Genomic DNA, 115,343 nt, shown 5'->3' with positions numbered 1-115,343 from the left:
GGAGACGTCCTCGGTCCAGTGGTCGACCGGCTCGAAGTCCAGGTCCGTGGTCTCGGCGAGCTGGCGGGTGCTGGACACGCCGATGACCCGCACACCGGCCTGCCGCGCGAGCTGCACGAGCGTCGTGCCGACCCAGCCCGGCGCGCCCGGCACCACGACCACCTGACCGGGCTGGACCCGGGCGACCTCATGCAGCATGAACCGGGCGAGCAGGCCGGGATAGGCGAGCGCCACCGCGTCGACGGCGCCGAGCGGCTCCGGCACGGGCGTGAGCGCGCCGGCGTCCACGGTCACGTGGGTGGCCCAGGCGCCGCCCGGCACGACGGCGGCGGCGCGCCGGCCGACGAGCCGCGGGTCGGCCGCGTCGCCGGTCGCGGTGACGACGCCGGCCAGGTCGCGACCCGGCACCATCGGGTATGCGCGGCGGTCCAGGCAGGTGCCGCGCCGCATCAGCATGTCGTCGAAGGACATGCCGCTCGCCTCGACCTCGATGAGCACCTCGTGCGGCGCCGGCACGGGCACCGGCCTCCGGCGCACCAGCATGCCTTCGGGCTCGACGGGACCGGGCAGGACGATCTCGACGGCGGGCACGCCGGCCACCGTACGCTCGCCTCGCCGTCGCGGAAAGGCGCCTCGAGCGGTCCTGTAGCGGTCCTGTAGCGGTGCCGCCGCGCTTTACTGGTACAGCGGCGGCGGAAATTCCGGGCTTCCCGGTTTCCGGTGCGGCCCGTGCGGTAAACCGAGGGGTATGGCTGACGGATACTCGTTCGTCGTCGTGGCGAACCGGCTACCCGTCGACCGCACCACCGACGAGCACGGCGAGACCCAGTGGACGCGTAGCCCCGGTGGGCTGGTGAGCGCCCTCGAGCCGATCGTGCGCAGCTCCGGCGGCGCATGGGTCGGCTGGACCGGCGCCTCCGACGACGACACCGGGCCCGTCCAGATCGACGGCATCCAGCTGCGCCCGGTGCCGCTGAGCGCCGAGGACGTCGACCGCTACTACGAGGGCCAGTCCAACTCGACGGTCTGGCCGCTCTTCCACGACCTCGTGGAGCAGCCGGTGTACCGCCGGGACTGGCGGCAGGCGTATGAGGAGGTCAACCGGCGCTTCGCGCACGCCGCGGCGGACGTCGCGGCGGAAGGCGCCAGCGTGTGGGTGCACGATTACCAGCTGCTGCTCGTGCCGGCGATGCTGCGGCGACTGCGTCCGGACCTGCGGATCGGGTTCTTCCTGCACATCCCGTTTCCGCCGGTGGAGCTCTTCATGCAGCTGCCGCGGCGGGCCGAGCTGCTGCGCGGCCTGCTGGGTGCCGACCTGGTCGGGTTTCAGCGCCCCCTCGCCGCGCAGAACTTCCTGCAGCTCACCGACCGGCTGCTCGGCCTCCGCCCGTCGGGTGATTCCGTGGTGTACGAGGACCGCACCGTCGTGGCACGCGCGTTTCCCATCTCCATCGACATCACGGAGATCGACCGGCTCGCCGCGTCGCCCGAGGTGCAGGAGGCGGCCGGCCGGCTGCGCTCCGAGCTGGGCGGCGACCGGCGGATGCTGCTCGGCGTCGACCGCCTCGACTACACGAAGGGCATCGAGCAACGCGTCGAGGCGTTCGGTGAGCTGCTGTCCGAGGGCGCGGTGTCCAGCGACGAGGTGGTCCTCGTCCAGGTCGCCACCCCGAGCCGCATGAGGGTCGCGCAGTACCAGCAGCTGCGCGAACGGGTCGAGCGCGAGGTCGGCCGGATCAACGGCGAGTTCGGCGAGGTCGGCACGATGCCCGTGCACTACCTGTTCCAGAACCGGTCCCGCGAGGAGCTGGTCGCCCTGTACCTCGCCACCGACGTCATGCTCGTCACCCCGCTCCGCGACGGCATGAACCTCGTCGCGAAGGAGTTCGTGGCCGCCCGCCGCGACGCCCTCGGCGCCCTGGTCCTCAGCGAGTTCACCGGCGCCGCCGCCGAGCTCGACGAGGCGTTCCTGACCAACCCGCACGACGTCGAGGACCTGAAGCGCGCCATCCTCGCCGCCCTGGCCTCCCCACCCGCCGACCGCACCACCCGCATGCGCACCATGCGCGCCCGCATCCAGTCCCACGACGTCGACCAGTGGGCCCGCGAGTTCCTGGACGCCCTCGGCGTCCCCGTTCACCAGTAGCCCGGCAGCACCCCGCTGACCAGGCCGAGGTCTTCCTCACACTGCCCGGCCGCCCAGAGCCACGCGCGCGGAGCCGGCCCGTCGATGCGCACCAGCAGCCCCGGCGCCGCGTACCAGCGCACAGGCGACACGGTTTCGCCGGCCCACATCGGATACTCGGGGAACGGCAGCGGGCGCAGCCGCGTCAGGACACCCGCCAGCACGTCGGCGGTCAGGTCACCGGCGCTGAGGATGTGCTTCGTGCCGAACAGCGACTCGCTCAGCACCATCTCGACCGCAGCGAGCGACACTCGGTCCAGAAACGGCAGCCACGCCCGATCTGTCGGGCCTGTTTGATAGACGACCGGCGGGTCCGCCCACCGGAGATCGTCGCGGCGGATGCCCCAGTGCGCGCAGGACTGGTTCTCCCGCCGGAAGACCAGCACCTCTCCGGTCTCGTCCCAGTGGCACTCGCCGGGCCGTAACAGGAAGTCCTGCCTGCGGGTCAGATCGTCGCGCCGCCCGATCAGCCGGTACATCTCGCCCAACACCTGCGGCAGCGGCACGCCGGCCGCCCCGAGCGCCTCCCTGCTCACCCCGTCACGGTCTTCGAGCGGCGCGGCCCACCCCTCGACGAACCGCCGCACGAACACCCACGCCTTTCCGGCGTCGCTGGCTCCATCACCCATCGCGGCGACCGCGTCGAACCCTGCAAGCACGCCGGAGTGTAACGGTTGGGGCAGCGGTGGGTCATCTGGCGGGCGCGGGCTGGACGGGGGTTTGGGGCGTTGGGAGAATGGTGGGGCAGCGCCTACCGGGGGGAGGCGGCACGTGCCACGACCCTACTTTTCTTTGTCAGCCCCAGATTCCAGCCGGTCCACGGTCCCTGGCTCGATCGATTCGCAGGCGCGTCTCGCGGCGTCGGCCGCTGCGTGGGAGCGCCGGCGTGAGGAGAGGCGCCGGGTCAGGGCGGAGTTCGCCGAGGCCCGCGCACACGGGCTGCGGGCCCGCCACGCGGCGAAGCTGACCCGCCTGCGCAACGCCCGGGTGCTGGCCGGCGAGCCCGCGTCGCCGCCGTGGTCTGCGGTGCGTCCGGCGGCCGTGGGGTCCGGTTCGGCTCCCGCTGGACCCGAGGGTGCCGCTCGTCCGGCAGCGGTGCCCTACGTGGCAGTCATGCGGTCATGCCTGGCCGCCCGCGAGGAGGTCACCGAGGGCGGACATGGCACGGGAGTTGCCGGCGTCGGCCGCCCGGCGGAGCCAGCGCTCCGTCTCGTCGACGGCGCCGCGGTCGCGGAGGAGTTCGCCCAGGCTGCACATGGCGAAGTCGTTGCCCGCCTCGGCGCCCCGGCGGAGCCAGCGCTCCGCCTCGTCGACGGCGCCACGGTCGCGGAGGAGCCCGCCGAGGCTGTCCATCGCGTAGGTGCTGCCGGCCTCCGCCGCGCGGCGGAACCATGTCTCAGCCTGGCCGGCGTCACCGAGGTGGACGAAGAGGCTGCCGAGGCGGCTCATCGCGTATTCGTCGTCGCCGGCGCGCCGGTACCAGGCCTCCGCCTCGGCCGGGTCATCGCGGGCCCGGCAGAGGTCACCGAGGTTGCAGATGGCGACGACGTAGCCGGTGCCGGCGGCGCGGCGAAACCAGGTCTCGGCACCGGCCTGGTCCCCGCGGTTCAGGTGGAGATCGCCAAGGGTGCTCATGGCGAAGGGATCACCAGCGTCAGCGGCGCGCTTGTACCAGAACTCGGCCTCGGCCGTGTCACCGCGCTTCCGCAGCAGGTCGGCAAGCTTCACCATCGACAGCGTGCGCCCAGGGTCGGCGGCGACGGCCCGCCGGTGCCACGCTTCGGCCTCACCCGGGTCGGCGGGCGGCTGGTCGGCAGCAGCAGCGGCGCGGTCGGGTCGCAGCCAGCGGCGCCAAGAGCTTCGGCTCACACCAGCCATCGTCGCGCACCCCCGCCACTGCGAGCATCGCCGCCAACGCCGCACCGCTGCCCCGCGCCGCCCCCGAGACCGCGGCCAACGCTGCGGCCGTCCAGCAATTGGGGTGCAAGCCGTGCCGAACACCGCACGGTTGCCGCGCGCCGCCCCCGAGGCGGTGCCGTGGCTGGGTGTGGCCGTGGCGAGTGCTGTGCGGTTGTCGCGCGCTGCCGCCGAGGTGGTGCCGTGGCTGGGTGTGGCCGTGGCGAGTGCTGTGCGGTTGTCGCGCGCTGCCGCCGAGGTGGTGCCGTGGCTGGGTGTGGCCGTGGCGAGTGCTGTGCGGTTGCCGCGCTGCCCCCGAGGTGGTGCGGCGGCTAGGTGCGGCCGTGCTGAGTGCCGTGCGGTTGTCGCGTACGGTCCCGAGGCGTCACGGCTCGGTGGGGCGTTGTCGCGGCGGGGTCAGCGGTTCTGGGGGGCTGGGGCGGTGGTGCGGTTGGCGGGTTGGGGGTGGCGGAATTCGTTGGAGAGTTCGCTGAGGGTGGTGTTCGTCCAGCGGACCGCGGCGAGGTAGAAGGACGCGAGCGCGGCGGGGTCGTCTGTGGCGACCGGCGGGGCGGTTCCGGTCAGGTGAGCGGACTCGGCGGGTTCAGGCGTGGGTCCGGTGCTTCCAGCTGTGACTGCGCTTCCAGCGAGGCCGTGCGGTCCGGCGGGTCCAACAGGTTCAGCAGGTCCGGCGGATTTGCCTGGTCCGGCGAGCCCGGCACTCCCAGCGAGCCCGGCACTCCCAGCGAGCCCGGCACTCCCAGCGAGCCCGGCACTCCCAGTGAGCCCGGCACTCCCAGTGAGCCCGGCACTCCCAGTGAGCCCGGCACTCCCAGTGAGTCCGGCACTCCCAGCGAGCCCGGCACTCCGAGTGAGTCCGGCGCTCCCGGCGGGTTCGGCGCTCCCGGCGTGTTCCGTGCTTCCAACGGGTTCCGTGCTCCCAGTGTGGCGGCGGGGGGTGGGCATGTCCGACAGGTCGGAGGGGGAGGGGGTTGTGTAGGCGCGGACGGTGGTGAGGACCTGGCCAAGGGGGCCGGCGCCGGTGAGGAGGGCGGCGGTGAGGGACGGGTCGAGGGGGACGCCGTTGAGGACGCGGGTGGTGGGTTCGTTGAACAGGTCGGCGACGGCGGACAGGAGGCCGCCGATGTACGCGGGTTCGCCCGGAAGGGAGGCGGCCTCGGCGAGGAGCTGGCAGCAGCGGGCGCGGATCAGCAGGTGGCTCAGCTGCTCGGGGTCGGCCTCGGTGATGTCGGCGACGACCATCAGCGTGACCCACTGGCGCAGGCGGGTCAGGCCGAGGGCCACGACCGCGTCGCGGATGGAGGAGACCGTGCGGTTGAGGCCGAAGGAGGCGGCGTTGGTGGCCCGGAGCAGGCGCAGGCTCAGGCCGGCGTCCTGGCCGATGAGGGGGACGAGCGAGTCGACGTCGACGTCGTCGGTGCTGAGGGCGGCCATGATGCGCAGGCGGGTGAGGCGGGACGGGGCGAGCGCGACGGTGGAGCTGACGTGCGGGCGGCCCAGGACGTGGCCCTGGAAGAACTCGAAGCCCAGGGACATCGCCAGGTCGAGGGCCTCGGGGGTTTCGAGCCGTTCGGCGATGAGCTGCAGGTGGGCGTGCATGCGGCAGTTGACGACGGTGGCGCGGATGGTGGCCTCGTCGGTGTCCAGCATGTCGATCTTCACGTAGGTGGCGACGTCGAGGAGGCGTTCGTGGCTGGTGCCGAAGACGAAGTCGTCGAGGGCGATGGTGTAGCCCTGCTCGTGCAGGGCGGTGACGCCGGCCAGGACCTCCTCGTCGACGTCGGTGGTCTCGAGCACCTCGAGGACGGCCTGGCTGCAGTCGAACGGCAGCGGCAGGTGGCCGGTGAGGAAGTCCCGGGTCAGGTTGATGAAGCAGACCTGCCCGCCGGAGACCTCGTCGAGGCCGAACTCCGTGAACGCCGCGACCAGCACCCTGGCGGTGGCGTGGGCGTCGCGACGGGAGGCGGTCGCGGCGGTCGCGCCGGCGCGGAACAGCAACTCGTGCGCGACCACGGCGCCGTCGCGGTCGTAGATCGGCTGCCGGCCGACGTGGACCACATGCTGCTCGTCGTCAGGCTGGCTCACCCCGTCATCTTCGCCCGGAAATCCCCCTGATTACCGCAAAACGGAGGAATGTGGATCCGGTCGCGCGCGGGAGGTGACGCCACCCCCGGGGTGCCGGTGGTGTCCTGGCAGCATGAGCAATCCGGAGCGGGAGCGGATGGCACCCCCCGATCACAACCCCGATCACACCCCCGGCCAGACCTCAGCCGGCGCCGGGCGGGCACCGGCCGCCCTGAAGGAGCACGCCAATCCCTGGTACCGGTGGGGACCGTACCTCAGCGAGCGGGCCTGGGGCACCGTCCGCGAGGACTACAGCGGCGACGGCACCGCATGGGAGGCGTTCCCGCACGACCACGCGCGGTCCAGGGCGTACCGGTGGAGCGAGGACGGCCTGGGCGGCATCTGCGACGTGGAGCAGCGCCTGTGCTTCGCCCTCGGACTGTGGAACGGGCGCGACCCGATCCTGAAGGAACGCATCTTCGGCCTCACGGGCAACGAGGGCAACCACGGCGAGGACGCCAAGGAGTACTGGTGGTACCTCGACGCGGTGCCGAGCCACTCGTGGCTGCGCTGGCGGTACCACTACCCGCAGCGGCAGTTCCCGTACGAGCAGCTGGTCAGCGAGAACCAGCGCCGGTCGCGGGAGGAGCCGGAGTTCGAGCTGCTCGACACGGGCATCTTCGACGAGAACCGGTTCTGGATCGTCGAGGCCGACTACGCCAAGGCCGACCCCGACGACATGCGGATCCGCGTGCGGATCACCAACCCGGGGCCGGAGACGGAGACGCTGCACGTGCTGCCGACCGTCTGGTTCCGCAACACGTGGTCGTGGGAGGAGGGCGGCGAGAAGCCGCGGCTGGCCACGGCGGGCGGCGACACGATCGGCATGGGGTCGATGGTGCTCCAGGCAGCACCCGGTCCTGACGGGTCGATGCCGCGGCAGCTGTACTGCGACAACGACACCAACACGGAGCGGCTCTACGGCGTGCCGTCCGGCGCGGCGTTCCCCAAGGACGGCATCAACGACCACGTCGTGCACGGCGCCGCCACCGTCAACCCCGCGCACGAGGGCACGAAGGCCGCGTTCTGGTATCAGGTGACGGTCGCGCCGGGCGAGACGGTCGAGCTGTCGCTGCGGCTCGCGCCGAACGCCGCCCCGGACGCGTTCGGGCCGGCGTTCGACCAGGTCCTCCACCAGCGCAAGCAGGAGGCCGACACCTTCTACGCCGAGCTCGCCCCCGCCGGCACCAGCGACGAAGACGCGATGATCATGCGGCAGGGCTTCGCGGGGATGATCTGGGGCAAGCAGTTCTACAACTACGACGTGGCGAAGTGGCTCAGCGGCGACCCAGGGCAGCCGCCGCCACCCCCTGGCCGGCGGCACGGCCGCAACGCCGGCTGGCGGCACCTGGACGCGTCCGACATCATGTCGATGCCCGACCCGTGGGAGTACCCATGGTTCGCCGCGTGGGACTCGGCGTTCCACGCGGTGGCGCTCGCGCACCTCGACCCGGAGTTCGCCAAGTACCAGCTGCTGCTGCTGTGCAGGGAGTGGTTCCAGCACCCCAACGGCGCGATCCCCGCGTACGAGTGGGCGTTCGAGGACCTCAACCCGCCGGTGCAGGCGTGGGCGGCCCTGCAGGTGTACAACATCGACGGCCGGCGCGACCTGGAGTTCCTGACCCGCGTCTTCTCGAAGCTGGTGCTGAACTTCACCTGGTGGGTCAACCGCGAGGACGAGGAGGGGCGGAACCTGTTCGAGGGCGGGTTCCTGGGGCTGGACAACATCGGCCCGATCGACCGTTCGCATCTGCCGCCGGGGTATCGGCTGGAGCAGTCCGACGCGACGGCATGGATGGCGTTCTACTGCCTGAACCTGCTGGAGATGGCCCGCGAGCTGGCCGCGCAGAACCCGGCGTTCGACGACCTCGTCGTGAAGTTCCTCGAACACTTCGCGCTGATCTCCGAGGCGATGCACGACAACGACCTGTGGGACGAGCAGGACGGTTTCTACTACGACATGCTGCGCCGTCCCGACGGCAGCAGCGAGCCGCTGCGGGTCCGGTCGATGGTCGGCGTCATCCCGCTGTTCGCCACGAAGGCGCTGCCGAAGGAGGACTTCGCCCGCGTCCGCCGGCTGTCCAAGAGCTTCGCCGCGATGCCCGAGCACCAGGTGGTGCCGGGGACCGACGGCATGGTCGGCGTCGGGGTCGCGGCGCACGGCCGGACCCGGCGCATCCTGCCGCACCTGTTCGACGAGCAGAGCTTCCTGTCGCCGTACGGGCTGCGGGCGCTGTCCAAGTGGCACGCCGACCATCCGTTCAGCGTCGAGCTGCCCGGCTGGACCGCGACCGTCGGCTACGAGCCCGCCGAGTCGAGCACCGGCATGTTCGGCGGCAACTCCAACTGGCGCGGGCCGCTGTGGATGCCGCTCAACTACCTCGTCCTGCGCACCCTGGAGGACTACCACGCCAACCTCGGCGACGCCGTGAAGATGGAATACCCGACCGGGTCGGGGCGGCAGTGCACGGCCGGTGAGATCGCCGAGGACCTCCGTCAGCGGATGCTGGCGCTGTACCGGCGGGGTCCCGACGGCCGCAGACCGGCGTTCGGCTGGATCGACCAGTTCCAGCACGACCCGCACTGGCGCGACAACCTGCTGTTCTACGAGTACTTCCACGCCGACAACGGCGCCGGGCTCGGCGCCACCCACCAGACCGGCTGGACCGGCCTGCTGGCGGAGATGATCGCGCGCCCGTCGGCGCACCAGGCGGAGGTCCGCTCATGATCAGGTTCGGCCGCCAGGTGTGCGGCGATCTCGACGCGGCGGCCAGCCGCGAGTGGCTGGTCACCGACGGCCTCGGCGGCTACGCGATGGGCACCGTCGCCGGCCTGCGCACCCGCCGCTACCACGGCCTGCTCGTGGTCGCGGCGCCCGGCGCCGCCTCCCGGAGCCTCGGCCTCGCCGCGCTCGACCCGGTCGTGCGGGCCGGCGAGCGGGTCTTCCGGCTCGCCACCGACGAGTGGGCCGGCGGCGCCGTGGACCCCGCCGGCCACACGCACCTCGCCGAGTTCCGGCTCGTCGACGGCGTGCCGTGCTGGCGCTGGGACCTCGGCGACGTGGTCCTGGAGCGGGAGATCGCGATGGCGCACGGCCGGTCCGCGGTCGGTGTCGTGTTCCGCGTCCTGCGCGCCCCGCGCCCGGTCGAGCTCGAGCTCACCCCGCTGTGCACCTGGCGGGACGCGCACGGCGAGCGCCACGCGTGGGGCGACCCGCAGGTCACGCCGGTCGCCGGCGGGTTCGAGTTCGAGGGCGTGTACCGGGTCGCCGGCCCGTCGTGGCGGCCCGGCGGCGAGTGGTACCGCGGCGTCCACGCCCGCGAGGAGGCCGCCCGCGGACTGAACCCGGACGAGGACCTGTGGGCCGCCGGCCGCTTCACCGCCACGCTCGCACCCGGCGAGACCGCGTCCGTGACCGCCTTCGCGACCGGGGAGCCGGCCGCCGACGCGGTGCCGACCACCTTCGCCGGTGGGATGCCGGCCGCGTTCATCGACGGCGGGACGCCGTCGGCGATGGAGATCGTCGCCGCGGCCCGGCGCCGTGCCGTCGCGCTGGGCGGGGGCGACGCCGTCGGGCGGCAGCTGGCGATCGCCGCCGACCAGTTCGTCATCGAGACGCCGACGGGCCCGTCGGCCGTCGCCGGCTACCCGTGGTTCGGCGAGTGGTCCCGCGACCTGATGACGTCGTTCGAGGGGCTGTTCCTCACCACCGGCCGCCACGAGCAGGCGCGCCGCGTCCTGCTCCGCGCCGGCGCGACCGTGTCCGACGGCATGCTCGCCAACACCGCCGACACCGGCACCCTCGAATACAACACCGCCGACGCGGCCCTGTGGTTCCTGCGCGCCATCGACAGGTACGCCGAGGTCACCGGCGACCTGGACACCGTGGCCGCCCTCGCCGGCGCCATGGACGAGGTGCTGGACCTGCACCGCCGCGGCACCCGGTTCGGCATCGCCGCCGACCCCGCCGACGGCCTGCTCATGCAGGGCAAGCCGGGGTTCGCGCTCACCTGGATGGACGCCCGCGTCGACGGCGTCCCCGTCACCGAGCGCCAGGGCAAGGCGGTCGAGATCAACGCCCTGTGGGTGAACGGCCTGGCGAGCACCGCCGCCCTCTTCGACCGGATCGGCCGCGGGCACGACTGGTCCGCGGCGGCGTCGCGGGCCGCCGCGTCGTTCGAGCACCGCTTCACCCGCCCCGACGGGCTCGGCCTGTACGACGTGGTCGACGGTCCGGCCGGCAACGACCCATCCATCCGGCCCAACCAGCTCCTCGCGGTGGGGCTGCCGCACGTACCGGCGGCGGATCCGGACATCGTGGAGCTGTGCCGGGCGACGCTGCTGACGTCGATCGGCCCGCGGTCGCTCGCCCCGGGCTCCCCGGGCTACCACGGCCGGCACCGCGGCGGCCCGCCGGACCGCGACCACGCCTACCACCAGGGCACCGTCTGGCCGTGGCTGATCGGCCCGTTCGTCGACGCCGCCCGCCGTACCGGCGCCGGCACCACCGGCGTCCTGGACGGCCTGGAGCTGCACCTCAGCGAGTGGGGCCTGGGCTCGGTGTCGGAGACCGCCGACGGCGACGCGCCGCACGCCGCCACCGGCTGCCCGTTCCAGGCCTGGTCGGTCGCCGAGCTCCTACGCGCCCGCGCCCTGGAAGGCGGTACCTGGGTGGGCCGGTGACGATCCTCAGTCGCATTGTCGCGGCGGTCGCGGTCCTCGGGCTCGCGACCGCCGCCGGTTGCGCTGGTGGGCGAGGGCAGGAGCTGGTCTCGTCGGACGCGGATCAGTACTCCAGCCCGGTCTGGGTGGGCGAGACGGTCTACTACCTCGCGCAGCGCGAGGACGGCTCCGACACCCCGCCGCGGTTGATGCGGGTCCGCGACGGCGGCCGTCCGGAACAGGTGACGGTCGAACACCCGGACTGCCCGGACCCGCGCGGGCTGAAGTCCCGGTTGCGGAAGGTCCTGGCCGTCAGCGGTCACGAGCTCGGGCTGGTCATGTCCTGCCGGGGTACTGGCGCCGACGCCTCCGCGGCGGTCGTGCGATGGGACGCCGACACCGGGCGGTCGACCGTCGTCGGCAAGGTCGGGCACTCCGGTGGCGTCGCCTGGTCGGGCGGCGAGGGCATGGTGTACTACCCGACGCCCTCCTGCCCGCAGAACCTTCCGGCGAGGGAGCTGCCGTCGACGTGTCTGGGCGAGCCCGACGCGATGCTCGGCGACGTGGCCGCCGACGGCTCGCTGGTCTACCTGACCACCCGGTGCGGCACCGACGCGCCGGGGCCGGAGTCCGTCTTCCCCGTCTACTCCGTGTGCCGGCGGGTCGGGCGCGGACCGGCGCGGACGGTGGCCCGGGCCGTGCAGGCGCCCTCGGCGTTGACCGTGCACGGTGACCGGATCGTGCTCGCCGGAGAGGCCAACGGCAAGGCGGGCGTGTGGCTGGTGAAGGACGGCCGGTTCGAGCGGATCGCCCGGGGGCGCTTCCTGGGCGTGGCGTTCAACGCCGACGGGACCCGGCTCGCGGTCGCCGACGAGGACAAGGGATGGTTCTCGATGACCTGGTCATTGCGGGTCATCCCGGCGCCACCGGCGCAGGCCGCCGGCTGAATAAACGGTGGTCTATGCAGAACCGTTGCCACGGGGTGGCGAGTCTGCTTAACTGATCGGCACCTCGGTGAGAGAGCGCTCTCTGGGGCGCCCGCCGGGGTGGAAGGAGTAACCCCCGCCCCCCAACAGGTCCGATCGCCACCGCCAATGGCGACGGACACCACCGCGGCACCGTGCGACCTTCGGCGAGGCGCATGGTGTGCGGCCCTTCGCGTGGCATCGACGCCCGTGTGACACCCCCATCCACCCGCCGGAGCGGGCGGCACTTCACCGTGCCCGCGAACCGGAAGCCCTTTCAGGGATCGGACGTGATCGGCGCACGTCGTTCGCTGCTTTCTTCGTAGGAGAGGTGCAACCGATCATGTTCCGCAGAGTGCTGCTCTGCGTCGCCCTCGTGCTCGCCGCGGCAGGCTTCAACATCGCCCCGGCATTCGCGGCCGACTTCTCGGTGCTGATCTTCAGCAAGACCGCGGGGTTCCGGCACGACGCGATCCCCGCCGGGATCACCGCGATCCAGCAACTGGGCACGCAGAACAACTTCACGGTCGAGGCGACCGAGGACGCGACGCAGTTCAACGACACGAACCTGGCCCGCTTCAAGGCGGTCATCTGGCTGTCGACCACCGGCGACGTGCTCGACGCCAACCAGCAGGCCGCGTTCGAGCGGTACGTCCGCGCCGGCGGTGGTTACGTCGGCGTCCACGCGGCGGCCGACACCGAGTACGACTGGGCCTGGTACGGCAACCTTGTCGGCGCCTACTTCTCCAGCCACCCGGCGATCCAGCCGGTGACGGTGCGCATCGAGGACACCGCGCACCCGTCCAACGCCGGCATCCCGGCGAACTGGAACCGCACTGACGAGCTGTACAACTACCGCACCAACCCGCGCTCGCAGGTGCACGTCCTGGCCAACCTCAACGAGGCCACGTACACCGGCGGCACGATGAACGGCGACCACCCGATCTCGTGGTGCCGCGCCTATGACGGCGGCCGCTCCTGGTACACCGGCCTCGGCCACACCCAGGAGAGCTACACCGAGGCGAACTTCCGCACCCACCTGCTCGGCGGCATCAAGTACGCCGCGCAGAACATCGGCAACTGCTCGGTGCAGTCCGCCGTCGGCACGTTCAGCCAGGTGAACCTGGCCAAGGGCGTGGCGGAGACCGGCGAGCCGATGGGCCTCACCGTCCTGCCGAACCGGGGCGTGCTGCACACCGCGCGCGACGGCGTCATCCGGTACACCGACGTCAACGGCAACACGAAGGTCGCCCTGACGCTGCAGGTCTACACCCACGACGAGGAGGGTCTGCAGAGCATCAAGGCGGACCCGAACTTCGCCACCAACAAGTGGGTGTACGTCTACTACGCGCCACCGCTCAGCACCCCGGCCGGCGACGCCCCGTCCACCGGCACGGCGGCGCAGTTCGCCCCGTTCAACGGCTCCAACAAGCTGGCCCGGTTCACCGTGCGGGACGACTACACGATCGATCCGAACTCGCAGGTGACGATCCTCGACGTGCCGACCAGCCGTGGGCTGTGCTGCCACGTCGGCGGTGACATCGACTTCGACGCCGCCGGCAACCTGTACCTGTCCACCGGCGACGACAGCAACCCGTTCGACTCCGGTGGCTACGCGCCGCTGGACGAGCGGGCCGACCGCAACCCCGCCTACGACGCGCAGCGCACCTCGGGCAACAGCAACGACCTGCGCGGCAAGGTGCTGCGGATCAAGCCGGGCGCCACGGGCGGGTACACCATCCCGGCCGGCAACATGTTCGCCCCGGGCACACCGAACACCAAGCCCGAGGTGTACGCCATGGGCTTCCGCAACCCGTTCCGGATGAGCGTCGACAAGGCCACCGGGGTCGTCTACCTCGGCGACTACGGCCCCGACGCCGGATCCGCCGACCCGAACCGAGGGCCGGCGGGAACGGTCTCGTTCGAGCGGATCACCCAGCCGGGCTTCTTCGGCTGGCCGTACTGCTCCAACTACAACACCCCGTACCAGGAGTACACGTTCCCCACTGGGCCGTCGTCCGGGCCGTACAACTGCGCCGGCGGGCCGACGAACAACTCGCGGAACAACACCGGCATCACCACCCTGCCGGCGTCGCAGGCCGCCTGGCTGCCGTACGGCGGACAGGGCCCGTGGCGGCCGGAGTTGGGCGGCGGCGGCCCCATGGCCGGCCCGGTCTACAACTTCAACCCGAACCTGGTCTCCGACGTGAAGTTCCCGGCCCAGTACAACGGCCAGGTCTTCCTCGGTGAGTTCACCAGCCGCTGGATCAAGGCGGCCGCCATCAACGCCAACGGCACGGCGGGCGCGATCACCCAGATCCCGTGGACCGGCACCGCCATCATGGACATGGAGTTCGGGCCGGACGGCGCACTGTACGTGCTCGACTACGGCACCACCTGGTTCGGCGGCGACGCCAACTCGGCGCTCTACCGCATCGAGTACAACAGCGGCGGCAACCGGGCACCGATCGCCCAGGCCGCGGCGACCCCGTCCTCCGGGGCGGCGCCGCTGACCGTGCAGTTCAGCTCGGCCGGCAGCAACGACCCGGACGGCGACGCGATCACGTACGCCTGGGACTTCACCACCAACGGCAGCACCGACTCCACCGCGGCCAACCCGACGTTCACGTACCCCACGAACGGCGAGTACACCGCGACGCTGACGGTGCGGGACACCGGCGGCAGGACCGCGACGGCCAGTGTCGTCGTCGGGGTCGGCAGGCCGACGATCCAGCTCATCACCCCGGCCGACGGCTCGCTGTTCCAGTTCGGCGACCTGGTGCCGTTCGAGGTGAGGGTCACCGATCCCAACGCCGGCACCATCGACTGCAACCGGGTCGTGGTCAACTACGTCTTGGGCCACGACAGTCACGGTCACCCGATCACCAGCAAGAACGGCTGCACCGGGTCGATCCAGACCACAGTGGACGGTGAGCACGACCCCAGCTCGAACATCTTCGGGGTCATGGCCGCCGTGTACACGCCGGTCAGCGGCACCGCGGTCCAGGACCAGCACCAGCTGCAGCCACGGACCCGGCAGGCCGAGCACTACAACACGATGAACGGCGTCCAGCTCGCCGCCAAGGCCAGCGCGCACGGCGGCAACGCCGTCGGCTACATCGAGAACGGCGACTGGATCTCCTTCAACACCTACAACCTGGCCGGCGCCAACACCTTCAAGGCGCGGGTCGCCTCGGCCGGCACCGGCGGCACCATCACCGTGCGGACCGGCTCGCCGACCGGCCCGGTGGCCGGCACCGTGCAGGTCGCCCCGACCGGCGGCTGGGAGACCTGGGTCGACGTCACCGGGACGATCAGCCCACCGTCCGGCACATCTGCGCTGTACCTGGTGTTCACCGGCGGCGCGGGGTCGTTGTTCGACATCGACGACTTCACGTTCACCTCCGGCACGACCCAGCCGCCGTCGTCGAACCTGGCGCTGAACAAGCCGGTGACGGCGTCCAGCGTGGAGAACGCCGGCACCCCGGCGTCGGCGGCCGTCGACGGCTCGCTGACGACCCGGTGGGCGAGCGCCTTCTCCGACCCGCAGTGGATCCGGGTCGACCTCGGCCAGTCGTACTCCATCAACCGGGTGAAGCTCACCTGGGAGGCGGCATACGGCTCGGCGTACCAGATCCAGACGTCCGCCGACGGCACGACCTGGACCACCATCAAGTCGGTGACCGGCGAGAACGGTGGCGTCGACGACAACACCGGCCTCACCGGCACGGGCCGCTACGTGCGCATCAACGGCACCGCGCGCGGCACGGCCTACGGCTACTCGCTGTTCGAGTTCGAGGTGTACGGCGGGACGGTCACCCAGCCGCCCGCCACCAACCTCGCGCTGAACAAGCCGGCGACGGCGTCCAGCGTCGAGAACGCCGGGACCCCGGCATCGGCGGCCGTCGACGGCTCGCTGACCACCCGCTGGTCGAGTGCCTTCGCGGACCCGCAGTGGATCCGGGTCGACCTCGGCCAGTCGTACGCGATCGGCCGGGTGAAGCTCACCTGGGAGGCCGCGTACGGCTCCGCGTACCAGATCCAGACCTCGGCCGACGGGACGAACTGGACGACGGTCCGCTCCGTGACCGGCGGCGACGGTGGCGTCGACGACAACACCGGCCTCGCCGCCACGGGCCGCTACGTGCGTATCAACGGCACCACCCGCGCCACGGCGTGGGGCTACTCGCTGCTGGAGTTCGAGGTGTACGCCAGCTAGCGGTGTGAACGGCACAACCGGGCGCGGGGATCGTCGGCGGTCCCCGCGCCCGCTATGCAGATCCGGGTCGGCGCAGCATCAACGACTGGAACCGGCGCCCCCGCCATACCCGACGACGTTTAGGCGCCGGCCGCGCCAGACGGAACGAGATCGGTAGCGGGTCTCACTCCCGTTGGCGGGTGGCGCGCCCCGCCCACCAGGCCAGGAGCAGGACGGTCGCGACCTCGGCGAGGCCGAGCGCGCGCTCCACGCCGCCGAGGGGGATCGCCCGCCACCAGCGCACCCCGGTCCACGACTCGGACACCAGCGCCCACAGGATGGGCGAGAAGCACAGCAGCGACACCACCCCGCCGAGCGCGACGAGGCGCGCCGCGGTGTCGCGCAGCCAGGGCGCCGCCGCGAGGAGCGCGCCGGCCGGCAGGCTGAGGAACGCGACCAGGCTCGCCGCGCGGTGCACGTCCCCGCTCAGCGACGGCCCCGACGCCCAGTTGTGCTTCTCGAACCAGACCACGCCGACCAGCCCCACCACCCACAGCAGCAGCGCCACCGTGGCGCCCCGGCGCACCAGCCCGGCCCGCCGCAGCGCCATCACGACCGCGACCGATCCGGCCGCGAGCAGCAGCGTCGCCACGTCGAACACCCAGCCGTTGGACAGCAGCGCGTACTGGCTGATCGTGCGGCTCGTCCAGTCCAGCCCCGCCGACGGCGGCAGCACGTGCAGCAGCCCGTACAACACGACCGACGCGGCGACGCACAGCACGCCCAGCCCTGAGAACGCCCCGACCGATTTCATCCCCTCCAGCCTGCCACGGGCCGCGGGGTCGAAATGTGGGGCCTGGGGGTGCTAAGCCTGTGCGCATGGTGACACTGGACGAGGCGCTTGAGGCCGGGCAGCTCGACGGGTTGCACGGGGTCGTGGCGGTGCGTGGCGGTGAGACTGTCCTGGAGTACTACGGGCGAGGGGCGGACCGGAGCTGGAACCGGTCGCTCGGGGTGCTCGAGTTCGGGCCGGACACGCTGCACGACCTGCGGTCGGTGACGAAGAGCGTGACGGCGCTGCTGTACGGGATCGCGCTCGGGGAGGGGTGCGTGCCCGAGCCTGACGCGCCGCTGCTGCGGCAGTTTCCGGAGTACGGGGATCTCGGCGCCGACCCGGAGCGGTCGCGGCTCACGGTGGGCCACGCGTTGACGATGACGCTCGGGCTCGAGTGGCGGGAGGACATCCCGTACGACAGCCCGGCCAACGCCGAGATCGCGATGGAGCTGGCCCCGGACCGGTACCGGTACGTGCTGGAGCGGCCGATCCAGGAGCCGCCCGGCACCAGGTGGGCGTACTGCGGCGGCGCGAGCGCCCTGCTCGGCCGGCTGATCGCCGACGGGACCGGCCGGCCACTGCCGGAGTACGCGCGGGCCAGGCTGTTCGAGCCGCTGGGCATCGAGCGGTTCGAGTGGATCGAAGGCATGGACGGGGTCGCGTCGGCGGCGTCGGGGTTGCGTCTCGCGCCGCGCGACCTGGCCAGGATCGGCGAGGTCGTCCTGCACCAGGGAACGCATGAGGGCATGCAGATCGTGCCCGGGGCGTGGATCCGCGCGATGCTGGAGCCGCGGTGCACGACCGACTGGGGCGCCGGGTACGGCTACCAGTGGTACCTCGAGTCCGTCGCCGGCCGCGCGGTGGCGCAGGCCGCCGGCAACGGCGGGCAGCGCCTCGCGGTGGTGCCGGAGCTGGACCTCGTCGTGGCGGTCACCGCCGGCAACTACGACCACCCCGAGCAGTGGCGGACCCCGTTCAATCTGCTGGACCAGGTCCTCCTGCCCGCGCCGGCGTGACGCCCGGACGCTATCGTTCAGGTTGTGTCGGAGCGTCAGGTGCGCGGGTTCGCCGTCGCCATGGACCGGTTGGCGGCCGAGGGCGGCACGGGCGCCTCGCTCGCAGAGGTCGTCGTTTCCATCGGGGTCCCGGTGTACGAGCAGCGCACCATCTGGCTGCAGGAGACCATGTTCCTCGACTGGCGGCCGGTCCTCGACGCGCTGAGCCTGCCGACCCTCGCGCAGCTCTGGGGGACGTCCAACGTCGGCGGGCCGGCGTGGCCGGTGGTGACGGAGCTGCCGCCGGCGGCGCTCACCACCGAGCTCGAGGCGAGCGGTTGGCGGGAGCGGCTGGAGGAGCTGCCCGACGACGCGTTCATCGACCCGGACGGCGACCCGCTGGAGGACGCCTACGACGTCCGCGAGGAGCTCGCCGACTCCCTGGAGCTGCTCGCCGCGTGGTGCGTGCGGACGACCGAGACGGCACCGACGGCTTCTCTCGTACTGGTGATGCACGGCGACCAGTAACGGTCGATGCAACCATCGACGGCCACCACCTCGTCAATGGATGCACGGGGCACGGCCGAGGAGGTTCGCATGCGCAAGGTTGTCATCGCGGTGAGCGGCGTCGTCGCGACCTGCCTGATGGTCGTGGGGGTGGCCGCCTGCGCGGCGAAGACCGGCGGGGAGCAGGCCGGCGGCCCCGTGACGCCGTCGCCGGTGCCGATCACCGTCAATCCCAGCGCGCTGCCCGTCGGCGACACCGTGCCGACCGGGGTCGTGATCAAGGGCAAGGAGATGGTGCTGTACTTCTGGGGCGCGCCGGAGCGCCCGTACCTGGACCAGGCGTGGCGTGACACCGGTACGGGCGAGGTCCGCGTCGACACCATCTGCGCCGGCGGCACCGGGTACATGGCCGAGTGGGGTCCGGTCGAGCCGGGGCGGGTGTTCGGGCTCATGCAGTGCGTCACGCCCGACGGCACGCTCGTCGAGGTCGGCGCCGTGTGGGCCGAGGCCACCCGCGTCACCAGCCAGGCCGAGGGAAAGACGGTCGAGGCGAAGTACGCGAAGTGGAGCAGGAACCCGGCGGTCACCATCTTCTGGGTGCAGCGGCACGGCAAGCCCATCCCGCAGAACGTCCCGGCCGGCGAGGGGCGCACCACGCCGCTGCCCGACGACCGGTATCCGCTCATCACCGCGTACGACGGCAAGGGCGCCACGATCGTCGCCGTGCGCCTGCGCCCGCCGGCCACCGAGCAGAAGGGCGGCTGACCCGCGTCAGAGGCGGCGCCCGAGGTAGGCGGCGAGCCGGTCCGCGGCCGTCGCGCCCGCGGGCGGGGGCTGTTCCGGGCCGAACGACCCGCCGGGGGTACGGGGCAGGTCGCCGTACATCGCCCGTACCGCCGGCAGCACCGCCTCGGCGACGTCCGGCACGAGGTCCGTCGGCCGGCCGAGCGCCCGGGCCAGGTCCCAGCCGTGCACGAGCATCTCGATGACGACCTGCTCGACCAGCCGCCAGCCGGGCGCGGGCCCGAACCGCTCCCGCAGCATCCCCGGCCGCCGGAACGCGGCGAGGGTGCCGGCGGCGGCGGACCGGAACGCCGCGACGTGGTCGCCGCCGAGATGGTCGGCGTCGAAGTCCCCGCGCGGCGCGCCGGCGGCGAGGCCGGTCCACAGCAGGTTCTCGTAGACGAGATGGTTCAGCAGCGTCTGTACGTCCCAGCCGGCGCACGGCGTGCCGTCGCGGAACCGGTCGGCGGGCACCTCGGCGACGATCGCGCCCACCGCCGCCAGGACCCGTTCGCAGGCGGCGAGCATCGCCTCCGGGTCGCCGTCCTCCTCCAGGACCGCGGCGATGGCGGCGGTACGGGCGCCGGGTGCCGGGTTCGCCCGTAGTGCGGTCGTCAGCCACCGGCCGGGCGCGGCGATGCTGGGCCGGACCGGCCAGCCGTTGATGACGCAGAGCAGCTGCCAGTACCGTTCGACCCCGGCGTCCGCGGCGACCTCCAACTGCTCCAGCAGCCCCGCCCGCGCCGCCTCGCCGTCACCGCCGACGTCCAGGCCGGTGCGGGCCTGCGTCGGGATCCACGCCTCGACGATGCCGGCGACGACCGGGTCCGCCGCGGGCGAGTCGGGCATGACACCCGCGTCCATCGCCGCCGTGACCCGCTCCACCCACAGGTCCGTGAGCCGCTCGACCGCCGCCAGGTCCTCCTTGCCGTGCTCGCCGGGCGCGTGCTCGGCGGCGTACGCGGCCATCCGCGCGAGCGCCACCCGTAGTGCGGGTGCCCGTACCAGCGCGGCGAGCTCGAGCCACGCGTCGAGCTGCTCGTCGGTCGGCTGTTCGGGCAGGTCGGGCGTCGCCGCGAGCAGCCCCTCCCGGTACGTCGGCACGTCCAGCCCGCCGACGGCCTCCTGCACGAACCCGTGCACGACCGCGGTGCGCTCCGCGGCGGACAGCCGCGCCAGCCGGCTGAGCTCGGCGAGCTCCTCGGCGGTCGCGGCCCGCCGCGCGACGGACCGCAGCACCGCCTGCTGCAACCGCAGCGACCGCACCTGCACCTCGATCGCGTCGGCGTGCACGGCGGCCGCCTCGGCGATGCTCCGCTCCCGGTCGACGACCTCCCGGATCGCCGCCATCCCGAGCCCCAGCTCCCGCAGCGTCCGCGCCAGCTCCAGCCGCGCGAGCGCCTGTGCGTCGAACCGCCGGTACCCGCCCGTGCTCCGCCCCGTCGCCGGCACCACCCCGATGTCCGACCAGTGCCGGACCACCTTCACCGGCAGCCCGGTCCGCCTCGCCAGCTCCCCGATGCTCCACAACCCGTCGCCATCCACTCCCACACCTTCGACTCTCCCACCATGGGAGAGTCAACCGGCCGCCGCCGGCCGAACATGCCGGACGATCACGGAGGCGGCCTCGGCAACGGCGGCGGTGCCGTCGACGACGAGGTCCGCAACGTGTCTGCCCGGGGCGATGTGGGTGAGGTACGCGGCGCGTCCGTGCTCCAGGTAGCCGCGGAGCGTGAGGGCGGGGTCGCGGCCTTCGGCGATTCTGCGCAGCGTCTTCCGGGCGATGCTGATGTCCGGTGGGGTGTCGATGTACACCTTCCAGCGGGCGGCGGCCCGCAGCTGCGGCAGCGTCAGGGCGAAGATGCCTTCCACGATGACAAGCGCCCCGTCCGAGTGCTCGGCGGGGTAGCGCCGCAGGCGGCCAGGGTCGATGGCGGCCGGGTCGCTGAAGTTGACGACACGCCCTGGTCCGTCGTACCTGGGAAGCGCCGGTGCCAGGGCGGGATCGGTGTGATAGCAGTCGTCAAGGCGGATGACCGGCACGCCGAGGAGGGCGGCCGTGGCGTCGGCGATGGTGGACTTGCCCGAGCCCGCCGGGCCGGCGATGGCCAGGATCGGGGCCTCACCCCCGCGACCGGTCAGCTCTCCACCGCGACGTCGTCGACCGTGCGGCCGGGGCCGAAGCGGACGGCGACGAGGTGGTCGGTGAGGTGAGGGTCGAGGGTGTAGTCGAAGACCGCGCCGGTCTCGGGGTCGCCGGGGTACAGGCCGACGCGGACCAGGCGCAGCGCCGCCGGGAAGGCGTCCGGGGTGGTGTGCGGCAGGGCCTCGGCACCGTCGAAGTCGAGGTAGTCGTCGAGGACCGCGTCGACGTCGTCCTCGATGGCGGCACGCGCGCGGGTGTCGAAGGCGGCGAGCTCGGTCACGAATGGGGCGACCTGGTCCAGCGTCGCGGCGCAGATCGTGGCGCCGTCGAACGTCAGGTCCACCCGGACCGTGCCAGTTGTCGTCTCCCACTGACACGACCGGCCGGCCGGGTCGAACTCGACCGTGCCGAAGACCGGGTGTGTGAGGGTGTGCGGAGTCATGACGCGAAACCGTACCGGCGGACCGGCCCGAACGGCGTGTCGCGGATGCCTTCGAAGACGCCGCCGGCGCGCTCCAGGGTTTTCGCCGAGGCCTCGTTGTCGACGGCGCACACGGTGAAAAGCCCGGTCAGGCCGAGGCCGCGGGCGTCGGCGAGGGTGCGGGCGAGCGCCCACGTGGCGAGGCCGCGCCGCCGGGCGGTGGGGCGGATGCCGTACCCGATGTGGCCGGCCCACCGTACGTAGTCGTCGTCACCGTGGCGCAGCGCGATCGCTCCGAGCACGCGACCGTCCTCGACGATCCAGCGGTGCCGGCAGCGGTGGCGGCCCGTACCGTCCGGCACCGAGCGAGCGGCGAGGCGGGCGACCCACGTGGCGAAGCCGGCGGGAGAGTGCACGTCGTCGGTGGGTGCGAGACCGAACCCGTCCTCGTGCGTGCCGGGGCCCCACTCCGCGTGCGCCTCGAGCCAGGCGCTGTGCAGGCCGGCATCGGGCGCGATGAGTTCGGGCACCCGCCGACCGTACCCCTTCGCGGCCACCCACCGGCCGGGGTCTCGTCACGGCAGGTAGAACGTGAGCAGGTCCGCCGTCACCGGTGGGAACAGTGACCGCATCAGGTCGGCGTTCGGGCCGGGGTAGACGTCGGCGTGCCAGGCGGCGAGGCCCTCGATGCCGTGCGGGCCGAAGAGCAGCGGCCCGACGAGGTCCGGCGCCACACCCGCGCCGCCGTGCGAGGCGGGGCCCTGCATCGGGCCGCCCGCGACGACCTCGGTCACCGCGCCGCCGGCCCGCCGCAGCCGGACGTGCCGGCGGAAGAACGACACGACGACGTCGTCCTCGCCGTCGTGGTGGCGCAGGCGCGCCGACAGTACGGGCCTGAGGCGGTCGAGCAGCGCCGCGACGTCGGGGATGCGCAGGTAGTAGTCGTTCGCCTCGGGTGAGGGCGGCGCGAGGTACGGGTGGAGAAGGCCGCCGCGGTCCTTCGCCGAGAACGGTTCGCCGCCCGCGAGCGTGGCGGCGTGGGCGAGCAGCGCGGCGACCGCGTCCGGTTCGGTGGCGCCGACCTCGCCCAGCACCACGCCTTCGTCCGGCGGCGTGACCCGGCCCGTGCCGATCATCCGCCCGGCCCGCTCCACGACGACCTGGCTGCTGCCCGCCCGTGCGACGAGCGCCCGCCAGCACAGCGGCGAGTGCGGCATGCTCACGTCGTACGCACGCTGCACCGCGTCCTGCAGCCGCGCCATCGCCGCGATGTCGTCCGGCCCCGCGGCCCGCACCGCACACCCGGCGGGCATCGCCGGCACGGTGTGGACCGCTCTGCTGTGCGGGATCGGGATGCTGTACTGGTAGCCGAACTGCCGGTAGAAGTACGGGATCCCGATCATCACCTGCAGCAGGTGCCCGCGGGCGGCGGACCGCTCGTGCGCCCAGCCCATCAGCGCCCGGACCAGCCCGCGCCCTTCGTACTCGCGGTCGGTCGCGACCAGCTCCACCTGCCCCGCCGGGATCGCCACCCCGCCGAGGACGACGGTCTCGTCCAGCAGCGTCGCCGTCGACACGACCCGGTCCCCGTCGACGACCACCCCGCACGCGTCGAACCCACCGTCGGCGTCCTCGACCACCAGCCGGTGGTCCTGCCGGTCGGCGGGCTCACCACGGTCGGCGAGCAGCACCCCGATCTGTTCGAGATCCGCGGGCCGCGCCGCCCGCACCACCAGTCCACCGGCCAGCTCCACGCCGCCCACCGTACCGCGCCCGTGGTACGGGTACTGGACACCCACAATCGGGGTTTCGTACGGCCCATGCGGCAGCGGCAACGTCGCGTCATTCGGGCGTTGGTTGATCGAGTGATGCTGCTGGCGTGGTTGATGGTTGGGGTGTCGGATTGGTTGCTCGGGTCAAGAACAGCAGCATGAGTGCGCCGGCGGCGCAGTAGCCGACGCCTTGGAAAGCGATGACAGGGATGATGCCGAGCTGGCTGCTGAAGACGCCGGCGGCCAGTGTCCCGGCGAGCATCGCGGCACCTTGGATCGCGTTGACGAGGCCGAAGATCCGCCCGCGGTGGGCGTCGTCGGTGGTGGTCTGGAGCAGAGTGAACAGGCCGGTGATGGTGAGAGCACCGGGCAGTCCGATGGCGATCATGAGGACGAACGCCGGCCAGAGCGCCTGGGTCTGGAGCGGGTAGAGGAACAGCGCCAGGTCCAGCCCGCCGAAGGCGAGGGCGCCGTAGCCGAGAAGGTGGCGTGGCGAGAAGCGGTTTCCAGCGGCGGCGACGGTGAGTCCGCCGATGATGCCGCCGACGGCCTGGCTGGACAGGATCAGACCGTAGGTTTCGGCATCGCCGTGCAGGATGTCGCGGACGAACGGGGCCATGAGTGTGCCCATGATCGCCTCGCCCAACCCGATGATCAGCACGAAAAGGAGGAGGAGGCGCAGCGCTGGGTGGTGAGTGGCGATTCGCGCGCCATGGGTGAGCTCGCGGATCGCATGGTGTGCTGGCGCCGGTCGAGACGCGGGACCGGCCGGGTGGCGGATCAGGGCAATGATCGCCGCGGCGACGGCAAAGCCGGCCATGTCGATGAGGGTCAGTGCGGTGATGCCGCCCAGCCCGGCGGCGAGACCGCCGAGCGCGGCGCCGGCCAGCCGGGCGATGTCGCGGTTCTGTCCGTTGAGCGCGTTGGCGGTCACGAGGTCACACGACGGCACCGTGTGGGGCACCATGGCTGCCTCGGCGGTGATGAAGAACTGAGCGAGGCTGCTCTGCGCGACGGTGACCAGGTAGATGATCCAGACCTGGTCTCTACTGTGGACAGCGAGGAGTGGCAGCAACCCGATGGCCAGGAGCAGGTTGGTGACGACCATGGTGCGGCGGCGGTCCCACCGATCGGCGTAGACCCCGGCGAGCGAGCCGAGCGCTATCTGCGGGAGTAGGGCGGCCAGCAGAGTGGCGGCCGAAGCGAGGGTGGAGCCGGTCAGTGCGTAGACGTGGTAGGCCAGGCCGGTGCGCAGGATCCAGTCACCGGTCAGCGAGAGGAGCCCGGCCGACAGCAGCAGCCGCAGGTCGCGGTAGCGGGTCAGTACCCGCCACAGCGTGCGCATCTCAGCCGTCGGTGTCGGTCGGTTCGACCGGGACGCTGATGAAGGTCAGGTTCACCGGTTGGGCGTCGGCGGGCCGGGCGGCGTGTTCGCCGAGGCGGCGCCGTTCGACGAGTGGGGTGATCAGGGCGTCCAGCGCCTCATGCAGCTCGGTGAACTCTTCGACCGTCAGGTAGACCAGGCTCTGGGCGACGCCGGCGTTGCGCTGCCATCGCGGGTCGTACTGGTCGCGGCGGCGGTGCCACGCGGCGAGGTGTTCGACGCCGCGCTCGGCCACCATCTGGTCCAGGACGTCGACCGCGGCACTGGCTTCGTCCTGTCCGGTCCGTGCCGCCGAATATGACGTGGCGGTGACCTGCCACGGATGGTCCCGGTTGTTGGTGGTGTCGGCCGGTTCGACGAAGCCGTATTTGGCGAGCTGACGCAGGTGGTGGGAGGCCAACGCCTGGCTGACGCCCAGCTGCCGGGCCGCCTGCGCCGCGGTTGTCGGGCCCTGCCGACCGACCAGCTCGTGCAGCTTGATCCGAAGTGGGTGGGCCAGCGCCCGGATGGTCACCGGATCGTCCTCGAGGACCTTCTGGAGGAGGCCGACCACGCGTGCACGTTCACGCTTGACGACGCGCCCCTCGTGGCCGGCGGTGTCCCGGCGAGCGTGCAGGCGCTGCTGCCGCGGGACTGCGCGGTCGCCGGGCTGGCGCCGGTCGACTGGTCCACAGTGGTCGGTGCGGCGTTGCCGGGGTTCTTCGTGCCGACTCGGCAGCCGGACGCCTGGGCCGGGACGGCGGCGCCGCGGGCGGTCGCCGACGGGCTGGCCGCGTGGGTGACGGCGCTGCTGGCGCGGTTGTGGCCGGGCGGCGCCGAGGCGTGGGAGCTCACGGTCGAGTGTCGCGGCTGGTATGAGGCGGCCTACGTCGACCTGGTCGTCCTCGCGGGCGGCCGGGTCTGGCTGCCGCACCTCGGGGTCAGCGACTGACGTCGAGCCGGAACCACGACCGCAGAAGGGCGTGCTCGGTGTGGCGGTCGACGAGCGAGCGCCAGACCCGCCACGCAGGGCCGCCGGTGGCCTCCTTCAGCGGCGCCGACGGGGTGTCGTCGGCCCACCAGAGCTCGATCGGGACCGCCGCGCGCACCTCGTCGGCGAACTCGTCACGCAGCCGCGGGTCGTCGTACATCAGCAGCAGCCCCAACGTGAGGAACGGCCGCGACACGGGCTCGTCGCGCCAGCAGCCCGGGGTGTGGATGCGGCACCAGGCGAGGAAGCGCGCGGCCTGCGCGGTCGCCTCGGGGCCGAGGTCCAGCGCCGACTCGACCAGCGAGCTGAGGTGGGCGGCCTCACCGGTGCGGGTGAGTATCGTGCAGGCGAACAGCCGCGCGACGTGGGCGCGCCAGCCGGCGGAGCCGGGCACCGGGTGGCGGTCGGCGATGGGGGTGGAGGCGCACAGCGAGAGCACCTCGCCCGGCTCCCACTCCAGTTCGTCGGGCAGGCGCCGGGCGACCAGCAGCTCCTCGATCGCGCGCCGGTGCCCGTCGACCCGCATGCCGTAGTCGAGGGCGGCGATCTCGCGGATGATGGACGTGTTGAGGCGGGTCCGCACCCAGTCCCGCAGCGCCAGCTCCGACGGTCGCAGGTCCATCAGGTCACCAGGCCGGTCAGCACCTCACGCATGTAGAGCAGCGCGGTGCGGTCGTCGATGCGCGCCGCGGCGTCGACCGTCAGCTCGGACGCCATCGGCACGAGGGTGCGGGCGGCCATCGCGCCGAAGTCGTTCGCCGAGGCGAGGTACCCGTACATGCGGGAGGCCTCCGCGAGCAGCCCGAGGGCCGCGGTCATGTTGACGAACTCGATGCACACGACGCTCGCGGCGACGACGTTCGCGGTGTCGATGAGCTCGTCCACATAGGACAGCAGGAGCCGCAGCGCCCGCTGCCGCTCCCCGCGCCGGAACGCCGACCGGGCCTCGGCGGTGGCGTTCGCCGACAGCGTGCCGGGCGGGACGTCGACGCGTGCGGCCTCGTCGAAGTAGCGGGACGAGTCGTCGGAGCGGCCCTGGAACGCGGCCGAGTAGGCCAGGGTCTGCAGCGCCCAGTGCAGGAGGGTCGGCGGGCCGGCGCCGCGGTACCGGTCGGCGAGCGCACCGACGGCCGCGTCCACCTCCGCGAAGCGGCCGATGCCGAGCAGCGGCCCCGCCGACGTCATGCTCAGGAACGCGGCCAGGAACGGCTCGTCCTGCCGGTGCAGCGCGCCGACCGCGTCCGGCAGGCACTCCCGCAGCCCCGGGCCGTCGCCGGTGGCGTAGGCGGACGCCCAGCGGCACAGCGGCAGGTCCGGTGCGGCGTACCGGTCCGCGAGGCGCCGGTAGGCGTCCGGGTCGGCCTGCTGCGTGTGCCGTTCGGCGGCCCAGAGCAGCCAGAACGCGCGCAGGTCACCGTCGTGCGCCGTGGTGAGGTCCAGGATGTGCTCGGCCCAGTCGCCGAGCTCCTGCCGGCCGCGCAGCGGCAGCTCCGTGACGAGCGGGCGGACCAGCGCGTCGGCGAGGGCGACGTCCGCGGTCGTGCGGGCCCGGACGACCGCGGAGCGCAGGTCCGGCCAGAGCTCGGCGAGCCGGGCGACGCCCAGCGCCTCGTCCGGGCCGGTGAGCAGGCGGTGGACGGCGCCGACCGCGCCCACGCACCACTGGGCGTGCCGCGCGGCGACCACGTCGGCGTGCCCGCGCTCGCGCAGCCGCTCGGCCGCGAACTGCCGCATGGTCTCCAGCAGCCGGAAGCGCCTGCCGTCCGGGCCGAACGCGACCGTGAGCATCGACCGGCCGACGAGGTCCGCGAGCACGTCGTCGACGTCGGCAACGTCGGCGACGTCGGTCACGGCGACCGCGGCCGGCAGGTCGAACCCGCCGGCGAAGACCGACAGCTGCTGGAACAGGACCTGCTCGGCGGGGGTGAGCAGGTCGAACGACCACTGGACGGCGGCGCGCAGGGTGCGGTGGCGCGGGGTGCCGGTGCGGCGGGCGCCGGTGGCGCGCAGATGGTCGTCGAGGCGGGCGACGAGATCCGGCGGGCGGCGGCTGACGGTGCGGGCGGCGGCCAGCTCGATGGCGAGGGGGATGCCGTCGAGCCGGTGGCACAGCTCCGCGACGGCGGCCGGGTGGGCCTGCGGGTCGTAGGTGCGGTCGGCGGCCGTGGCCCGGGCGTGGAACAGCGACACGGCGGCGTGCGGTGCGAGGGGGCCGACGGCGAGGACCCGCTCACCGGACAGGCCGAGCCGCTCCCGCGACGTGGCGAGGACCCGCGCGGCGGGGCAGCCGGCGGCGACGGCCTGGGCGAGGGCGGCGGCGCCGTCGAGGACGTGTTCGCAGTTGTCGAGGACCAGCAGCGCGGGACCGGTGCGCAGGGCCGTGACGATCGACTGGGTGAGGGTCTGCCCCGGGCGGTGCGGAAGGTTCATCGTGTCGGCGGCGGCCTGCGGTACATCCGACGGCGAAACGATCCCGGCCAGCTCGACGAACCAGTGGTCGCCCCCGGACGCGCCCGCCGCCGCCAGGGCGAGCTGGGTCTTGCCGATCCCGCCGGGCCCCACCAGCGTCACGACCGGCGCCGCGGCGATGGCGTCGAGGGTCGCCGCCAGGTCCTGGTCGCGCCCGAACAGCGCGGTCGAGGACGCGGCGCCGCGGAGCCGCTCGTCGTGGGCGAGGATCTGCGCCTCGGCGGCGCGCAGTTCGGGGCCGGGCTCGACGCCGAGCTCGGTGACGAGGTGATGACGGGCGCGCCGGTACGCGGCGAGCGCGTCCGCCTGGCGCCCCGCCCGGAACAGCGCCGTCATCAGCACCGCCCACGCGCGCTCCCGCAGCGGGTGCTGCTCGACGAACTCGGTGAGCGCGGGCACGACACCACGCGGGTCCGCCGCCGCGCGGCGCTCCAGGTCGGCCTCGACGGCCGCCGCCCACTGCTCGGTCAGCCCGGCCACCGCGCCGGCGAGCCCGGGCGCGTCCAGCCCGGCGAGCGGCGAACCACCCCAGTGGGTGAGCGCGGCGCCGGGGTCGCCGTCGCCGACGTGCCGCCGGAAGCGGGCGACGTCGATGGCGTCGGGCGGCACGTCCAGCCGGTACGCGTCGCCGACCCGCGTGATCGCCGGCCCGCCGAGCCCCTTGCGCAGCTGCGCGACGTGCCACTGCAGGGTCTTGTGCGCGGTGCGGGGCGGGTCGTCGCCCCACACGAGGTCCACCAGGCGCGACCGGGGCAGCGGCGTGCCGGGGGAGAGGGCGAGCGCGGCCAGGAGCGTCTGGGTCTTCGCGGAGCCGATGTCGACAGGCTCGCCGTCGTCGGTGGTGACGCGCACCCCACCGAGCAGACCGATCCGCACCACAGCGCTGCTCCCACGGGCCGACGACGTGCGGCGAGCTTGCCACGCGCCGCGAACCGGCGGCAACCCCGTTCCCCAACCGGACGCACACCCGCTCTACACCGGCGGCCGCGAGCATGGGCGCACCGACGAGACAGGAGCGAACGACATGCATCGAACGGCGGCACGGGTGACCGGCGCCCTCTTCATCACCGCGACGGTCGCGGGGGTGATCAGCGCGGCGCTGCTCGGGGGTGGCACCGGCGGCGGCGCGCACCGGCAGTCGGCCGGCGCGCTCGCCGTGCTGGTGATGGCCGGAGCGATCGCGATGATCCCGGCGGCGCTGTTCCCGGTGCTCAAGGTGTACAGCGAAAGCTCCGCGGTCGGTTACGTGGTGGCGCGGACGGTCGAGGTGGTGCTGCTGCTGCCGGCCGCGTTCGGGCCGCTGATCCTGGTCGCGGCAGGTGACGGCGGCCTCGACCCGGCCGTGCGGTCGGTGCTGGACACGCAGGACACGTGGGGCTACGCGCCGGCCGCGCTGTTCTTCTGCCTCAGCGCGCTGCTGCTCAACGTCGTGCTCTTCCGGTCACGGCTCGTCCCCCGCTGGCTCCCGGGCTGGGCGCTGGCCGGGGTGGCGCTGTACGTGACCGACGCCGGCCTGGTGATGTTCGGGGGCCTCACCACCGCGTCACCCGCGCACGCGGCGCTGGTGGTCCCGCTCGCGGTGAACGAGATGGTCCTGGCGGTCTGGCTGCTCGTGAAGGGCTTCCGGACACCGACGGGCTGACCCACGGCTCGGCTGCTTCGAGCGCGGCCGGCGGTCACCGCAGGTCCTTGCGGAACACGACCTCGTGCCGGGTGTAGCCCATGCGCCGCTCGTAGAACGGCATCGACGTCGGGTTGTCCACGCCGGTCTCCAGCATGATCGCCGCCGCGCCGCGCTCGACCGCCCACCGCTCGACCTCGGCCATCAGCGCGGACCCGACCCCGCCGCGGCGGGCGCCGCCGGCCACCGTCAGCGCGTCGACGTGGACCCGCCGGTGGGCGAGGTCGCGCTGCAGCTGCCAGTGCGCGGTCGGCAGCGGCTCCTCGACCCGCGCGACCGCCGCCCCCACGATGTCCCCGTCCTGCTCGGCGACCAGCATCAGCACCGTCGGGTCGTCCGCATACCGCGCGTGCAGCTCCTCGTGCCACTCCACGAGCCCGTCGGTCTGCGGCTCCTGCGCGGTGGCCGGGTCGAGGCCGGCGAAGAACGCGCCGCTCTCCTGCCACAGCCGTGCCCGCCCGGGGCCGTCGCCCGCCTGTACCTGTCGTACCACCATCGCCATCCGCCCATCGTCATCGACCCGGGCCCCGGTGTCGCTGTTTTTGCCGGGAAACCCTAGGGGTGGGCGCGGTCCTTCAGCCCCGCCGGGCGGCGGGCGCGGGCTCCGGCTGCCGGGACGCGGCGGGGGTGTGCGCGGGTCAGCTGAACGAGTGGCGGTAGGTCTGCGGGCTGACGCCGGTGGTGCGTTTGAAGCGCTCGCGGAACGCGGTCGGTGAGCCGAAGCCGACCTCGGCGCCGATGCGTTCGACGGAGTGGCGGGTGGTCTCCAGGAGGTGCTGGGCCCGGCGGACGCGGGCGCGGTGCAGCCACTGCAGCGGGGTCAGGCCGGTCTGGTCGCGGAAGCGGCGGATCAGGGTGCGGGTGCTCATCCCGGCCTGCGCGGCGATGTCGGCGAGGGTCAGGTCGCGCCGCAGGTGCTGCTGGAGCCAGGTGAGGAGCGGCTCGAGCTCGGCGCCCTGCGGGGTCGGCGGGTGGTCGTGGGCGATGAACTGCGCCTGGCCGCCCTCGCGTTCGAGCGGCACCACCGACAGCCGCGCGGCGGCGGCGGCGACCGCGGACCCGTAGTCGCGGCGGATCATGTGCAGGCACAGGTCCAGGCCCGCCGCCGCGCCGGCGGAGGTGAGGATCTGTCCATTGTCGACATACAGCACGCCGGGGTCGACGTCCACCGACGGGTGCGCGGCCGCGAGGCTGCCGGCGGCGATCCAGTGGGTGGTGGCCCGCAGCCCGTCGAGCAGGCCGGCGGCGGCGAGCACGAAGCTGCCCGCGCAGATCGAGGCGATCCGGGTGCCGTTCGCCGCCGCGGTACGCAAGGCGGCCCGGACCGGCGGGGTCAGCGCGGCGGCCGGGTCGGCGGTGCCGGGCACGACGACCGTGTGCGCCTCGGCCAGGGTGTCGAGGCCCCACGGCGCGGTCAGGGTGAACGCGCCCGCGTCGACGTGCGGGCGCTCGGCGCAGACCCGGACCTCGTAGCCGGGGCTCCCGCCGGGCAGGCACGTGCGGGTGAACACCTCGATCGGGGTGGCCAGGTCGAACGGGATCACCCCGTCGAAGGCGAGCACGGCGACGATGTGCATGGCCGGCACGGTACCGCACGGGTTGGCGAAATCCCGTCGGAAGTGGTCACGAATGCCACTGGGGCCGCCGCCACCTGGTCCTTAGCGTGAGTCGCATGCATGCGCAGATAGTCCTGTTCGACGGCTTCGACCCGTTGGACGTCATCGCACCGTACGAGGTGCTGCACGCGGGCGCCGTCGCCGCCGGCGGGGCCCTGACCGTGGCGCTCGTCTCCGCCGAAGGCCCCAGGGAGGTGGTGAGCGGCACCGGCGGCCTGGCGCTGCGGGCGACCGCGGCCCTCGACCCGTCGCGTCCGGGGCTGGTCGTCGTGCCCGGCGCCGCCGGCCGCGTCGGCGACCCCGAGGACGAGCCGACCGACGACTCGATCCCGGTCCTGCTGGGCCGGACCCTGACCACCGACCTGCCGGGGCTGCTCAAGGCGGCGATGGACGAGCCGGCCGTGACGGTCGCCTCGGTGTGCGGCGGATCCCTGGTCCTCGCCATGGCGGGCCTGCTGGAGGGCCGCCATGCCACCACCCATCACCTCGGCCTGGACCTGCTCGACGCCACCGGCGTGCGCGCCGTCCACGCGCGGGTCGTCGACGACGGTGACTTCGTCAGCGGCGCCGGCGTCACCTCCGGGCTCGACCTCGCCCTGTACCTCCTGGAGCGCGAGCTCGGTCCGCGGATCGCGCACGCCGTCGAGGAACTGTTCGCCTACGAACGGCGCGGCACCGTCTGGCGCGACGCCGGCCCGCAGCCCGCCGGGGCGTGGTGAACCATGACGGCCGAAGGCACCTGGGACCTGACCATCGCCACGCCCATCGGCAGGATCAACGCCACGGCGGTGATCCGCCGCGACGGTGCCGCCCTGACCGGTGTCGCCGCCGGTGAAGGAGAGGAGGTCCTCCTCACCGACGTCACCCTCGACGGCGACCGGCTCACCTGGAAACAGGCCGTCACCCGGCCCCTGCGGCTCAACCTGGTCTTCGACGTGACCATCGACGGCGACACCCTGGCGGGCACCGCCAAGGCCGGCCGCCTCCCGGGGTCGAAGGTCACCGGCCGCCGGCGGTGACCTCCTTGACCTCGGCGTAGAGGGCGGGCAGCAGCCGGGCGGCGGTGCCGCGCAGGTTGACGTCGCAGATGTCGTCCAGCGGCGTCTCGTCCGGGTTGACCTGGATGACGGTCGCCCCGGAGCGGGTGGCGACCACGGGCAGCTCGGCCGCCGGGTACACCACGCCGGACGTGCCGATGCTCAACAGCACGTCGCAGGAGGACGCCGCCTCGACGGCCGCCGTGAAGGCCGCCCTGGGCAGCGCCTCGCCGAACCACACGACGCCGGGCCGCACCAGCGCGCCGCACGCCGTGCACCGCGGCGGCGGGACGGGGCCGAGGTCGTCGGGGACGTCGTCGTCGCCGGACGGCGCGTCGAACGGGTGACCGGCGACGCAGCGGGGCGCGAAGAGGCTGCCGTGCAGGTGGACCGGGTCCTTGGAGCCGGCCCGCTCGTGCAGGTCGTCGACGTTCTGCGTGACGACGACGGTGCCGGGCACCAGCGCCTGGAGGGCGGCGGCGGCCACGTGCCCGGCGTTGGGCTCGGCCTTGCGGACGGCGGCGCGGCGCCATTCGTACCAGCCCCAGACGAGCGCGGGGTCGGCCTCGAACGCCTCGGGGGTGGCCAGCTCATACGCGTCGAACCGGGACCACAGGCCGGTCAGGGCGTCGCGGAACGTCGGCACGCCGCTCTCCGCGGAGATCCCGGCGCCGGTGAACACGACGACCCGGCCGGCGGTCGCGATGCGGTCCGCGACGCCGTCGGGCAGGACACGCTGCATGCGCCACATCCTGCCATGGACGCCCGTCGAGCCGGGCGCGAGGCCTGGCGGGTCAGGCGAGCGTGGGTGGTGGCGCCGGGAGCGGGTGGGCGCCTTGCGGGCGGAGACCGTCGAACAGGATGCCCAGGTATCGGCGCCACAGGTCCGGCGACGCGTCCGGCACGTAGCCGGCGACGTAGTTCGGGGCGCACATCAGCAGGATGACGTCGGCGCCGGTCACGTCGGGGCGCACCGCCCCGGCGTCGCGGGCCCGGTCGACGAGGTCGTGGATCACGCGGTACATCCGCTCGCGGGCGCCGGTCACCGCGGGGTCGACGTCGCCGGCGCCGTGCAGGAACGACAGGTCGCGCTGCTGGCGCTGGTGGGCGGCGGCGGTCATGAACGCCAGCAGCGCCACGCCCGGATCGGCCTCGCCGAGCAGGCGATCGCCGGCCGCGGTCAGCTCGTCCACCCGGTCGAGCACGATCGCGGCGATCAGGTCGTCCTTCGTCGGGAAATGGCGGAACACCGTGCCCTTGCCGACGCCGGCGCGGCGGGCGATGTCGGCCACCGACGCGTCCATGCCCCGCTCCGCGAACTCGTCGGCGGCGGCCGCCAGCAGCGCCGACCGGTTGCGCGCGGCGTCGGCGCGCTGCGGGCGGCTCGAGGTCATGGTGGCCATCGTACAAGTTGACCGTGCGGTCCGTTTATGACTAGTGTTTCCACTAGAAGCGGACCAGGCGGTCCGGTTATGGATTTCCGGAGGACCTCATGCGCGCAGTGATCGCCGGTGACTACGGACCACCCGAGGGGTACACGGTCGGCGAGCTGCCGGTCCCGCGGCCCGGACCGGGCCGGCTGCTGGTCCGCGTCGCCGCCGCCTCGATCAACCCGGGCGACGTCGTCATCCCCAGCGGGCAGTTCCGCGACACGACGCCCCCTGACGTTCCCGCACGTGCCGGGCAACGACTTCGCCGGCACGGTCGCCGAAACCGGACCGGGCGTGACCGGCTACGCCGAGGGCGACGAGATCTTCGGCTACGCCGCACCCCGGGCGCTGCGCCCGATGCTCGGCCCGCGCCCGTCGATGAGCACCGGCTCCCTCGCCGAATACACGGTCGTCGAGGCGGACACGCCGTTCGTCGCGCACCGCCCCGCCGGCCTGACGGCCGAGCACGCCGCGGCGCTCGCCACCACCGGCCTGACCGCGCGGGCGCTGATGGCCACCGCCGGCGTCCGCCCCGGCGAGCGGGTCCTGGTCGTCGGCGCGACCGGCGGCGTCGGCACGACCCTCGTCCCGCTGCTCGCCGCGGCGGGCGCCGAGGTCGTGGCCACCGCGACCGACGAGGACGCCGGCCTGCTGCGCGACCTCGGCGCCGCGGAGACGATCGGATACGCCGAGCCCGGCTACCCGTCAGGCGTCGACGCCGCGTTCAACCTCACCCTGCCGGGCGACGCGCTGACGAGCGTCGCGGCCGCGGTCCGGCCCGGCGGGCGGCTGCTCACCATCACGTTTCCGGTGCCGCGGCAGGACTGGACCGGCCGCGACGACGTCGAGCTCAGGTTCGTCCTCGACATGGAAGGCGTCCACGGCGGCATGCGCGAGGTCGCGGACGCCGGCCTCCGGGCGACGATCGGGCGCCGCTACACCCTCGCCGAGGGCGCGCAGGCCTGCGTCGACTTCGCCCGCCGGCACACCATCGGCAAGCTGGTCGTCGTCGTGTGACCCGTCAGGTCTTCGGCCCGGCCGCCACCCACGACAGGCCCCAGTTGTAGGCGAGGTCGACGGCCTGGTTCCGGAACTGGCCGGGCGCCGGGATGATGTACCTCGACTCGCGCCGCACGACCAGCTCGCCGTTGACGTTCTCGATGAGGAACAGCACGCCGGCCCGCGCCATGACGGTGCACTCGTCGAGGCGCATCTCGATCGGGGCCCCGTGCTGCGGATACAGGGTGGCGACCGCGTCGAGGCCGGCGAACGAGTCGGCACCGTCGTAGATGCTGGCGTAGACGAGGATCCGGCGGAACTTGTCGGTGTGGTCGAGGTTGATGGTGAGGTTCTCGCCCGCCTCGTTGGCGCCGGTACGGTCGTCGCCGTCGAGCATGATGTACGGCGCGTCGTTCAGCTGACCGAACTGGTTGTCGAGCGGGTGGACGATGCCCTTCCGGCCGTCCATGAGCTCCCACAGGCAGCACAGGTCGAGGTCCAGGTCGGGCAGGTGCGCGGTCCTCTGCTTGCCGAAGAGGCCGCGCTTGCCGAGGGAACGCATGCTCCAGTTGAGGTTGACCCGCAGCGACCCGGACCGGCCGCCCTGCTTGGCGAGCGACACCGTCGGCGCCTGCTTGGTGAGCGTGACCTTGGACAGTCGCACCGGCGCGGCAGGAGCCGGCGGCCCGACCGGGGGTGGCGGCGCCATGGGCAGGTTCGAGATGGGCGGCGGGTATTCAGTCGGCGGCGCGACGGGTGCCGGCGGCGCGACGGGCGGCGCCGGGGGAGCGGGCGGGGGCGGGGGCGGGGCGACGGGCGGGGGCACCGTCGCGGGCAGCCCGATCTGCTGCGGCTGCCCGTCGGGCCCGGTCACGGTCACCGAGGGCCACCCCTGCGTGGCGGGCGCCGGCGCGGCGGGCGCTGGTGTCGGCGTCGGCGTGGGCGCGTCGTCGACCGAGATGCCGAAGTCGCGGGCCAGTCCCGCCAGCCCGGAGGCGTACCCCTGCCCGACCGCCCGGAACTTCCACTGCCCGGCCCGCCGGTACAACTCGCCGAAGATGAACGCCGTCTCGGTCGTGGCGCCGGGGCTGTCGAAGCGAGCGACCTCCGCACCGCTCGTCGCGTCCAGGAGCCGGATGTGCAGGCCCGGCACCTTCCCGAACGTGCCACCGTCGGCGGAGGCGGCCAGCACGATCCGCTCGATCGACGGCTCCACCCGGCCCAGATCGACGAGCACCGTGTCGGTGACCTGGGTCCCCGCGGTCGCCTTCCCCTCGTGCCGGACCGCGCCGGCCGGGTGCGACGGCTGGTTGTAGAACACGAAGTCGTTGTCGTCGCGGACCTTGCCACCGCCGGTCAGCAGCAGCGCGGAGCCGTCCGCGTCGGGCACGCCCGGCCCGCTCTGCCACCCCAGCACGGCCCGGACCACCGGCGCCTGCACCGGCATGTTGGCGCCCTTGAGCATCGACATAGACCCGTCCTCTCCCCGTCAGACCCTCACAATACGACGGGCCGCGAGGGGGTGGAGAAGGCGGCGGGGCGGAGGAGGCGGAAGGGTGGCACTGGGGTCGGGCCGGGGAGGTAGATGCGCGCCGGAGTGGGCAGTGCTCTGGCATGGTGGACATGAAGCTCGAAATCGTCGTGCTGCCGGTCTCGGACGTCGACCGGGCCAAAAGGTTCTACCTCGGGATCGGCTGCCGGGAGGACGCCGACTTCACCGGTGCCGACGAGTTCCGGGTCGTGCAGGTCACCCCGCCCGGGTCGGCCACGTCGATCATCTTCGGTGACCGGGTCACCGACGCGGAGCCCGGCTCGGTGCGCGGGGTGCACCTGGTCGTCGACGACGTCGTCGCGGCGCAGAAGGAGCTGGCGACCCGCGGGGTGGACGTGAGCGAGGTGTTCCACGACGCCGGCGGCGTCTTCCATCACGGCGGCACGGAGGCGCGGGTGCCCGGACCTGATCCGCGGCGGCAGTCGTACGCGTCGTTCGCGTCGTTCACCGACCCGGACGGCAACGAGTTCGTGCTGCAGGAGATCACCCGCCGCCTGCCGGGCCGCGTCGACCACGCGAACTTCGGCTCGGTGGCGGAGCTGGAGCACGCGCTGCGCGAGGCGGCCGCGGCGCACGGCCGGCACGAGCAGGAGCTGGGCCGCGCCGACGAGAACTGGCCCGCCTGGTACGCCACGTACATGGCGGAGGCCGCCGGCCTCAGGAGCTGAGCGGCCGTCAGGGCCGGACCAGCGCCGCGGCGAGCTCGCGCCGGGACGTGATGCCGAGCTTGCCGAACACCTTCCGCAGGTGCCACTCGACGGTGCGGGGGCTGAGGAACAGCGCGGCGCCGATCTCCGGGTTGGTCCGGCCCGCGACCGCGAGGCGGGCGATCTGCGCCTCCTGCGCGGTGAGCTCGTCGGACGGGCCCTCCGACCGCTTGCGGACGGTCTCACCCGTCGCGGCGAGCTCCCGGGCCGCCCGCTCGGCGAACGCGTGCAGGCCCATGCCGGCGAACGCGTCGTGCGCGGCGTGCAGCGCGGTCCGGGCGTCGGCGCGGCGGCCCTCGCGCCGCAGCCATTCGCCGTGCAGCAGGCGGGCGCGGGCCGTGAGCAGGCCCAGCCCGGCGGCCTCGAACCGGGCGGCGGCCTCGCGGAAGCGGCCGTCGGCGGGTTCGGTCAGCGCGTCGGCGAGCGCGAGGGCGCCGAGGCTCCAGTCCGTGCCGGTCGCGGCGGCGTGCGTGGCCAGCAGGTCCCGGGCGTCCGCGGCGACGGCCGGCTCGTTCGCGTGTACCGCGGCCTCGACGACCTCGGACAGCACCAGCGCCCGCATGCCCAGCGCCGGGTGCGCCGCCGCGCCCTGGAGCGTGCCGAGCGCGGCGGGGGTGGCGGTGAGCGTGGTGAGGGCGGCGAGCGACGCGTGCCCGCAGCCGACGTCGGCGTGCCGGGCGGCGCCGGTGGCCGCCGCGAGCCCCCCGCACTCGGCGAGCAGGTCCGCCGCCTCGCCGGACCGGCCCATGAGCAGCAGCGTCCCGGCGTGCAGCGTCAGCGCGACGGGCAGCACGGACAGCGCCCCGGCCGCACGCGCGGCGCCGGCCGCCGCGCCGCTGAGCCGGTGCGCGGTCGCGACGTCGGACACCTCCAGCGCGGCCGGCACCGCCAGCCACAGCAGGTCGAGGTCGCGGGCCGGGTCGATCGCGTCGAGGGCCCGCCGCAGCGTCGGCACGGCGGCGGCGGGTCCGTCCAGGGCCCACGTCGCGAGTCCGGTGAGCAGCGCTCCCGGCGCGTCGTCCGCCGCCGGCACGGCCAGCGCCGCCTCGGCCGTCCGCCGTAGCTCGTCGCCGGCGGGGTCGGCCACGCCGAGCGCGGACAGGTAGGTCTCCCGGGCGGCCGCCGGGTCGAGTGCCTCGAGGCGCCGGGCGGCGGCGAGCAGCGCCGGGCCGGCGGCCGGGCCGGGGTCGAGCGCGAGGGTCGCCTGGGCCCGCAGCCGCTCCGCGAGCGCCTGCTGGAGCGGGTCGAGCGGGCCGAGCCCCGCCGCGGCGAGGAGGTCCGGGACGCGGTCGGCGGCGCCGGCGGCGAGCCGGGCCCGCGCGGCGGCGAGCAGCAGCGCCGAGCGGTGTTTCGGGTCGGTGGTCAGCTCGGCGGCGCGCTCCAGGAACGCGGCCGCCGCGGCCCGCCCGCCGCGGGCGAGGGCCCGGTCCGCGGACCGCTCCAGCTCCAGGGCGACGTCCTCGTCGGGGCCGGTCGCGGCGTGCGCGCGGTGCCAGGCGTGCCGGTCGGGGTCGAGGCCGGGGTCGGTGCCGGCGGCGAGGGCGGCGTGCACGTCGCGGAGCGTCGCCGGGCCGGCGGCGCGCCAGGCGGCGGATCGGACGAGCGGATGGCGGAACCGTACCAGCGCACCGAACTCGACCAGGCCGGCCTGTTCCGCGGCGGCGGCCGCGTCCATGCCGACGCCGAGCCGTCCGGCGGCGCGCCACAGCAGGGCCGGGTCGCCGACCGGCTCGACGGCCGCGGCGGCCAGCAGGGTGCGGGTGTCGGCGGGCAGGGCGGCGACGCGCCGCTGGAAGTCCTCCTCGACCTGCCCGGCGACGGGCGCGCCGCCCGGTCCGCCGAAGCCGAAGGCGAGCTCCGCCGCGGTCCGCTCCCGGGGCAGCTCCAGCAGCGCCAGGGGGTTGCCGCGGGTCTCGGCGACGATGCGGTCCCGCACGCGGTCGTCGACTGGGCCCGGCAGTACCGAATCCAGCAACGCCCGCGCGTCGGCCTCCGGCAGCCCGTCGACGCGCAGCTCGGGCAGATCCGCCAGGATCCGGTCGCCGCCGGGCGTGCGGGCGGCGAAGACCAGCGCCACCGACTCCGCGTCGAGCCGCCGGGCCACGAACGTGAGGATGACCTCGGACATCCGGTCGAGCCACTGCGCGTCGTCGACCACGCACACCAGGGGCCGCTCCGCGGCGGCCTCGGCGAGCAGGCCGAGGACGGCGAGCCCGACGAGCAGCGCCTCCGGCGGGTCGCCGGCGGTGAGCCCGAACGCGGTGCCGAGCGCGCGCCGCTGCGGCTCGGGCAGCGCGTCGAGGTGGCCGAGCAGCGGGGCGAGGAGCTGCTGGAGCGCCGAGTAGGCGATCTCGGTCTCCGGTTCGACCCCGGCGGCCCTGGCGACCGTCACCGCGGTGGCGTCGCCGGCGACCTGGTCGAGCAGCGTGGTCTTCCCGGCGCCGGCCTCGCCGCGCAGGACGAGGACCCGGCTGTGGCCGGCGCGCACGTCACGGATCAGCCGGTCGAGTGCCTCCCGCTCGTGGCGCCGGCCTCGCAGCTCGGGCCGGGTGATCTTCGTTCGCACCTACCCATTGTGCCGTGCGCCGGCGCTCAGGCGGCCTGTGAGCTCCGCCGCGCCGGCGCCGCTGAGCTGCGGCAGGGCGGTCAGGCGGCCGCAGGCGAGCAGGAGCAGCGCCGCCATCGGGGCGCGGACCTCGGGGCCTTCGCCGTGCGCCCAGGCGGTGTCGGTGGCGGCGAGCCGGAAGCCGGCGAGCCGCTTCGCCGACGGCAGCGGCGGGGGCAGCCTCATGGTCAGCGTGCGGGTGGTCGCGACGGCCGCGGCCTCCGCCGGGGTGTGCAGGTCGCGGCCGAGCGGGACGGCGATGTCCTGGCCGTGCACGAGGATGTCGGTGAGCGTCTCCAGGTGGGTGACGCCGAAGTTGTGTCTGCGGGCGTCGGGTGTACCGCGGACCCCGGCGACGATCTGCCCGGTGCTGAGCGCGGCGGCGCGCCGGCACGCGGCGTGCTGGATCGTCCGGTCCAGGCTGCCGCGCCAGCGCAGCAGCATGCCGAGCGCGCCGCCGAACCCGACCTCCTGCAGGGTCAGGTGCGCGGCGACGTCACGCACGGTCCAGCCCTCGCACAGCGACGGCCGGTGCCACTCCTCGTCGGACAGGGTCTCCAGCAGCGCCGCGACGGCGCCGCGCTGGGCGTGGATGACTGGCCAGATCTGGTCGCGGTTCATGGCGCCGGTACCTCCGCTGCGCGGGGACGGATGACGGTGGTGACGAGGGCGGTGAGCTGCTCGACCGGATCGAACGCCGGGTCCGGCATGGCGAGCTGGTGCAGGACGAGCCCCGTCCAGTGGTTCATGATCAGCGGTGCGTCGTGCGGCGGGTCGGTGGAGCCGGCGGTCCGCAGCCAGTTCATGAACCAGGCGTTGACGCGGGCGCCGCCGGCGGCGAGGGTGGCGCGCAGCTCCGGCTGGTTGGCGGCCTCGACGAGGATCGCGTAGCGGGCGAGGGTGAGGGTGCGCTGCGGGCCGGTCGCCTGCTGCGCGAACGCGCTGAGGGCCCGGGCGAGCTCGTGCGGCGTGGTGGGCGCCAGCCGGGTCGCGAGGTCCTCCCAGTTGGCGCGCTCGCGGGTGACGAAGCGCTCGACGACCGCGTCCAGCAGCGCGCCGCGGGTGCGGAAGTGGTTGGAGGTCGAGCCGGGCGGCAGCCCCGCGGTGGCGTCGACGGTGCGGTGGGTCAGCGCGTGGATGCCGCGCTCACCCAGGACCGTGATCGCGGCGTCGAGCAGGTCGTCCCGGCGGTTCGCCATGCACTGATACTACGATGGTAGTTCCTGGAACTGCAATCGTAGTGTCAGCCGATCCGGTACTGCTGCGCGCGGTCCTGGTCGAGGGTCAGGCCGTGCCCGGGGGCGGACAGGTTCGGCGCCAGGGTGCCGCCGGGGTCCGGTGCGGCGGCGCCGTCGAGGAGCATCGACTCGATGCGCACGTGGTCGTGGAACCATTCCAGGTGGCGCAGGTTGGGGGTGGCGGCGGCGACGTCGCGGTGCAGGTGCGGCGCGCAGTGCCCGGAGACCTGCAGGCCGTGGGCGGCGGCGACGGCGGCGACGTTGCGCCACTCGGTGATCCCGCCGCAGCGGGTGAGGTCGGCCTGGACGCAGTCGACCGCCCCGGCGCCGATCATGCGGGCGAAGTAGGGCAGGTCGTAGCCGTACTCGCCGGCCGCCACGTCGGGGAGCACCGCGTCGCGGACCTGCCGGAGCCCGTCGAGGTCGTCGGAGGAGACCGGCTCCTCGAACCAGGTGATGTCGTGCCCGGCGGCTGCCTGGGCGACGCGGATCGCCTGCTTGCGCTGGTAGGCGCCGTTGGCGTCGACGTAGAGCGCCGCGTGCGGTCCGATGACCTGGCGGGCGAGCCGGATCCGGGCGAGGTCCCGCTCGACGTGGCCGCCCCACGACTCGCCGATCTTCATCTTGACCCGCGGGATGCCCTGCTCGTGGACCCAGCCGCCGAACTGGGCCGTGAGCTGCCGGTCGTCGTACGTGGTGAACCCGCCGCTGCCGTAGACCGGCACCGCGGTCCGCACCACGCCGAGCAGGCGGGCCAGGGGCAGGTCCAGCAGCCGGGCCTTGAGGTCCCACAGGGCGATGTCGACGGCGGAGATGGCGGTGGCGGCGACCCCGGGCCGGCCGATGTTGCGCACGGCACGGTGCATCGCCTGGTAGGCGGCGGTCACGTCGAGGGCGCAGCGCCCGGTGACCACCGGGGCGAGGGTCTGCTCGACGAGGTGCTGGGCGGCCGGCGCGGTGTAGCTGGCGCCGAGCCCGGTCTGCCCGCCTGCGGTCACGGTGACGGTGACCATGGTGGTGCTGTCCCAGGCGATGGTGCCGTCGGCCTCCGGGGCGTCGGTGGGGATCCGGTACACCGCCGCGGCGACCCGCTCGACGGGCGCCTCGGCGGCGGTCACGACCGCACCGCTCTCGCCTCCGGACGCACCGACAGCGCACGTTCGGGCCGTTCGCCGGCCGGCACGCCGCGCAGCGCGGCGTTGACGACCTCGGCGAGGTGCAGCGCGTGCCGGCCCGTGCCCGCCTCCTCGATCTGGGTGCGGCAGGAGAAGCCGTCCGCGAGGATGATCGTGCCGGGCGCGGCCGCCCGGACCGCCGGCAGGAGGACCTGCTCGCCGACGGCGAGGGAGACGTCGCGGTGGTCCGGGGTCATGCCGAAGTCCCCGGCCAGCCCGCAGCAGCCGGACGCCAGCTGCTCGACGTCCAGGCCGACCCGGCGCTGCAGTTCGGCGTCGGCGTCGTGGCCGAGCACGGCGTGGTGGTGGCAGTGCGTCTGGCTGATCGCGTGCGGCCGGCCGCCGTGGTCGCCGCGCAGCTCGGGCAGCGCGATGTCGTGGTCGGCGACGAGCAGCTCGGCGAGCGTCCGCGTCTGCTTGCGCAACCGCAGCGCGTCCTGGTCGTGGCCGAGCAGCTCCAGCGCGTCGCCGCGGAACACCGCCGTGCAGGAAGGCTCCAGCCCGACGACCGGGACCCCCGCCCGCAGCCACGGCGCGAGCGCGTCGATGGTGCGCCGCAGCACCCGGCGGGCGACCCCGAGCTGCCCGGTGGAGATCCAGGTGAGCCCGCAGCAGACCGGCCCGCGGGGCAGCGCGACCCGGAAGCCGACCGCCTCCAGCGCGCCGACCGCCGACGCGGCGATGCCCGGCGACAGGTACGTGGTGAAGGTGTCCGGCCACAGCAGCACGGTGCCCCGCTCGCCGGTGCCACCCGGCGTCCGGTTGCGCATCCACCGCTGGAAGCCGGCCCCGGCGAAGCGGGGCAGGTCGCGGCGCGGGTCGATGCCGCCGAGCCGTTTGACCGCGGCACCGAGCACGGGCGCGTGCGTGACGGCGTTGACCAGGTCGGGCGCCAGGGCCGCCAGCCGGGCCGCCGCCGGCAGCCAGCCCAGCGAGTAGTGGGACCGGGGGCGGATCCGTCCGGCGTGGTGATGGGCGAGGAACTCGGCCTTGTAGGTGGCCATGTCGACGTGCATGGGGCAGTCGCGCTTGCAGCCCTTGCAGGCCAGGCACAGGTCGAGGGCGTCGGCCACGGACCGCTCCCGCCAGCCGCCGGTGATCGTCTCGCCGCGCACCATCTCGAACAGCAGCCGCGCCCGCCCCCGGGTGGAGTGCTCCTCGTCGCCGGTGACCTGGTAGCTGGGGCACATCACGCCCTGGTCCGGCTCCGGCCGGCGGCACGCGCCGACCCCGGCGCAGCGCAGCGCGGCGCGGGCGAAGCTGCCGCTGTCCTCCGTGTACCGGAAGTAGGTCGCCGGCTCGGCGGGGGCGTAACCGGCGCCGAGGCGCAGCTGGCCGTCGAGCGGGTTGGCGTGCACGACCTTGCCGGGGTTCATCCGGCTGTCCGGGTCGAAGATCGCCTTGAACTCCTCGAAGGCCTGGACGACGTCCGGTCCGTACATCCTGGTCAGCAGCTCGCCGCGGGCCTGCCCGTCGCCGTGCTCGCCGGAGTAGGACCCGCCGTGGTGTGAGACGAGGTCGGCGGCCCGCTCCACGAAGGTGCGGAAGTCGGCGACACCGCCCGCGGTGACCAGGTCGAACGGGATCGACGTGTGCAGGCAGCCGTCGCCGAAGTGGCCGTAGAGGCTGGCCGCGTCGTAGCCGTGGCGGTGCAGCAGCCGCTGGAAGTCGCGCAGGTAGTCGCCGAGGCGCTCCGGCGGCACGGCGGAGTCCTCCCAGCCGGGCCAGGTGTCGGGCCCGCCGGGGGTGCGGGCGGTGGCGCCGAGGCCGCCTTCGCGGACGGCCCACAGTTGCGCCTGGTGCTCCGGGTCGTCGAAGACCTTGCCCTCGTCGTGGCCCAGTTCGTCGAGCATCCGGTGGACGCGGTCCTTGGCCTCCTCGACGGTGTCGGCGCCGACGTCGACCATCAGCCACGCCGCCCCGCGGCCGGTGTGGTTCGTCGGCTCGGGCAGGAGCTTCAGCGCCTCGGGGCGCATGTGCTCCTCGCCCTCGTAGCGGATCAGCTTGTCGTCGAGCCCTTCCAGGGCCGTCGGGGCGTACCGGTTGATGGTGGGCACCGCGTCGGCGGCGGCGGCGATGTCGGGGAAGGCCATCAGCACCAGGACGTGCTTCGGCGGCTCGGGCAGCAGCCGCAGCTGCGCGCGCAGCACGGTCACGCAGGTCGACTCGGTGCCGACCAGCGCCTGGGCGAGGTTCATGCCGTGCTCGGGCAGCAGCGCCGGCAGGTTGTAGCCGGAGATGCGCCGCGGCAGCGCCGGGAACGCGCGGATCTGCCCGGCGTACTGGTCGCGCAGGTCACGCACCGCGCGGTAGATCTCGGCGCGGCGGCCGCCGGCGGCGAGGATCCGCCGGTACTCCTCGTCGGAGGTCTCGCCGACCCACATCCGCTCGCCGTCGTAGGTGAGGATCTCCAGCCGCTCGACGTTGGCGGCGGTCGTGCCGCTCCACTGCGCGGTGGAGCCGCACGAGTTGTTGCCGATCATCCCGCCGATCGTGCAGTGGCTGTGGGTGGCGGGCTTCGGTCCGAAGACCAGCCCGCCGTGGTGCCGGGTGGCGGCGTTGAGCTGGTCGAGGACGAGGCCCGGCTGCACCACCGCCCGCCGGTGCTGCCCGTCGATGGACTCGATCGCGTTGAGGTGCTTGGAGAAGTCCATGACCACGGCGACGTTGCAGCACTCGCCGGCCAGGCTGGTGCCGCCGCCGCGGGACAGCAGCGGCGCGCCGAACTCGCGGCAGGTGGCCACGGTGGCGACCACGTCGTCGAGGGTGCGCGGCACCACCACACCGATCGGGACCTGCCGGTAGTTGGAGGCGTCGGTGGCGTAGAGGGCGCGGGTGCCGTCGTCGAAGCGCACGCCGCCGTGGATCCGCTGCCGCAGCGCGGCGGCCAGACCCTGCGCGTCGACGTCGGCGGGCCGGGCGGTGCGGACCCTGGGCGCCGGCAGCAGGGTGGTCACCGGTCCGCCTTCAGCTGCTGGATCTTGTCCTTGAACAGGGTGGTGGCGATCGACGCCTTGTGCGGCTGGCCGTGCAGGAAGGCCTGGGCGAACTTCTTCGCCTGCTCGTAGCTGACCTTGCCGGGCATCGGCGGCTCGTTCGGGTCGACGGTCACGTCGACCAGCGCCGGGCCGCGGTGGGTGAACGCCTCGACCAGCGCGGCGCGCAGGTCGCCGGCCTTCTCGACGCGGGCGCCGAAGCCGCCGCAGGCGTGCGCCCAGGCGGAGAAGTCCGGCTTCGGGTCGCCGAAGCGGACCCCGTGCTCGGGGTAGCCGAGCACCATCTGCTCCCACAGGATCTGGCCCAGCGCGTTGTTGTTGTTGATCACCACCTTGATCGGCAGGTCGTAGCGGCAGGCGGTGTTGAACTCGGCCATGAGCATCGCGAAGCCGCCGTCGCCCTGGTAGGCGATCACCTGCCGGTCGGGGAAGGCGTGCTGGATGGCGATCGAGTAGGGCAGGCCGGGCGCCATCGTGGCGAGGTTGCCCGACAGGTAGAACTCCCGCCCGCCGCGGATGCGCCAGTGCCGCGCCGCCCAGGTGGCGATCGTGCCGGAGTCGCAGCACAGCACCGCGTCCTCGTTCGCCAGCTCGTCCAGGCAGGACGCCAGGTACTGCGGGGCGATCGGGTCCCGTTCGCCGTTCTCCAGGGCGTGCATCGTCTCGTTCCAGTCGCGCATCTGCGCCTGGTACCGCTGCAGGTGCGACCGGTCGGTGCGGCGGGTCAGCCGGGGGATGAGGGCGTGCAGGGTCGCTTCGACGTCGCCGATGAGCGGCACGTCGGTCGGCAGGCGCATCCCGGCCCGGGTCTCCTCGATCTCGACCTGGACGACCTTGACCTTGCCCGCCTGCGGCAGATGCTTGGTGTACGGGAAGTTGGTGCCCAGCATGACGAGGGTGTCGATGTCGTCGATCAGCTCCTCGCTGGGGGCGGTGCCCAGCAGCCCGATGCCACCGGTGGTGTAGGGCGAGTCGTCGGGGATCACCATCTTGCCGGACAGGGTCTTGATCACCGGGGCGGCGATCGTGTCGGCCATCCGCTCCACCAGTGCGCCCGCGCCGCGCGCGCCGACACCGACCAGGATCGCCGCCTTCGCCGAGCCGTTGATCACCTCGGCGGCGCGGGCGACGTCCTCGTCGCGCGGCCGCACCGAGCTGGGCAGGTACACCGGCGATGTGGCCGGCGGCTTGGCGGGGGACACGTGCTGGTAGGGGTCGGCGTCGGCCGGCGCCACCTGGATGTCGTTGGGGACGCACAGGTGAGCGACGCCCCGCCGGGCGTACGCGTGCCGGATCGCCACGTCCACCAGCGCGGGCAGCTGCTGCGGGTTGACGATCAGCTGGTTGTAGACGCTGACGTCCTCGTACAGCCGGGTCAGGTCGACCTCCTGCTGGTATCCGGTGCCGAGCACCGAGGTCTCCTGCATCCCGGTGATCGCCAGCACCGGCGCGTGGTCGAGCTTCGCGTCGTACAGGCCGTTGGCCAGATGGATGCCGCCGGGCCCGGAGGTGGCCAGGCACACCCCGATGCGTCCGGTGGCCTTCGCGTGGGCGGTGGCCATGAACGCGGCCGCCTCCTCGTGGTGCGTCAGGACGAAGCGCACCCGGTCGGCGTTGCGCCGCAGCCCTTCCATGATCCCGTTGATGCCGTCGCCGGGGATGCCGAACACCGTGTCGACGCCCCAGTCGGCCAGCCGGGAGATCAGTACCTCGGAGGTGATGGTTTCCATGTGGCGTTGGTCCTTTCCGGTGTTGGGCAGGTCCGCGCCACCGCACGGCCGGACCGTCGCATGGCGTGACCCAGCCACCGGCAACCGGCGCGCGGTGCAGGTGTCACTCACCCCGGCCGGGCGTCACCTCGTCGAGCGGGTCACCGACGCCCGCCGGCGCCAACCGACGCCGGCGCCAACCGGGTCCTGATCGCCATGCCCGTCCACAGCCCGCCGAAACTCCTGCTCGCCCCGCTCGGCCAGGCCACCGGACGGCGGGTGGGTGCCGTCCACCGGGCACGGGCCCGGTGGACGGCCGCGACGCCGGCGCGGGTGCTCAGAAGTCGTCGTCGAAGGAGACGGTGCCCGTGACGCCGACCTGGTAGGCCGAGACCCGCCGTTCGAAGAAGTTCGACAGCTCCTGGACGTCCTGGAGCTCCATGAACGCGAACGGGTTGCGGCTGCCGTAGAGCGGCTCGACGCCCAGCAGCGCCAGCCTGCGGTCGGCGACGTGCTGCAGGTACTCGCGCATGTCGGCCAGGGACAGCCCGGAGATGCCCTGCTCGAGCAGGTCGGCGGCGAACTGGACCTCGCACTCGACGGCCTCGGCGACCATGGCCCGGATCTGCCCGGCCATCTCGTCGTCGAACAGGTCCGGCTCCTCGGACCGGACGGTGTCGACGACGTCGAACGCGAAGGCCATGTGCATCGACTCGTCGCGGAAGACCCAGTTGGTGCCCGAGGCGAGGCCGTGCAGCAGGCCGCGGGAGCGCAGGTGATACACGTAGGCGAAGGCGCCGTAGAAGAACAACCCTTCGATGCAGGCGGCGAAGCAGATCAGGTTGAGCAGGAACGACCGCCGGTCGTCGCGGGTCCTCAGCTCGCGCAGCTCGAAGATCGAGTCGATCCAGCGGAAGCAGAACTCGGCCTTGCGGCGGATCGACGGGATGTTCTCCACGGCGGCGAAGGCGGCGGAGCGCTCGTGTTCGTCGGTGACGTACGTGTCGAGCAGGTTCAGGTAGAACTGGACGTGCACGGCCTCCTCGAACAGCTGCCGGGACAGGTAGAGCCTGGCCTCGGGGCTGTTGACGTGCTGGTACAGGTTGAGCACGAGGTTGTTGGCCACGATCGTGTCGCCGGTGGCGAAGAACGCGACGAGCCGGGACACCAGGTGCCGCTCCGCCGGGGTGAGCCCGGCGAGGTCGGGCAGGTCGGTGTGCAGGTCGATCTCCTCGACGGTCCAGGTGTTCTTGATGGCGTCCTTGAACCGGGCGAAGAAGTGCGGGTACCGCATCGGGCGCAGGGTCAGGTCCATGCCGGGGTCGAGCAGCATGGGTCCGGTAGTAGCGGCGCGGGGAACGGGAATGACGGTCACTGGCAGGCCTCGCAGGCTTCGGGGTTCTCCAGGGAGCAGGCGACGGCGTCGGTGCCGGCGGCCGCGGTGATCGCCGGCAGGACCGGCACGGTCGCCTGCTGGATCCGGGTCGCCGGCCGGGACCGCAGGTAGTAGGTGGTCTTCAGGCCGCTCTTCCAGGCGTGCAGGTACATCGAGGAGAGCTTGCCGATCGTCGGTGCGGCCATGAACAGGTTCAGCGACTGGGACTGGTCGATGTACGGCGCGCGGGCCGCGGCGAGGTCGATGAGCGCCCGCTGGGGCAGCTCCCACGCGGTGCGGAACAGCGAACGCACGTCCTCGGGCAGGCCGTCGACCGCCTGCACGGACCCTTCGGCCCGCTTGATCTGCTCGCGGACCGTGGCCGTCCACAGCCCGCGGGCCTTGAGCTCCCGGACCAGGTAGGTGTTGACCTGCAGGAACTCGCCGGACATGGTCTCGCGTTTGAACAGGTTGGACACCTGCGGCTCGATGCACTCGTAGCAGCCGGCGATCGAGGCGATCGTCGCCGTCGGCGCGATCGCGACGAGCAGCGAGTTGCGCAGCCCGTGCGCCGCGATCCGGGCCCGCAGCGCCGCCCACCGCCCGGGCTGTGCGGGGGTGGCGCCCCACAGGTCCGGGTGCAGCTCGCCGCGCGCCGCGCGGGTCTCGGCGAACGCCGGGTGCGGGCCGGACCGCTCCGCCAGCTCGGCGGACGTCTCGGCGGCGGTGAGGAGGATCTCCTCCTGGACCCGGGTGGACAGGTCCCGCGCCGGCTCGGAGTCGAACGGCAGCCGGAGCGTGAAGAACGCGTCCTGCAGGCCCATCAGGCCGAGGCCGACCGGCCGCCAGCGCGGGTTCGACGCGGCGGCCTGCGCCGCCGGGTAGTAGTTGATGTCGATGACCCGGTCGAGGAACACGACGGCGGTGCGGACGGTCTCCCGCAGCCGCTGCCAGTCGACGCCGTCGGCGGTGACGTGCGCGCCGAGGTTGATCGAGCCGAGGTTGCACACGGCGGTCTCGTCGTCGCTGTTGACCTCGAGGATCTCGGTGCACAGGTTCGACAGGTGGATGGTGTTGCCGGGCGCCCCGGTCTGGTTCGACAGCGCGTTGGAGCGGTCCTTGAACGTCATCCACCCGTTGCCGGTCTGGGCGAGGGTGCGCATCATCCGGGCATACAGGTCACGGGCCTTGACCGTCCTGACCGCCCGCTTCTCCGCGACGCGGTAGGCGTCGTCGAACGCCTCGCCGTGCAGGTCGGGCAGCTCCGGCGCGTCGGACGGGTCGATGAGCGACCAGTCGGCGTCGGCCTCGACCCGGCGCATGAACTCGTCCGGGATCCAGTTGGCCAGGTTCAGGTTGTGCGTGCGCCGGGACTCCTCGCCGGTGTTGTCCCGCAGCTCCAGGAACTCCTCGATGTCCGGGTGCCACGGCTCCAGGTACACGCACGCGGCGCCCTTGCGCCGGCCGCCCTGGTTCACCGCCGCGACCCCGGCGTCGAGGGTCTTCAGGAACGGCACGATCCCGTTGGACCTGCCGTTGGTGCCGCGGATGAGCGCGCCCCGGCCGCGGACCCGCGTCCAGGAGATGCCGATGCCGCCGGAGAACTTCGACAGCTTCGCGACCTGGTGGTAGCGCTCGTAGATCGAGTCGAGCTCGTCGCGGGGCGAGTCGACCAGGAAGCAGGAGGACATCTGGGTGTGCCGGGTGCCGGAGTTGAACAGCGTCGGCGAGCTCGGCAGGTACGCCAGGGACGACATGAGCCGGTAGAAGCCGGTCGCCTCGGACGGCGTCCGCGACAGCCCGCAGGCCACGCGCAGCAGCCAGTACTGCGGCGTCTCCACGACGAGGCGGCTGGTCGGGTGGCGCAGCAGGTACCGGTCGGCGACCGTCCGCAGCCCGAAGTACTCGAACCGCAGGTCACCGTCCGGGTCGACGGCGTCGTCGAGCTCGCGGGCGTGGCGGGCCACGAACGCCGCCGTCTCGTCGCCGATCAGCCCCAGGTCGTGGGCGTGGCGGATCGACTGGCTGAAGCCGGCCACGCCCTGCCCGCGGACCTCCTTGCCGACGTACGCGGCGAGCAGCCGCGCCGCGAGCCTCGAATACTGCGGCTCCTCGCCGATGAGCTCGGCGGCGGTCTGGATCGACAGCTTGTCCAGCTCCGCGGTGGTGGCGCCGTCGTACAGGCCGCTGATCGTCCTGGTCGCCACCCGCAGCGGGTCGACCTCGTCGAGGCCGCCGACCCACCGCTCGACCGCCTTGACGATCTTGCCGACGTCGACCGGCTCCAGGTCGCCGTCGCGGTTCCGGACCCGCATCGCAGGCCGGCGTGGCTGCGCCGTCGTGACCGTCACTGGCTCTCTCCTCGCGAGCTCGTTCCAGTGGATCCGAGGTCGCGGGGACGCCGAACGGCGCGCACGGCGGGTCGCCCGTCCGTGAACCGTTCATGGTGGCGTCGGCCGTCCCGCGCGGCCTCGAAGCCGCCACGCACGGGGTGTGCGTGGCGCGCTGGCAGGTCTTCGGACTCGCGGGCGTGACCACGGATGGTCGCCTACTGGCCGTCACTTCCCAGGCCGGATGGCCCAGTGTGCTCGACGGCGGTCGTTCCCACTCACCGCTGCGGGGCAGTCCCGGACTTGCACCGGGTTCCCTCTTGCCTCGACCCGGTCCCACTGGGGGACCGGCTCGAACCAGCTGCGTCGAGCACCATATCTAGGGTCGCCGGGAAATGCACACACCACATGTCGGTGCGGCGTGTTGTGATCTTCACATCCCGCGGGCGGCTGTCCCGTGACAGCCGTGCCGACGTGTCGTGTGGCCGGCCCGTGCCCTTGAAGGTTGCCGATTCCTCTGGCAGTCTCGTCATGCCGCCGCGATGTTAGCGCTCACTTCACCCGCTGCCCCGACAGAGCTCTCGCGTCGCGCAGGCATGTTAACGCTCACAGATCCACCGCCGCCGTCACGGTTCGAAAGGATCAGACCCATGCCCCACCCCAGCGTCAGCCGCCGCCGGCTGCTGCAGACCACCGGCGCCGTCGCCGCCGCCTCGGCGGCCGCGCCCCTGCTCGGCGCCCCGAACGCCGCGGGCGCCGCCCTCGCCCCGGCGCGCGCCGACATCGGCGTCTCGGCCTACGCGTTCGACCTCGGGCAGGTGCGGCTGAGCACTGGCCGCTTCCTGGACAACCAGAACCGGACCCTGGCCTACCTGCGCTTCGTCGACGTCAACCGGCTCGTCTACAACTTCCGGGCCAACCACCGGCTGTCCACCGCCGGCGCCGCCGCGACCGGCGGCTGGGACGCGCCGACCTTCCCGTTCCGCACCCACATGCAAGGCCACCTGCTGACCGCCTGGGCACAGGCCTACGCCGTGCTCGGCGACACCACCTGCCGGGACAAGGCCAACGCCATGGTCGCCGCGATGGCCGCCTGCCAGGCCAACAACGCCGCCGCCGGCTTCAGCACCGGCTACCTGTCCGGCTTCCCGGAGTCCGACTTCACCGCCCTGGAGTCCGGCACCCTCAGCAACGGCAACGTCCCCTGGTACTGCATCCACAAGACCCTCGCCGGGCTGCTGGACGTGTGGCGGTACATCGGCAGCACCCAGGCGCGTGACGTGCTCCTCGCCCTCGCGGGCTGGGCCGACTGGCGCACCGGCCGGCTCAGCGCGAGCCAGATGCAGACCACGCTGGGCGTCGAGTTCGGCGGCATGAACGCGGTCCTCACCGACCTGTACCAGCAGACCGGCGACGCGCGCTGGCTCACCGCGGCCCAGCGCTTCGACCACGCGGCCGTGTTCAACCCGCTCGCGTCCAACACCGACCAGCTCAACGGGCTGCACGCCAACACCCAGGTGCCGAAGTGGATCGGCGCCGCCCGCGAGTACAAGGCGACCGGCACCACCCGGTACCGCGACATCGCCGTCAACGCCTGGAACATCACCGTCAACGCCCACACGTACGTCATCGGCGGCAACAGCCAGGCGGAGCACTTCCGCGCCCCCAACGCCATCGCCTCCTACCTGGCCAACGACACGTGCGAGCAGTGCAACACGTACAACATGCTGAAACTCACCAGAGAGCTCTGGCTGCTCGACCCGAACAACGCCGCCTACTTCGACTTCTACGAGCGGGCGCTGCTCAACCATCTCATCGGCGCGCAGAACCCCGCCGACAGCCACGGCCACATCACCTACTTCACCGGCCTGCAGGCGGGCGCCCGGCGCGGCGTCGGCCCGGCGTGGGGCGGCGGCACGTGGAGCACCGACTACGACAGCTTCTGGTGCTGCCAGGGCACCGGCGTCGAGACCAACACGAAGCTGATGGACTCCATCTACTTCTCCAACGGCACCACGCTGACGGTGAACCTGTTCGTGCCGTCGGTGCTCACCTGGAGCCAGCGCGGGATCACGGTCACGCAGACCACCACGTATCCGGTCAGCGACACCACCACGCTGCAGGTCACCGGCAGCGTCGGCGGCTCCTGGACCATGCGGATCCGCATCCCGTCGTGGACCTCGGGCGCGACCGTCAGCGTCAACGGCACGGCGCAGAGCATCGCGACCACACCCGGCACGTACGCGTCGCTGACCCGGTCGTGGACGTCCGGCGACACCGTCACCGTCCGCCTGCCGATGGCCGTGGCGGTCCGGCCCACCAACGACAACGCCAACGTCGTCGCCGTCACCTACGGCCCGGTCGTCCTCGCCGGCAACTACGGCAGCACCGCGCTGTCCTCGCTGCCCGCCCTCACCACCTCGTCGGTGACCCGCACCGGCAGCGGCTCGCTCGCCTTCACCGCCACCGCCAACGGCACGAACGTCGGCCTGGGCCCGTTCCAGGACGCGCACGGCTTCAACTACACCGTCTACTGGAGCGCCAACGGCGCATCCTCCGTGCCGAACTACCGGCTGGTCAACGCCGCCAGCGGCCTGGTGCTCGGCGTGCAGAACATGTCCACCGCCGACGGCGGCCTGGCACTGCAGTGGACCGACAACGGCACCGCCGACCACAACTGGGAGCTCGTCGTCGACGGCACCGCCGTCCGCCTCCGCAACCTCAACAGCGGTAAGGTGCTCGGCATCCAGAACATGTCCACTGCCGCGGACGCCGTCGCCCTGCAGTGGACCGACAACGGCACCGCCGACCACCGCTGGACGATCGTCGACAACGGCGACGGCAACCACAAGCTCCGCAACGTCAACAGCGGCCTGGTCCTGGGCATCCTGGGCAACTCGACCGCCAACGGCGGCCAGGCCGTCCAGACTACCGACGACGGCAGCACCGACAACCTGTGGCGGCTGCTGCCCGGCGGCGCCCGCCGCATCCAGAACCTCGGCAGCGGCCTCGTCCTCGGCGTCACCAACATGTCCACGGCCGGCGGCGCCCTCGTCCTGCAGTGGGGCGACACCGGCACCGCCGACCACCTGTGGACCGCGGTCGCCGACACCGGCGGCTACATCCGTCTCCGCAACGCCAACAGCGGCCTCGTCCTCGGCGTCGAGAACGCCGGCACCGCCAACGGCGCCAGAGCCGTCCAACTCGCCGACACCTCGTCCTCCGATCGGCGTTGGCGGCTACGGTACGGCGCGAACGGCTACTTCCGCATCCAGGCCGCGAACGGCGGCCGGGTCCTCGGCGTCAACGGCGCCTCCACCGCCCAGGGCGCCCAGGTCCTCATCTGGGACGACAACGGCACCAACGACCACCTCTGGCGCTTCATCTGACCGTGGCCGCGCGTGGCCGGTGCACGTGCCGGCCACGCGTCGGTGCCGCAGTGGGGTCCGCCTCACCACCACCCGAGATGCGGGCATCCGGGGCGGCCGGATGGCCCATGTCACCCGGCGGCCCGTTGCCCGGTGGCGCCGCGGTTCGTACCGTCGCGGCCATGACCGCCTGGACCCTCGCCGTCGCTCGTGACGACCTCGCCCGGACCGTGCTCGCCGAAGGGCCGGTGCCGGACCTGGCCGGCGGCGAGGCGCTGCTGCGGGTCGACCGGGTCGGCATGACGGCCAACAACGTCACCTACGCCGTGCTCGGCGAGTCGATGCGCTACTGGGAGTTCTTCCCGCATCGCGACCCCGGCCTGGGACTGGTGCCGCTATGGGGCTTCGCGGAGGTGGCGGCGTCGACGGTACCGGGTGTCGAGCCCGGCCAGCGCGTGTACGGCTACCTGCCACCCGCCAGTCACCTCGTCGTGCGGCCGGTGCGGATCGACGGGACCGGGTTCCGCGACGGTGCCGGGCACCGGGCCGCGCTGCCGTCGCCGTACAACGCGTACCGCCTGACCACGGGCGACCCGGTGTACCGCGCCGACCAGGAGGACCTGCTGGTGCTGTTCCGGCCGCTGTTCTTCACCTCGTTCATGCTGGCCGACCAGCTGCTGGACAACGACTGCCACGGCGCCGCCGCGGTCCTGCTGTCGTCGGCGTCGAGCAAGACCGCCTACGCCGCCGCGTTCGAGCTGCGGGGTCGCGGCGCTCGCGTGATCGGGCTGACCTCGCCGGGCAACGTCGCCTTCACCGGGTCGCTCGGCTGCTACGACCAGGTCGTGCCCTACGACGACGTCGCCACGCTCGACGCGGTGCCCGCCGTCTACCTGGACCTGTCCGGCTCGCCCGCCACCCGGGCGGCGGTCCGCGCCCACTTCGGCGACCGGCTCGTCCGCGACGTGGCGGTCGGGCTCACCGCCCAGATCCCGAACGCCGACGCCGCCGGCCAGGTCTTCTTCGCCCCCGACCAGATGCGCAAGCGGACCGCCGACTGGGGCCGCGAGGGCCTCGACCGCCGCTTCGCCGAGGCGTGGCGCCGCTTCGCCGCGGCCGCCGCCGGCTGGGTCGACATCGAGACCGGCGAGGGCCCGGAGGCGCTGCGCACCGCCTGGCTCGACGTGCTCGCCGGCCGCGCCGCCCCCCGCTCCGGCCGGATCATCCGCCTCTGATCCCCACCGCCAACCCGATCCCACCGGGAGGCGCCCGGAGGAACCAGGCCAGACACGGGACAGCGGTGCCTCGATCTCACCGCCCGCAGGTCTGTCGCCCCGGACCCGCTGCTCCGACCTGACCACCTGTGCCTCTGACTGCGATGCCTCTGATCCCGGGTGCTCTGACCGTGGCAACCCTGACCGCCTCGGCCTCTGCTCGCTGGGCGCTCCGGTCACGAGGGGGCTCGGTCGCGGGGGTCTGATCGCGTCCGCCGCTGGCCGGCCTCGCCCCCTTGACCGCGGCGGCTTCTGATCGCCTCGGACGTCCGGGGCCGTCCGACCGGCGACCCAAACCGGCGCAGGCGCCTGACACCGGGAAGCCGGCCGGTCAGGAGCGGGACAGCTCCGTGATGCGGCGGAGCAGGAGGCCTTCGCGCAGGGCCCAGGGGCAGACGTCGACGTGGTCGATGTCGAGGGCTTCCATGGTGGCGGCGGCGATGACCGCGCCGGCGAGGAGCTGGCGGGAGCGGCTCGCGGCGACGCCGGGCAGGGCGGCGCGCTCCTCGGGGCGCATCGCGGTGAGCCGGGGGATCCAGTCGTGCAGGCCGCGCAGCGTGAGCCGGCCCTCGGCGCCCGCGACCCTGGCGAGCTGCTTGAACGTCTTCGACGTCGCGACCTGCAGCGCGCCGGCGGGCACGGCCGACGCATACGGCCGGACGGAGCGCAGCACGTGCCGGTGGACGGCCTCGACGTCGCGGCGGCGGGCGGGGTGGCAGGGGAGCATGGTGCGGGTGATGCGGGCCGCGCCGAGGGGCAGCGACACCGCGAACCCGGGCTGCTCGCCGGATCCGGCCGCGATCTCGGTCGTCGCGCCGCCGATGTCGAGCAGGAGCAGCGGGGCGGCGGGTGCGCCGGGCGCGCCGGAGGAGTCGCCGAGCCAGCGCCGGACGGCGAGGAACGTCACGCGGGCCTCGTCCTCGCCGCTGAGCGAGCGCAGCTCGATGCCGGTGACCTCGCGGACCCGGTCGCGGATCTCCTCGACGTTGGTGGCGTCGCGGATCGTCGCCGTGGCGAGGGGGATCAGGTCGGTGACGGCGTGCCGGCGGGACGCGTCGACGGTCTCGGTGACGGCGGACACCAGCCGGTCCACGGCCTCGTCGGACAGCGCACCGTCCGCGTCGACGGAGTCGGCGAGCAGCGTCGGCGCCTTGAGCCGGAACACCGACTGCGGCGGGCCTCCCGGGTGGGCGTCAACCACGTGCAGGTGCGCGGTGTTGGAGCCCACGTCAAGCACGGCCAATCGCATCGGCTCCCCCTTCTCCCCGCGCGAGCTCGCCCGGTACCCCGTCATTGTCCCACCGAAACATCACAACCCTGTTGCCGGCAACAGTCAGATCCGCGGCAGTGTCCACTGTGGACTACGTCGAAGGAACGTGACCCAGATTCACGATGCAGAACCGGTTCCCGTCAGGGTCGGCGAGCACCACGAAGTCGGGGTCGGCCGGAAAGCTGTCCCAGTCCACACGGGACGCGCCGAGCGACTCCAGCCGCGCCGCCTCGGCCGACTGCTGCGCCGCGTCGGCGACGTGCAGGTCCAGGTGGATCCGCGGGTGGGCCTGCGGGGGAGTGACGTTGCGCTGCAGCGCGATCGGCGTGCCGACGCCGTCCGGTGGCACCAGGATCGTCGCGGCACCACCGAACCCGGTCTCGTGCCGACGGTACCCCACCGCCTCCTGCCAGAAGCGGGTGGCCCGCGCCACGTCGTCGACGCCGAGGACGATCGCACCAACTGTCAGCATCCGCGTCATTGTGCCAGCCGCGTCGAGGCGACCCAGCGCACCGTGGGGTCTTTGTCGCTCATGTACCGCCTGAGCACCGGCACCGCCGCGACCCGGTCCAGGTGGCTGAGGATGACGGCGACCCGCTGCCGCACGACGGGGTCGGGGTCGTCGGCGAGGCCGAGCACCAGCGGTGCCCATCGCTCCCGGTCCCGGGTCGCGAACAGCGCGCTCACGGCCTCCGCCCGCACCGCCGCCACGTCGTCGCGCAGCAGCTCCGCGAGTCGCCGCGCCGCCAGGGGATCGGCGTCGACGGCCGCGCCGAGCGCCTTGGCGGCGGAGAGCCGGTTGCCGGGCGCGGGGTCGGCGGCGAGCGCCAGCAGCGGGCCGAGGTCGTCGAGGCGGGCGAGCACGGCCCGGGCGTGTTCGCGGACGGAGCGTTCGGTGTCGTCGGCGAGGCGGCGCAGCAGGGCCACCGCGGCGGCCCCGCCGAGCCGGCCGAGCGCGTTCGCCGCCGCCGCCCGCACCTGCGGCGACGGGTCGTCGGCGGCCGGGGTGAGGTCGGTGACGGCGCCGGGCCGCCCGGACCGTCGCAGCGACTCGACCGCCGCCGCCCGGGTCTCCTCGAACGGGCTGCGCAGCGCCTCGACCAGCGCCGCGTACGCCGCGTCGTGCCGCACCGCGAGGTCGAGCTGCCCGGCGGCGCTCAACCGGACCGACCGGTCCGTGTCGTGGAGGGCCGCGGCGAGCAGGTCGATGTCCTTCGGGCCCGGCAGGTGCCCGAAGGCGTGCAGCCCGACCCGCCGCTCGACGGTGCCGTCGGTGGCGTACTCGGTCACCAGCCGGCGCCCGCGCGAGGGGTCGGCCCGCAGCAGTTCGGCGATGGTGTTGTCCAGGTCCACCTGGCTGTCGCAGAGGTCGTGGGTCGCGGCCTCCAGCAGCGCCGGCAGCGCGTCCGGGCCGGCGATCGCCGCGAGCACCGAGGCGATCAGGTCCCGGCCGGCGGGGTTGCCCTCGTCGAGGAACCGGGCGAGGTGCGCGTGCAGCTCCGGCACCAGCGAGGTGTCGCCGGACCCGGCCAGCGCGTCCAGGGCCGCCGCCAGGGCGCCAGCCTCCACGGGATCGGCGTCCAGCGGGCCGTTCGTGAGCTCCGCGAACTCGGCGGCCGCGTGGCGGAGCACGGTGGCGAGGGCGGCCCGGGCGTCGGTCACCCGCGCCACCCTGCCACAACGGGGGTGGGTCGCGCGTCAGGCCTTCGGGGCCTCGAAGGCGAGCATCGCGTCCGCCGGGGGCTCGCCGTAGATGGAGCGGACGGTGGCCTCGTCGAAGCGGGTCTCGTCGGCGACGTTGACGAAGTCGCGGATCGCGGTGCCGGTGCAGTACGTGTCGGCGAGCGGCGCGCCGCGGCGGGCGACGACGTCGGGGACGTGCACCGTGCGGAAGTCGACGCTGTAGCGGGCGAGGCCCGACGTGTTCGGGGTCGAGCGGTGCAGGTGGGCGCCGGAGAACAGCAGCACCTGGCCGGGCGCGGGCAGCACGACCAGCTCGTTGGGCGGGTTGTGGTCGGTGGCGCCGGGGCGGACCTGGGCCTCCCGCTTGACCGACGCGGCGGTGGTGAGCCGGCCGACGTTGTTGGCGTAGTAGTCGAAGTCGCCGGAGTTGTTGGCGACCGGCGCGTTGAAGCGGTCGAGGTCGAAGGACATCGCGTTGGTGTCGCGGGCCGGGAAGATCGGCAGCCACCAGTTGAGCTGCTGGTTCGGCGCTGAGTACCAGACGTCGCGGTGCCACGGGAAGGCGAACGCGACGCCCGTGGTCAGGTGGCCGACGGGGAACGAGGTGCGGGGCTTCGGCACGTCGAAGTGGGTCTCCTCGGCGGTGAAGCCGGCCTCCTCGATGATGTTGCGGACCAGCTTCTTGGACCGCTCGTCGTGGATGAACCGGGGCTTCCACGGCCCGAGCAGGGTGGCCATCGCGGCCGGCTCGAAGTGCTCGTGGGCGTGCTCCGGGTCGTGCGGCGCGAAGAGCTCGGTCAGTTGCTGCCGGGCGTGGTCGACGAACTTCGCCACGGACGGCAGCTTCGTCATGACCAGAAGGTGACCGTCATACAGGCGTTGGCGGAGTACCTCGGGCGTTGCCTGCAGGTCGACGTGAACGGCCATCTGTCTTCCTCCCCGGAGAAGCATTCGCAGGTGAGCGTAGGCATCCGCCGCGCCGAGTGACACCCGGGTCCCCATCTCGGTGCCGGTTCGTCAGGTTTCTGACTCAACGTGACCGGCGAAGATCGAGTTTGGCAAGTGGATGGCAAACGATTGCCGCCGCTGTCGGGGCGTCACTACCGTCCGAGGCACATGTCCCCACCCCCGCCAACCGAGGGAGATGCATCAATGCCCCATGCCCCCAGCAGAGCGACGAAAGCCCTGCTCAGTGCGGTGCTCATGCTCGGCGGCGCGGTCGCCGTCATCGGTGCCACCGCGGGCGCGGCGCACGCCGCCTGCGGCACGACCAACGTCGCGCTCAACAAGCCCGCCACCTCCTCGTCCAACGAGAACGGCAACCTGACCCCCAACAAGGCCGTCGACGGCAACACCGCGACCCGGTGGTCCAGCGCCTTCAGTGACCCGCAGTGGTTGCAGGTCGACCTCGGCGCGGTCACCGACGTCTGCCAGGTCGTCATCACCTGGCAGACGTCCTACGCCAGGGCGTTCAGCGTCGAGGTGTCGCCGACCGGCGCGGCCGGCAGCTGGACCTCGATCTACTCGACCACCACCAGCACCGGCGGCACGCAGACGCTCACCGTCAGTGGCAGCGGCCGCTACCTGCGCGTGTACGGCACGCAGCGGGCCAACAACTACGGCTACTCCATCAAGGAGCTCGCGGTCTACAGCGGCACACCGGTCGAGCCGCCGGTCTGCCCGACGCCGCCGCCGGCGAACCCGACCCTGCCGCCGAACTTCATCGTGTTCGACCCGTCGATGCCGGCGAGCACCATCCAGGCCCGCGTCGACGAGGTCTTCACGGCGCAGGAGTCCAACCAGTTCGGTGCGCAGCGCTACGTGCTGGCGTTCCAGCCCGGCACGTACAGTGGCATCAACGTCAACACGGGCTTCTACACCTCCGTGATCGGCCTGGGTCGCGACCCGGACGACGTCGTCATCAACGGCGACGTGACGGTGGACGCGGGCTGGTTCGGCGGCAACGCGACGCAGAACTTCTGGCGCTCGATCGAGAACCTGTCGATCGTGCCGAGCAACGCCAACAACGGTGACCGGTGGGCGGTGGCGCAGGCCGCGCCGATGCGGCGGGTGCACATCCGCGGCAAGCTCAACCTGGCCCCCAACGGCTACGGCTGGGCCAGCGGCGGCTACATCGCCGACAGCAAGGTCGACGGCAGCGTCGGGCCGTATTCGCAGCAGCAGTGGTACACCCGCGACAGCTCGATCGGCGGCTGGGTCAACGGCGTGTGGAACATGGTGTTCTCCGGCGTGCAGGGCGCCCCGGCGAACAGCTTCCCGAGCCCGCCCTACACCGTCCTGCCCACCACCCCGGTGATCCGGGAGAAGCCCTACCTGTACCAGTCGGGCGGCGCCTACAACGTGTTCGTGCCGAACCTGCGCACCAACGCGGCCGGCACCACCTGGTCGGGCGGCTCGACGCCGGGCACGTCGATCCCGCTGAGCAGCTTCTACGTCGTGCAGCCCGGCGCGACCGCCGCGTCGATCAACGCGGCCCTCGCCTGCGGCCGGCACCTGTTCTTCACCCCGGGCATCTACCACCTGAACCAGACGCTCAACGTGACCAACCCCAACACGGTCATCCTGGGTGAGGGGTACCCGACACTCATCCCGGACAACGGGGTCAACGCGATGACCGTCGCCGACGTCGACGGGGTGAAGATCGCCGGGGTGCTCTTCGACGCCGGCACGGCCAACTCCGACACGCTGCTCACGATCGGTCCGGCCGGCTCGGGCGCGAGCCACGCCACCAATCCGACCACCGTGCAGGACGTGTTCTTCCGCATCGGCGGCGCCGGCCCCGGCAAGGCGACCAACAGCCTGGTGGTCAACTCCGACAACACGATCATCGACCACATCTGGGCCTGGCGCGCCGACCACGGCGCCGGCGTGGGCTGGACCGTCAACACCGCCGACACCGGGCTGATCGTCAACGGCGACGACGTCTCCGCCTACGGCCTGTTCGTCGAGCACTACCAGAAGGACGAGGTGGTCTGGAACGGTCAGGGCGGCCGGACGATCTTCTTCCAGAACGAGATGCCGTACGACCCGCCGAGCCAGTCCGCCTGGCGGACCGGGGCGCGCGGCTACGCCGCGTACAAGGTGGCGAACAGTGTGACGACCCACGAGGCGTGGGGGATGGGCAGCTACTGCAACTTCAACGTGGACTCCACGATCGTCGCCGAGCACGGCTTCGAGACCCCGGTCACCGCCGGCGTGAAGTTCCACGACCTGCTCACGGTCTCACTCGGCGGCAAGGGCACGATCGCCCACGTCATCAACACCACCGGCGGCCCGGCGCAGGGGCAGAACACGGTCCCCGTGTACCTGGTCAGCTTCCCGTGACCGATTTCTGTTAACACCGTTTGACATTTCCGCTCCATCGACGTACAACACTGTGAGAGCGCTCTCAGCAGGCTTGCCCGGGCCGGCCGCCACCGGCCCGGGCAGGTTCCTCATGACCGCGCAGACAGGGCCCGTCCGGCATGGGAGCGCCGGGCGGGCCCATTCAAGTCGGGTCAGGCCTACCTTGTCGCTGCCGCCGCCGGTGTACGGACGTCCTCCTGGACGGCGGTGACCGCGGGCGGGACCCGGCCGGGCCACCAGGCGGCCTTCCCGAGCAGGGTCATCGTCGCCGGGACCAGCAGCATCCGGACCACGGTCGCGTCCAGCACGATCGCCACGACCAGGCCCAGGCCGATCTCCCGGATCGGGGCGAACCCGCCGACCAGGAACCCGGCGAACACCACCACGAGCAGCAGCGCCGCCGACGTGACGATCCGGCCGGTCTCCTGCAGCCCGACCGCCACCGACCGGCGGGAGTCCGCGCCGGTGAGCCGGTGCTCGCGGATGCGGGCGAGCAGGAACACCTCGTAGTCGACCGACAGGCCGAACGCGATCGCCGCCACCAGGACCGGCACGGTCAGGTCGATCATGCCGAGGTCGCCACGCTCCTGGAACACCAGCGTCACCACGCCCAGCGCGGCGCCGATGCTCAGGACGCTGGTGACGACCGCCTTCACCGGCAGCAGGACCGACCGGGTGAACGCGGCCAGCAGCGCGATCGTCGCCGCGACCACCACCAGCGCGGCGATCGGGCCGTAGTCGGCCAGCATCCCCCGGTAGTCGACGAGCTGGGCCGCGGCGCCGGTCACGAGCACCTCGAACGGCGCCGGCACGTCCCGCACCGCGTTCACCGTCGCCCGGCCCTCCGGGGTCTCGGGGCGGTGGGCGGGCGCGGCCCGTACCAGAGCGACCGTCGCCGACAGGGGCTCGACCTCGACCTTCGTCACGCCCGGGACCGCCCGGACGCGCTCGGCGAACTGCACTGTCGCCGGGTCGGTGGCGGAGGCGCGGACCACGGCGACGATGTCGCCCGGCCCGACGAGCTCGGGGAAGTGCGCGGCCAGCTGGTCGTGCTGCTGCCGGGTCTGCGTCGAGGCCGGCAGCGCCCGCGCGTCGCTGTTGCCCAGGCGCATGTCCAGGGCCGGGACGGCCAGGGCGAGCAGCCCGGCCGCGGTCACCACGGTGGTCAGCAGCGGCCGGCGCTGCACGGCGACCGCGATCCTGCCGAAGACGCCGTCGCCCGTTCGGGGCTTCGCGGGCTTGACCCGCCGGCCGACGAGCGCCAGCACCGCCGGCAGCAGCGTGAGCACCGCGACCATGTTGACCAGCACGACGCCGGTACCGGCGAGACCCATCGACCGCAGGAACGCGTCGGGGAACACGGCGAGCCCCAGCAGGCTGGCGGCGACCGTCAGGCCGGTGACCGCGATCGTGCGGCCCGCCTTGTCCACGGCCGCGGCGAGCGCCTCCTTGACGTCGCCGGTGTTCGCGCGCTCGGTCCGGAACCGGCTGATCAGCAGCAGCCCGTAGTCGACGGCGAGACCGACGCTGAGCATCGTGGCGACCTGGATCGCGTAGACGGAGATGTCGGTGCCGAAACTGAGGGCGTAGAGCAGCCCGAACGTGCCGCCGATCCCGGCGAGCGCGACCAGCAGCGGCATCGCCCCGGCGAGCAGCCCGCCGAACACCACCACGAGCAGCACCAGCACGACCGGCATCGTGTAGAGCTCGGCCCGCTGCACGTCGGACTGGGCCTGCCCGCCGAACTCCGCGTCGGTGAGCATCCCGCCGGTGACGGTCACGTCCGCCGACCGCAGCCGGTCCGCGACCTTCTGCGCCACCACGGCGTCCTTGACCGTCACCTGCAGCAGCGTCGCCTGACCGTCGGTGGCCGGCAGCGGCGCACCGACCTGGCTGACCCCGTCGAACCCCCGCACGTCGGCGAGCGCCGCCGTCAGGTCCACCCCACCGGTCGCCACCACCGTCAGCTGCGCCGGCTGCGGCCCGGCGGCCTCGTCCCGCAGCTTCAGGGCCCGCTCGGTCTCCGACCCGGGCACGGTCGCGACCTGCGCGGTCAGCTTCATGAACACCCCGCCGCCGACGCCGAACCCCACGGCGACGACCGCCACCCAGAACACGATGACCATCACGGGCCGGCGCAACGCCAGCGCTGTCAACATCCGGAACATGCCGACGATATTGGTCGCGGTGACCGTGCCGGCACCTCGCCGTGGGGAGCGGTCTTCGCCCTCCCTCTTAGGAGTGAGGCGGCGTCAGAGCTCGTCCCAGGGGACGTCCTGCAGCGTCTGCCGTACGCCGGCCATGAGGGTCTCGTCGACGGCGAAGACGTGCTCGTCGACGGCTGAGACGGCGGTGACGCCGATGGAGTTGGTGACGAACGCGGCGGTGTAGAGCGGCAGGTCCTCGAGGGTGACGGTGGCGCGGCGGGAGGGCAGGAGCGGTTCGAGGAGCTGCATCGTGATGCCCGGCAGCGCGGGGGCGTCCGGCCAGACGACGTGCGTGCCGTCGAAGAACGCGATGTTGTGGACCGCCGCCTCGGTGATCTCGCCCTCGGGGGTGGTGAGCAGCGCGTCGTCGAAGCCGTGCTCGACGGCGGCCCTGCCCCAGTAGATCTGGCCGAAGCCGCCGAGGTGCTTGATGTGCGCGACCGGGCGCTGGTACGGCACGGACATCAGCCGCAGCGGCGTGGGTGACGGGTAGGCGGGCGGGCGGACGGCGACGAGCACCGACAGCGGGCCGCCCGGGCTCGGTTGATAGACGTTGACCCGCACGGCGGCGTCCGGGGTGTCGCGGACGGCGTGGCGCAGCAGCGAGCGGGCGTGCTCCGGCTCCAGGGCGGTGTCGAACAGGGCGAGCGACGCCGACGCCAGGCGGCTCAGGTGCAGGCCGAGGCCCTGCACGCGGCCGGAGCGGACCTGCAGCGCGGTCAGGTGCCCGTAGTTGACCAGCGTCGGGAAGTACAGCTCCTCAGGCGTTGGCGAGTGCCCGTCGATCTCCAGCCGGATCAGACCGTCCATGATCGCCCACCATAGTCCGCAGGACCTGCTCCAGATCGATGCGGGGCAGCATCCGGCCGTCGATCTTCACCAGCGGGCTGCCGGCGAGGCTGACGGGCGCGCCGGGGTCGGTGCCGGTCCGGCGCTCCTCCCACGCGGACTCCTCGATGGCGCGCAGCTGCGGCACGATGAAGCCGGCGCGGGCGTCGCCGGCCTCGACGAGCAGTACCCGGGCGGTCGCCTCGTCGACCTCGAGGTGCCCGCCGAGCAGGCCGGTCAGGCAGAACAGCGGCACCGACGCCCGCTGGTGGGTGAAGACGCCGCGCAGCGGGCCCCCGCCGACGAAGGGGATGACGTCGGCGGGGTACGGCACGATCTCGCTGATCTGGGTCAGCGGCGTGGCGAGCTCGACGCCGGCGTCGTACGTGAGGAACTTCCGCACGCTGGTCTCGATCGCGCGGCCGTCGAAGCGCGGGTCGGCCGCCTCGGGGCGCTCGGCGACGCGGGTCACGGGCGGCGCGCCACCGACGGGGGTGCCGAGCGCGGCGATCGTGCCGAGGTCCTCGTCCGCCCGCAGCGCCGCGCCGTCGAGCACCAGGTAGGAGCCGCCCTCCTGGCCGGGCAGGATCCCGATGGCGTGGCCCGCGGCGGGCAGGCCGAACCCGGGCATCGGGAGCACGTCGGCGTCCGGCACGGCGATGATGCTGACGACCTCCGTGACGGCGAACGCGAGCAGCCCCCGCTCGAACGACAGCGACACGCCGCGCTTGACGTCGACCGGGGTGAGCGCGCCGAGGCCCAGCACGGCGAGGGTGTCGACCGTCGGCACGAACCGGTCGCCGAGCTGGACGACGCCGTGGATCGTGGGGCCGTCCAGCGGCGAGGACTTGAGCACCAGCTCCGGCACCACCGAGTGGATGTGCGACACGTCGACGGCCAGGCCGATCTCGCCGCAGCGCAGCAGCATCATCATGCGCCGGCCGCCGGCGGAGATCCCCGCCGCCGCCTGCTGCGCCTGGGCGACCGCGCCGCTCGGCCCGCCGGTGTCGGCGGCGAGGACCATGCCCGGGGTGTGCCTCACCGCGGCGCAGTCCAGGACGCTGACGACGGCGCTGTCGTCGGGCCGCTCGAACGTGCGGCTGAACAGCGGCAGGTCGGCGTTGACGCTGATGTCCAGGTGCGCGTCGTCCTCGATGAGGACGACGCCGCGGACCACGTTGGCGAGCAGGCCGAACACCGACCCGTCGTAGGTGACGACCACGACGACCTCGGCGCCGGTGGCCTCCCGGCGGCCCAGCAGCAGCCGCAGGTCCAGCACCGGGATCACCTGGTGACGCAGGTTGACGGCGCCGACGAGGCCGGGTGCGACGGCGAGCAGCGGGTCGAACGCGGCGGGGCACGGGATCACCTCGCGCAGCTCCGACAGCGGCAGCGCCACCTGCACGTCGGCGACGGTGAACACCCCGTAGAGGGTCCCGGTCATGACCGTTCGGTGGGCGCGGCGCCGATCAGGTCGCCGATCAGGGTGTTCACGGTCTTCGACGTCTCCTGCTGGTGGCGGGTCGACGTGACGATCTGGTGGATCGACTCGGAGGTCTTGCCGACGCTGCGCAGGATCTCCTCGAACGCGTCCTGAGCCCGGTGCGCCACCTGCGCGCCCTGGTTGATCCGGGTCGCCGACTCCACGATGAGCCGGCTGATCTCCCGCGCCGACTCCGAGGACCGCTCGGCCAGCTTGCGCACCTCACCGGCGACGACGGAGAACCCGACGCCGTGCTCCCCGGCGCGGGCCGCCTCGATCGAGGCGTTGAACGCCAGCAGGTTCGTCTGCGACGCGATCTCGCCGATGACCTGCACGATCGCCGCGATCTGGTCGGAGGAGCGCTCCATCAGGTCGATGGCGTCGATCGACTTGCGCAGCTCCTCGAAGCCGCGCTGCGCGTTGGACTGGGTCTGCCCGGCCAGCTCGCTGGCGTGGCCGGCGTTGCCGACGATCTGCGCGATCGACGTCGACAGGTCGTCGATGGCGCCGCTCATCTCCCTGGTCTTCGTGGTGAGCCGGTGCTCCAGGGTGATCTGCTCGGTGATGTCCTGCGCGTACTTGACGACCTTCACCGGCTCGCCCTTGAGGTTGAAGATCGGGTTGTACGTGGCCTGCAGGTACACGTCGCGGCCGTACTTGCCGACCCGGTGGAACCGGCCCGCGAGGAACTCGCCGCGGCTCAGCCGCAGCCAGAAGTCCCGGTACTCCGGCGAGGTGATGTAGTCCTGGGTGCAGAACATGCTGTGGTGCTGCGTCACGATCTCGCGCAGCGTGTAGCCCATGGTGCGCAGGAAGTTGTCGTTGGCGGTCAGGATGTTGCCCTCGAGGTCGAACTCGGCGACCGCCTGCGCCCGGTCCATCGCGGTGACCTTGCCCTCGAACTCGGCGTTGCGCAGCCGCGACTCCGTCACGTCCGCCGCGAACTTCACGATCTTGTACGGCTGGCCGTCGAGGTCGAGGATCGGGTTGTAGGACGCCTGGATCCAGATCTCCCGGCCGTCCTTGGCGACCCGCTTGTATTCGCCGGTGTCGTACTCGCCGCGGCGCAGCCGTCCCCAGAACTCCTCGTACTGCTCGGAGGCCGCCTCCGCGGGCTCGACGAAGATCCGGTGATGCTTGCCGCGCAGGTCGTCGATGGTGTAGCCGAACAGGTCCAGGAAGTTGCGGTTGGCGTCCAGGACGATGCCCTTGGGGTCGAACTCGATGACCGCCTGGGCCCGGTTCAACGCCGCCACCTTGCCTTCGAACTCGGCGTTGCGCGACTTCTGCGCGGTGATGTCGGTGGCGTACTTGACGATCTTGTAAGGATGGCCCTCCAGGTCGAAGATCGGGTTGTACGTCGCCTGCAGCCACACCTCCTTGCCGCCCTTGCCGATCCGCTTGTACTCGCCGGTCTGGAACTCGCCGCGCGAGAGGGCCTCCCAGAACACCCGGTACTCGTCGCCGCCGACCTGCGCCGGGTCGACGAACATCCGGTGGTGCCTGCCGCGCACCTCGTCGACGTTGGTGTAGCCGGTGAGGTGCAGGAAGTTGCGGTTCGCGTCGACGATCGTGCCGTCGAGGTCGAACTCGATGACCGCCTGCGCCCGGTCGATCGCGGTGACCTTGCCCTCGTACTCGGCGTTGCGGTGCTTCGATGCGGTGATGTCGGTGGCGTACTTGACGATCTTGTACGGGCGGCCCTCCAGGTCGAGGATCGGGTTGTAGGACGCCTGCAGCCACACCTCCCGGCCGTTCTTGCCGATCCGCCGGTACTCGCCGGCCTCGTAGCGGCCCTTGGCGAGCTTCTGCCAGAAGTTGCGGTAGCCGGTGCCACGGGCCTCGTCCTCGGGGACCAGCATCTTGTGGTGCTGCCCGATCAGCTCGTCGGCGGTGTAGCCGGTGGCGTCGAGGAAGTGCTTGTTGACCTGCCGGATCGTGCCGTCGAGCTCGAACTCGATGACCGCCTGCGCCCGGTCGACCGCGGCGACCTTGCCCTCGAACTCGACCGTACGCAGCTTCTGGTCGGTCACGTCCATCGCGTACTTGATGATCTTGTACGGGCGGCCCTCCAGGTCGAGGATCGGGTTGTAGCTCGCCCGCAGCCACACCTCCCGGCCGCCGCGCCCGACCCGCTTGAACTCCCCGCTCTCCGGCTCCCCACGGACCAGCCGCTCCCAGAACTTGCCGTACTCGGCGCTGTTGGCGAACGCCTCGTCGACGAACATCCGGTGGTGCCTGCCGACCACGTCACCGAGCGAGTAGCCGGTCAGGTTCAGGAAGTTCTCGTTGGCGCCGATGACCTCGCCGTTGAGGTCGAACTCGACCACCGCCTGCGCCCGGTCGACCGCCGTGTAGCGCCCGCGCAGCTCCGCCAGGACGCGCCGGTCGTCGGTGATGTCGTACGCGGTGAGCAGGATCGCGTCCGGCTCCCTGCCCGCGCCGCGCACCGGCCCGCTGTTGAACCGCAGCCACCGCTGCCGCCCGCCGCTGTCGACGATCGACGTCACCTGCTCCAGGAACCGCCCCGCCCGCGCGCTGTCCAGGAGCTGGTCCATGATCTGCGACTGCAGGTGCCAGACCTCCTCCAGCCGCTTGCCGGCCAGGTCCGCCGGCGGCAGGTCGGTCGTCTCCAGCACCCGGTCGTTCACGGACGTGACCGTGCCGTTCTTCGCGTTCAGCACGACGATCATGCGTTCCTGCACCAGCAGGCTCAGTGATGCCTCCGCGAGCGCCGGCGTGTGGCTGTCGTTCACGAGGCTGATCGGTTCCGGCACGGTTGCTCCTCGGGTGCGCTTCGACCTGATCTTCGGCCGCCGCCCACCCGCCTTGAGAGGAACCATTCTTACGACTGAGGCGCCCGGACCGGGCGCCGTTGACAATGGCTGCCATGCGCATCCGGGCCGTGGACATCCTGATCACCGTCGCGGTCACCGCCGCCGGCGTGTATCCGGCGGTGCTGTGGGGCACGACCCTGGACGTCGCGCTGGCCCTGGTCGCGTCCGTGCCGCTGCTGTGGCGCCGGCAGGCCCCGATCCTCGTCGCGCTCGCCTGTGGCGTCGGCACCACCTGGCTCTCGGTCACCGACCACCTGTTCGACCAGCCCTATGGCCAGCTCGTGGCCACCTACACGTGGGCCGAGCTCGCCACGCCCGGATGGCGGCTGTTCGCCGCCGCCGGCACCGCCATCGGGGTCACCGTGTCCCTCGTCGTGCCGCAGGAGAGCCCGCCGTCCTTCGCCTATGTCGGGATGATGTTCGTCGCCGCCTATGCGCTCGGCACCGGCATGCGGGCCCGCCGCGACCGGATCGCGTTCCTGGAGGAGCGCACGCTGCGCCTCACCGAGGAGCAGGCCGGCGCGGCCACCGCCGAGCGGGCGCGGATAGCCCGCGACATGCACGACGTCCTCGCCCACTCCGTCGGCCTGATGGTCGTGCAGGCCGAGGGCGGCGCGTCGGTCGTGCGCACCGACGCGGTGCGCGCCGAGGCGGCGTTCGACGCGATCGCCGGCACCGGCCGCGAGGCGCTCGTGCAGCTGCGCCACGCCCTCGGCGTCCTGCGCGACGAGCGCCCCGAGACGCCCGGCCTCGACGCCGTCCCGTCGCTGGTCGAGCGCGCCCGCCGGACCGGCCTCGACGTCACCCTCACCCGCGACGCCGTCCCGCCTGTACCGGCCGAGGTCGGCGCGACCGCGTTCCGGGTCGTGCAGGAGGCCCTCACCAACGCGGTCAAGCACGCCGGTGCGCGTCATGTCGCCGTGGAGCTGGCGGCGGAAGGCCCGTCCTTACGCGTCCGGATCCGCGACGACGGCCGCGGCGGCACCCCCAAACCCGGCGGCCACGGCCTGTCCGGGATGGCGGAGCGGGTCGCGGCGGCCGGCGGCACCCTGCGGACCGGGCCCGCCGAGCCCGGCCCGGGCTTCGAGGTGTCCGCGCTGCTGCCGGCCGTGACCGGTTGACCCGCGTGCGCCCCACGGCCGCGCCGGCGGCGGCCTCGATCCCGGACGGAGGGGTCTCGGGCCGGCCCCGGAAGTCGTCGCGCCGGGTCGTGTGCGGCGGCGTGCGCGTGTCGCCGTCCTGGCGGCCGGGTGCCGTCGCGTCCGGTGGCGTTGCCGGTACAGACGGCGATGACCTGCCCGGATCGGCCGCCGGGGCGCTGCGGTGGCCGTGCTGCCCGCCGGGTGTCGTGGCCGCTGCCCGGTCGAGTCCGGCGCGGGTAGGTTGACGGCTGTGCTCAATGTCGTGGTCGCCGACGATCAGGCCCTCGTGCGTGACGGCCTGTGCATGATCCTTTCCTCCCAGCCCGACATCACCGTCGTCGCGGAGGCCGCCGACGGCGTCGAGGCCGTGGCCGCCGCCCGCGCGCACCACCCCGACGTCGTCCTCATGGACGTGCGCATGCCCAACCTCGACGGCATCGGCGCCACCCGGGAGATCAGCGCCTGTTCACCGGCGACGCGCGTGCTCGTCCTCACCACGTTCGACCTCGACGAGTACGTCTACGACGCGCTGCGTGCCGGCGCCTCCGGCTTCCTGCTCAAGGACATGCACCGCACGGAGCTGGTCGCCGCCGTGCGGACCGTCGCCGCGGGGGAGTCGCTGCTCGCGCCGACCGTCACCCGCCGCCTGATCGCCGACGTCCTGCGCCAGCGGGCACCCGTCGTCGCGACGCTCGCCCCGCTCGCCGCCCTCACCCCGCGCGAGCTGGACACGCTGCGCCAGGTCGCCCGCGGCCTGTCCAACGCCGAGATCGCCGCGGAGCTGTTCGTCACCGAGCACACCGTCAAGACCCACGTCTCGAGCCTCCTGTCCAAGCTCGGCCTCCGCGACCGCGTGCAGGCGGTCGTCGTCGCGTACGAGTCCGGGCTGGTCCGCCCCGCCGCCCCCCTGTAACACCTGTGTAGCGTGTGGTCGGTGGATCTGCGTTCCGGCACCCTGGAAGACCGCGAGGAGCTGCTGTACGAGCTGCTCGACCGGGCACCCGTCGACCCCGCCGCGGCGGAGACGGTCCGCGCCGTCGTGCGCGACTACCAGGATCATCATCGGTCGCTGTATACCAGAGCCCTGAACCGCGCGGACGCCTTCGTCGACGCGTCGCTGCGCGAACCGCTGCTCGCGGCGCTCGCCGACACCCGCTACAACTGCCAGGCGTGGGCGGCCATGGGCTGCGCGGCCGGAGGCTTCACCGAGGCGGTGCCGACCCTGCTGGACCTGCTGGACGACCGGGACTGGAACATCCGCGAGCAGGCCGTCCGCGCGCTGGGCCGGCTCGGCGACGCGTCCGTGGTGCCCGCGCTCGCGCCGCTGCTGCGCGACCCGCAGGAGCATCCCCGCCAGTACGCCGCCGACGCCCTCGCAGACATCGGCGGGCCCGAGGCACTCGAGGCGCTGTGGCACGAGCTGGAGCACCGGCGCTTCCCCCGGATCGGCTACATCGCCAGCAACCTCGCCCGCTTCACCCCTGCCGTGCTGCCCCGCCTCGCGGAGGCCGCCACGAGCGCCGACCCCAACGTGCGGTACTGGGCGGCGGTCGCGCTGGGCTCCACCGGCGACTCGTTCGCGGCCCCGATCCTCGAGCGGCTCATGGCGACCGACCACGCCGCCACGGTCTTCGACGGCCGCGTCGACGTCGCCGCGAAGAAGGCCCTGCGCACCCTGCGGCGCATCCAGGCCGCCGTGGCGGCGCGCGCGACCGGCTCCGCCGACTCGGCCGCGGGCTGACTCCACCACCGGCTCCGCCGTCGGCCGCCGTCGGCCGCCGGTTCCGCTGTGGGCTGCCGTCGGCCGCGGTTCGGCTGTGGGCCGCGTCGGCCGCCGGTTCCGCTGTGGGCCGCGGTTCGGCTGTGGGCGGATTCCGCCACCGGTGAACCACTCTTGATCGATGGCTGCGGGCGCGGTCGAGTGGGCGGATGAGCATCGGAGTCCGTTCGTCGCCGTACTGGCCCGTCGTCAGCCATCCGAAGCTCGGCCGGATCCTGCCCGGACTCGTCGTCTCCGCGCTCGGCGACGGCATGTCCCTCGTCGCCGTCACGTGGCTCGCGTTGCAGCTCGCCCCGCAGGAGCACCGCGGCACCTGGGTGGCGGTGGCGGTGGCCGCGTATTCGCTGCCGAGCGCCGCCGGCGGGGTCCTCTTCGGGCGGTTCCTGCGGCACCGCGGCGGCGCCCAGCTCGCCGGGTGGAACGCCATCCTGCGGGCGGCCGCCCTCGGCGCGATCGCGCTCGCCGCCGCGCTCGGAGCGCTGCACCTGCCGCTGTACGTGGCGCTGCTCGCCGTCTCGTCGCTGCTGGCGGCGTGGGGATCGGCCGGGCACTACACGCTCATCGCGGAGCTGCTGCCGCCAGTACACCACCTGCCGGCGAACGCGGTGCTCACCACGATCGCCAACGGCGCCACCATCGCCGGGCCGCCGCTCGCCGGGCTGCTCATCGGCTGGACCAGCCCGGCGACCGTCATCGCGATCGACGCGGCCAGCTTCGCGGTGCTCGCGCTGACCTACCGCCTGGCGGTGCCGCCGGGCGTTCCCGCGGCGGACGGCTCGTCGTCCAGGGCCGGGTTCGCGGCCCTGCGGCGCGACCGCACGCTGCTCGGCCTGCTCGCCCTGTCGTTCGCGTTCTTCTTCCTGTTCGGCCCGTTCTACGTCGCCATGCCGGTCCACGTCGCCACCGACCTGCACGGCTCGGCGACGCTCCTGGGCGGCTACTACACCGCGTTCGGCGCCGGGGCGCTGCTCGGCGGCCTCGTCACCGGATACCTGCGGCGGCTGTCACTGTGGCCGACAACGATCGGCATCGTCCTCGCCTTCGGCACCGCGATGCTGCCGCTCGGCCTCGACGTGCCGACCCCGGTGGCGATCGGCAGCTTCGCGCTCGCCGGCGCGATCTGGGCACCGTACATGGCGACGTCGATGGCGCTCTTCCAGCGCACCACGCCCGCCGCCGACCTGCCGCAGGTCCTCGCCGCCAACGGCGCCGTCCTCGTGCTCGCGGTCCCGCTCGGCACGATGCTCGGCGGCCCGCTCGTCGCCCTGCTCGGCGCCCGCCCCACCCTGCTGGCCTGTGCGGCCGCGACGATCGCCCTCGGCGTTTTTGTCATACCCGTGTGGTGGTATCGACGGCATGGAAGCGGTGGCGGTCCGGCATGACACAGGTTCACATTCGGAGTTCCGGCTCACGCAGGTGGCCGACACCCTCGTCCCCGCGGTGCGCAAGGCGGGCTTCACCCGCGAGGACGGCCACTGGCTGAAGCGGTTCCCGGCGGACACCCCGCACCTGGACCGCGCCTGGGAAAACTTCGCCCGCCTGGTCGTCCTGATGCTGCGCCAGTCCGCCGGCCTCGATCCGGTCCCGTGGGACACGGCACTCGACGAGGTCTGCCGCCGCCTGGATGCCGCGGGCGTCGACTGGTGGCTCACCGGCAGCGCCGCCCTCGCCGTCCGCGGCCTCCCGCTCACCCCGGGCGACCTCGACCTGGTCGTCTCCGCCGCCGACGCCCGCCGCGTCGGCGACCTGTTGCTGGACGGCTTGATCGAGCCCGTCGCCCCGGCCGACTGGTTCTGCGACTGGTGGGGCAGAGCGATGCTCGGCGCCCGCGTGGAGTGGGTCGGTGGAGTCGGCCCCGCCGCCGACCAGCCCGCCCCGACCGACTTCGGCCCGGCCGCCGCCGCCCACCTCGATCTCGTCCACTGGCGCGGCCACAAGCTCCGCTTACCCCCGCTGCCCCTTCAGCGCGCCGTCAGCCTGCGCCGCGGCCTCCACGAGCGGGTCAGGCTGATCGACGCCGTCGACTGACCGGTGCCGCACCCTGACGGACGTGACCAGCCACCACGACCAGCGGCGACGCCTGGCTGCCGTGGCCAGGAGCCTGTGTCTGAGAGTGTGTTGAGAAGTGGGTCTATTTGTCGTCGGGCCAGCGCCAGCGTTGTTGGCGGGTGGCTGGCTGGCCTCGGGCGATGCGGTTGGTCATGGTGTTGATCGCGGCCCAGCGGATCATGGCTTCGGAGGTGGCGGGGTCGCGTTCGTAGTCGCGGGCGAGGCGGCGGTGGGCGGTGAGCCAGGCGAGGGTCCGCTCGACGCACCAGCGGCGCGGGATGACTGCGAAGCCTTGTTGGCCTTCGGGTTTGCGCATGATGTGCAGTTTGGTGCGCAGAGTGCTGGTGGTCCAGTCGACGAGCTTGCCGGTGAAGCCGCCGTCGGCGAAGACGAACCGGATCGGCGCGGCCAGGTACATGGACAGCAGGGTGGTCTTGGCCCCGTCGCGGTCCTGGACGCTGGCGGCGAGGACGACCACGTTGATGAGCAGGCCGAGGGTGTCGGTGACGATGAACCGGTTGCGGCTGTTGATCTTCTTGCCCGCGTCGTAGCCTCGACTGCCGCGCCCGACGGTGTCGGCGCCCTTGACGCTTTGGGAGTCGATGATGCCCGCGCTGGGCTGCGGGTTGCGGCCCTGCTGTATCCGCGCTCGCTCCCGCAGCGTGGTGAGCATCGCCTCGGTGACCTTGGACTCTTCCCACTGTTTGAAGTACCAGTAGACCGTCTGCCATGGCGGGAAGTCGCCGGGCAGGTACCGCCAGGCGCAGCCGGTGCGGACCACGTACAGGACAGCGTCCACAATGGATCTGCGCGGGTGCTTTCCGGCCTACCAACGCGTTTGGGCGCCGGGAGTAGCGGCCCGACCAGCGCCCACTGCTCGTCGGTCAGGTCTGAGGGGTACCGCCACGGCCGGAGCATCCGGCCACGTTGGCGGTATCGACACCGGTGGTCACGCAGGCACACCGATGCATCATCGGATCTTGTCCCAGAATTCCCATTCCTTGCCGTGGTCGGGGCACTGTTCCCTGAGCTGCTGGGTGGCCAGCGATAACGCCCTGCGACCAGGCTCGTCCGGCGTGTAGCGCAACTCGAACTTCTGGCCGCAGCTCACACACCGAAGCATGACGTTCCTGGGGGTGCGGCCCCAGACCGCGCGCTCCGCGTCGGGCGGGATCCAGGGGCTCGGCTCGGTGGCCCAGTCGGCGTCGTAACGCTGCACTGCTTCGACGAACTCCGCGGGCGGCCGGTAGGCATGAGCGGAGACGTAATGCCAGATCAGCGCCGGCGCTGCGAACATCACGCCCGGCCGGGCCGGCACCCTGATCTCGCGGAACGCAAGCCAGGACTGGCCGTCCGACCGTGGATCGGCGATGAGACTCGTGTCTGACGGGCAGAACTCACAGTGGTGCAGGCCGCGCGTCTCGTTGACGGCTGGGTTGCCGACGATGTCGAGCAACGCGTCGGCGAACCAGTCCGGGACCGGGCCCGTGTCGAACGGCTGCGAGCCATCCAACCAGCCGACGCTGAGCCGCTCGTACCGCGGCCGGTAGTCCAGCGTGCCCCATTCGTATCTGACGGTGTCGTGGTCGAAGAGCGAGTACGCGTGCGTCAGGTCTGCGAAGTAGGTCACCGAGGCAAGATACGGCGTTGGGTGCAATAACCGGCGATGAGGTCGGTCATGCGGTCGAGACCTGCACGTCGGTCAGGCCCGATGAGTAACGCCGCAGCCGAGACGTCCAGACATCTTGGTGGCGGCTACGCCCAACGATAATGGACCCACTTCTCAAACACGCTCGGAGCCTTGGCGGTGGGTTGTGGTGGCCGGGTGACAGCGTGGCGATGGGGAACAAGCGCGGGCACTTGATAGGGACGGGGTTCCTGCACCAGCTGCCCTCAAGAGCCCGCGATGTCATTGCACCCTGCCCTGCGCCGGGGCGGGAAGCCACGTCCCGGCAGGTCGTGTCCGTGCGGCTGTGCCACTCGCGCGAGGAGGTGTCCGACCGGTACCTGGTCGACAACGGCGTGAATTGGCGAGCGCTGCCTGCGGACTTCCTGCCCTGGCGGACCGTGTACGGATTCCTGGCCCGCTGGTCGGACGACCTGTCCACGGTCACCCTGACCGACCGGCTCCGCGCCGAACTGTGCGCCGCGGTGGGCCGGCACCCCCAGCCCGCCGCGGGGTGCGACGGCCGGTCGTACGGTCGTCGAGTCGCGTTCCTTGATAGTGGACATGTCTCCGCTATAGTGGATTCGTGGCAGGTGGTGCGGGTTTCCTCTCCAGCGGGTTGTCGATGACTGAGCTGGGGTTGCGGATACGGGCTCGGCGGCGCGCGCAAGGGCTCGCGCTGGAGCAGCTGGCCGAGCTGAGTGGCGTGAGCCGCAGCATGGTGTCGGATGTGGAGCGAGGCACGAAAACGCCGACCGTCCTGGTCCTGGACAGGCTTGCGACGGCGTTGGGCACGTCGATCTCCCGCCTGCTGGATGAGCCTGCCGGCAACGCGTTCGTGCTGCTGCGCAACGGACAACAGCGGGTGGTCCGCGACCCCGCGGGGTGGGAGCGGCGCATCCTTTCGCCGGTGCTGCCCGGCGTCGAGTTCGAGTTCATGCGCACAGTGCTGGGACCCGGCGTCGATGCCGGGGAGTTCTCGCCGCACCGTCCGGGCTCGCGCGAATACGTGGCGGTCGAGTCGGGACGTCTCACGCTCACGATCGACGGTCAGGCAGCGACGCTGGAGGAAGGCGATTCGGTCTACTACCCCGGCGACTGCCGGCACGCGTTCGCCAACAGCGGGGACGTCGAGTGCGTCTACTACCTGGTGATGGATCTCGGGACGGCCGGGCCGCACGCGGCCTGGCCGGACAGGGAGCGGTGATGGATGAGCTGAGGCGTGCGGGCCGGCTCGCCGCCGACGTCACGGCCGATCATCTGGGTGGTGTCCGTGACCGGCCGGTCTGGCAACCGGTGACGGAGGCCGACCGCAGCTGGCTGATGCGTCAGGATCTGCCTGCAGCGGGCCGGCCGTTGACCGATCTGGTCCACGACATCCGCACCCGCGTGCTGCCGTACCCGATGGGCAACGGTCATCCCCGGTTCTTCGGCTGGGTGAACTCCGCACCGTCCGCGGCCGGCGTGCTGGTCGCACCCATCGCCGCCGCCCTGAACCCGAGCTGCGCCGGCGGCGACCATGCCGGCGTGCTGCTGGAGCACACCGTGCTGAGGTGGCTTGCCGAGCTGGTCGGATTTCCGCACCGTCCGGGCGGGGGATTGCTGACCAGCGGCGCTTCGATGGCGACCGTGGTCGCGCTGGCCGCCGCCCGTCAGCGCGCCGTCGGCCGGGACGGCGCCGACGTCCGTGAGGAGGGGCTCTACGGTCTCCCGCCGATGGTCCTGTACGTGTCCGCGGAGGGGCACAGCTGTCTGCGGAAGGCGGCCGAGCTACTGGGCCTGGGCAGCCGTCACGTGCGGGTGGTGCCCGTGGACGGCGGGTTCCGCATGGACGTCGACGCGTTGCGGGCCTTGGTGACCCGTGACGCGCGGGCGGGGCTACGACCGTTCTGCGTGGCGGCGAGCGCCGGCACCGTCAACACCGGCGCCGTCGACGCGTTGGACGAGATCGCGGACGTCGCCGCCGCCCACGGGCTGTGGTTCCATGTCGACGGCGCCTACGGCGCGCTCGGTGCGCTCGCCTCCGGCGCCGCGTCCGCCGGCTACGCGGGTATGGCGCGGGCCGACTCGCTCGTCCTGGACCCGCACAAGTGGCTCGGTGTGCCGGTCGGCTGCGGGTGCGTGCTCTGGCGTGATCCGGCCTTGGCCCGGGCCACGTTCAGCCTCATACCCGCCTACCTGCGCGACGATCACGAGGACGGGCTCGGATGGTTCTCCGAGTACGGCCCCGAGCAGACCCGCCCGTTCCGGGCGCTGCGGACCTGGGCCACCATGTCACACCTCGGCAGGGACGGCATCATCCGGCTGGTCGGCACGACGGTCCGGCTCGCGCACACCCTGGCTGCGATGATCGACGCCGCCCCCGACTTCGAGTTGCTCGCCCCCGTCAGCACCTCGATCGTCGCGTTCAGGTACCACCCCGTCGACCGGGACGACCGGCTGGACGACCTCAACCGCCGGATCCCCGCGATCGTCCAGCACCGCGGGAGCGCCTTCCTGACGGGCACCCGGCTGGCCGGGGCCGAGGCCCTTCGCGCCTGCCTGCTCAACCCGGCGACCACCGAAGACGACCTCGTCCTGCTGCTCGACGAGATCCGCGGTGCGGCGACCACCGCAACCGCGGAGATCCACCCATGAGCACCGGCCACCTCATCGTCGACCTCGGCGGTGTGGTGTTCCACTTCGATCACGCCCGCCGGCTCGAACGGCTCGCCCAGGCATGTGGGCGGAAGGACGTCAGTGCCCGCCGTACAGCTCGGTGACGGTGACGCCGGTGGCGCGCAGGGCGGCGAGTTCGGCGGGCGGGCAGCAGCTGGTCGACGTGGACGCCGCGCGCGGCCAGCGCGACCAGCACATCCTGCTGAGCGGCGGACGCCGGCACGTCGACGCGGGTGAGGCGCGGGCAGTCCAGCAGCGGCCGCAGGTCGGTGGCCGGGGTGACGCCGATGCTGAGCAGGGCCAGCGAGGGCAGCTCCGTGAGCGGCGCGAGGTCGGGGACGGCCGACGCGGGCAGGTGCAGCACCCGCAGGTCCGGGAAGGCGGCGATGCCGTCCAGGCCGCGGATCACCGGGTCGGCGCCGGCGGGGACGGCGCTGCGCAGCAGGGCGTGTTCGGTCCACCGGGCCTCGGCGACGCTCCCGGCGACCGGTGCCCGCAGCAGCTCCCCGTGGCGGGCCTGCCGGTCCTGGACGTTCTGCCGCGACAGCGACCGGCGCACGGGCGACGTGTAGTCGCATTCCAGCAGCGCCAGCCGCAGGCAGTCGTCCATGCGGGCAACGCTACTGGACGGCGGCGAGGGCCTTGACGATGTTGCGTTCGGCGAGGTCCAGCATGAAGTCCCGGCCCGGGAAGTCGGTGGCGGCGATCCGCAGCGGGCCTTCCACGAGCGAGAGGGTCTGCGCGTACTCGTACAGGCGCAACCGCCGCGGGTCGAGCTCGACGGGGCGCAGCGCGGGGTAGTCGTCGCCGAAGCGCAGCCGGAGGAACGCGTGCTCCCACTCGACGTCGAAGAACGTGAGTCCCTCGATGTCGATGACGACGGCCTCGCCCGCGGGCGTGACGAAGACGTGGTCTGGCCCGAGTTCGCCGTGGATCAGCGTGTACGACTGCCGCGCCGTCACCGCGCCGCGCAGCGCCCGCACGTGGGCCGCGACCCGGTCCCGGTGCGAGGAGAGCCGCCCGTCGAGCGCCGTGGCGGCGTCGAGGTGTGCCAGGGCCCGGTCGACGATGACGTCCTCGGCCGGTCGCTGCCCGGATCCGGTCGGGCCGAGCAGCCGCCCGTACCAGGAGGACGTCGTCGTGTGCATGCGGCGCAGGGCGTCGCCGAGGGCTTCCAGCGGCGCCGCGGCGGCCGCCCGGTCGTCCCGCAGCAGCGTCTCGAGGCGCACCTCGCCGACGTCCTCGATGAGGGCCAGGTCCGCGTCCAGGTGGTCGCAGGACCGGTCGAGCACGAGCAGGTGCGGCACCCTGACCCCGGCGCCGGTGAGCGCCGCGTGCGCGGCGGCGAACAGCTCGGCGCCCGACGCGTCGGTGAACGGGTCGTCCGGCACGGCCGACGGCGACGGCGGCCAGTAGTTCTCGCCGGCGGCCCAGACGTACAGGATCACGGCCTGGCCGTCGTCGAGCCGGAGCCGGTACACGCCCTTCTTGGACCCGCCGGTCACCCGGTCCAGCGCCACCAGGCGCCGATCGGACCCGAACTGCGCCGCCACCAGGCCGCGCAGATCCTCCACCCGCAGAAACTCCCGCATCACGGCCCCCGTCCGTCCCCGCCGACCCGCAATCGTGCCCGACCGCCCCACGGGCCGGCAACTCGATGACACCCGGGGCGGTAGCCGTACACCACCTGCCGCCGCCGATCGTGGGAGCTTCTGTCCCTCCATTCCTGACGAGGTCCCCATGAAGCGTCTGTCCGGCCGGCGGCCGTGAGGACGGACATGTGGCGTCGGTGCGCCGTGCGCTACCTGGTGCCGGAGCTGCCCGGCGCGTGGGGCGCCGCGGGTGCCCTGCTCCATCAGGGTCCGGACGACTGGATCCTGCGGTGCGTGGTCATGTCGACCACCCGCTCGGCGGACCAGTTCAAGCTCGGCGCCCACGTGCAGCTGCTCGCCGTGCCGACCCGGTACCTCGTCGGGCCGTTGCACCAACCGCTGCGGCGGCTCGGGCCGCGCGTCTTCTGGGACACCCCGGCCACCGTCACCGAGGCGGGCCCGGGCATGGCGGAGATCGCCGAGGCCATCCGCGCGCAGGCCGTCCCGTACCTCGACACGTACGGGACCACCGAGGCGCTCCAGCGGCACTTCGACGAGCTGGTCGACGACAGGCCGTTCGACATCCACTTCCAGGAGGCCGCCTTCTGCCTCCGCCTGATCAACGGCGACGTCGACGGCGCGCTGGCCGCCGCGGCCGGTGCGGTGTCCGCCGCCGCTCAGGAGACCCGCGACTGGGCCCAGGAGCTGGCGGGGCGGGTGTCGGCGGTCGCGGATCAGCTCCGGACGGACCACGCGGCCGCGCTGCGGATGCTGCGCACCCACGCCGGGACGACCCGTCAGCACCTGCGGTTGCCGCCGCCCGCGTGAAGCCTTGTGTCACAGGCCGGCGGGCCGTCTCGTCTCGGGTGTCGTAGGCCGAGCGAGCGGAGGGTCATCATGCGGGTGTCGAGGCGCCTGGCGGTATTCGGCGCCAACGGGGCGACCGGGCGGGTACTGGTCGGGCAAGCGCTCACCGCAGGGCATCACGTCGCCGCGGTCGTGCGGCGGCCCGACGAGTTCCCGCTGCGGCACGAGCGGCTCGACGTGATCGCCGCCGACGTCCTCGACGAGCGGGCCGTCGACGCCGCCGTCGCGGGCCGGGACGCCGTGCTGTCGGCGCTGGGGGTACGGGCCGGGAAGCAGCCGGTCAGCGTGTACTCGCGCGGCGCGGCCAACATCGTCGCCGCGATGCGGCGGCACGGGGTGCGGCGCGTGGTCGTGGTCACCTCCGCCGGCGTCGACCCGCGCCCGTACTCCGGCGGCGGGTTCCTGTTCAACCGGGTCATGCTGCCGTACGTGACGCGGGTCCTCGGCAGGACGCTGTACGACGACATGCGGCGGATGGAGGAGCTGCTGCGCGCCAGCGACGTCGACTGGACGGCCGTGCGGCCCAGCGGCCTGTTCCACCTGCCGGCGCCCACGGCGTACACGATGGTCGAGGGGTTCGCCGACGGCATGTACACCGCCCGCGAGGACCTGGCCGCGAGCATGCTCGCGCTGCTCGACGACGACCGGTTCCTGCGCACCGCGGTCAGCGTCGTCACCACCGAGTCGAACCCCGGGCTCCTGCGGTGGATCCGCCGCGAGGCGGCGGCCAGGCGCTGACCCGCCACGGCCAGGCCGGCGCACGTCGGTAGATTGCGCTGATGCGGCTCACCAAGTACGGCCACGCCTGCGTCCGCCTCGAGTCCGGCGACCAGGTCCTGGTGATCGACCCCGGCGTCTACTCCGATCCGGCGTGCCTGTCCGGCGCGACGGCCGTGCTCGTCACGCACGAGCACGCCGACCATGTGGACGCGGCCGCCCTCGCCGCCCACCCGGACGCCACCGTCTACACCCATCCGGCGCTCGCACCGTCGCTCGGGGCGGTCCCCGTGGAGGTCGGCGACTCGTTCACCGCGGCGGGCTTCGCCGTCCGCGTCGTCGGCGGCCGGCACGCCGAGATCATCGACGGGCTGCCCGGCTGCGCCAACGTCGGGTACATCGTCGACGGCGTCTACCACCCCGGCGACTCGCTGTTCGTGCCCGCCGAGCCGGTCGACACCCTGCTCGTGCCCGCGTCCGGGCCGTGGGTCAAGCTCGGCGAGGTCATCACGTTCGCCCGCGAGGTCCGCCCGGCCCGCGCGTTCCCGATCCACGACGTGAACCTCAGCGAGATCGGCCAGTCCCAGTTCGACGAGTGGCTCGACGAGACCGCGGGCACCGCGTACGCCCGCATCCCTCTCGGCGCCTCGGCCGACCTCGCCTGAGCCCGGGCCCGACGACCCGGCGACTCGGCGACCCGGCGGCACCGGGGCGGGCAAGGGCTGTGGCGTGCGGCGTGCGGCTGTGGCGTGCGGCGTGCGGCTGTGGCGTGCGGCTGCGGCGTGGGCCCGTGGCGTGGGGCCGTGGCGTGGGGCCGTGGCGTGGGGCCGTGGCGTGGGCGGGGTGGCGCTGGCATGCTGGTCGCCTGACTGGACGGGCATCGGTGAGGCGGATGGGCAGGGCGGGCAGGAGGAGGGCGGCGCTGGTCGTCGCGGCTCAGGGCGGTGACGACCGGGCGCTCGACGGGCTCGTCGCCAGCCATCTGCCGCTGGTGTACTCGATCGTGCGGCGGGCGCTCGCCGGGCATCCGGCCGCCGTGGACGACGTCGTGCAGGACACGATGGTGCGGGCGCTGCGGCAGCTGCCGTCGGTGCGGGAGCCGGAGAGCTTCCGGGCGTGGATCGCGGCGATCGCCGTGCGGCAGGCCGCCACGTTCCTGCACGGGGACCGGGTCGCCGCCGGGCGGCGGGCTGCGCTGGACGACGTCGCCGGCGCGCCAGACGCCGGGGACTTCGAGGACCTCACCGTGCTGCGGCTGGACCTGGCGGCGCAGCGCCGGCAGGCGGGGCAGGCGGTGGCGTGGCTCGACCCCGACGACCGGCTGCTGTGGTCGCTCTGGTGGCTGGAGGTCGGCGAGGAGCTGAGCCGCGCCGAGCTCGCCGCCGCGCTCGGTGTGAGCGTCGCGCACGCCGCGGTGCGGGTGCAGCGCCTGCGCCGGCGCCTGGAGCAGGCCCGCGCGCTGGTCGCCGCGCTCGAAGCCCGGCCGCGGTGCCCCTGGCTGAGCACCCTGGTCGCCGACTGGGATGGCATCCCGGGCCCGCTGTGGCGCAAGCGGATCGGCCGGCACACCCGGTCCTGCGCCACGTGCGCGGGCGCCGCCGAGGACCTTGTGGACACCGAGCGGCTGCTGACCGGGCTCGCGCTGCTGCCCGTGCCGGTGACCCTCGCCGCCGCGCTCGCCGCCCACGGCCTGCCCACCACCGCGTCGACCGCCACGTCCGCCGCCTGTTCGCCCGTACCGCCGGGTACGGGCGACATCGCCATTCCTGCCGCCGGTACGGGCGCCGCTCCGGGTGCGGGTACGGGCGCCGCTCCCGGTACGGGTACGGGCGCCGCTCCTGCCGTAGGTACGGGCGCCCTTCTCGGCCCAGGGGCGGTTGGCGCCACGCCGTCCGCCGTCGTGGCCGGGGCGCCCGCCGCGGCCGGGTGGCTGGCGGGCGTCCCGGTCGCGAAGGTCGCGGCCGCCGTCACGGTCCTGGCCGGCGCCGCCGTCGCCACGGTGGCCTGGCCCGGCCGCGCCGACACCCCGCCCCCGGCGGTGGCCGCGCCGTCCCGGACACCCCCGCCGGAATCCGCGCCGCCCGCCGCGCTGCGCCTCGGAGCGGTGTCCCTGGAGTCCGGCGCCGTCCCCGGGCGGTACCTCGGCACGACCGGCCAGCTGGGCACCCTCGTCACCGCGACCGGCCCGGCGACGTTCGAAGCCGTGCCCGGCCTGTCCGACGCGGCGTGCTTCTCATTCCGGTCGGCGAACGGGCAGTACCTGCGCCACCAGTCGTGGCGGCTCCGGCTGAGCCGCGACGAGGGCAGCTTCGTGTTCCGCGGCGACGCCACGTTCTGCGCGACCGTCACCGACGCCGGCGAGGTGTTCCTGGAGTCCGCCAACTACCGCGGCCACTTCGTGCACCGGCAGGGTTACGAGCTGTGGGTCGACCAGGCGGACGGCAGCGCCGCGTTCCGCGCCGACAGCGCGTTCCGGGTGCGCCCGCCGCTGTCGTGAGCCCCGCGATCTCCCGGGATCCGGGCGAATCGGCGCGGGGGCGCGGGGCGGGCCACTACCGTCAGGACGGTGGGCTTGCGGGGCACGGTGGTCGCGATCGTCGTGTCGAGCGTGCTGCTCGCCGGGTGCGGCGCCGAGCCGAAGCCGCCGGCCGGGACACCGTCAGGGCCGCCACCGTCCGGTGTGCTCGTCCTGTACGACACGACCGGGTCCTACGGTGACCTCGGCGAGCTGTACGCCGTCCAGGCCGGCAACCTCGCGTCCCATTTCGGGAAGTGGGAGGCGGCGCCGGTCACCAGGTACGCGAAGGGCAGCGCGGCACGGCACCGGCTGACGATCTACGTCGGGTCGACGTACGACGAGCCGCTGCCCGACGCGTTCCTCGCCGACGTCGCCGGCGGCGCGCCCGTACTGTGGATGGGCGCGAACATCTGGCAGCTCATCGGCAAGTACGGGGGCACGGGTCTCAACTCGGCGACCATCGACGAGACCGCCGTGTCGGCCGTCCGGTACCGCGGGACGGAGCTCACCCGCAACCCCGCCGCCGGCGCCATGGTCCGCATCGGCGTAGCACCGGACGCCAAGGCGACGACGCTCGCCGGCGCCGTCCTGCCGGACGGTACGGAAGCCCCCTACGCGGTACGGGTCGGCGCGCTCACGTACCTGACGGAAGTACCGCTGACCTACGTGACGTTCGACGACCGGTACCTGGTCCTCGCCGACCTGCTGTACGCGCTGCTCGACCCGCAGGCGCCGGACCGGCACCGGGCGCTGGTGCGCATCGAGGACGTCGGCCCGCACTCCGACCCGGCGCAGCTGCGGGCCATCGCCGACTTCCTGTCGGCCCGCAAGATCCCGTTCGCGGTGGCGGTGTTCACGGTGTACGACGACTGGGCCGGCGTGTACTCCGGCGGCGTGCCCGTACACCGGACGCTGAGCGGCACGCCCGCGGTCGTCGACGCGCTGCGGTACATGAGCGAGCACGGCGGCACGCTCATCATGCACGGCTACACGCACGGCCTCGCCGGGGTCCGCAACCCGTACGGCGTCAGCGCCGAGGACTACGAGTTCTACCGCGCCCACGTCGACGACGCCGGCGTGGTCCAGCTGGACGGCCCCGTCCAGGACGACTCGCCGGAGTGGGCGCTCGGCCGGCTCACCGCGGCCCGCCAGGAGTGGACCGCCGCGGGCCTGCCGGTGCCGGACATCTGGGAGTTCCCGCACTACACGGCGAGCGCCGCCGACTACCGGGCGATCGCCTCGGCGCCGGGCATCCGGGCCCGCTACGAGCAGGTCCTGTACTTCTCCGGCGTCCTGTCCGGCACGCCGGCCGGCAGCCGGTCGGTCAGCCAGTACTTCCCGTACCCGGTGCAGGACGCCTACGGGACGCCGGTCATCCCCGAGACGCTCGGCAACGTCGCCACCCAGCGGTTCAACCAGCACGGCGTGCGGCTCGCCGCGGACCTGATCGCCTCCGCGCGCCGCCAGCTCGTCGTCCGCGACAACGTGGCGAGCTTCTTCTACCACCCGTTCCTCGGCCTGCAGTACCTGCCGGAGCTCGTCGACGGCATCCAGCAGCTGGGCTACACCTTCGTGCCGGCGACGTCACTCCTGTGAGGGCGCGGCGGCTGCCGACCCCACCGCCCGGCCGCCGACACGGGGGTGTTTAGCCTTGCGCGGTGCAGAAGACGCGATCACTCCGGCCGAAGTGGGGCATGCTCGGCACCGTCATCGTCGTGGCGGCCGCGGTCTTCGCTGTCTACCGGATCGGCCCGTGGGCGCCGGAAACCGAGCCGGAGACCGGGACGCCCCGGCCGCTCGGCTCGCCCGTAGCGGTCGCGGGACGGTCCGTGTCGGTGATCGGCGCCGGTGACATCCTGCTGCATCCCGACCTGTGGAACCAGGCGAAGCAGGACGGCGGCGGCACGATGGACTACGCGCCGATGCTCGCCGGGGTCAAGGACTCCATCGAGGCGTCCGACCTGGCCCTGTGCCACATGGAGACGCCGGTCGCGCCGCCGGGCGGGCCCTACACGGGCTTCCCGCGCTTCAGCGTGCCGCAGGAGGTGGTGCGGGCGATCAAGGCCGTCGGCTACGAGGGCTGCTCGACCGGCTCGAACCACAGCATCGACCAGGGCTTCGACGGCGTCAAACGCACCCTCGACGCGTTCGACCAGGCGCAGCTCGGGCACGCCGGCACCGCCCGCAGCGCGGACGAGGCGAAGCGGCCCCAGCTGTACACCGTCAAGGGCGTCAAGATCGCTCACCTGAGCTACGCGAAGTACTTCAACGGCCTGAACCGGCCGGCCGGGCAGGAGTGGGTCGCGAACCTCATCGATCCGAAGAAGATCGAGGCGGACGCCGCCGCGGCCCGCACCGCCGGCGCCGAGATCGTCGTGGTCAGCCTGCACTGGGGCACCGAATACGTGCACGAGCCCGACGTCGACCAGCAGACCTGGGCCCGGGCGGTCGCCGCGCTGCGCAACGTCGACGTCGTGTTCGGCCACCACGCGCACGTGGTGCAGCCGGTCGAGCGCATTTCCGGCAAATGGATCGTGTACGGCATGGGCAACCAGATCGCCCGCCACGAGGAGCCGATCAACGACAACAGGGAGGGCGTGATGGTCCGTGTCACGTTCACTCCTTCGAGCGAGGCGAAGCGATGGACGGTCGCCGCGGTCGAGGCGATCCCGACGTTCGTCGACCTGAACCCGGACATTCGGGTGATCGACCTGGAACGGGCGTTGGCCGACCCGGGCCTTCCGGCCGCCCGCCGCCGGATCTACGAGGCCGCCGTCGAGCGGATCCAGGGGCATCTGCTGACCCGCGGGGCGGACGAGGCCGGTCTGATCGTCCGCGGCACGGCGCCCGCGCCCCGAACCAGTTGATCAACGTGACGGAGTGTCGTAGCCCTGGGTTATAGTCACCGGCGATTCGGGCGAGAGAGTCGCAAACGCAGGGAAGGGGGGCGATATATCCGTGTATGACGATGCCCCGCCCGCGGCGGACGCGCCTCCCGCCCAGCTCATCGCATGGCGCCGGCGGGCTCTTGAGCAGCAGCTGCCCGCGGCGGCGTTCCCGGCCGGCTCCAGTGCGCCATCACTGGTCTACCTGTGCGTGACGATGATCGTCGCCGCGGCCGCCGTGCTCGGCTTCGCCGTCTACGACCGCAGCGGCGTGCCGAAGGCCGTGCACGACTCGCAGCGCGAGCTGGTCGCGACCGTCGCCCGCGGCATGAGCGTCGGCTCCGCCCGGGCCGCGGACGACCTGGACCGGGTCCTCGCCGACGTGCGCAAGCCACCGCTGCCCACCGACGCCGACGTGCTGGCGAAGCTCATCGGCAACCGGGAGACCTGGACCGGCGCCGCCCTCCTACAGACCGCGACCCGCCAGTCACAGGCCGCGTCCGGCACGCCGGTCCCGCTCGACCAGCTGCCGACGCCGCTGCCCGCCGACGCCACCGTCGCGGTCTCCACCACCGACGGGCCGGCCCTCGTCCGCATCGCCGCGCTCGACGCCCAGCGCAGCGTCGCCGTGCTCTATCCGCTGCTGATGCGCAACCTGCGGCTCAACCCGGGCGCCCAGCACGGCGTCTTCATCATCACCCCCGACGGCCGGCCGGCCCTCATCCAGGGCGTCAGCGCCGTCGGCGAGACGCACCTGCCGAAGCTCTTCGAGGGCCTGGCCGGGGCGCCGGGCAGCCGCAGCCGTGCGATCAAGGTCACAGAGTGGCCCGACCGGCAGCTGGTCGTCTCCTCCGCCGCGATCGGCGACACCGGCGTCGTCGTGGCGTCCGTCGTCGTGGCGCCGGTCAGCCGCGGCACCTCCGTCGGCTATGGGCTGCTCCTCGGGCTGTCGCTGCTCGGCGTGTCACTGCTGGCATTCCTGCTCATGCGCGCGTTCCTGCCCGCGCCGATCCAGGCGCTGCTGCGGCAGGCCAAGTCCGACGCGTGCGGCGCGGTGACACCTGTCCGGCAGCCGCTGCGCACCAGGGAGACGTTCCGGATCGCGCAGGCCCTCGCGGTGTTCAGCGGCGGCGGGCTGCGCGGCGCGCGGTGGCGGCTGAGCACCGTGCAGGGCCTCGCGGTCGCCGCCCTGGTCGCCCTGGCGTGGCCGGCCGCCGCGACGGCCACCGCCTTGCAGGCGCCCCGGCCGCCGGTGCCCGACCAGCTGTTCTTCGACGAGGAGAGCCGCGCCGAGGCGGTCAGCGGCGTGTTCGGCAACGCGCTGGACAGCGGCCTGCAGACCGTGTCGCGGATCAGCCTCGCCAACGCGCGCACCGAGCCCGGCAAGTTCGGGCCGATCCTCAAGCAGGGGCTGGCCGACGAGTACCGGTTCCGCGGCATGTACCTGGTGGACCGCAACGGCGCCGTGGTCAGCTCGGCGGGCCGGGAGTCGCTGCGCACCCCGCAGCCGCTGCCCGGGGAGGCCGGGATCCGCATCGACCGGTCGGTCAGCCGGTTGCCGGTCATCTACGCGTTCCGCATCGCCAAGGACGACGGCTATGGGGTCGTCGGCGAGTTCGACATCGACTACCTGCTCGGCGTGATGCGCCGGGTCGACGGGCGGGCGCGGGTCGTCGACTCGCAGCTGCGCACGATCCTGGACTCGTCGGGCTACCGGGCGATGCAGCCGCTGGAGGGCGACGCGGCCCGCGCCGTCGCGATCGAGGCCATGGCCGGCGGCACCGTCCGCGGCCAGCGCAGCGCCGGCGGGCAGCCGTCGCTGCAGGTCGCCACCGCGCTGACCAGCCCGCCGTCAGTCGTACACCTGGAATGGGTCGTCGTGATCGAGCGCAACCCCGTCTCGCTCCAGCTGCCGCAAGTGATCATGAACCGGTGGACGCTGCTGATGGCCGGCGCCGTCACCGGCATCGTCGCGCTCGCGTTCGTGTGGCAGTACTTCATCTTCGTGCGCCCGCTGCGCCGCCTCGCCGTGACCGCGGACCGCATCCGCACCGGCGAGTTCGACGAGCCGATCCCGCCGCAGCGGCACGACGACGTCGGCGCGATCGCGATGTGCCTGGAGATCTGCCGCCAGGTCCGGCACACCGGCTCCGCCCGCTTCGGCGGCGCGATCCGGCTGCGCGGCTCCGAGGACGACTTCACCGCAGTCCACCCGCGCTTCCCCAGCCAGCGCGGCGCCGGCCGGACCGCGAAGGTCTGAGCGTGCTGTATCTCTACGTCGTCTACGCCCTGTGCTGCGTCGCGCTGCTCGTCGCCGGGATCGTCGAGCAGCGCAACCACGACCGCAACCTGCGCAGGATCCCGCACCGGGTGCTCGTCAACGGCATCCGCGGCAAGAGCTCGATCACCCGGCTCTGCGCCGGTGCGCTGCGCGGCGGCGGGCTGCTCGTCGTGGCCAAGACCACCGGCACCGCCGCCCGGTTCATCTTCCCCGACGCCAGCGAGGAGCCGGTCCACCGCAAGTTCGGCATCGCCAACGTCGTGGAGCAGATCGGCATCGTGCGGCGGGCCGCCGCCTACCACCCGGACGCCCTGGTCATCGAGTGCATGGCCGTGATGCCGGCCCTGCAGGAGATCAACCAGAGCAAGCTCATCCGCTCCACCATCGGCGTGCTGTGCAACGTGCGCGAGGACCACCTGGCCGAGATGGGGCCGACCCTCGACGACGTCGCCCGGTCGCTGAGCAAGTCGATGCCCGTCGGCGGCGTGTGCGTCACCGCCGAGCGCGACCGGCTCGCGATCCTGCAGCAGGAGGCCGACAAGCGCAACTGCCGGCTCATCGCCGTCGACCCCGACTCGGTGACCGACCGGGAGATGGCCGACTTCGGCTGGATCACGTTCAAGGAGAACGTGGCCATCGCGATCGCCGTCGCCGGGCTGCTCGGCGTGGACCGGCGCAGCGCCCTCGCCGGCATGATCGACGCGCCGCCGGACCCCGGCGTGCTGTCGGTCGTGCGGGTCACCGCCGGCGACAAGCTGATCCGCTTCGCCAACGTGTTCGCCGCCAACGACCCCGAGTCGACGCTGATGAACATCCAGCAGCTGGAGCGGCAGCACCTCATCTCCCGGCCGATGACCATGGTCATCAACTGCCGGCCGGACCGGGTCGAGCGCAACGGCCAGATGGGCGCGCTCTGCGGCGACGTCCGGCCCGACCGGATCGTGATCATCGGCGAGCCGACCCGCAGCGCCCGCTCGACGATCCCGGCCGACCTCCAGGACCGGGTCGTGGACCTCGGCGGGAGGCTCGACCCCGACCGGCTGCTCGACGGGGTCGTCGCCGCCACCGACTTCGACTCCTCGATCGTCGCCGTCGGCAACATCCACGGCCAGGGCGAGGTGCTCCTGCACGAGCTGGCCGGGCTGCCCAGCTGGGCACCCGACGAGCTGCACGCCCCGCTGCCGCCGATGCTGCGCACCAACATGACCGTGGGGACCCGCGTCCCGGCTCAGAGAAGGACCGGCCGATGATCTTCGGAGGGGAGCTCAGCGCTCAACTCGCCACCGCCTGCCTGGGGATCGGGCTGGTGTTCGCGCTGCTGTGTTACCTGACGACCAACCTGTCGCCCGGCGGCATGATCACGCCCGGCTGGATCGCGCTCGCGCTCATCGAGGATCCGCTGCAGGCCGCGATCGTGGTGGTGATGACCGTTGTCACCTACTACCTCACCAAGCTCCTGCAGAAGGTCGTCATCCTGTACGGCAAGCGGCTCTTCGCCGCCATCCTGCTGCTCAGCGTGCTGCTGCAACTGACGCTGTTCGTCATCGTGCAGCGGGACCTGCCGTTGCTGTTCGCCCACCAGACGCTCGGCTTCGTCGCCCCGGGTCTCATCGCCTACCAGCTGGTGCGCCAGCCGCCGCCGGCGACCGTCCTCGCCACGACGATCGTCACCGGGATCACGTTCGGCGTGACCTTCAGCGGCATCGTCGCCGGGCTCGTGCCGGTCACATGAGCGGCCCGGAGCGCAGTGGTGGTGACGGCATGAGCAGGCCGGAGCGCAGCGGAGGGCTGCTCGTCATGGGCGCAGCGGAGGTGACGGCATGAGCAGGCCGGAGCGCAGCGGAGGGCTGCTCATCATGGGCGCAGGTTTGGTTCAGGCCGGCGCCGGAGCGCAGCGGAGGTGACGGCGTGAACACGACTGCGCTCACGCTGCGCAGCGCGACGACGTTCGTCACGGCCGCGCTGCTGCTCGTCGTCGGCCTCACGGCCATCGGCTACAGCGCCATCCGCCTCGCCCAGCCCGACCCCGTCGAGATCAGCCTCGGCACGGCGGGCGCCACCACCGTGTCGTCGTCGGGGTACACGTATCGGCGGCTGACCGACCCGCCCGGCACCGAGGTCCTGCGCCCCGACGGCGCGCGCGTCGCGGTCCTCACCGACGGCGCCCGCACCGCCCATCTGACCGGCAAGGCGAGGACGTTCACCGAGCCACGCTTCACCAACGCGAAGATCACCCACGACGTCTACGTCCGGGTGGCGCCCCAGCCGTGGCAGGCCGGCGCCGAGCAGCAGTCCTGGTTCGCCGGCTGGCTCGCCACCGCGCTCGCGGATCCGAATCCCGACGTGCTCGCCACCGCCATGCAGTACACCTACGGCGCCGCCCCGCGGAAGGGCGACAACGGCCTGCAGATCGCCGGCGACGCCGCCTTCGGGCCGCTGTCGAGCAGCGACCGCGACGGCCGCGCCGAGAACTCCGACTTCTACGACTACCTCGGCGTCCCCTGGGACTTCCCAGACGGGGTCAAGGAGAAGCCGTCGCCGGACCGCCTGCACAGCCTCGACTGCTCCGGTTTCATCCGCATGGTGTACGGCTACCGTATGGGCTTCCCGCTGCGCGGCACCAACACGCAGGGCCCGGGGCTGCCGCGCCGCGCCTACGCCATCGCCGACGTCGGCCCCGGCACCGTCGTCATCCCCAACACCGGCAAGCGCCCGCAGCAGCTGGACCGCCTGCTCCCCGGCGACCTGGTCTTCTTCTACGGCTCACCCGAGATCGACGCGGACGGCGCCGACCGGCCGACCCACATCGAGCACTCCGGCATCTACGTCGGCATCGACGACCGCGGCCACTACCGGTTCATCTCCAGCCGCGTCGGCGCCAACGGCCCCACCATGGGCGACTCCGGCGGCGAGGCCACCCTGGACGGCACCGGCCACTTCGCCGCCGGCCTCCGCACCGCCCGCCGCCTCTGACCCTGCCGGCCTCCGCACCGCCCGCCGCCTGTGTCCCCGGCCCGTGCCCGACCGTTGCGCGGGCGCGGTCCGGAGCGCGCGGACCACGCGCAGTACAAACGCGGAACGAGCGCCAGTACAAGGGCGGCATGAACGCCTGAGCGTGCGCCGGGCTCAGTGCCGGATCAGGCCGCCGACGGTGACCGCGGCGACGTGCCCGGTCGCGGGAAGAGTCTGCGCCAGGGCGAGCCCGACGTCGACCAGGGACGACCGGCACAGCCCGGCGACGTCGGGCACCGGATGCCAGACCGACTCGGCGGTCTCGCCGTTCGGCCCGGGCCGGAGCGCACCACCGGTGATGCGGACCTGATAGAAGACGCCGACGTTGTGGTGCTCGGTCCCCAGCCGTGCCTCGGCGGCCGGGACCACCCTCGAATCCACACCCAGCAGGCGCTCGACCACGCCGTCGCAGCCGGTCTCCTCGGCCAGCTCCCGGATCACCGTTTCGAACGGGTCCTCGGCGTGCTCCACCCTGCCGCCAGGGAGCGTCCACAGCGTCGCGCCCGTCGCGGGGGAGACGTAACGGGCCAGCAGGAGCCGGTCACGCTCGAGGCACACGGCGTACGCCGCCAGCCGGAAGCTCACCGCAGGACCGTATCCCCGACGGGTCGCGGTCGCTAGGCCTGGTCGGCGGCCTGGTCCTGCTCGTCCGGGCGGCGCTTCGGGCCGTGGAACTGCAGGTCCAGGAGGTGCATCTGCGCGTTCTTGCTCGCGCCGAGGGTGGCGTGGATCAGGTGCTCCTGGATGCGCGCGGCGCTCGCCTTGTCGAGGCCCTCCACGGCCCGTTCGGCCAGCCACTCGGCGTGCAGGAGGTAGCAGTGCACCAGCGGCTGGCCGTAGTAGTAGCTCATCTGCCTGGACGTCATGGCGAACGACCGCATGAACGTGGCGCACAGGAAGCTGCCCAAGGTGACACCCGCGGCGGTCAGGACGCCGACAGTCACCCGGACGTCGGTGCTGGCCGAGGCCAGGATCGCGCTGGTGCCGGCGAGCAGCACGAACAGCGACGCGGACGCGGCCACCGCGCAGAAGATGTAGGACATGCGGGCCTGGCCGAGCGCGACGTTGATGAACCGGTCCATGAGACGGAAGTTGAACGACACCAGCTTGCCCAGCGCGTGGTCGTCGATCTCGTCGGTCGCGGCGTCGAGGCGGTCGAACTCGGCCTGGCTCTTGCGCTCCCGGCGGAGGCGGGAGCGTCGCATCGCGAAGATCGTGACGGGCGTGATCACCGCGGCCAGGACGAAGAACGCGGCCCCCAGCAGCGGGGGTGTCGCCGTCGGGCGGTCGGTCAGCAGCAGGCCGTCGGAGCCCAACAGCGCCGCCACGGCCGCGAACGACGCGGCGAGGGTCCAGGCGATCCGGGCCACGCTCCTGCCGTCGTGGTCCGCGCGGACGTCATGCTCGAGTCGAGAAGCGCGGGTGTTCGTCGCCGTCGAGGTCATGCGCTGCGTCTCCTTACGTCGAGCGTCGCAGCGGACCGTATCGCCGGCCGCGGCCGCCGGACCACCGACGAACAGGCGGAGGCCGCAGCGGTCGGGCATTGACGACAGTCATTCGGATGGGCGACCGGTGCCGTCCAGACCCGGACAGGGGTCCGAGTGATTGGACGGTGGCCTGCGCCGGGCGCTGAACGTGCCGGCCCGAGCCACCGGATCGAGCCGCGGACCCGGCTGAACGGCTGCGTGGCGGTGCCAGGTCCGCCCGATCCGGCGGAACGGCAGGGCACCCAGGAAGTCAGCCGGGTCAGCCCGGGGGCAGGCGCCTGGCGATGGCGTGGGCGACGGCGTCGAGGCGTTCAGGGTTGCCGCGGATGACCCAGCCGAGCTCGATGTGCAGGAACTGCGCGCCGATGTCGTCGGCGGCCTTGCCCTGGACGTTGGTGGTGCCTTCGAGCCGGCCGCAGGTGGCGGCCCAGGCGCGGCAGACGATGACGCCCGCCTCCTGAAGGCTGGAGGCCACGTCGCGGGCGAGGGGGGAGACGCGGCCCGCGCCGGTCGACACGACGGCCTGCGCGTCGGGAAGGTTCTTGTCGGCGAAGCCGTGCAGCTGGACCTGGCTCAGGCCGCCGCGGGCCAGCTCCGTCGCCAGGACGTGGAACATCGACATGTCGTTGTGGGCGACGTCCGCGGCGCCGTTGCCGGCCATGCGGTGGGCGCCGGCCATGAGCAGGACGCTGCCGGGGACCAGGCGGTAGAGGGCGACGCCGAGCTTGTCGGTGTTGGTGTCGAAGCCGGGGTGCGGCACCTCGATGACGTAGCGCAGCGGCGCGGACCGGTCGGCGAGGACGAGACCCCAGGCCGGCCCGTAGGTCACGCTCATGGAGAACATGCTGTAGCGGCGTCCGGTCGCGGCGTCGACGCTGTGGGAGGAGTCGTACCCCAGCCGGCCGAACGCACCGTCGAGGTCGGTGATGTCGTCGGAACCCGCCAGCAGCAGCCGCGCGGCGGCCCGCCCCTGTGCCCGCTCGGCCTGGTCCGGGTCCCGGTAGGGGCCGTCGCGGGACAGCAGCGCCGTGCGCTCCTCGACCACCGCCAACGGGTCGTCGGACGGCGCGGGCGCCGGTGCGGGCAGCGCCTGCGCGGAGCACCCGCCCAGCATCAGGACCACCGCGATCGCGAGAGCTGCGGCACGGGACACTGTCCAAGATTAACCAACCCGGCCGACCCGATTGGAGCCCGGTATGCGAGAGCGCGCTCTGCGAGCCCTGCGGGCACACGTTCCCGAGCTGGCGGACGTCGCGGTCACCGAGCTCGGCAGGGGTCTGGACAACACGGCGTTCCTCGCCGGCGGCCTGGTCCTCCGGGTTGCGGAGGCTGCCACGGTACGACGTGAGGCGGCGCTGCTCGACGCGCTGGCCGGACGGGTGTCGCTGCCTGTGCCGGCGGTGCGGTTCGCCGACGCGGAGACGGGTGTGCTGGCCTATCCGCTGCTGCCCGGCCGCCCACTGCTGGGCCGTCCGGCGCCCGCCGCGCTGGCTGGACCGATGGGCCGGTTCCTCCGGGAGCTGCACGCGATCGAGCCGGCCGAGGTGCACGGCCTGGTGCCGGTCGAGGACGCCGACCCGGCCGAGTGGCTCGAGGACCTCGACGGCCCGCCCGAGCTGCTGGACCGGCTGCACGCGGAGGTCCCGGCGCCGGCGCCCCGCAGGGTCCTGGCGCACGCCGACCTGGGCGCCGAGCACATCCTGGAGCGGGACGGCACGGTCACCGGGGTCATCGACTGGACCGACGCGGCCGTCACCGATCCGGCGCTGGACTTCGCCCGGCTCTACCGCGACTTCGGCGCCGGCTTCCTCGCCGCGGTGCTGGACGCCTATGGCGGCCCCACCGACCCCGCGTTCGGCGAGCGGGTCGTGTTCTTCGCCCGGTGCGCGGCGCTGGAGGACATCGCGTACGGCGTGCCCGAGTACGTGCGAGCCGCCCAGCGTTTTCTGTCAGGTGACGATAACGTCAGTGACGACCCGGCAGAAGGGGTGCAGGCATGGGACGCGTGAAGATGGGCGCGGTGGTGTCGCTGGACGGGTTCATCGCCCGCGACGACGACACCGTCGGGCCGCTGTTCGACTGGTTCGGCAACGGCGACGCCGAGTGGCGGTGGTCGCCGCGGCAGGACGAGCCGTGCCGCACCACCCTGGCGTCGAAGTACTTCGTCCAGTCCGTGTACCCGAACATCGGCGCGGTCGTGATCGGACGGCGCCTGTTCGACCTGACGGACGGGTGGGGCGGCGTCCCACCGGCCGGCGAGCACGTCTTCGTCGTCACCCACACGCCACCGGCCGGCTGGAAGCACGCGGACACCGCACCGTTCACGTTCGTGACCGGCGGCGTCGCGGCCGCGATCGAGCAGGCCCAGGAGCTGGCCGGCCCCGACCGGATCGTCGACGTCGCGGCCGGGCAGATCGGCGGGCAGGCGCTGCGCCTCGGCCTGATCGACCAGATCGTGCTGCACGTGGTGCCGGTCGTGTTCGGCTCGGGCCGCCCGTTCTTCGGCGGCGCCGGCACCGGCGACCCCATCACCCTCGGCAACCCGTCCCGCATCGTGCAGGGCGACCGCGTCACCCACCTGCTGTACGACGTCGCTTGACAGCGGGCCCCGGGATGGGGGAACGTGGCAGCCGGCCACGCAGACGGTGTGGACATTGGTGCATGAGGGACTGAAGCCTGTGATCCGGGTAGGCCGAGCGGCCGCCTGAGCGTCGATGTGACGACGCGTGCGTTGGGCGGCCCCATGTCTTGTTCGCCCATCGTTGGTCTTCTCACGTCTTGAGGTATCACCGTGTCCTTGGATGCCCGCATCCAGCAGTCCGTCGTCGTCAACCTCTCCAACCGCCCCGCACCCGTGTGGGTCGGGCCGTTCGTGATCGGGGTCGACCCGACGACGGCGAGCCCCAGCATCAACTACGCCACCCCGCGCCCTGACGCCCCGATCACCGCCGGCGACGTCGCCGACCTGGTCGCGGCGTTCCGGGCCGCCGACCGCACGCCCCGGTTGGAGTACGTCACCGGCTGCGCCCCGTCACTGGAAGGGCTGCTGCGCGACGCCGGTTTCGTGGTCGAGGCGCGGCACACGTACCTGTGCTGCCGCCCGTCGACGCTGCGGACGCCTGCCGTGCCCGACCCGTACCAGCTGCGGACGCCGGACACCGACGAGCTGCTCGCGGCGCTGATCGGCGCGCAGAACGCCGCCTTCGGCGCGGAGCCCGTCGCGTCCCCGGCGGACGTGGCCCGGGTCCGCCGCCTGCAGGCCGCCGGTGGCGTCGCCGTCATGGCCGTCACCGGCGACGAGTGCGCGGGCGGCGGCCAGGCGGTCCCACCCGCCGACGGGGTGAGCGAGGTCGCCGGGATCGCCGTGTGTACGCCACACCGCCGCCGCGGCCTCGCCGGTGCCATCACCGCCGACGTGACGGCCCGCCTCTTCGCGTCCGGGGTGGACCTCGCCTGGCTCGAGGCCTCCGGCGAGGACTCCTGGCGCGTCTACACCCGCGTCGGCTACGAGCGCGCCGGCGAACGGCTGTACATGACGATGACCTGATCGCAGCCCAGCGGCGGTCCTGGCCTGCGCCGGGGCCGCCGCCCGTCAGGGGTTGGTGGCGAACCGTTCGGGGCGGACCAGGACGGCGACGCGCCGGTCCTCCAGCATCGCCCGGTCGTACTCGTCGAGGTCGGGGTGGACGCCGCCGGCGGCGTGGTACACGTCGCGCAGCAACAGCCTGAGCGGCTCGGCGCCGGCCTCGGGCCCGACGACCTCGGCCGTCCCGGCCACCGAGATCCACTCCCAGCCGGCACGGAAGACGAGCGTCGCCCGCGGGTGACCGGCCAGGTTCCGAAGCTTGGCCGTGTCACCACGGGAAACCAGCGCGACGACCGGCTCACCGGTGGCCGGGTGCGGCAGGACGCCGGCGTTGACGACCGACGTCGACGGCTCACCGTCCGGCCTGATCGTCACCAGCACGGCCAGCCAGTGCTCCCGCCCGGCCAGCTCCGCCACCCGCCGCAGCCCCGCCTCGATCGTCGTCATGCCGCCACCCTATCCACCGCCGCCGGCTCAGCCCTCCGCATCGTAGGCGTGCAGGCCGAGCAGCACACCGGCCGGATCGGTGATGTAGCAGCCGTGACCGAGACCCGGCAGGGTGAACGGCTCGACCACGACCGTGCCCCCGTTGGCGCGGACCACCTCGAGGGTCTTCGGCAGGTCGTCGACCCGGATCACCGGCACCGTGCGCGGCTGCCCGTCCCGGGAGGCGAGCAACCCCGTGTCGACCCCGGCCCCGTCCCACCCCGCCGGCCCCCGCCGTCGGCGCATTGCGACCTCCGTACCCGGGGAGGAGTTCGAGGCGCCGGTCGCCGGGCCCGCCATGCGGGCCGCCGGCCTGCCTGCCGGGACCGCGTTCGTGTGCGCCGCCCGCGTCGTGATCCCAGCGCACAGAATCCGGAGGAATTCACGTGCCCGAATTGACGGGATCACCGCCAGTGAATTTCTGTGAAGATTTTTCCTCGATTCCCGGTCGCCGTAGGTGATCTTGGCTGGTCAGTGGACGTGCTGGTGGATCGGTGGGCGTGACGGTCTGTGCTCCCTGCGTGGCAGTGGGTTGGAGGCCCGTTGCGTGGGTGTGTGGTGCTGCCGTAGGTTGCCGAGGTCTTACAGCGATGACGGGGGATTGATGTGACCGACGGGTCGTCTTTTGGTGTGCGCAGAATCGTTTCTTCGGCGATTGTGGCCGGTCTGCTGACGTCGGTGCTGCAGGTCGTCGGCGTCGGGTCCGCTGGTGCGCAGGTGCCCTGTGTGGCGTCGCGTAACGATGTCGCGGCGGCGTTGGCGTCGGCCAAGGCGTGTGGTGGTGCGGTCGAGGCGATCGATCGGCGGACGCCGACGTCGCGGACGGTCATCGGGAAGAACGGCACTGCGACCGTCGAGCATCATGCGAGCCCGCGTTGGGTGCGTCGGGCCAATGGCTCATGGACGGACCTTGACACGACGTTGCGGTTCGAGGGTGACACGCTCGTTTCTGCGGCGACGCTGCTGCCGGTGACGTTCTCGCCTGGAGGGACGGGACCCCTGGCGACGCTGTCTGACGGCGGTCGGAAGCTCGCGATGACGTGGCCGGGCAGGACGTTGCCGAAGCCGGTGGTGTCCGGTGCGACCGCGACGTATGCCGAGGTGCTGCCGGGCGTCGATCTGCAGCTGACGGCGCTGGCGGAGGGGTTCTCCGAGGTGCTGGTGGTGCGTTCGGCGCAGGCTGCGGCGAACCCGGCGCTGGCGCAGTTGTCGTTCGGGTTGCAGACGACCGGGGTGACGCTGGGCACCGGCGCGGACGGTGGCGTGCACGCGAAGGACGAGCGCGGCACCGTGGTGTTCTCCTCGCCTCGGGCGACGATGTGGGACACCGCCGACATGCCGGTGAACGAGCGGACCGAGATCCGGTCGGCGCAGTCGCAGACCGCTGGTCGCGCGGCGCCGCGGGTCCGGGCGATGGGTGAGTCCCTGACCGGTAGCACGCTGAAGATCGTTCCTGACAAGGGTTTCCTGACCGATCCCGCGACGCGGTATCCGGTGTACATCGACCCGACGTTCACCGGCAACAAAGCGGGGAACGCGTGGGCGGTGGTGGCGTCGCGGGCGGACCTGGCGGGTTCGGCGTTCTGGAAGTCGACGTTCATGTCCGGCAGTGCCACGTACGGCGACGCGGGGTCGGGTCTGACGTGTGACAACTTCACCGGCAACACGTGCAACAGCACGCCCTACACGGTCCGGTCGTTCTTCCGGATGGAGACGTACGGTGCGGCTGGCGCGACGGTGCAGAGCGCGAACTTCGAGATCCTGCAGAAGTGGTCATGGACGTGTAACCCGGGGTCGGATGCGAAGCTGTGGGTGACCGGTGGGTTCACCACCACGACGACGTGGAACAACCAGCCGGCGTGGGACGGTGGGCACACGGCGACCGTGCCGGCCAACCATGCGGTGGGTTCCCCGGCTAGCTGTGCGAACGCGGGCACGGTCAGTTTCGACACGACGTCGATGGTGCAGTACGCCCTCGGTCAGGGCTGGACGGATCTGAGCCTGGGGTTGCGGGCGGTCAGTGAAGGTACGAACCAGCAGTGGAAGCGGTTCGATCAGAGCACGGCGGTGCTGCACATCCAGTACGACCACGCGCCGGCGGCGCCCGCCCTGGCGGATCTGAAGGTCGGCGACAACGCGCTTACCAGCTGCGGTGTGTCGGCGATCACGGCGACGCGGGTGAACACCACGAACGGGTTGAAGCTCAACGCGATCCTCAACGATGCCGACGCCGCCCAGGGTGACCTGGTCAAGGCGGAGTGGGAGGTCACCGGTGTCGCGGCGCAGCACGTGCCGGCGGCCGAGACGGCCGGGCTGACGTCCGGCTCCAACCATCAGGCGACCATCGCGGCGGCCGCGTTCACCAACGGCGCGGCGGTGTCGTGGCGGGTGCGGGGCGTCGACACCGACAGCAACATGGCGGGTGGCTGGAGTCCGTGGTGCTACGTGCTGGTGGACACCGCCGCGCCGAGCCCGCCCGGCATCGCCAGCACCGACCTGGCGCTGCGCGTCGGCGGCGGCATCGTCCCCGCGGCGGCGGCGACCGCGGTCGTGGGGCGCAGCACGACCGTTACGTTGACCATGAACGCCGCGGATACCGGGTCGGTCGTCGGTTACCGCTACGGCGTCGCCGCGGACATGGACGCGGTGCCCACGATCTGGCTGCCGGCAAGCCAGGGCAGCACCGTGACGGCCGCGGTGGTGCCGCTGCAAGCGGTGTTCTACAACAGCATCGTCGTGACGGCGGTGAAGGCCGACGGCACCTCGGGCACGAACACCTCCGCGCGTTTCAGGGCCAACCCGGGCACCGCGATACCGGCGGTCGCCGGTGACGCGACCGGTGACGGGCGTGCCGACCTGACCGCGTTGTCCGACGTCGGCGGTGGCAAGAGCGCGCTGTGGCGGTGGGACGCGACCGCGACCGGTTCGGGGCTGAACGCGCCGATCGCGCCGCAGGGTAACGCGGGCATCTTCACCAACGGGCAGAGCCTCGCGGTCCCGGGCGACTTCGACGGCGACGGTCTGTCCGACACGGCGGTGTTCGCCCAGTCCGGCACGGACGTGACCGTCGCAGTGCAACGCTCCGACGCCAATCAGCTGCTGACCCAGCCGGTGTCGCTGACGATGGCCTGGACGATCGGCAAGATGAAGCCGGTCGGCGGCGACTTCAACGCCGACGGCAAGGCCGACCTCGCCGTCGGGTACGACATGGGAAACAACAGCTGGAACATCTTCGTGCTGCTGTCGACGTCGACGCCGGGTGCGATCAGCTTCGCCGCGCCGGTGGCGTGGTTCCAGTACGCGGCGAACGCGTCGGACCCCACACGCGTCAAGCTCGTCTCGGGGGACTTCAACGGTGACGGGCGCACCGACATCGCAGAGTTCTACGACTACGGCAGCGCCCAGACGAAGCTGTGGGTGCACTGGGCACAGACCAACAGCACCTTCAGCGCGCCGGTCCTGCAGTGGGACTCCGGGCCGAACGCCTGGTACTGGAGCGACAGCAAGTTCGTCACAGGCGACTTCACCGGCGACGGCAAGACCGACATCGCCGCCATCTACGTTCCCGGCCACGTCTTCAATGACCAGACCGGCGTTGTGACGTTCCCCGCCAAGACCGACGGCACCGGCATCGCCGCCCCGGCCATCCAATGGCAGTCCGGTGCCAACGCCTGGGACTGGAACAAGGTCACCGGCTACCCCGGCGACTTCAACGGCGACGGCAAGACCGACCTCGGCCTGCTGTACCGGTGCTGCGGCCCCTACCAGGCACAGCTGTGGATCTCCACGTCGACCGGCACGACCCTGCCCGCACCCGTCGAGGCCAGCAGCGGCGGCATCGGACCCGTCGGCAGCGCGTCGGTCATCCTCGCCTCCGGCAGATACCAGCTGATCAACGCCGCCTCGCAGACCTGCGCTGCGTTCACCGGCTTGCGGATGGGCGACCCGCCTTTCACCGGCCAGCCGTGCGCCGCCGGCTCGCAGGAGTTCACCCTCTGGCGGCTTGGCCCGCAGTACGTAGCGATCCGTGCGCAGGGCCTGGATATGTCGTGTCTCGCCGTCCCCGCAACCGGCGACGGCGTTCCGGTGGGCTTCAGCACTTGCGCCGGAGTCGAAACATGGCCACAGCCGGCCCACTACTGGACCATCGAGTACGTCTCCGGCACATCCTCGGCCGCAGTCGTCCGGCTCACCTCCATGGTGTCCGGCAAGTGCTTCAACCTTGAGGGCGCGCTCGCGGCCCCGAATACGCCCATCACCCAGCGGACCTGCGACGGCCAGCCGGCACAGCAGTGGCTGCTGCGGCCCGTCGCCTGACCGCCACCACCAGCACGGGAGGAGTTGGATTGATGCGCATCACCATGCCCGCTTGGCGGCGGACCCTGACGCTCGCGCTCCCACTGGCGCTCGCCGCGACCATCGGCGTCCAGACACCAGGATTCACCGCCCCACCGAAGAAGATCGCCAAACCGAAGGCGGTCGCTTCCGTCCCGGGACGGTATGTCCAGCCGACCGGCGCGACCGTCGACCCGACGGCGGACAAGAACATGCGGTCGGTCAAGGAGGTGCGGTGGCCCGCCGCGGCGACCGCCGAGGTGCGGCTCCCCGTCGCGTCGGACCCGGGCCCCATGGTCCAGGCCGACGCGGCGGATCTGGCGCCGGTGGCCGGCATGCCGGTGAGCGTGGGCCCGACGGCGCAGAGCGGCAAGCGGACGGCGCTGGCCGCGGCCGGCGCCAGCCCGGCGTCGGTCCGGGTCGAGGTCCTCGACCCGGCCGCCGGGAAAGCGGGGAAGGCCAACCGTTCGGTCGTCACCCGGATCACCCGCACCGACGGTGTGAGCTCCGGTGGCGCGGTACGCGTCGCGCTGGACTACAGCGGGTTCCGGGACGCGGTCGGTGGTGACTGGTCCAACCGGCTGCGGCTCGTACAGCTGCCGGAATGCGCGCTGGAGACCCCTGACGCGCCGCAGTGCCAGGCGACGGCCCTGCCCACGTCGAACGACCCGGCGACCGGCAAGCTGACGACGACGGTGTCGCTCACGTCCGTGCCGCCGGCGAAGACGGCCGCCGGTGCCTCGACGATGTCGGCGGCCGCGGCCGGCGGGTCGGCGGGTGCGGTGGTCGCGCTGGCGAGCTCGCCGCAGTCCTCGACCGGTGGTGGTGACTACGCGGCGACCTCCTTGAAGGCCAGCAGCAGCTGGTCCGCCGGCGGGCAGTCCGGCGACTTCAGCTGGACCTACCCGATCGAGGTCCCAACGGCGTTCGGCGGCCCGTCCGCGCAGGTCGGCCTGACCTACTCGGCGCAGTCGCTCGACGGCAAGACCGCCGCGACGAACAACCAGCCGTCCTGGATCGGTGACGGCTTCGACTACGCGGCCGGCGCGGTGAGCCGCGTCTACCCGGCGTGCGTCGACGACGGCAAGACCGGCATCGGTGACCTGTGCTGGGGCACCGACAACGCCACACTGATGCTGCCGGGGCACGCCGGCGAGCTGATTCAGGTGTCGACCAGTCCGGACGTCTGGAAGATCAAGAACGACGACGGCACCAAGGTCGAGCGCCTCACCGGCGCGACGAACGGGGCTCGCAACGGTGAGTACTGGAAGGTCACCACGACCGATGGCTGGGAGTACCACTTCGGGCTGAACCGGCTGCCGGGTTGGACCAGCGGCAAGTCGACGACGCAGTCGGTGTACACGGTGCCGGTGTTCGGCAACAACGCCGGTGAGCCGTGCTACAACGCGACGTTCGCCAACGCCTCCTGCGACCAGGCCTACACCTGGAACCTCGACTACATCGTCGACCCGCACGGCAACAGCATGTCGCTGTGGTACGCGCAGCAGCTGAACCACTACGCGCGCAACGTCACCAACAGTGCCGTCTCCACGTACGTCCGCGCCGGGCACCTGGACCACATCGACTACGGCACCCGTCTGGACAGCGGCACGGACAGCACCTACACGGTCGGCGCCGCGCCCGCCAGGGTCGAGTTCGGCCTCCAGGACCGCTGCGTCACGCAGGGCGCGACATGCGTCAAGTCGACGCCGTCGAACTGGCCGGACGTGCCGTGGGACCAGCAGTGCGACTCGACCACGTCGTGCCCCGATGTCTACACGCCGGCCTTCTTCACCCAGAAGATGCTGTCCACGATCACCACGAAGGTGTGGACCGGCACCGGCACCACCTATCGCGACGTGCGCCGCTGGACGTTGAACCACCAGTTCAAGGACCCGGGCGACGGGCACGCCAAGACGCTGTGGCTCAGCGGCATCTCCGCGGCAGGCCTGGCCGCGACGCCGAACCTCACGACCCCGGACGTCACCTTCGGCTCCGTGCCACTCAGCAACCGGGTCGACACCGCGGCCACCAAGGACCCGATCATCCGGTTCCGCGTCTCGTCGATCACCGGTGAGGCGGGCGGCGTCACGACGGTCACGTACTCGCCGCCGGAGTGCGTCAAGAACAGCAACATGCCCGCCGCGTCGGACACCAACACGAAACGCTGCTACCCGGTCTGGTGGACGCCGTACAGCGGCAGCACCGCGACCTGGGACTGGTTCCACAAGTACGTCGTCACCGGCGTGGCGGTCAGCGACCCGGTCGGCCTCGCGCCCGCCGAGGTCACCACCTACTCCTACGACGCGCCCGCCTGGCACTACGACGACTCCGAGATCGTGTCGTCGAACCACAAGTCGTGGGGCCAGTGGCGCGGCTACTCCAAGGTCCGGACGCTGCACGGCGCCCCAGGCTCCAACCAGGAGCAGACCGACACCATCTACTTCCGCGGCATGCACGGGGACACGCTCACCACGGGCACCCGGACCGTCACCATCCCCGCCGACCCGACCTTCGGCGGCGCAGCGATCAACGACGAGGACTGGCGGCGCGGCCTCACCCGCGAGGTCATCCAGTACAACGGCGTCGGGGACAGCGCCCCGGTGCTGTCGAAGACCCTGACGGAGCCGTGGGAGTCCGGGCCGACCGCGACCCGGACCCGCAACGGGGTGACCGTCAAGGCCTACATCACCAACACCAAGTCGTCGACGACGAAGACCGCGCTCGACGCCGGCCGGGGCTGGCTGACGGCGACCTCGACCAACACGTTCGACTTCGAGACCGGCACCGCCGATCCGCTCGGCCGGATCATGAAGGTCGACGAGACCAACGACACCGCCTCCACCAACGACGACCGGTGCACGGTCAACACCTTCGCCACCGACCCCAATGGCAAGATGCGCACCGTCGTCGCGCAGCAGCGCAAGTACGCGGTCTCCTGCGCGACCACCCCGAACCTCGCGACGGACCTCATCTCCGACGTGCGGACCTGGTACGACAACGCGACCAGCTTCAACTCGACGGTCACGAAGGGCGACGTCACCCGGACGGAGCGGCTCAGTGATGTCGTCGCCGGTGCCGCGACGTACATCAACGCCGCCGAGGCGACCTATGACATGTACGGGCGGACGTTGACGTCGAAGGACGTGCTGGGCAACGTCACCACGGCCGCCTACACGCCAACCTCCGGGTCGCTGCCGACCAGCATGACGTCGACGGCCGCCAACGGCTGGGTCTCCACCGTGTACTCCGACCCCGCCTACGGCAACCCGACCGCCAAGGTCGACCCGAACAACCGGCGCACCGACCTGGAGTACGACGCCTTCGGCCGGCTCGCCAAGGTGTGGGAGCCCGGCCGTGACAAGGCCACGCAGACCCCGAACCTCAAGTACGCCTACGTGTTCGGCGGCACCACCGGTGCCACGTCCGTCGCGTCGTCGAAGCTGAACCCCGCGGGCACCGGCTACAACACGACCTACCAGATCTTCGACGGCCAGCTGCGGCCCCGCCAGACCCAGGCCCCCGCGCCGGGCGGCGGCGTCGTGCTGACCGACACGATCTACGACTCCCGCGGGCTGACCGTCCAGGCCAACAACGCCTACTTCCAGTCCGGGGTTTCCTGGGGCACCCTGTTCGTGCCGTCCAGCCCCGTTCCCGGCCGGGTACTGGCCACATACGACAACGCCCGGCGTGAGGTCGCGTCGATCTTCCAGAAGAACGGCATCGAGCAGTGGCGGACGACCACCGCTCACGGCGGTGACTACAGCGACGTGACCGCGCCCCCCGGCGGGATCGGCACGACCACGTACGTCAACGCCACCGGCCAGGCCACGAAGATCATCCACTACCACTCCAACGTGCCGAGCGCCGACAAGGTCTCGACGGCCAACCGCGCGATCACCACGTACGAGTACGACAAGCGCGGCTACCCGTCGAAGATCACCGACCCGGCGGGGTCGATCTGGACCTTCGGCTACGACGTCCGCGGCCGGATGACCCAGTCGAACGACCCGGACCGTGGGCAGTCCACGTACACCTACGACGACGCCGACCGCCAGGTCACCGTGACCGATGCCCGGGGGATCACCCGGACCACCGTCTACGACCAGCTGAGCCGGCCGACCGAACGCTGGTCCGGCGCCGCCGGCACTGGCACCCTGCTGGCCCGCACGACGTACGACATCCTCGCCAAGGGCATGGCCGACTCCAGCACCCGGTACGTCGGCGGCGCGAACGGCGCCAAGTACACCACCTCCGTGCTGGGCTACGACGCTGCGGGCCGGGTGACCAGCGCCGCCGTCACGATCCCCGCGAACGAGGGCCTGCTCGCCGGCACGTACACGACGAACACCACCTACAACGTCGACGGCAGCGTGAAGACGGTGACGCTGCCCGGCATCGGCGGCACCGCGACCGGCTCCCAGCCGGCCGAGACGCTGACCTACGGCTACAACGACCTCGGCATGCCGACGACCCTCTCCGGCACGAACACGTACCTCACCTACACCGCATACGACACCCTCGGCCGGCTCAGCGCCACGCTGAACAACGACGGCGGGTCGAAGAACCTCGCCCAGATGTACGCCTACGAGGACGGCACAAACCGCCTGCTCGAGCACGCCGTCTACGACAACGACACCGGCAACGCCTACCAGGACGCCTACTACGAGTACGACACCGCCGGCAACATCACGGCCATCAAGGACCTCACGAACCAGTACGGTGCCGGCCCCGACGACAATCAGTGCTTCCGCTACGACTACTTCCGCCGGCTGACCAACGCCTGGACCCCTGCCAACGGCGTCTGCGGCACGACCGACCCGGTCAACCCGACCCTGGGTGGACCCGCACCGTACTGGCAGTCCTGGACCTACGACGAGGTCGGCAACCGCAAGACCCAGGTCGACCACGTCAGCGGCGGCACCACCACCGCCACCTCGACGATCCCGGCACCGACCGCGGCCCACCCGCACGCGCTGACCAAGGTCGACTACACCGGCGTCGGCGGCGCGAAGACCAACACCTACGCGTACGACGCCGCCGGCAACATGACCACCCGGGCGGTCGCGGGCAAGCCCTCCCAGACCCTCAACTGGGACGCCGAAGGCCACCTGAGCTCCGTCACCGACACCAACGGCAGCGCCACCTACGTCTACGACGTCGACGGCAACCGCATCATCTCGCACGACTCGACCGGTGCCACGCTGTACATCGGCTCGCAGCAGCTGCACATCTCCACGACCAACGTAGTGTCCACCACCCGCTTCTACGGCTCGACCGCGTTCCGAACCAGCGGTGAGGGCCTGTGCTGGACGGCGTCCGACCCACACGGCACCGGCACGCTGAGCTTCAAGGCCGCGACGCTCGTCAAGACCCAGCGCCGGATGACCCCGTTCGGCCAGTCCCGCGGCAGCGCCGTGACCTGGCCGACGAACCTGGGCTTCGTCGGCGGCACCGACGACCCCACCGGCCTCACCCAGCTCGGCGCCAGACCCTACGACGCCAGCATCGGCCGCTTCGTCGCCGTCGACCCGATCTTCACATCCACTGACCCGCAGACCTTCAACGGCTACTCGTACGCCCACAACAGCCCGATTAACGCCGCCGACCCCAGCGGCCTGAAGGACGACTTCTACCTGTACGTCGGCACCACGGTCGAACGGTGGACCAAGGGCAACTACCGCTACACCAGGGTCATCGACTGGTACTTCGGGTGCTCCTTCGACGGCTGGTGCCACACCGACATGCTCTACGGCGACCTGGTGGCCTTCTTCCGCACTTACGTCCCGCCGGCCGGGGTGCCGTACATCCCGCCTGCGGTGTACAAGGCGCAGGCCGCCGTCCCCCGCTGCCCTGTCATTTTCATGCCGGACCCGCCACCGAGCTGCTTCATCCTCGACGTGAAGTGCGGCATTAAGAACCCCAAGGCCTGGTGGGAGACCAACGGCAAGCCCCTCACGGTAGGCGCGGCCATCATCGGCCTCGGCACCTGCCTCTACACAGCCGGCGCCGGCTGTGCGGTCGCGAGCGGCGCCGCCTCCACCCTGTCCATGATCGACCGAACGTACGACTTCGTTCACAACAAGGAGTACAACGACGGCTTCTGGGCCAACGCCAAGTTCGGTGGCGGCCTGGCCCTCGACGCCTTGGGCTTCCTGCCGGGCCTTGGCCTGCTGGGAAGAACGTGTAAGAACAGCTTCAGTCCTGAAACGCAAGTAGTCCTTGCCGACGGCAACCTCAAGGACATCGACCAGGTCGTTGTCGGCGACGAGGTGCTCGCCACCGATCCGACGACTGGCGAAACAACCGGCGAGGCCGTCACCGCATTGCACCGCAACTTGGATGAGGACATGACCGACCTCGTCCTCGTGGACGAGCGCGGAACAAACTCCGTCCACACGACCCAGCACCACCCGTTCTGGAGCGTCACCCGTGATGCGTGGGTGTCGGCCGGGGAGCTCCTGCCTGGCGAAGAGCTGGCCACAAGCTCTGGCGAGCAGGCATTCGTCGTGTCCGTCCGGAATTACGCGGCGCATCGGTGGATGTTCAACCTGACGGTAGAGCGAACCCACACGTACTACGTGGTCGCAGGCGATACCCCGGTCCTGGTCCACAACTGCGCTACCAGCACATGGACGCCTGATGTAAATTACTCGACCGACGCTGTTAATACGAGGAACGCGGCAAACCAGGCGTACTACGGCACCCCGCAGGAAGTTCATAACACCGTATCTGCGATTGAGGATGGAGCTATCTCTCAGCGGATTTCCAAGGGGTTGCCTGACTCGTATAAGGTTCTTACTAGCACACCTCGAGCCTATAAGGGATGGGCCGGGGCTACTGTGTACACTGGTGTGGGAGGCCCTACAACGCTCACGCGAGTGCTGGTGAACTCCGATGGGTCCGTTGGCTACGTTCTTCACCACAACTACAATCAGGTATTTCCATATCCATGGGCAAACTTGCCTGGCGCATTTACGGGGCAGTGATCCAGCAGTGATCAGCTCTACTGTTAAGAGGGATCTCGCGGCTGCGGGGCTGCTCGTCACCGAGAGGGCCGACGAGCAGCCCGAGGGGTTGATTCCCCCGATCGTTGCAGCTCAGGCTGCAAGTTGTCCGCCTGGCGATCGCCGCACTGATGTCGTTCTGGACCGTGGGGATCCACAGCTGACGCAGAAGGCCAACGCTGGTTGGCATCGGCTTTCTTCTGAAGCTGGCCTCTTCTCGGAGGGGGATGGTCGATTCTTGCTCGGCCTGCCTGGGGAAGAAAAAGGCATCTCTTCCTGGATCCAGGTCAGGCTTGAGGGGCCCTGGGATATTGCAGGTAGAGGTGCCGCGAGTTTGCTCGGAAGTGGGGCGGGTCGCCCGGAATTCGTCGCTCTGTCTATGGATGGATCTGTAATCTCGTGCGGCACAACAGGGCAATGCTCTGTTGAGCTGTTCGTTGTCAAGCAGCCGGAGTGCTCACACGTACTTCGACGGTTCGCCGAGTCGCTGACCTCCGCCAGCTATGCTGACCCGCGCGACCGGCTGGCATCACGTCAGTGGCTTGATGCACATCCTGTTGATGAATAGTCCTTGGTTGTCTGGTGCCTGATTGTCGCTATTTGGGTGCGGGCCTCTCGGTTCGAGGCGCTACTTCAAAGGCGACATGGCGATTACGCAAGGTGGTGTGGCGCCGCTGTACTGCCGCGCATGCGGCGGCCACGGCACCCGTCCCGATGCCCACGGCCGGATGTGGTGCCGGGGATGTTCGGGTACCGGGCGGCGTCATGGCGTCGATCTGTCCGGGCTCGCCGGTGAGGCATGCGAACGCGTGGTGGAGCCGCACGGAAGTGTGCACGCCACGTCCATCTGAAACGAGGCAGACGCGCGCACCTTTGGTAAGGGGGTGTCGGGACCGGCGGCAGGGGTCATCTCGGCCGCCGGCCTCGGACCCTTAGGCGGTGGGGGTGGTGGTGCAGGCCCAGTCCTGCTGGCCGGGCGGAGAGTACGGCGAGACGCCCGAAGCGTTGGACGAGCGGACCTTGAAGCACATGTACGTGCCGGGGGCGAGGCCGTCCCAGGTCAGTGACGTCGAGTTGGCGCCGGTGGTGCGGGACCTGCTGCCGTCGATGACGGTGAAGCCGGTCTCGTCGGAGGAATTGTCCGTCCACTGTAGACGGATGGCGGTCGGGCCGGTCGGGGTGGCGGTCAGGTTCGAGGGCGCGGCGGGGCCCTGGCCGGCGAGGCTGGTGGCGCAGACCCAGTCCTGCTGGCCGGCCGGGTGGTAGGCGGACGGGCCCGCGGCGTTGAACGCGCGCACCTTGAAGCACATGTAGGTGTCCGGGGCCAGGCCGTCCCAGTCGAGGGTGGTCGCGTTGGCGGCGGTGTCGCGGGAGGCGGCGCCGTTGAGGACGCTGAAGCCGGTCTCGTTGCTGGAGGCGTCCGTCCAGCGGAGGCGGATCGTGGTGCTGCTGATCGGGGTCGCTGTCAGCTTCGACGGCACTGCGGGTGCACCGGCGACCGAGACCCTGCTGGGCGGTGGCGACGGCGGGGTGGGGACCGCCGTCGACGGGCCGCGGGTGGCGGACGCGGCCGGGGAGCCGGGGGCTCCGGTGAGGCCGGCGGCGCCGCCGGCGGTGGCCGGGCCCGGCTCGGTGGTGCCGGCGGCGTGCGCGGGGGTCTGAGGGTCGCCGCCGGGCAGCAGCGCGACGGTGGCGGCGGCCGCGGCCAGCAGCAGCACCGCACCGGCGGCGGCCACGATGACCCGCCGGCGTCCGCGGCCGGGGACGACGGTCAGGGGCTCGGTCGGTGAGGCGGTCAGCGCCTCCCGCGCGGCGGCGGCGAGGGCGGCACCCGAGGGCCACCGGTCCGCGGGGTTCTTGGCCATCGCCCGGGCGACCACCGAGCGGACCGCGGGCGGCACGTCAGACGGCAGGGGCGGCGGCTCGTCGTGGGCGTGCCGGAGCGCGATCTGCAGCATGCTCTCGCCCGTGAACGGCAGGTCGCCCGCGAGACAGCGGTACGCGACGACGCCCAGCGAGTAGATGTCCGACTGGGCGGTCGCGGGCTCGCCGGCCGCGCGTTCCGGCGCGATGTACGACGCGGTGCCCAGCAGCAGCCCCATCGACGTCTCGTGGGTGCTGGTGGCGGAGCGGGCGATGCCGAAGTCGGTGAGCACGGTGCTGCCGTCGGGGCGGATCAGCAGGTTCGCGGGCTTGACGTCGCGGTGCGTCACGCCCTTCTCGTGGGCCGCGTGCAGCGCGAGCGCGGCCTCGGCGACGAGCCGCATCGTGGTCTCGGCGGACAGGCGCGGCGAGCGGTCCAGGGTGCGGGCCAGGGACTCGCCTTCGATGTACTTCATGACCAGGTACACGCCGGCGGTGGGGTCGTCGCCGAAGTCGTACACGTCGACGACGCCGGGGTGGCTGATCGTGGCCATGGTGCGCGCCTCGGTCCGGAACCGGTCGATGAACGACGGGTCGCCGGTGGGTGCCCGCAGCAGCTTGACCGCGACCGTGCGGCCGAGCACGCGGTCGTGCCCCTGCCACACGTCGCCCATGCCGCCGGAGGCGATGTGCTGCCCGATCTCGTAGCGCCCCGCCAGTACCGTGCCCGAACCTGTCATCCGTGTCACCCACCCCTCCGTACGCAGGCGATCGTAATGGCTGTGTGCGTTGACACATCGCCAGGGATCTTTCCGGACGGGGGTGCCCGGCGCATGATCAGCGCATGGCGTTACAGGCCCGGGCGAGGCGAATCGCCGCTGCGTTGGTCATCCTGCCCCTGCTGCTCGGCTGCGGCTGCTGCGAGGGGGCCGGGGTCGCCGCCGACTCGGTCTTCGGCGGGAGCCGGAAGCCGTTCACCGAGCAGGACGTGATCGGCGACTGGTCCAGCGACTGTGACGGCACGATCAGCATCCGCGCCGACGGCACGGCCACCGTCAAGGGCCTGCCGACCAGCGAGGACACCAACGACGTGCGGACCTACGCCGACGGCGAGTTCACCTGGAAGATCGCCGCCGCGGACAAGAACCACGACCAGGAGGTGCAGTTCGTCAGCAAGGTCAAGGGCGGTGGGGAGTTCGAGGCCCACGCGGAGCGGACCTGGGGCGACTTCGAGGATCTCGAGTACTACCTGACCCGGCCGAGCGACCCGATCTACTGCGTGCTGAGCAAGCAGTAGCGTCAGGCGGGCTGGTCGCCGGGCACGTCGGTGATGAAGCCGACCTGCGGCGGCGCCTGGTCGCGGCACACGGCGGGCGAGACCGGCACGGACGTCGTGCCGCCCGCCAGCCCGACGCGGAACGTGCCGGGAGCCCCGGTGCAGGACGTCGCGGTGTACGTGACGCGGGTGCTGTCCGGTGTCCACGCGGGTGCGGTCCCGGTGCGGTCGCTCACCTGGTGCTTGCCCGCGCCGTTGACGCGCATCACCCAGACGGTGTTGTTGTGCACGTACGCGATGCGCTTGCCGTCGGGGGAGAGGCTCGGCTCGGCGTTGACCTCGTCCTCGGTGAGGCGCACCTCGTGGCCGCCGGTGCTGGCGTAGACCACGCCGGCGCGGGCGTAGACGTCGGTGCCGGCGGAGGCCGCGTGCGCGGGGGACGACGCGAGCAGGCTGCCCAGCCCGGCAGCGGCGGCGAGTCCGACGAGCGTGATCGTGGTGCGGTTCATCCGTGGCCTCCTGTGGTGCGTCGCTTCCCTGTGACGCAGTGACCATCGGCGCAACCGCGCTGCACCTGAACGGTTCCCGGCCGAAAACCGGTGTGACGATCAGGGCGTCACACGGAACATCTCCAGTGCCAGGCGGTTCGGGCCCGAGCCGCGGGTGGTGGCGACCCAGTCGTCGCCGAGCCCGGCGAGCCAGCTGCCGAACCGGCCGCGGTCCTCGCCGGAGCGCGCCGCGTACACCCGCACGAACGGCTTCTCGCCGACCGCGCCCTGCACGGCGACGAGCCCCGCGGTGAGCGCGCAGTCCCAGCTCGCCGACAGCCCCGACAGGCCGCTGTCCGGTGCCTTCCAGCGCACCGCTCCGGTCTGGAAGTCCAGCAGCCGGAAGCCGCCCTCGTCGGCGGTGTCACGCACCAGCAGCGTCGTGCCGTCGCTCTCCAGCGGCACGCCCCGCTCGTCGGAGCGCCAGACGGTGCGGCCGGTCGCGAGGTCGTACACCTGGACGGCGTCGTCGGCGGTCGCGGCCGCGATCCTCGTGCCGGCGCCGATGAGGACCGCCCCCGCGTGGCGGTCGCCGAACGTCCGCTGGCACTCGCCGCCGCGTTCGCGTCCGCTGTAGACGGCACCGGAGGTCGTCTTTTTCCCGGTGTCGCCACTGTACGAGGTGACGGCGACCGTGCAGTTCCGGTCGCCACCGGGCGGGTCGTGGTCCGTGGTGACGATCAGGTCTCCTGCGGCGAGCGCGAACCAGCCCCGCTCCCGCGGTACGGACGCCGCCGACGCCACACCGGTCGCCGGGTCGAGCAGGGTCAGGCCGCCTTGAGGTGCCCCGGTGAGCAGCAGCCGCGGACCCGCCTGCGGCGCGAACGGCCCCCGCCGCCCGATCGTGTCGGCGCCCACGTTGCCGGTGACCTTCGGCAGCCGCCACAGCTCCCGCCCGTCGCGCATGCCGAGCGCCACCAGCGTGCACACCACCCCACCGGCCGGGCAGTCTCCACTGTAGACAGCGTCGGCGTAGACGACGGACCGCCACAGTGACGGCGGCGTGCCCCAGACCGGTGTCCCGGTCGCGGCATCGAGCACGAACACGCGATGGGTGAGCGCCTCCGCCGGGTCCCCCTGGATGACGACCCGGTCACCGGCGACGACCGCGCCCGTCTGCTCACCCAGCGAGCGCCGCCACACCTGCCGGCCGGTGTCCTTGTCCAGCCCCAGGACCGTCCGCTCGCCGATGACCACGGCGACGTTCCCCACGACCGCCACGTCCTGCGCGCCGGTCTCGACCTGCGCCGTCCACAGCGGACGCGGCCCCGGGTCGGGCGTCTGCCCCTGACCGCAGGCCGCGACCGCCGCCAGGATGATGCCGATCGTGCCCGCGACAACCCACCGCATGCGCCTCACCGTAGCGGCCGGCGCGCCGATCGCCACCCGGTCAGTGGACGCCGGACATCAGGCGGCGGATCGTCGGGGTCAGCGCGGTGAGGAGCGCGCCGAAGAGCAGGGCGGTGGCGCCGAGCGCTCCGAAGTACCAGGTCTCGTGCGCCTCGTCGTAGTAGCGGGCGAGGACCCCGGACATGGCGGTGCCGAGCGCCACGGACAGGAAGAACAGCGCGACGGTCTGGGTGCGGAACGCCACCGGCGCGACCTTCGTGGACAGCGACAGCCCGACCGGCGACAGCAGCAGCTCAGCGATCGTGAACACCAGCAGGATCCCGGCGAGGGCGAGCAGCGGCGCGCTGTTGGGCCCGCCGCCGGCGAGCGGCAGGAACAGCAGGAACGCCAGCCCCATCACGGCGGTGCCCGCGGCGAACTTGGCCGGGGTCGACGGCTGCCGGTCGCCGAGCCGCGTCCAGAGGGCCGCGAACGCGCCGGACAGCACGATGATGAACACCGGGTTGATCGCCTGGACCCACGAGACGGGCATCTCCCACCCGAGGATCGTGCGGTCCAGCCGCCGGTCGGAGTAGATCGTCACGACGGTGAACTGCTGCTGGTAGAGCGACCAGAACACCGCGCTGGCCAGGAACATCGGGATGAACCCGAGCATGCGGCGGCGCTCGACGGCGGTGACGGCGCGGCTGGTGAGGATGACGACGAAGTAGGTGGCCGCGGCGACGGCGCTGACGACCACGACGGCCGTCGCGAGCCGGTCCGCCGGCAGCAGCCCGCTGACCACGACGGCCCCGACCGCGGCCAGCCCCGCGACGGCGACCGCGGCGACGAGCCACCGCCGTGCGGCGGGCAGCGGGTTGGGCACCTCGCGCGCGGTGTCCTTCAGGTCGCGCCGTCCCATGGTGTACTGGATGAGCCCCACCGCCATGCCCGCGGCCGCCAGCCCGAAGCCGTAGTGGAAGCCGACGTTCTCCTGCAGCAGCCCCGTCAGCAGCGGCCCGGCCAGCGCGCCCAGGTTGACGCCCAGGTAGAACAGCGAGAAGCCGGCGTCCCGGCGTGGGTCGTCCGCGGCGTACAGCGACCCCACCAGCGACGTCGCGTTGGCCTTCACCCCGCCCGAGCCGACTGCGATCAGCACC

At 72.5% G+C, this 115,343-nt stretch carries 89 protein-coding genes and 1 riboswitch (2 of these 90 running past the window's edge); of the genes, 41 read left to right on the top strand and 48 right to left on the bottom strand.

Features of this window, described 5'->3' with window-relative positions; translation table 11 throughout:
* Positions 1-591, bottom strand: the 5' portion of a protein-coding gene (locus ACQEVZ_RS04045) for a zinc-binding dehydrogenase (RefSeq protein ID WP_433361468.1). 420 nt of this gene lie to the left of the window's left edge; only the first 591 of its 1,011 coding nucleotides appear in the window; the start codon lies at positions 589-591; the stop codon falls past the left edge of the window.
* Between the two features lie 157 nt (positions 592-748).
* Here ACQEVZ_RS04045 and ACQEVZ_RS04040 point away from each other — a divergent pair, with 157 nt between their 5' ends.
* A complete protein-coding gene (locus tag ACQEVZ_RS04040) occupies positions 749-2,146 on the top strand; it encodes an alpha,alpha-trehalose-phosphate synthase (UDP-forming) (protein WP_433361465.1) in 1,398 nt (465 codons plus the stop codon).
* Here ACQEVZ_RS04040 and ACQEVZ_RS04035 read toward each other — a convergent pair.
* The 3 genes from ACQEVZ_RS04035 to ACQEVZ_RS04025 all read right to left on the bottom strand — a co-directional run bounded on the left by ACQEVZ_RS04035 (position 2,137) and on the right by ACQEVZ_RS04025 (position 6,187).
* Positions 2,137-2,844: a hypothetical protein gene (locus tag ACQEVZ_RS04035; RefSeq protein ID WP_433361462.1), complete on the bottom strand. Its 708-nt coding sequence runs from the start codon at positions 2,842-2,844 to the stop codon at positions 2,137-2,139. The two genes, ACQEVZ_RS04040 and ACQEVZ_RS04035, sit on opposite strands and share 10 nt — an antisense overlap.
* Before the next feature lie 460 nt (positions 2,845-3,304).
* A complete protein-coding gene (locus ACQEVZ_RS04030) occupies positions 3,305-4,054 on the bottom strand; it encodes a tetratricopeptide repeat protein (protein ID WP_433361459.1) in 750 nt (249 codons plus the stop codon).
* A gap of 444 nt (positions 4,055-4,498) precedes the next feature.
* The gene (locus ACQEVZ_RS04025) at positions 4,499-6,187 is read right to left on the bottom strand and encodes an HDOD domain-containing protein (protein WP_433361456.1); all 1,689 of its coding nucleotides are present in this window, start codon (positions 6,185-6,187) and stop codon (positions 4,499-4,501) included.
* Between the two features lie 112 nt (positions 6,188-6,299).
* On the opposite strand from ACQEVZ_RS04025, the gene ACQEVZ_RS04020 reads away from it, so the two are divergent.
* The 4 genes from ACQEVZ_RS04020 (at position 6,300) to ACQEVZ_RS04005 (ending at position 16,072) form a co-directional block, all read left to right on the top strand.
* On the top strand, positions 6,300-8,954 hold the full coding sequence (locus ACQEVZ_RS04020; protein ID WP_433361453.1) for an MGH1-like glycoside hydrolase domain-containing protein: 2,655 nt from the start codon (positions 6,300-6,302) through the stop codon (positions 8,952-8,954).
* Positions 8,951-10,909, top strand: a complete 1,959-nt coding sequence (locus ACQEVZ_RS04015) for an amylo-alpha-1,6-glucosidase (RefSeq protein ID WP_433361450.1) — start codon at positions 8,951-8,953, stop codon at positions 10,907-10,909. Before ACQEVZ_RS04020 ends, ACQEVZ_RS04015 begins: the two co-directional genes overlap by 4 nt.
* Positions 10,906-11,835, top strand: coding sequence for a hypothetical protein (locus ACQEVZ_RS04010; RefSeq protein WP_433361447.1), 930 nt, complete (start codon positions 10,906-10,908; stop codon positions 11,833-11,835). Before ACQEVZ_RS04015 ends, ACQEVZ_RS04010 begins: the two co-directional genes overlap by 4 nt.
* Before the next feature lie 361 nt (positions 11,836-12,196).
* Positions 12,197-16,072 carry a ThuA domain-containing protein gene (locus tag ACQEVZ_RS04005; protein ID WP_433361444.1) on the top strand — a complete coding sequence of 1,292 codons (3,876 nt, stop codon included), beginning with the start codon at positions 12,197-12,199 and terminating at the stop codon, positions 16,070-16,072.
* A gap of 163 nt (positions 16,073-16,235) precedes the next feature.
* On the opposite strand, the gene ACQEVZ_RS04000 is transcribed toward ACQEVZ_RS04005, so the two are convergent.
* Positions 16,236-16,865 carry a DUF998 domain-containing protein gene (locus ACQEVZ_RS04000; protein WP_433361441.1) on the bottom strand — a complete coding sequence of 210 codons (630 nt, stop codon included), beginning with the start codon at positions 16,863-16,865 and terminating at the stop codon, positions 16,236-16,238.
* A gap of 65 nt (positions 16,866-16,930) precedes the next feature.
* Here ACQEVZ_RS04000 and ACQEVZ_RS03995 point away from each other — a divergent pair, with 65 nt between their 5' ends.
* The 3 genes from ACQEVZ_RS03995 to ACQEVZ_RS03985 all read left to right on the top strand — a co-directional run bounded on the left by ACQEVZ_RS03995 (position 16,931) and on the right by ACQEVZ_RS03985 (position 19,153).
* Positions 16,931-17,902: a serine hydrolase domain-containing protein gene (locus ACQEVZ_RS03995; RefSeq protein WP_433361438.1), complete on the top strand. Its 972-nt coding sequence runs from the start codon at positions 16,931-16,933 to the stop codon at positions 17,900-17,902.
* 24 nt (positions 17,903-17,926) lie between these two features.
* Positions 17,927-18,409: a hypothetical protein gene (locus ACQEVZ_RS03990; RefSeq protein WP_433361435.1), complete on the top strand. Its 483-nt coding sequence runs from the start codon at positions 17,927-17,929 to the stop codon at positions 18,407-18,409.
* A 69-nt stretch (positions 18,410-18,478) separates the two neighbouring features.
* A complete protein-coding gene (locus ACQEVZ_RS03985) occupies positions 18,479-19,153 on the top strand; it encodes a hypothetical protein (RefSeq protein WP_433361432.1) in 675 nt (224 codons plus the stop codon).
* 6 nt (positions 19,154-19,159) lie between these two features.
* On the opposite strand, the gene ACQEVZ_RS03980 is transcribed toward ACQEVZ_RS03985, so the two are convergent.
* The 7 genes from ACQEVZ_RS03980 to ACQEVZ_RS03950 all read right to left on the bottom strand — a co-directional run bounded on the left by ACQEVZ_RS03980 (position 19,160) and on the right by ACQEVZ_RS03950 (position 25,447).
* Entirely contained in the window at positions 19,160-20,722 is a 1,563-nt protein-coding gene (locus ACQEVZ_RS03980; protein ID WP_433361429.1) for a TIGR03086 family metal-binding protein, read from the bottom strand.
* A 27-nt stretch (positions 20,723-20,749) separates the two neighbouring features.
* Entirely contained in the window at positions 20,750-21,214 is a 465-nt protein-coding gene (locus ACQEVZ_RS03975; protein ID WP_433361426.1) for a uridine kinase family protein, read from the bottom strand.
* 95 nt (positions 21,215-21,309) lie between these two features.
* Positions 21,310-21,759: a DUF2004 domain-containing protein gene (locus ACQEVZ_RS03970; protein ID WP_433361423.1), complete on the bottom strand. Its 450-nt coding sequence runs from the start codon at positions 21,757-21,759 to the stop codon at positions 21,310-21,312.
* The gene (locus tag ACQEVZ_RS03965) at positions 21,756-22,268 is read right to left on the bottom strand and encodes a GNAT family N-acetyltransferase (protein WP_354896102.1); all 513 of its coding nucleotides are present in this window, start codon (positions 22,266-22,268) and stop codon (positions 21,756-21,758) included. Before ACQEVZ_RS03965 ends, ACQEVZ_RS03970 begins: the two co-directional genes overlap by 4 nt.
* A gap of 45 nt (positions 22,269-22,313) precedes the next feature.
* Positions 22,314-23,492 carry a GNAT family N-acetyltransferase gene (locus ACQEVZ_RS03960; RefSeq protein WP_433361419.1) on the bottom strand — a complete coding sequence of 393 codons (1,179 nt, stop codon included), beginning with the start codon at positions 23,490-23,492 and terminating at the stop codon, positions 22,314-22,316.
* Positions 23,493-23,580: 88 nt separating this feature from the next.
* Positions 23,581-24,855: an MFS transporter gene (locus tag ACQEVZ_RS03955; protein ID WP_433361416.1), complete on the bottom strand. Its 1,275-nt coding sequence runs from the start codon at positions 24,853-24,855 to the stop codon at positions 23,581-23,583.
* Between the two features lies 1 nt (position 24,856).
* Positions 24,857-25,447, bottom strand: coding sequence for an ArsR/SmtB family transcription factor (locus tag ACQEVZ_RS03950; protein ID WP_433361413.1), 591 nt, complete (start codon positions 25,445-25,447; stop codon positions 24,857-24,859).
* Between the two features lie 33 nt (positions 25,448-25,480).
* On the opposite strand from ACQEVZ_RS03950, the gene ACQEVZ_RS03945 reads away from it, so the two are divergent.
* On the top strand, positions 25,481-25,825 hold the full coding sequence (locus ACQEVZ_RS03945; protein ID WP_433361410.1) for a hypothetical protein: 345 nt from the start codon (positions 25,481-25,483) through the stop codon (positions 25,823-25,825).
* Here ACQEVZ_RS03945 and ACQEVZ_RS03940 read toward each other — a convergent pair.
* Both ACQEVZ_RS03940 and ACQEVZ_RS03935 read right to left on the bottom strand, forming a co-directional pair.
* Positions 25,815-26,486 (bottom strand): hypothetical protein, encoded by a 672-nt coding sequence (locus ACQEVZ_RS03940; protein WP_433361407.1) that lies wholly within the window; start codon positions 26,484-26,486, stop codon positions 25,815-25,817. The genes ACQEVZ_RS03945 and ACQEVZ_RS03940 overlap by 11 nt on opposite strands.
* The gene (locus tag ACQEVZ_RS03935; protein WP_433361404.1) at positions 26,486-29,212 is read right to left on the bottom strand and encodes a BTAD domain-containing putative transcriptional regulator; all 2,727 of its coding nucleotides are present in this window, start codon (positions 29,210-29,212) and stop codon (positions 26,486-26,488) included. The genes ACQEVZ_RS03940 and ACQEVZ_RS03935 overlap by 1 nt, the downstream gene beginning before the upstream one ends.
* Before the next feature lie 145 nt (positions 29,213-29,357).
* Here ACQEVZ_RS03935 and ACQEVZ_RS03930 point away from each other — a divergent pair, with 145 nt between their 5' ends.
* The gene (locus tag ACQEVZ_RS03930; RefSeq protein WP_354896082.1) at positions 29,358-29,975 is read left to right on the top strand and encodes a DUF4386 domain-containing protein; all 618 of its coding nucleotides are present in this window, start codon (positions 29,358-29,360) and stop codon (positions 29,973-29,975) included.
* 34 nt (positions 29,976-30,009) lie between these two features.
* On the opposite strand, the gene ACQEVZ_RS03925 is transcribed toward ACQEVZ_RS03930, so the two are convergent.
* Complete coding sequence (locus tag ACQEVZ_RS03925; protein ID WP_344505663.1) at positions 30,010-30,516, bottom strand: GNAT family N-acetyltransferase; 507 nt, start codon at positions 30,514-30,516, stop codon at positions 30,010-30,012.
* A gap of 136 nt (positions 30,517-30,652) precedes the next feature.
* Positions 30,653-31,591 (bottom strand): GlxA family transcriptional regulator, encoded by a 939-nt coding sequence (locus ACQEVZ_RS03920; RefSeq protein ID WP_354896079.1) that lies wholly within the window; start codon positions 31,589-31,591, stop codon positions 30,653-30,655.
* Between the two features lie 95 nt (positions 31,592-31,686).
* On the opposite strand from ACQEVZ_RS03920, the gene ACQEVZ_RS03915 reads away from it, so the two are divergent.
* Positions 31,687-32,349 (top strand): DJ-1/PfpI family protein, encoded by a 663-nt coding sequence (locus ACQEVZ_RS03915; RefSeq protein WP_344505661.1) that lies wholly within the window; start codon positions 31,687-31,689, stop codon positions 32,347-32,349.
* 3 nt (positions 32,350-32,352) lie between these two features.
* A complete protein-coding gene (locus ACQEVZ_RS03910; RefSeq protein ID WP_433361399.1) occupies positions 32,353-32,649 on the top strand; it encodes a hypothetical protein in 297 nt (98 codons plus the stop codon).
* On the opposite strand, the gene ACQEVZ_RS03905 is transcribed toward ACQEVZ_RS03910, so the two are convergent.
* Both ACQEVZ_RS03905 and ACQEVZ_RS03900 read right to left on the bottom strand, forming a co-directional pair.
* Positions 32,630-33,409, bottom strand: coding sequence for an SIR2 family NAD-dependent protein deacylase (locus ACQEVZ_RS03905; RefSeq protein WP_433361396.1), 780 nt, complete (start codon positions 33,407-33,409; stop codon positions 32,630-32,632). The two genes, ACQEVZ_RS03910 and ACQEVZ_RS03905, sit on opposite strands and share 20 nt — an antisense overlap.
* Before the next feature lie 52 nt (positions 33,410-33,461).
* Complete coding sequence (locus ACQEVZ_RS03900) at positions 33,462-34,061, bottom strand: TetR/AcrR family transcriptional regulator (protein ID WP_433361393.1); 600 nt, start codon at positions 34,059-34,061, stop codon at positions 33,462-33,464.
* Positions 34,062-34,343: 282 nt separating this feature from the next.
* Between ACQEVZ_RS03900 and ACQEVZ_RS03895 the strand changes: the two genes are divergently transcribed.
* A complete protein-coding gene (locus tag ACQEVZ_RS03895; RefSeq protein WP_433361390.1) occupies positions 34,344-35,114 on the top strand; it encodes an NADP-dependent oxidoreductase in 771 nt (256 codons plus the stop codon).
* 4 nt (positions 35,115-35,118) lie between these two features.
* Here the strand turns inward: ACQEVZ_RS03895 and ACQEVZ_RS03890 are convergent, their stop codons facing one another.
* Positions 35,119-36,567: a TerD family protein gene (locus tag ACQEVZ_RS03890; protein ID WP_433361387.1), complete on the bottom strand. Its 1,449-nt coding sequence runs from the start codon at positions 36,565-36,567 to the stop codon at positions 35,119-35,121.
* Between the two features lie 152 nt (positions 36,568-36,719).
* Here ACQEVZ_RS03890 and ACQEVZ_RS03885 point away from each other — a divergent pair, with 152 nt between their 5' ends.
* Positions 36,720-37,316, top strand: coding sequence for a VOC family protein (locus ACQEVZ_RS03885; RefSeq protein WP_433361384.1), 597 nt, complete (start codon positions 36,720-36,722; stop codon positions 37,314-37,316).
* Between the two features lie 7 nt (positions 37,317-37,323).
* Here ACQEVZ_RS03885 and ACQEVZ_RS03880 read toward each other — a convergent pair whose 3' ends face one another.
* The 8 genes from ACQEVZ_RS03880 to ACQEVZ_RS03845 form a co-directional block, all read right to left on the bottom strand.
* Positions 37,324-39,921, bottom strand: coding sequence for an AAA family ATPase (locus tag ACQEVZ_RS03880; RefSeq protein ID WP_433361381.1), 2,598 nt, complete (start codon positions 39,919-39,921; stop codon positions 37,324-37,326).
* A complete protein-coding gene (locus ACQEVZ_RS03875) occupies positions 39,922-40,581 on the bottom strand; it encodes a maleylpyruvate isomerase family mycothiol-dependent enzyme (RefSeq protein ID WP_433361378.1) in 660 nt (219 codons plus the stop codon).
* Complete coding sequence (locus ACQEVZ_RS03870) at positions 40,578-41,159, bottom strand: TetR/AcrR family transcriptional regulator (RefSeq protein ID WP_433361375.1); 582 nt, start codon at positions 41,157-41,159, stop codon at positions 40,578-40,580. The genes ACQEVZ_RS03875 and ACQEVZ_RS03870 overlap by 4 nt, the downstream gene beginning before the upstream one ends.
* Positions 41,160-41,203: 44 nt before the next feature.
* A complete protein-coding gene (locus ACQEVZ_RS03865) occupies positions 41,204-42,316 on the bottom strand; it encodes an enolase C-terminal domain-like protein (RefSeq protein ID WP_433361372.1) in 1,113 nt (370 codons plus the stop codon).
* Positions 42,313-45,330, bottom strand: coding sequence for an FAD-binding and (Fe-S)-binding domain-containing protein (locus tag ACQEVZ_RS03860; RefSeq protein ID WP_433361369.1), 3,018 nt, complete (start codon positions 45,328-45,330; stop codon positions 42,313-42,315). Before ACQEVZ_RS03860 ends, ACQEVZ_RS03865 begins: the two co-directional genes overlap by 4 nt.
* Positions 45,327-47,099, bottom strand: coding sequence for a thiamine pyrophosphate-dependent enzyme (locus tag ACQEVZ_RS03855; protein ID WP_433361366.1), 1,773 nt, complete (start codon positions 47,097-47,099; stop codon positions 45,327-45,329). Before ACQEVZ_RS03855 ends, ACQEVZ_RS03860 begins: the two co-directional genes overlap by 4 nt.
* 316 nt (positions 47,100-47,415) lie before the next feature.
* Complete coding sequence (locus tag ACQEVZ_RS03850) at positions 47,416-48,411, bottom strand: ribonucleotide-diphosphate reductase subunit beta (RefSeq protein WP_344505705.1); 996 nt, start codon at positions 48,409-48,411, stop codon at positions 47,416-47,418.
* Between the two features lie 38 nt (positions 48,412-48,449).
* The gene (locus ACQEVZ_RS03845; RefSeq protein ID WP_433376611.1) at positions 48,450-50,768 is read right to left on the bottom strand and encodes a ribonucleoside-diphosphate reductase subunit alpha; all 2,319 of its coding nucleotides are present in this window, start codon (positions 50,766-50,768) and stop codon (positions 48,450-48,452) included.
* Between the two features lie 175 nt (positions 50,769-50,943).
* Positions 50,944-51,150: riboswitch (cobalamin riboswitch) on the bottom strand.
* 283 nt (positions 51,151-51,433) lie between these two features.
* On the opposite strand from ACQEVZ_RS03845, the gene ACQEVZ_RS03840 reads away from it, so the two are divergent.
* Positions 51,434-54,172, top strand: coding sequence for a beta-L-arabinofuranosidase domain-containing protein (locus ACQEVZ_RS03840; RefSeq protein ID WP_433361362.1), 2,739 nt, complete (start codon positions 51,434-51,436; stop codon positions 54,170-54,172).
* Positions 54,173-54,333: 161 nt separating this feature from the next.
* Positions 54,334-55,386 carry a DUF2855 family protein gene (locus ACQEVZ_RS03835; protein ID WP_433361359.1) on the top strand — a complete coding sequence of 351 codons (1,053 nt, stop codon included), beginning with the start codon at positions 54,334-54,336 and terminating at the stop codon, positions 55,384-55,386.
* A 370-nt stretch (positions 55,387-55,756) separates the two neighbouring features.
* Here ACQEVZ_RS03835 and ACQEVZ_RS03830 read toward each other — a convergent pair whose 3' ends face one another.
* The 4 genes from ACQEVZ_RS03830 to ACQEVZ_RS03815 form a co-directional block, all read right to left on the bottom strand.
* On the bottom strand, positions 55,757-56,674 hold the full coding sequence (locus ACQEVZ_RS03830) for a Ppx/GppA phosphatase family protein (protein ID WP_433361356.1): 918 nt from the start codon (positions 56,672-56,674) through the stop codon (positions 55,757-55,759).
* Positions 56,675-56,786: 112 nt separating this feature from the next.
* Complete coding sequence (locus tag ACQEVZ_RS03825) at positions 56,787-57,167, bottom strand: VOC family protein (protein WP_344505645.1); 381 nt, start codon at positions 57,165-57,167, stop codon at positions 56,787-56,789.
* A gap of 5 nt (positions 57,168-57,172) precedes the next feature.
* The gene (locus tag ACQEVZ_RS03820; RefSeq protein ID WP_433361353.1) at positions 57,173-58,357 is read right to left on the bottom strand and encodes a HEAT repeat domain-containing protein; all 1,185 of its coding nucleotides are present in this window, start codon (positions 58,355-58,357) and stop codon (positions 57,173-57,175) included.
* A 36-nt stretch (positions 58,358-58,393) separates the two neighbouring features.
* Positions 58,394-59,230 (bottom strand): hypothetical protein, encoded by an 837-nt coding sequence (locus ACQEVZ_RS03815; protein WP_433361350.1) that lies wholly within the window; start codon positions 59,228-59,230, stop codon positions 58,394-58,396.
* Positions 59,231-59,239: 9 nt separating this feature from the next.
* Between ACQEVZ_RS03815 and ACQEVZ_RS03810 the strand changes: the two genes are divergently transcribed.
* Both ACQEVZ_RS03810 and ACQEVZ_RS03805 read left to right on the top strand, forming a co-directional pair.
* Complete coding sequence (locus tag ACQEVZ_RS03810) at positions 59,240-59,365, top strand: hypothetical protein (RefSeq protein ID WP_433361347.1); 126 nt, start codon at positions 59,240-59,242, stop codon at positions 59,363-59,365.
* 165 nt (positions 59,366-59,530) lie between these two features.
* Positions 59,531-61,723, top strand: a complete 2,193-nt coding sequence (locus ACQEVZ_RS03805; RefSeq protein ID WP_433361344.1) for a discoidin domain-containing protein — start codon at positions 59,531-59,533, stop codon at positions 61,721-61,723.
* 179 nt (positions 61,724-61,902) lie between these two features.
* Here the strand turns inward: ACQEVZ_RS03805 and ACQEVZ_RS03800 are convergent, their stop codons facing one another.
* The 4 genes from ACQEVZ_RS03800 to ACQEVZ_RS03785 form a co-directional block, all read right to left on the bottom strand.
* Positions 61,903-63,903: an MMPL family transporter gene (locus tag ACQEVZ_RS03800; protein ID WP_433361341.1), complete on the bottom strand. Its 2,001-nt coding sequence runs from the start codon at positions 63,901-63,903 to the stop codon at positions 61,903-61,905.
* A 93-nt stretch (positions 63,904-63,996) separates the two neighbouring features.
* Positions 63,997-64,761 (bottom strand): aminotransferase class IV, encoded by a 765-nt coding sequence (locus tag ACQEVZ_RS03795; RefSeq protein WP_433361338.1) that lies wholly within the window; start codon positions 64,759-64,761, stop codon positions 63,997-63,999.
* Complete coding sequence (locus tag ACQEVZ_RS03790; RefSeq protein WP_433361335.1) at positions 64,712-66,223, bottom strand: chemotaxis protein CheW; 1,512 nt, start codon at positions 66,221-66,223, stop codon at positions 64,712-64,714. The genes ACQEVZ_RS03795 and ACQEVZ_RS03790 overlap by 50 nt, the downstream gene beginning before the upstream one ends.
* Positions 66,220-69,039, bottom strand: coding sequence for a PAS domain S-box protein (locus tag ACQEVZ_RS03785; protein WP_433361332.1), 2,820 nt, complete (start codon positions 69,037-69,039; stop codon positions 66,220-66,222). Before ACQEVZ_RS03785 ends, ACQEVZ_RS03790 begins: the two co-directional genes overlap by 4 nt.
* 113 nt (positions 69,040-69,152) lie before the next feature.
* On the opposite strand from ACQEVZ_RS03785, the gene ACQEVZ_RS03780 reads away from it, so the two are divergent.
* The 5 genes from ACQEVZ_RS03780 to ACQEVZ_RS03760 all read left to right on the top strand — a co-directional run bounded on the left by ACQEVZ_RS03780 (position 69,153) and on the right by ACQEVZ_RS03760 (position 74,049).
* Positions 69,153-70,220: a sensor histidine kinase gene (locus ACQEVZ_RS03780; RefSeq protein WP_433361329.1), complete on the top strand. Its 1,068-nt coding sequence runs from the start codon at positions 69,153-69,155 to the stop codon at positions 70,218-70,220.
* Positions 70,221-70,491: 271 nt separating this feature from the next.
* Positions 70,492-71,154: a response regulator gene (locus tag ACQEVZ_RS03775; protein WP_433361326.1), complete on the top strand. Its 663-nt coding sequence runs from the start codon at positions 70,492-70,494 to the stop codon at positions 71,152-71,154.
* A 21-nt stretch (positions 71,155-71,175) separates the two neighbouring features.
* A complete protein-coding gene (locus ACQEVZ_RS03770; RefSeq protein WP_354896018.1) occupies positions 71,176-71,982 on the top strand; it encodes a HEAT repeat domain-containing protein in 807 nt (268 codons plus the stop codon).
* A gap of 188 nt (positions 71,983-72,170) precedes the next feature.
* Positions 72,171-73,403 (top strand): MFS transporter, encoded by a 1,233-nt coding sequence (locus tag ACQEVZ_RS03765; protein ID WP_433361322.1) that lies wholly within the window; start codon positions 72,171-72,173, stop codon positions 73,401-73,403.
* Positions 73,404-73,437: 34 nt separating this feature from the next.
* Positions 73,438-74,049 carry a hypothetical protein gene (locus ACQEVZ_RS03760; RefSeq protein WP_433361319.1) on the top strand — a complete coding sequence of 204 codons (612 nt, stop codon included), beginning with the start codon at positions 73,438-73,440 and terminating at the stop codon, positions 74,047-74,049.
* 103 nt (positions 74,050-74,152) lie between these two features.
* Here the strand turns inward: ACQEVZ_RS03760 and ACQEVZ_RS03755 are convergent.
* Together ACQEVZ_RS03755 and ACQEVZ_RS03750 are read right to left on the bottom strand one after the other, a co-directional pair.
* A protein-coding gene (locus ACQEVZ_RS03755; protein ID WP_433361316.1) for an IS5 family transposase occupies positions 74,153-74,988 on the bottom strand; the annotation gives its coding sequence in 2 pieces (ribosomal slippage) (positions 74,153-74,883 and positions 74,883-74,988; 837 coding nt in all).
* Positions 74,989-75,040: 52 nt separating this feature from the next.
* Positions 75,041-75,700: a hypothetical protein gene (locus ACQEVZ_RS03750; RefSeq protein WP_433361313.1), complete on the bottom strand. Its 660-nt coding sequence runs from the start codon at positions 75,698-75,700 to the stop codon at positions 75,041-75,043.
* Positions 75,701-76,322: 622 nt separating this feature from the next.
* Here ACQEVZ_RS03750 and ACQEVZ_RS03745 point away from each other — a divergent pair.
* The gene (locus ACQEVZ_RS03745) at positions 76,323-76,943 is read left to right on the top strand and encodes a helix-turn-helix domain-containing protein (protein ID WP_433361310.1); all 621 of its coding nucleotides are present in this window, start codon (positions 76,323-76,325) and stop codon (positions 76,941-76,943) included.
* Positions 76,943-78,373: a pyridoxal phosphate-dependent decarboxylase family protein gene (locus tag ACQEVZ_RS03740; protein ID WP_433361307.1), complete on the top strand. Its 1,431-nt coding sequence runs from the start codon at positions 76,943-76,945 to the stop codon at positions 78,371-78,373. The genes ACQEVZ_RS03745 and ACQEVZ_RS03740 overlap by 1 nt, the downstream gene beginning before the upstream one ends.
* Positions 78,374-78,422: 49 nt before the next feature.
* Here the strand turns inward: ACQEVZ_RS03740 and ACQEVZ_RS03735 are convergent, their stop codons facing one another.
* Both ACQEVZ_RS03735 and ACQEVZ_RS03730 read right to left on the bottom strand, forming a co-directional pair.
* Positions 78,423-79,004 carry a hypothetical protein gene (locus tag ACQEVZ_RS03735; protein ID WP_433361304.1) on the bottom strand — a complete coding sequence of 194 codons (582 nt, stop codon included), beginning with the start codon at positions 79,002-79,004 and terminating at the stop codon, positions 78,423-78,425.
* Between the two features lie 10 nt (positions 79,005-79,014).
* Complete coding sequence (locus ACQEVZ_RS03730; RefSeq protein ID WP_433361302.1) at positions 79,015-79,989, bottom strand: phosphotransferase family protein; 975 nt, start codon at positions 79,987-79,989, stop codon at positions 79,015-79,017.
* Between the two features lie 183 nt (positions 79,990-80,172).
* Between ACQEVZ_RS03730 and ACQEVZ_RS03725 the strand changes: the two genes are divergently transcribed.
* From ACQEVZ_RS03725 to ACQEVZ_RS03680, 10 genes are all read left to right on the top strand, one after another.
* Positions 80,173-80,814, top strand: coding sequence for a hypothetical protein (locus ACQEVZ_RS03725; RefSeq protein WP_433361299.1), 642 nt, complete (start codon positions 80,173-80,175; stop codon positions 80,812-80,814).
* 69 nt (positions 80,815-80,883) lie between these two features.
* On the top strand, positions 80,884-81,591 hold the full coding sequence (locus ACQEVZ_RS03720; RefSeq protein WP_433361296.1) for an NAD(P)-dependent oxidoreductase: 708 nt from the start codon (positions 80,884-80,886) through the stop codon (positions 81,589-81,591).
* A gap of 41 nt (positions 81,592-81,632) precedes the next feature.
* On the top strand, positions 81,633-82,235 hold the full coding sequence (locus ACQEVZ_RS03715; RefSeq protein WP_433361293.1) for an MBL fold metallo-hydrolase: 603 nt from the start codon (positions 81,633-81,635) through the stop codon (positions 82,233-82,235).
* Between the two features lie 227 nt (positions 82,236-82,462).
* Positions 82,463-84,067, top strand: a complete 1,605-nt coding sequence (locus ACQEVZ_RS03710) for a sigma-70 family RNA polymerase sigma factor (RefSeq protein ID WP_433361290.1) — start codon at positions 82,463-82,465, stop codon at positions 84,065-84,067.
* Between the two features lie 69 nt (positions 84,068-84,136).
* Entirely contained in the window at positions 84,137-85,684 is a 1,548-nt protein-coding gene (locus ACQEVZ_RS03705) for a DUF2334 domain-containing protein (RefSeq protein ID WP_433361287.1), read from the top strand.
* A gap of 62 nt (positions 85,685-85,746) precedes the next feature.
* Positions 85,747-86,955, top strand: coding sequence for a CapA family protein (locus ACQEVZ_RS03700; protein ID WP_344505619.1), 1,209 nt, complete (start codon positions 85,747-85,749; stop codon positions 86,953-86,955).
* Between the two features lie 91 nt (positions 86,956-87,046).
* On the top strand, positions 87,047-89,233 hold the full coding sequence (locus ACQEVZ_RS03695; protein WP_433361284.1) for a HAMP domain-containing protein: 2,187 nt from the start codon (positions 87,047-87,049) through the stop codon (positions 89,231-89,233).
* A gap of 2 nt (positions 89,234-89,235) precedes the next feature.
* The gene (pgsB, locus tag ACQEVZ_RS03690; RefSeq protein WP_433361281.1) at positions 89,236-90,504 is read left to right on the top strand and encodes a poly-gamma-glutamate synthase PgsB; all 1,269 of its coding nucleotides are present in this window, start codon (positions 89,236-89,238) and stop codon (positions 90,502-90,504) included.
* On the top strand, positions 90,501-90,986 hold the full coding sequence (locus ACQEVZ_RS03685; protein WP_360110676.1) for a poly-gamma-glutamate biosynthesis protein PgsC/CapC: 486 nt from the start codon (positions 90,501-90,503) through the stop codon (positions 90,984-90,986). The genes pgsB and ACQEVZ_RS03685 overlap by 4 nt, the downstream gene beginning before the upstream one ends.
* A 176-nt stretch (positions 90,987-91,162) precedes the next feature.
* The gene (locus tag ACQEVZ_RS03680) at positions 91,163-92,227 is read left to right on the top strand and encodes an NlpC/P60 family protein (protein ID WP_433361277.1); all 1,065 of its coding nucleotides are present in this window, start codon (positions 91,163-91,165) and stop codon (positions 92,225-92,227) included.
* Between the two features lie 153 nt (positions 92,228-92,380).
* Here ACQEVZ_RS03680 and ACQEVZ_RS03675 read toward each other — a convergent pair whose 3' ends face one another.
* From ACQEVZ_RS03675 to ACQEVZ_RS03665, 3 genes are all read right to left on the bottom strand, one after another.
* A complete protein-coding gene (locus tag ACQEVZ_RS03675) occupies positions 92,381-92,851 on the bottom strand; it encodes an NUDIX hydrolase (RefSeq protein WP_433361274.1) in 471 nt (156 codons plus the stop codon).
* A 32-nt stretch (positions 92,852-92,883) separates the two neighbouring features.
* Complete coding sequence (locus ACQEVZ_RS03670) at positions 92,884-93,711, bottom strand: hypothetical protein (protein WP_433361271.1); 828 nt, start codon at positions 93,709-93,711, stop codon at positions 92,884-92,886.
* Between the two features lie 301 nt (positions 93,712-94,012).
* Entirely contained in the window at positions 94,013-94,906 is an 894-nt protein-coding gene (locus ACQEVZ_RS03665) for a hypothetical protein (protein WP_344505605.1), read from the bottom strand.
* 43 nt (positions 94,907-94,949) lie between these two features.
* Between ACQEVZ_RS03665 and ACQEVZ_RS03660 the strand changes: the two genes are divergently transcribed.
* From ACQEVZ_RS03660 to ACQEVZ_RS03650, 3 genes are all read left to right on the top strand, one after another.
* The gene (locus tag ACQEVZ_RS03660; RefSeq protein ID WP_433361268.1) at positions 94,950-95,762 is read left to right on the top strand and encodes a phosphotransferase; all 813 of its coding nucleotides are present in this window, start codon (positions 94,950-94,952) and stop codon (positions 95,760-95,762) included.
* A complete protein-coding gene (locus ACQEVZ_RS03655; RefSeq protein ID WP_433361265.1) occupies positions 95,750-96,352 on the top strand; it encodes a dihydrofolate reductase family protein in 603 nt (200 codons plus the stop codon). Before ACQEVZ_RS03660 ends, ACQEVZ_RS03655 begins: the two co-directional genes overlap by 13 nt.
* 192 nt (positions 96,353-96,544) lie before the next feature.
* Positions 96,545-97,300, top strand: coding sequence for a GNAT family N-acetyltransferase (locus ACQEVZ_RS03650; protein WP_433361262.1), 756 nt, complete (start codon positions 96,545-96,547; stop codon positions 97,298-97,300).
* Between the two features lie 45 nt (positions 97,301-97,345).
* On the opposite strand, the gene ACQEVZ_RS03645 is transcribed toward ACQEVZ_RS03650, so the two are convergent.
* Complete coding sequence (locus ACQEVZ_RS03645) at positions 97,346-97,786, bottom strand: TIGR03618 family F420-dependent PPOX class oxidoreductase (protein ID WP_433361259.1); 441 nt, start codon at positions 97,784-97,786, stop codon at positions 97,346-97,348.
* A gap of 27 nt (positions 97,787-97,813) precedes the next feature.
* Entirely contained in the window at positions 97,814-98,071 is a 258-nt protein-coding gene (locus tag ACQEVZ_RS03640) for a VOC family protein (protein ID WP_433361257.1), read from the bottom strand.
* Between the two features lie 675 nt (positions 98,072-98,746).
* Here ACQEVZ_RS03640 and ACQEVZ_RS03635 point away from each other — a divergent pair.
* Together ACQEVZ_RS03635 and ACQEVZ_RS03630 are read left to right on the top strand one after the other, a co-directional pair.
* Complete coding sequence (locus ACQEVZ_RS03635) at positions 98,747-102,142, top strand: FG-GAP-like repeat-containing protein (protein WP_433361254.1); 3,396 nt, start codon at positions 98,747-98,749, stop codon at positions 102,140-102,142.
* Positions 102,143-102,174: 32 nt separating this feature from the next.
* Positions 102,175-109,149: an RHS repeat-associated core domain-containing protein gene (locus tag ACQEVZ_RS03630; protein ID WP_433361251.1), complete on the top strand. Its 6,975-nt coding sequence runs from the start codon at positions 102,175-102,177 to the stop codon at positions 109,147-109,149.
* A 950-nt stretch (positions 109,150-110,099) separates the two neighbouring features.
* On the opposite strand, the gene ACQEVZ_RS03625 is transcribed toward ACQEVZ_RS03630, so the two are convergent.
* Entirely contained in the window at positions 110,100-111,770 is a 1,671-nt protein-coding gene (locus tag ACQEVZ_RS03625; protein ID WP_433376608.1) for a protein kinase domain-containing protein, read from the bottom strand.
* A gap of 104 nt (positions 111,771-111,874) precedes the next feature.
* Between ACQEVZ_RS03625 and ACQEVZ_RS03620 the strand changes: the two genes are divergently transcribed.
* Complete coding sequence (locus tag ACQEVZ_RS03620) at positions 111,875-112,327, top strand: hypothetical protein (RefSeq protein ID WP_344505593.1); 453 nt, start codon at positions 111,875-111,877, stop codon at positions 112,325-112,327.
* A gap of 2 nt (positions 112,328-112,329) precedes the next feature.
* Here ACQEVZ_RS03620 and ACQEVZ_RS03615 read toward each other — a convergent pair whose 3' ends face one another.
* The 3 genes from ACQEVZ_RS03615 to ACQEVZ_RS03605 form a co-directional block, all read right to left on the bottom strand.
* Positions 112,330-112,815 (bottom strand): TolB family protein, encoded by a 486-nt coding sequence (locus tag ACQEVZ_RS03615; RefSeq protein ID WP_433361247.1) that lies wholly within the window; start codon positions 112,813-112,815, stop codon positions 112,330-112,332.
* Between the two features lie 99 nt (positions 112,816-112,914).
* Positions 112,915-114,204: a PQQ-binding-like beta-propeller repeat protein gene (locus ACQEVZ_RS03610; RefSeq protein ID WP_433361244.1), complete on the bottom strand. Its 1,290-nt coding sequence runs from the start codon at positions 114,202-114,204 to the stop codon at positions 112,915-112,917.
* Positions 114,205-114,244: 40 nt separating this feature from the next.
* On the bottom strand, positions 114,245-115,343 hold the 3' portion of the coding sequence (locus ACQEVZ_RS03605) for a peptide MFS transporter (protein WP_433361241.1). The gene runs 353 nt beyond the window's last position; the window shows 1,099 of its 1,452 coding nt (coding positions 354-1,452); the start codon falls outside the window, past its right edge; the stop codon is at positions 114,245-114,247.

The sequence above is a fragment of the Dactylosporangium sp. CA-152071 genome, assembly GCF_050936335.1.
Classification (GTDB): domain Bacteria; phylum Actinomycetota; class Actinomycetes; order Mycobacteriales; family Micromonosporaceae; genus Dactylosporangium; species Dactylosporangium maewongense.
This window is presented reverse-complemented; position numbering and strand designations above follow the sequence as displayed.

Coding starts and splice junctions, on each gene's coding strand:
- ACQEVZ_RS04040 (WP_433361465.1), top strand. CDS start 749: ATGGCTGACGGATACTCGTTCGTCGTCGTGGCGAACCGGCTACCCGTC.
- ACQEVZ_RS04020 (WP_433361453.1), top strand. CDS start 6,300: ATGAGCAATCCGGAGCGGGAGCGGATGGCACCCCCCGATCACAACCCC.
- ACQEVZ_RS04015 (WP_433361450.1), top strand. CDS start 8,951: ATGATCAGGTTCGGCCGCCAGGTGTGCGGCGATCTCGACGCGGCGGCC.
- ACQEVZ_RS04005 (WP_433361444.1), top strand. CDS start 12,197: ATGTTCCGCAGAGTGCTGCTCTGCGTCGCCCTCGTGCTCGCCGCGGCA.
- ACQEVZ_RS04000 (WP_433361441.1), bottom strand. CDS start 16,865: ATGAAATCGGTCGGGGCGTTCTCAGGGCTGGGCGTGCTGTGCGTCGCC.
- ACQEVZ_RS03995 (WP_433361438.1), top strand. CDS start 16,931: ATGGTGACACTGGACGAGGCGCTTGAGGCCGGGCAGCTCGACGGGTTG.
- ACQEVZ_RS03985 (WP_433361432.1), top strand. CDS start 18,479: ATGCGCAAGGTTGTCATCGCGGTGAGCGGCGTCGTCGCGACCTGCCTG.
- ACQEVZ_RS03970 (WP_433361423.1), bottom strand. CDS start 21,759: ATGACTCCGCACACCCTCACACACCCGGTCTTCGGCACGGTCGAGTTC.
- ACQEVZ_RS03955 (WP_433361416.1), bottom strand. CDS start 24,855: ATGCGCACGCTGTGGCGGGTACTGACCCGCTACCGCGACCTGCGGCTG.
- ACQEVZ_RS03940 (WP_433361407.1), bottom strand. CDS start 26,486: ATGGACCTGCGACCGTCGGAGCTGGCGCTGCGGGACTGGGTGCGGACC.
- ACQEVZ_RS03930 (WP_354896082.1), top strand. CDS start 29,358: ATGCATCGAACGGCGGCACGGGTGACCGGCGCCCTCTTCATCACCGCG.
- ACQEVZ_RS03925 (WP_344505663.1), bottom strand. CDS start 30,516: ATGGCGATGGTGGTACGACAGGTACAGGCGGGCGACGGCCCCGGGCGG.
- ACQEVZ_RS03920 (WP_354896079.1), bottom strand. CDS start 31,591: ATGCACATCGTCGCCGTGCTCGCCTTCGACGGGGTGATCCCGTTCGAC.
- ACQEVZ_RS03915 (WP_344505661.1), top strand. CDS start 31,687: ATGCATGCGCAGATAGTCCTGTTCGACGGCTTCGACCCGTTGGACGTC.
- ACQEVZ_RS03910 (WP_433361399.1), top strand. CDS start 32,353: ATGACGGCCGAAGGCACCTGGGACCTGACCATCGCCACGCCCATCGGC.
- ACQEVZ_RS03905 (WP_433361396.1), bottom strand. CDS start 33,409: ATGCAGCGTGTCCTGCCCGACGGCGTCGCGGACCGCATCGCGACCGCC.
- ACQEVZ_RS03900 (WP_433361393.1), bottom strand. CDS start 34,061: ATGACCTCGAGCCGCCCGCAGCGCGCCGACGCCGCGCGCAACCGGTCG.
- ACQEVZ_RS03890 (WP_433361387.1), bottom strand. CDS start 36,567: ATGTCGATGCTCAAGGGCGCCAACATGCCGGTGCAGGCGCCGGTGGTC.
- ACQEVZ_RS03885 (WP_433361384.1), top strand. CDS start 36,720: ATGAAGCTCGAAATCGTCGTGCTGCCGGTCTCGGACGTCGACCGGGCC.
- ACQEVZ_RS03875 (WP_433361378.1), bottom strand. CDS start 40,581: ATGAACCGCGACCAGATCTGGCCAGTCATCCACGCCCAGCGCGGCGCC.
- ACQEVZ_RS03870 (WP_433361375.1), bottom strand. CDS start 41,159: ATGGCGAACCGCCGGGACGACCTGCTCGACGCCGCGATCACGGTCCTG.
- ACQEVZ_RS03855 (WP_433361366.1), bottom strand. CDS start 47,099: ATGGAAACCATCACCTCCGAGGTACTGATCTCCCGGCTGGCCGACTGG.
- ACQEVZ_RS03850 (WP_344505705.1), bottom strand. CDS start 48,411: ATGCTGCTCGACCCCGGCATGGACCTGACCCTGCGCCCGATGCGGTAC.
- ACQEVZ_RS03845 (WP_433376611.1), bottom strand. CDS start 50,768: ATGCGGGTCCGGAACCGCGACGGCGACCTGGAGCCGGTCGACGTCGGC.
- ACQEVZ_RS03840 (WP_433361362.1), top strand. CDS start 51,434: ATGCCCCACCCCAGCGTCAGCCGCCGCCGGCTGCTGCAGACCACCGGC.
- ACQEVZ_RS03835 (WP_433361359.1), top strand. CDS start 54,334: ATGACCGCCTGGACCCTCGCCGTCGCTCGTGACGACCTCGCCCGGACC.
- ACQEVZ_RS03830 (WP_433361356.1), bottom strand. CDS start 56,674: ATGCGATTGGCCGTGCTTGACGTGGGCTCCAACACCGCGCACCTGCAC.
- ACQEVZ_RS03825 (WP_344505645.1), bottom strand. CDS start 57,167: ATGCTGACAGTTGGTGCGATCGTCCTCGGCGTCGACGACGTGGCGCGG.
- ACQEVZ_RS03815 (WP_433361350.1), bottom strand. CDS start 59,230: ATGACGAAGCTGCCGTCCGTGGCGAAGTTCGTCGACCACGCCCGGCAG.
- ACQEVZ_RS03805 (WP_433361344.1), top strand. CDS start 59,531: ATGCCCCATGCCCCCAGCAGAGCGACGAAAGCCCTGCTCAGTGCGGTG.
- ACQEVZ_RS03800 (WP_433361341.1), bottom strand. CDS start 63,903: ATGTTGACAGCGCTGGCGTTGCGCCGGCCCGTGATGGTCATCGTGTTC.
- ACQEVZ_RS03795 (WP_433361338.1), bottom strand. CDS start 64,761: ATGGACGGTCTGATCCGGCTGGAGATCGACGGGCACTCGCCAACGCCT.
- ACQEVZ_RS03790 (WP_433361335.1), bottom strand. CDS start 66,223: ATGACCGGGACCCTCTACGGGGTGTTCACCGTCGCCGACGTGCAGGTG.
- ACQEVZ_RS03780 (WP_433361329.1), top strand. CDS start 69,153: ATGCGCATCCGGGCCGTGGACATCCTGATCACCGTCGCGGTCACCGCC.
- ACQEVZ_RS03765 (WP_433361322.1), top strand. CDS start 72,171: ATGAGCATCGGAGTCCGTTCGTCGCCGTACTGGCCCGTCGTCAGCCAT.
- ACQEVZ_RS03740 (WP_433361307.1), top strand. CDS start 76,943: ATGGATGAGCTGAGGCGTGCGGGCCGGCTCGCCGCCGACGTCACGGCC.
- ACQEVZ_RS03735 (WP_433361304.1), bottom strand. CDS start 79,004: ATGGACGACTGCCTGCGGCTGGCGCTGCTGGAATGCGACTACACGTCG.
- ACQEVZ_RS03725 (WP_433361299.1), top strand. CDS start 80,173: ATGTGGCGTCGGTGCGCCGTGCGCTACCTGGTGCCGGAGCTGCCCGGC.
- ACQEVZ_RS03720 (WP_433361296.1), top strand. CDS start 80,884: ATGCGGGTGTCGAGGCGCCTGGCGGTATTCGGCGCCAACGGGGCGACC.
- ACQEVZ_RS03715 (WP_433361293.1), top strand. CDS start 81,633: ATGCGGCTCACCAAGTACGGCCACGCCTGCGTCCGCCTCGAGTCCGGC.
- ACQEVZ_RS03710 (WP_433361290.1), top strand. CDS start 82,463: ATGGGCAGGGCGGGCAGGAGGAGGGCGGCGCTGGTCGTCGCGGCTCAG.
- ACQEVZ_RS03685 (WP_360110676.1), top strand. CDS start 90,501: ATGATCTTCGGAGGGGAGCTCAGCGCTCAACTCGCCACCGCCTGCCTG.
- ACQEVZ_RS03670 (WP_433361271.1), bottom strand. CDS start 93,711: ATGACCTCGACGGCGACGAACACCCGCGCTTCTCGACTCGAGCATGAC.
- ACQEVZ_RS03660 (WP_433361268.1), top strand. CDS start 94,950: ATGCGAGAGCGCGCTCTGCGAGCCCTGCGGGCACACGTTCCCGAGCTG.
- ACQEVZ_RS03655 (WP_433361265.1), top strand. CDS start 95,750: ATGGGACGCGTGAAGATGGGCGCGGTGGTGTCGCTGGACGGGTTCATC.
- ACQEVZ_RS03645 (WP_433361259.1), bottom strand. CDS start 97,786: ATGACGACGATCGAGGCGGGGCTGCGGCGGGTGGCGGAGCTGGCCGGG.
- ACQEVZ_RS03640 (WP_433361257.1), bottom strand. CDS start 98,071: ATGCGCCGACGGCGGGGGCCGGCGGGGTGGGACGGGGCCGGGGTCGAC.
- ACQEVZ_RS03630 (WP_433361251.1), top strand. CDS start 102,175: ATGCGCATCACCATGCCCGCTTGGCGGCGGACCCTGACGCTCGCGCTC.
- ACQEVZ_RS03625 (WP_433376608.1), bottom strand. CDS start 111,770: ATGACAGGTTCGGGCACGGTACTGGCGGGGCGCTACGAGATCGGGCAG.
- ACQEVZ_RS03620 (WP_344505593.1), top strand. CDS start 111,875: ATGGCGTTACAGGCCCGGGCGAGGCGAATCGCCGCTGCGTTGGTCATC.
- ACQEVZ_RS03615 (WP_433361247.1), bottom strand. CDS start 112,815: ATGAACCGCACCACGATCACGCTCGTCGGACTCGCCGCCGCTGCCGGG.
- ACQEVZ_RS03610 (WP_433361244.1), bottom strand. CDS start 114,204: ATGCGGTGGGTTGTCGCGGGCACGATCGGCATCATCCTGGCGGCGGTC.